Below are 113603 nucleotides of genomic sequence, written 5' to 3'. Positions count from 1 at the left end.
CCACGCGCGACGAGGTCACGGCCACGTCGGGCCGGGGCGTGGGCCTGGACGTGGTGCTGGCCACCGCCCAGCGGCTGCAGGGCAGCGCGGACGTGGAGTTCACCCCGGGCAAGGGCACGCGCTTCATCGTGGACCTGCCGCTCACGCTGGCGGCGGCGCTGGGCCTGCTGGTGCGCACCGGCACCATGATCACCGCCATCCCCTCCGACGCCGTGAAGCGCGTGCTGCGGCTGGACGCGGACGACGTGGGCACGGTGGCCGGACGCGTGGTGGCGCGGCTGGACGGCGAGCAGCTCACGTTCCTGTCGCTCGCGGAGGCCATCGGGCTGCCGCGCCTGCCGCTCGCGCTGGAGTCGGGACGGCGGCAGACGGCGGTGCTCCTGTCCCTGGGCGAGGAGCGCGTGCTGTACGCCATCGACGAGGTGGTGGGACAGCAGGAGCTGGTGGTGCGCTCGCTGGGCAAGCACCTGCGGGATGTCACGCACCTGGCGGGCGCGGCGGTGCTGGACGATGGGCGCGTGGTGCCGGTGCTCAACGCGCCGGAGCTGCTGCGCGCGGCCAAGCCGGACACCCGAACCTCTTCGGGCGATTCCAAGCTGCCGCGCATCCTGGTGTGCGACGACTCACTCACCACGCGCTTCGCGATGAAGTCCCTGCTGGAGATTGCCGGCTACCCGGTGGTCACGGCGTCGGACGGCGAGGAGGCGTGGCAGGTGCTGGAGCGCGTGCACTGCCACCTGGTGGTCAGCGACTGGCAGATGCCGCGGCTGGATGGCGTGGGCCTGGCGCGGCGGATCAAGGGCCACCCCATGTTCCGGCGCACGCCCATCATCCTGGTGACGTCGCTGGACAGCAGCGAGGACCGCGCGGCCGGCCTGGAGGCGGGCGCGGACGGCTACCTCGTCAAGCGCGAGGTGGAGCGCGGCAAGCTCCTGGAGCTCGTGCGCCAGTTGCTGCCCAGCTCCGCCGCCTGAGGCACGGCAGGAGGTTGGCGACGACGCCCCGTCCTTCGCGTGAGCGAGGGGAACGGGGCGTCTGGCCTGTTGAAGCCGGGAGGCGGCTTCAGCGCGGGCGGCCCCACGCCGGCTGAGCCGCCATCTCGACTCCTTCAGCGGTGGGCGGGGACGGGAAAGGCGTCATCCCCCGAGACGACCAGGGCCAGCTCCAGCCGGGGCTCCACGGCCACGGCCAGCGTGCCTCCCAGCCGTCCCGCCAACTGTCGCAGCACCGCCTCCGTGCGCTCCGGCAGGACCGCGCCAGGGCAGGCCCGGACGCGCAGCAGCCAATGGGAGGACTCCTGGGCCGGGCCCAGGTGGACGTCCACGGCCACCGCGCCCGCGGTGCCCCGGGCCAGCGTTCGCGCCAGCAGCTCCCAGTCCGCGCGGGCGCCTCGCACGGGCACGGGCTGGTCTCCGGGCATGCTCAGCGATGGCGTGGCGCGGCCTCGCACGGGCGCGAACGCTCGCGTCAGCACGGGGCGCAGGTCGTCCAGGCCCGGCACCGGCGGCGACAGGCGCCGGTCGATGAGTTCCTTTTGATCCGCGGCGACCTTGGCGATCCGCTCCAGGTAGCGCTGCGCCTGGGCGCCCAGCGGCCCGCTGGTGCCCTTGCGCATCATGTCCACGTAGCCCTTCATCACCATCAAGGGCGTGCGCAGGTCGTGCGCCGCGCGTGAGCGCCGCTTGTTCAGCGCCGTGACGGTGCGCTCCAGGCGCAGCTTCGCTTCCAGCAGCCGCGCCTGCCGCGCGCCCCGGGCCACCTCGCGCGCATGCGCCGCGAGCAGCGCAGGAGCGAAGGCATTGAAGCGCGCCACCACGTTCCGCTGGGACGTCGTCAACGGCGCGGGCCAGACCTCCAACAGGGAGGGCCGCTTCGTCGAACCCGTATCCTTGGTTCGAGCGCGACGGGCAGGGACGTTGCCCACCTTCATCACGCACACGCGTCCTTCATAGAGGGCCGCGCCGGTCGCGCCGGTCAGCCGCATGGACGCCTTCAGGAGAGCCTCCAGGCCGGCGCGCGTTCCTCCGCGCAGCGCCTGCTCGGCTACCGCCGTCAGCGTCGTTTCCATCCTGGCATCGAGGTCGTGCTCGATGCTCCGCCCCATCCAAGCCCCAGCCCGCACGTGCCAAGGAATGGCCATGCCCCCCGGTGGGCGCAACGGCTCCAACGGGGAGCACCTCCGTTCCGCACCAGGCAGCAATCCTTTACCCACCCAGGGTGGATCAGACGGACATTTTTACCGCAGTACGGGCTGCCCCCTCGCGCCAAACCCTTGCTCTTGCTGGGAAAAGGTTTTGGCCAGCCGCTTGCTATCACCTGCCCACGTCAGGCAGGGCGGGAAGGGGCGGATGGGTACTCTCGATTACTACGCGGCGATGGCTCGGATGGCGCCGGGGGCGCTCGCGAAGAGCGCGGTGCGCCGGGTCCAGCGCGTCGCGCGGCAGGCGCTGTATCGCCGCCGCGAGCAGGTGGACGAGGCGCAGTTGCTCGAGTCCTTCGGTGCCTCGCGCGCCGAAGACCTGGTGACGCTCGCGCTGGATCACCGCATGTCGCGCGCCTGGTGCGAGCTGTCGCAGCGCGAGGCCGCACGCGCCGCCATCGAGAAGCTTCCGGGCGCGAAGGCGCGCACGCGGGAGCGCGCCGCGCGGGCGCTTCGTCAGGAGTGGGACGCCTTCGGCACGACGGTGTCCTTCGGCGAGGGCAAGGCGGTGGACTGGTCCCTGGAGCCGGTCAGCGGCCGGCACTATCCGGTGGAGCCGGTGGAGCGCATGCCGCTGCACGTGACGGGCATGGATCCGAAGTACCCGTGGGTCATGGGCCGGCTGGACAGCGTGCTGGCCCTGGCCCAGGGCGCGTGGGTCGCGGACTCGGAGGCCGAGCGCTCGCGCTTCGCCGCCGCCTTCGTCTCGCAGGCGCTGGACTTCCTGCAGGCGAACCCCGTGGGCATGGGCGTCCACTGGACGTGCCCCATGGAGATTGGCTTGCGCGCGGCGAACCTCGCGCAGGCGCTGGCGATGTTCGCGGACGCGCCGGAGGTGCGCCGTCCGGAGTTCCTGGTGCCCGTGCTGGGCGCGCTCGCGGAGCACAGCGCGTGGGTGGAGGCCCACCTGGAGGACACCGGCGCGGTGCCCAACAACCACCTGGTCTCCAACTACGTGGGCCTGGCGGTGGTGGGGCTGCTCTTCCCGGAGCTGCCCGGCGCGCCTCGTCAGGTGGCGCTCGCGGCCAACGGCCTGCGCACGCAGATGGAGGCGCAGGTCCACCCCGAGGGCACGTCCTTCGAGGGCTCCATCCCCTATCACCGCCTGTCGGTGGAGCTGTTCACGCTGGCCTTCCTCGTCGCGCGCGGCGCGGGCGTGTCGCTGGGGCCCGCGTATGAAGCGCGTCTGCGGTTGATGTTCGTGGCGACGCGCGCCTGGTGCTCCGAGCGGGGGCTCGCGCCGCAGATTGGCGACAACGACAGCGGCCGCGTGTTCCCGTTCCAGGAGCGCGAGGACGGCGACCACGGCTACCTCGCGGGGCTGGGCGCGGCGCTCTTCAATGACGCGGGGCTGGGCGGCGGCGTCTTCCCGGATGAGGCGGCGTGGCTCCTGGGCGACGCGGGGCTCGCGCGCTTCAACGCGCTTCCCGCGGCTCCCTCGCCCACGTCGGTGAGCTACTCGGAAGGTGGCTTCCACATCTTGCGCGGTGAGGGTGTCGTGCTCACCGTCTCGGCCGGAAAACAGGGGCAGCGGGGCGTCGGAGGACACAGCCACAACGACAAGCTTTCCTTCGAGCTCCACCTCAACGGCCGTCCCGTCATCGTCGACCCCGGCACGGGTTCGTACACGCGGGATCCGGCGCTGCGCAACGCGATGCGGAGCACCGCGGCGCACAACACGCTTCAGGTGGATGGGGTGGAGCAGGCCCCGATGGATCCGGCGCGGCTGTTCGCGCTGCCGGAGGATGCCCGGGCTCGCGTCGTGGCCTTCCAGCCCGGCGCGAAGCATGACCGGTTGCTGGTGCGCCACGACGGCTACCGCCACCTTCCGGCCCCGGTAGGGATTGAGAGGACTTTCTTCCTCGACCGGCACGTGCGCGCGCTGGCCGTGGGAGACCGGCTCGTCGGAACGGGCCGTCATGAGGTGGTGGGACGTTTGCACCTGCCGGATGGGCAGGCGCGGTGGTGCGAGCCCGCGGCGGCAGTGCTGGCGCGGGCGGGGCGCGTGCAGGAGGGCCCGGAGGCCTTCGATGCACGAGCCCTGGAGATTGGACCGGCGGGTGCACCCGAGGGTTGGGTGCTCTTCGGGCGCGGGTTGGAGACCTCGCTCGTGCCGTCTCGCTACTCGCCTGGGTACGGGCGCGTGGTGATGGCGGTGTCGGTGGAGTTCCGGAGGCAGCTGACGCCTCCGGCATGGCTGGGGTGGGTGTTCGTCTTCAGGTGACTGGTGTGGGTCGGGACGTGTGAGCCGGCGAGGCAACACGTCAACTGCTGGGAGTAACGACAATGCGCGTGATGGTTGGCAACCCGTTGCTGGGTCGGATTCAGAATCGGGAAGCGAAGGTGGGCGTGGTGGGTCTTGGGTATGTCGGTCTGCCGCTGGGCATGGCCTTCGCGGAAGCGGGCTTCCCGGTCACGGGGCTGGACGTCGACCAGCGCAAGATTGACAAGATTGGCAAGGGGGAGAGCTACATCAAGCACATCCCCAGCGCGCCGCTGGCGGAGCTCACCAACGCGGGCAAGCTCAAGGCGACCAATGACTTCGCCAAGGCCCGCGAGCTGGACTGCGTCATCATCTGCGTGCCCACGCCGCTGACCGCGTCGCGTGAGCCGGACATGACGTTCATCATCCAGACGGGCGAGGCCCTGGCGCCGTACGTGCGCCCCGGCCAGCTCTTCATCCTGGAGTCCACCACCTACCCGGGCACCACGGAGGAGGTCCTCAAGCCGCTGCTGGAGAAGAACGGCCTCAAGGCGGGCGTGGACTTCTTCCTGGCCTTCAGCCCCGAGCGCGAGGACCCGGGCAACAAGGGCTTCAACACCAAGACGATTCCGAAGGTCGTCGGCGGCTACTCGCCCGCGTGCTTGGAGGTCGCCACCGCCCTCTACGGCAGCGCGCTGAAGGAAGTGGTGCCGGTGTCCTCCACGCGCGTGGCGGAGCTGGCCAAGCTGCTGGAGAACATCTACCGCTGCGTGAACATCGCGATGGTCAACGAGATGAAGATGCTCTGCGACCGCATGAACGTGGACGTGTGGGAGGTCATCCAGGCCGCCAGCACCAAGCCCTTCGGCTTCCAGCCGTTCTACCCGGGCCCCGGCCTGGGCGGGCACTGCATCCCCATCGACCCGTTCTACCTGACGTGGAAGGCGCGCGAGTTCGAGTTCCACACCAAGTTCATCGAGCTGGCCGGTGAGGTGAACTGGCAGATGCCCTACTACGTGGTGCAGCGCACGATGGAGGCGCTCAACCAGAACAAGAAGGTCCTCAACGGCGCGAAGGTCCTCTGCATCGGCGCGGCGTACAAGAAGGACATCGACGACTTCCGCGAGTCCCCGTCGCTGCGCGTGATGACGCTCCTCAAGGAGAAGGGCGCGAACATCGCCTACCACGACCCGTTCGTGAAGGAGCTGCACAAGGGCCACGGCTTCAACATGGAGATGAAGTCCGTCCCGCTCGACCCGGAGACGCTCGGCCAGTACGACGCGGTGATGATCCTCACGGACCACTCGCACATCGACTACAACGAGCTGGTCCAGCGCTCGAACATCGTCGTCGACACGCGCAACGCGACCAAGAACGTCACCCAGGGCCGCGAGAAGATCGTCAAGGCGTAGGCCTGTCGCCAACAGGGCACGCGGACAGGAGGGGCCTCGCTTCACGCCGGGCGCGTGAGGGGAGGGCCCTCGCCGTATTTCTGGCTACAGTGCGTGGCCGTGCCCGGCTCCTCCCGTCCCCTGTTCCCGCTGTTCGTGGCCGCGTCCTTCCTGATGGGCGCGGCTCCCGCGTCGGATCCTCGCGCCCCCTTGCTGGACGCGATGACCACGGAGCTTCAGCGCAACCAGCAGCAGCTCAAGGTGAACGGCCATGAGGCGCCGTACTTCCTGAGCTACGGCGTGAAGGACTACGAGTCGCGGTTGATCATCGCCCGCTACGGCGCGCTCTTCCAGGACGACGACTACCGCGAGCGCAAGCTGGGCGTGGACGTGCGCGTGGGCAGCTACGACTACGACAGCTCCGTGGCGGACTCGCTCGACTTCGGCTTCAGCACCAGCAAGGGCTCCAGCTTCACCGCGCGCAAGGACGGGCCGCTGGACGACTCGCCGCTGGCGCTGCGCACGGCGCTGTGGCTCGTCACGGACGAGAAGTACAAGGCCGCGCTCTTCCAGTACCTCAAGAAGAAGGGCGAGGACGTCTACACGGTGGAGGACCCCAAGCGCCCCGCGTCCTTCTCCCAGGAGACGCCGTCCACCTACGTGCAGCCGCCGGTGCCGTTCCCGTTCGACCGCGAGAAGTGGCGCCGCGTGGCGCGCGAGGTGTCCGCGCGCTTCACCGGGCACCCGGAGCTGTTCGACTCCGAGGTGCGCATCACCGCGGACAAGGTGACGCGGCTGTTCGTGTCGTCGGAGGGCACGCGCCTCATCACGGAGGACACGCTGTACGCGTTCCACGTCTCCGCGGTGACGCGCGCGCCGGACGGGCAGCTGTTGGATGACTCGCGCAGCTTCTACCTGCCCACGGAAGCCGGGATGCCGAGCGAGGCGCGGGTGCACGAGGCCGCGCAGAAGGTCATCGACGAGCTGCTCGCGCTGCGGCAGGCGCCGGCCATCACTCCCTACGCGGGCCCCGCCATCCTGGCGCCGGAGGCCGCGGGCGTGCTCTTCCACGAGACGCTGGGCCACCGCCTGGAGGCGGACCGGCAGGACGGCGACACCGACGGAAAGACGTTCAAGGGCCAGGAGGGGAAGCAGATCCTCCCGCCGTTCCTGTCGCTGCGGGATGATCCGTCCCGGCGCGAGGTCAACGGCGAGCCGCTCAACGGCTACTACCTCTACGACGAGGAGGGCGTGAAGGGGCAGCCGGTGACGCTGGTGGAGAAGGGCGTGCTCAAGGGCTACCTGATGAGCCGTCACCCGGTGGAGGGCTTCCCCAGGTCCAACGGACACGGGCGCGGGCAGGGCACGCTCCAGCCGGTGGCGCGCATGGCGAACCTCCTGGTGGACAGCGCGAAGCAGGTGAGCGACGCGGAGCTGAAGAAGATGCTCGTCGCGGAGGCGAAGCGGCAGGGCAAGCCCTACGGGTTGATCATCCGCGACATCACCGGGGGCAACACCAACACGTCCAGCTACGGGTACCAGGCCTTCAAGGGCGTGCCGCGCATGGTGTACCGCGTGGACGTGAAGACGGGAGAGGAGACGCTGGTGCGCGGCGTGGAGATCGTGGGCACGCCGCTGTCGTCGGTGAACCGCATCCTCGCCACGGGCCAGCGCCTGGGCGTCTTCAACGGCTTCTGCGGCGCGGAGAGCGGCAACGTGCCCGTGTCCACCGTGGCGCCCGCGGTGCTGCTCCAGGAACTGGAGCTGCAGCGCGCCCAGGAGGGCAAGGACCGGCCGCCGCTGCTCCCCAGCCCGGCCGCCCCGGAGAAGCAGGCCGCCGGAGCGGACGCGAAGCGCTAGCCGACCTTCTTCAGCACCACGTAGCCGGCGGCGGGGATGTTCACCGGGGTGTTCCCGCCGTTCAGCGTGGCGCCGTAGTTGCCGAAGTTGGAGCCGCCGTACACCGCGGCGTCGCTGTTGAGCACTTCCTTCCACTGGCCCGGGGGCAGCGGCAGCGAGTAGCCCTCCAGGTTCTTCTTGTTGAGGCTGCCCACCACGAGGAACTCCTCGTTGCCGGACTTGCGCGTGAAGGCCATCACGCTGTCGTCGTTGTGGGTGTACACGCGCTTGACCTCCGCCGCCGCGCTGAAGGCGTTGCTGCTGTTCCGCAGGCCAATCGCGTCCTTGTAGAACGTGAAGGACTGCCGGCGGGTGATGTCCAGCATCGCGTCCTTTCGCTCGGAGGCGGGCAGGGCGGCCACTTCGGTGAAGAGCTTCTTGTCGTCCGCGGAGAAGGCCTTGTACGCGCTGTCCTTCGCGCGCGCGTCCGGGGACAGGCTGAACAGGCGCTCGTAGGTGGCCTTGGTGCTGTCGTTGAAGGTCACCTTGCCGAAGTCCACGTCCTTGCCGACGTCCTGCCAGCTCCAGTCGCTGTCCCAGGTGGAGGGGTTGCCCCAGCGGAAGTCGTTCTGGGCGCCGAACTCGTCACCCTGGAAGAACATGGGGATGCCCGGGCCCGCCATGCCGATGCCGGCGGTGAAGCGGGCGGCGCCGCGCGACCACTGGTCCGGGAAGTCGGTGGCGTTGGCTCCCTCCGCGGTGTTCATGGTGCGCTGCGCGTTCCCCACCTCGTCGTGGTTGGAGATGATGGACAGCGCGTGCTTCCAGTCATCCAGGCCGCGCGGTGACGTCATCATGTCCATGAAGGCGTCCACGTCCGTCTTCATCCCGCGCGCGGCGGCCTGCACCAGGCCCGGCTTGCTGTTGTCGTTCACCAGCCGGTGCTGGAACTCCGTGTACCACTGGGCGTCGAAGCCGCCGCCCGTGCCGTCCGCCTGCGCGGGGCGCGAGATGGCCGGGTCGTAGTCGAACTGCTCCGCCACGGTCCACGCCTTGGGGTTGATGAAGTGCACCTGGCGGTTGATTTCGCGGAGCATGTCCCAGCCCGCCTTGCCGCCCACGCCCTTGATGGGCTCCGTGAAGTCGAAGCGCAGGCCGTCGAACTTCAGCTCCGCGATCTGCTGCACGGCGTGGTCCACGAAGAGCTGCTTCACCTGCGGCGTGTCGTACGCGGGCACGGAGCCCCACGGCGTGTCGCGCTGCTCGAACTTGCCCGGCTCCTTGGACCAGTTGAAGTAGGGGTTGCTCGGGCCGCCCACGTTCCACAGGCCGTTGTAGTCGCCGAAGACGTGGTTGTAGACGACGTCCGACACCACGTTGAGGCCCTTGCCGTGGGCCGCGTCGATGAAGCGCTTGAGGGCCTCGTCGCCCTCCACCCACTGGCCGTTGTCGTCCTCGAAGCCGAAGGAGCTCTCCGTGGCCAGGCTGTTGACGCCCAGGTAGCCCCAGTTGCGCGGCCCCTCCACCTCGTTGGTGGGCAGCAGCTCCAGCGTGGTGACGCCCAGCTCCTTGAAGTAATCCAGCTTCTTGATGAGGTCCTCCATGGTGGAGCGGTTGGAGTTGTTCGCCTCGCCCAGGAAGCTGCCCACGTGCAGCTGGTACACGACCCACTTCGACGGGTCCTTCTCACGCGGGACGTTGTCGTTCTTGAACTGGAACTTCGTCGGGTCGGTGAGGATGGAGCCGCGGAAGTCCACGCCGCTGCCCTTGGTGATGAGGTCGCTCCAGGGGTCGTTCACCGGCGAGGACTGGCGCTCCGCGTTGGAGAGCTTGCCGTCGTTGTTCACGTCGCCGCGCAGGTGCAGCTTGCCCTGCGCGTCCTTGTCGAACACCTGGAACTCGTAGCGCAGGCCCGCGAGCTTGTCCGGGTCGTTGACGAGCGTGGTCCACGCGCCGCCCTCGTTCGTCATCTTGATGCGGCCGTCGTCGGTGACGTTGCGCGACCAGAAGTCGTTGAACTTCCCGCCGCGCAGCTTGTCGATGAGCGTGTCGTCGAACGAGCCCAGGCGCTCCTGGAGCTGCTTCTTGTTGAGCGGGTTGCCGTCGCCGTCCTTGAGGACCAGGTACGCGCTGTCCGCGTCCTCCGCGTCGTCGATGTCGAAGCGCATCAGGCCGGTGGCGCCGGTGAAGTAGCGGTCCACCTCCTTGCCGCGCGTGGGGTCCAGGTAGAGCCGGTCGATGCCGCGCTGCTCGCCCATCATCCGGCGCGCGTACGGATCCGGCCGGTCGCTGGTGGCGCCCGTGGAGTCCACCACTTCGTAGACGTAGGCCTTGCCCTCCATCTGGTCCCACGCGCCCCTGGCCTGCGCGGTCCAGTTTCCGCCCTCGTCGCGCGTCATGGGGATGCGCTGCTCGCGGCCCTGCTTGTCCGTGACCTTCACCTGCACGGCCCGCGCGTCCGGCGCCCAGAACTTGAAGTTCACGTCCTGGCCGGAGCGCTGCGCGCCCATGGAGTGGTACGTCGTGGGCGCGTACGACGCGGTGGACTTGGACAGGTCCAGCTTGAGGTTGCCCTCGCCCATCACCGCCCACTGGTCCTTGCCGGCCGGGCCGTCCACGCTGACGCCCCACTCCCAGTTGTGCGCCAGGCCGTCGTCCGCCACCTTCACCGTGGCCTCGTACTTGCCGTTGCCCAGCGGCTTCATGGGGATGCCGCCCGAGGACCACTGCGCGTTGAAGCGGCCGTCCGCGTCCCAGCTGCCCTTGAGCTTCGGGTGGGTGAGCTCCGCGTGCGGGCCCGCGTCGTAGGTGAACGTGATGGTGCGCGTGGTGGGGTTCGCCACCGTCGCGCTGTTCTTCACCGCGGAGGTGGGCGCGGCGCCCAGGAGCGCGCTCGCGTTGGCGGAGCGCGCCAGGTTGCCGGTGCCGGCCACGGAGGTGCGGGCGCCGGTGGCCGGAGTGGACTCGAAGCCGGACTGGTTGCGCTTCGCGGCGGCGGCCTTCGCGGCGGCGGCCTTCTGCCGCTCGGCCAGCGTGTTGGCATCAACGGTGCTGCTTCCCGTGGCGGTGGTCGAGGTGCGGGTCGGGCGGTTGATTTTCGAATCAGTCACGGGGCAATCCTCCGGCGGCCCACGCATGGCGGGCTTGCTCAACTTGTCGGACTTGGAGCCCTCGGAGTTGTCTCCGATGGCGCGGAAGTGGGCGAATGTGGGGCGGATGACGGTGGGAGCTGAGGCATCCCAGGAATTCCGCGCGCTTCCGGGCGGGGAGGGGAGGGAAGTGGGGTCAACCGGCCCCCCTTGAAGCCGCGCAGGAACACGTAGCGGCGGAAGTCGCGGAGGAAGGCGTCCACAGGCAGGCCAATGGCCGCGAGGAAGCCGCCGGTGAAGTCCTGGCCCCGGCGCATGGCGGCGAGGATGCCGCGCACGCGCGCCTCACCGTAGCGCTCCATGAGGAAGGTGAAGGCGTGGTGGGCGGCGCCGTAGACGGTGGCGTTCTCCGTCTCGTAGAGGGACTCGGCGCGTGCGAGCGGATCCGCCTGGGGGTGGTCGTGGAGGAAGCGGGACAGGTCCTCCAGGCTGGGGACGCGGTAGCCCTGGCCGGCGGTGTACGAGGCCATGCCCTCGCTGAACCACAGGGGGATGCCCTTCCTCGTCCAGTCCGACACGGTGGCGGAGGCCTGCCACATGAGGCTGTGGGTGAGCTCGTGCAGGAGCAGCTCGTCCACCTGCCTCTGCGTGGCGCCCGCGCGCGTCCACGTGCGGGGGCTCTGGACCTCCACCTGCTCGTAGCGGGCCCAGGCGCGCAGGAAGTCGTAGCCGGGGCGGTGGGCGGCGCGCTCCAGGGCGGCGTGGTTGGGGTGGATGATCAGGGTGACAGGCTCCTGGAACGAGCCCCAGCGGGACAGGCGGGGGCCGGCGTTCTCCACCGCGCGGCGGACCATCTCCGTGGCCTGGGCGTCCTTCGCGGAGTGCTGGAAGAAGAACTCGCCGTGGGGCAGCGCCAGCGCGTCCGTGGGGGCGGTGGCCTTGAGAGGCGCGGAGGCGCACGCGGACAGGAGCCCCATCACGGCGAGCAGCAGCAGGCTCCCTCGTCCGGTACCGCCCACCCGCATCCCACGTCCCTCTAGTTGGCCCCGAGCCAGCGGATCACCGCGCGGCCCACATCCGCGACGGTGGAGAACGACGCTACCTCCGGAGCGGAGGGGCCGAAGTAGAGCATGGGGACGGCGTGCACGGTGTGTCCTCGAACCGACAGGTCCTCCACGTTGCCGTGGTCGGTGCACACGAGCACGCGCGCGTCGCCAGGCCGGGTGGCGGCCACGGCGCGCAGGAAGGCGTCGAAGGTGTCGAGCGCCTGCCTGGCGGCGGCGAAGTCCCGCGCGTGGCCGGCCTCATCCGCGAGGTAGTGCTCGAAGAAGGTGAAGTCCGCCCGGCCCGCGATGCGCCAGAAGAGGGCCGCGGCCTCCTCGGGCGTGCGGTGGGGCACGTCCAGCCCGTGCGCGCGAGCGGCGGCGCCGGTGATGTCGTGCGTGAGGCCGTCGTCCGCGCGAGCGTCGTCCAGCGTGCGCAGCGCCTCGCCTCCCGCGGCGAAGGCGAGCTTCGCGGCCGAGGGCCGCACCTTGCGCGCGGCGCGTTCGGACAGGGTGAACTCCGGCGGGGACGTGGACGGGCGGCGGGGGACGCCGAGCGCGTCCAGGTAGGGCGCCGGGTAGGCGTTGGCGAAGGTGGCGGTGCGGCCCGCGGCCTTGAGGCGCCGCACGATGGAGCGCTCCGCGAGCAGCTCCTTCAGGGCGGCGTTGGGGTAGCCCAGCACGTGGCCACCCACGAGGACGGGAGCGGGGTCGCCGGTGAGGATGGCCGTCTGGTTGGAGGCGGACTGGGGCCGGCCGGGCACGCCGAAGGTGGGGTCCACCGCGAGCCCCACGCCGCCGTGCGGCAGGAGGGGGACGGGGGCGTCCTGGAACCAGGCCAGGAGGTGGTCGCGGTCCGCGAGCGGGTTCACGGCCGGGTCCTTCCGTCCAATGCCCACCCCGTCGATGAACAGGACCGCGACGCGCACGGTCCGGGACTGTATCCTCGAAACCGACACGCATGGCCATCCACGGCGACCTCTTCAGCTACCCGCTCCCCGAGTTCCTTCAATGGCTCGACAGCTCCCGCAAGACGGGGACGCTGCAGCTGTCGTGGGAGGCAGGCGAGCGCAAGTTGTTCCTCCTGTCCGGCCAGGTGGGCGCCACCGCGAGCGAAGGGCTGCGCGGCCGGGTGGCGCGCCTGCTGTCCCTGCCGAAGCTGGCGACGGGCACGCGCGTGCTGTCGGCGTTCGACGAGCTGGCGCGCACGCCGGACGTGGACGCGGCCTTCGACGCGCACGGCGTGCAGGCGCGCTGGGTGCGCGACCTGGGCCGCGAGGAGCTGTTCGCCGCGATGACGGACCTGACCATCGCGGGGCAGGGCACCTTCCACTGGACCGAGGACGCGGACCGCACCGGTGAGGACTGGGTGCCGTCCGACATGAGCATCCGCGAGCTGCTCTTCGAGTCCCTGCGCTGGGTGGACGAGCAGGGGGACGTGGACAAGGCGCTGCCCATCGACGCGCTGAGCGTGAAGGCGCTGGCGCCGCCCAGCCCCAGCCAGCCGCTGATGCACCGGATCATCCTGGCGCTGACGACGACGCCGCAGAACCTGGGGCGGCTGCGGCTGTCCATGGGCGTGTCGCGCTCCTCCGTGACGCGCCGGGTGCACGAGCTCTTGCGCGCGAAGCTGGTGGAGGTGGACGGCGCGCCGCAGGTGGAAGCGGATCCGGTGGCGGAGATGCTGGAGAAGGGCGCGGTGCTGATGCGCGAGGGCCAGTACGACGCGGCCGGCATCGTGTGCGCGTCACTGCTGGCCAGCGACCCCGCGGACCGGCGCGTGCGCGAGTTCGCGCGCCTGGTGCAGCGCGAGCACGTGGCCGCCCTCTACGCGGACCTGCCGCCGCTGGTGGTGCCGCAGCTGATCCAGTCCCCGCAGGCCATGGTGATGCTCAAGCCGGAGGAGCGGCAGATCGCCGGGCTCATCAGCGGGACGTGGGACGTGTCCACGGTGGTGCTGGCCAGCCCCGCGCGCGAGCTGGAGACGCTCAAGACGCTGGCGAAGCTGCACCGCATGGGGCTGTTGCAGCTCACGCTCCCGCGCTGAGGCGGGGCCCCCGGGCACGGCCCGCGAGCCGTGCCCCCCGCGAATCACCCGGCGGTCGGAAGCCCCACGGCGTTGAGCCGCACGAAGACCTGCATGAGGACGTAGAGCGCGAAGGCCGCGTCATCCACGCGCAGCTGCGGCAGCGTGGACAGGCCCTGCAGGCGCAGCAGGTCCGAACCGTCCACGTGGAGCAGGAAGGCCTGCTGGGCCAGGGTGCCTTCGCCCGCGAACGCCATGGCGCGGCGGACGGCGTCGGTGCAGGCGGTGACGCAGGTGGTGTAGTCCCCAGCCGTGAAGGCGGCCTCCGCGGCCCGGGCGTGGTCGAAGAGGTCCCCCGGCGCCAGCGCGCTCGTGGGGCCCAGGAGCTTGCTGCCCGTGTTCGGCGCCACCACGGGCACGGTGGCGGGCTCCACGCGGGGCGGAGCGGGCGCCGTCAGCGTGCGGGGCACGGGCGTGGCGATGGAGGAACTCGCGGTGGCCGCGGGGCTCGCGGTGGCGGCGGTCGGCGTCGCGGCCGGGGGCTGGCGCTGGCTCAGGTGCTGCGAGAGCTGCGCCTCCAGGCCCGCGGGAGCGCTCCCGGGAGGCGGCGGGGCGGGGCGGGGCGGCGGGACGATGCGCTTGGCGCGCAGGTCCTTGATGACCAGCCGGGTGATGGTCTTGAGCGCGTCCATCACGCCGCGGCCGTTGGTGGCGGCCGTCTCGAAGTCGGGGACGCCGCGCGGGTTGAGCTCCCGGCGCAGCTCCTCCACGGAGAGGACGTGGTCCAGGTCCCGCTTGTTCCACTGCATCACCAGCGGGAAGCGGTCCAGGCGGATGCCGTTCTCCAGGAGGTTCTCCTCCAGGTTGGAGAGCGACTCGCGGTTGGCGTCCATGGCCTCCGCCTGCGAGTCCGCCACGAACACGACGCCGTCCGCGCCCTGGAGCACCAGCTTGCGGGTGGCGTTGTAGAAGACCTGTCCGGGCACGGTGTAGAGGGCCAGGCGCACGGAGCAGTCGCCCACGCGCTCCACCTTCACCGGCAGGAAGTCGAAGAAGAGCGTCCGGTCGCCCTCGGTGGCGATGGACATCATCTCTCCGCGGTGGGCCGGGCGAACGGTCTCGTAGATCTTTCGCAGGGACGTCGTCTTCCCCGACAGGCCGGGGCCGTAGAAGACGATCTTCGCGGCCACTTCGCGGGCCATCAGGTTCACGCTGCTCACGGTGTCAGCTTACCTAGAACGACTCGGCGCCCGGCGCCAGTTGCGGGGCGAACATTCGCGGGCGTCCCGGCCCGGTGCTCGGCCGCGAGCAGGGCGAAGAGGGCCGCCTCCTTCGCCTCCTCGGGGAAGCCCAGCACGTCCAGCCGCTCCAGCGGCACCGGGGCCAGCCGCGCCCGCAGGTCCGCCATGAGCACCGGGTTCCGCGTCCCGCCGCCAGAGACATACACCGCCTCCAGCCGGGGGAAGCGGGGGCGGATCCACGTGTCGAAGGCGCGCGCGGTGGCCTCCACGGTGAAGGCGCGCGCGGTGGCCATCAAGTCGTGGGGCCGGTTCGGGGCCGCCGCCCAGAGCCGGTCCACCAGCGGCTCGCCGAAGCCCTCGCGGCCCGCGCTGCGCGGGGGAGGGCGCGCGAGGAACGGGTGCGCGAGCAGTTCCTCCAGGAGCCCCGGGAGCACCTCGCCCCGGGAGGACAGGCTGCCGTCCCGGTCGCACGCGAGCTGTCCCTTCGTCACCCGGCGCGCCAGGCCATCCAGCACCATGTTCGCGGGCCCGGTGTCGAACGCGAGCGTGTCGTCCATGTGCTCGCCCACGACGCTGATGTTGGCGATGCCGCCCAGGTTGAGGAACGCGCGCGTGACGTCCGGACGCTCGCGGTTCCGGAAGACGGCCCAGTCCATGTACGGCACGAGCGGCGCGCCCTGTCCGCCCACGGCCATGTCGCGGGTGCGGAAGTCGCTGACGACGGGCAGTCCGGTGCGCTCGGCGATGACGGCCGCCTCGCCAATCTGGAGCGTGGAGGCGATGGGGGACAGGTCCGGGGGCAAATGGGCCATCGTCTGGCCGTGCGAGCCCACGACGTGGATGTCTCCGGGCTTCACGCCCGCGCGCGCGATGACAGCGAGCACCGCATCCGCGAAGCGCTCGCCCAGCTCGAAGTTGAGGGCGCAGAGGCTGCGGGCATCCTGCGGGCCCAGCACCCGCGAGACGAGCTCCGGCGTGAAGGGGTGGGAGACATGCGCGAGCAGCTGGAGCCTCACGTCCGCGCCTGTGCCCTCCACACGGCACAGGGCCGCGTCCGCCGCGTCCACGCTCGTGCCGGACAGCACGCCCACGCACAGCCGCGGGGGCAGGGAGGGAGCGGATGTCGTGGCGGGGTGCATGCCCCAAGTCTAAGGGCCTGCTCCCACGCCCGCCGGCCCCCGGCCCGGAGGGGCACCCTCCCTGTTGGAGAATGACGCCCGGACAGGGGCTCGTGTTCAGCGGATGGACGGCGGGCTGTCGATTTTCGGAGAGAGCAGGGCGCGCTTCAGCGCCGGCGCGGGGCTGCTCGGGAGGCCGCTGGGCGTTCGAGCCCTCGCAGGCCCGCATCCTTCAGCCGGCGCCGGGCCTGGGCCGCCGGAAGCCCCGTGAAGTGCATGGCCAGCGCCAGCTTCACGTTGCCCCCCGCGGCGTCGAGCAGCGCTCCGGCTCGCGCGGGAGGGAGCTCCGTCAGCTCCGCCACCATCCGCGCGGCCCGCGCCCGCAGCTTCGTGTTCGTCGGGCGCACGTCCACCATGCGTCCCCGGTACACGTGGCCCAGGGCCACGAAGGCCGCGGTGGTGATGGCGTTGAGCACCAGCTTCGTCGCCGTCCCCGCCTTGAGCCGCGTGGAGCCCGCCACCACCTCCGGCCCCGTGCGCGCCAGCACCACCGTGTCCGCGCGCATGCCCGGGCCAGGCGGGTTGCAGCACACCAGCACCGTCTGCGCGTGGCGCACGCGGGCCTCGTCCAGCGCGCCCCGGACATAGGGCGTGGAGGCCGACGCGGAGATGCCGCACACCACGTCCCGCGCCGTCGCCCGGAACGCCCGCACCGCCCGGGCCCCCGCGGCGACGTCGTCCTCGGCGCCCTCCACGGCGCGCGTCAGGGCCCGCCGGCCACCGGCAATGGCAGCCTGGACCCGCGTCGCCGGGACGCCGAAGGTGGGGGGACATTCGCTCGCGTCGAGCACGCCGAGCCGGCCGCTGGTGCCCGCGCCCACGTAGAGCAGCCTGCCACCAGCGCGCAACGCTTCCGCCACGGCCCGGGCCGCCGCCGCGATGGACGGCAACGCTTCACGGACCGCGCGAAGCGCGATCAGGTCTTCTTGATGCAGCCGTCGGACAACCGCCTCGACAGGGAGGAGGTCCAGGTCGTCCGCACGGGGATGGAGCCGTTCGGTGGGCGGAAGCGCGGACTTTCGAGCGCGCGTCATGCCCACCGGATGGCTCCCGGACTTCAGGCGGCCTTGGTCACCTTGCCCGCCTTGATGCAGCGGGTGCAGGCCAGAACGCGCTCCACGGAGCCGTTCACGTTCGCCCGCAGCTTCTGCAGGTTCGGGAGGGTCCGCTTCTTGGTCTTGTTGTTCGCGTGGCTGACGTTGTTACCCACCAGCGGACGCTTCCCACAGAGGTCGCACTTCCACGCCATGACTGCTAACTCCTTGAAAACTGGGGCGTTCGACAGCAGCCCATAAAAGAGCGGCGGACCCTACCAGAAACAGGCCGGAAATCCAGCCGGATCCGAAGCGACACGCTATCGCTTGAGCGGATCCTTCTTGTTCAACATCTCCTGCACCAGCCGCGCGGCCCGCATGCCCGCCAACAGCTCGCCCTCCAGGCCGAGGCCGGGCAGGACTTCACGGCCCGCCAGGATCACGTTCTTCGCGGGGGTGCGCTGCTTCAACCCCGTGACGCCCAGGAAGGCTTCCGTCTCGAAGGTGTAGAGCGGGTGGGGCATGAGCCGGCTGCCACGCACCCCCCCGGCGTCCAGGTAGGGGACCGAGCGCAGGGCGCGGTGCTGCTTCGTGAAGGGCATCAGCCGGTCCAGGTGCTCCTCGATGCGGCTCGCGAGCGCCCGGAGGTGCTCCTCTCCTTCTTCGCGAGCGGAGGCCGGGACGAAGGCGCCCGCGCACACCACGCGCACGCCCTCCACGTCCTTGTGCCCGGTGGCCCCGGCGGTGCGCGCCGGGTGCTGCTGCACGAGCAGCGGGCCCAGCTCCGGGTCCTGTGTGTCCAGGAGCACCAGCTCGCCCATGCCGCGCGGGAGCGCCGCCTCCGGCACCACCCAGTTCACGCTGAAGAGCAGCGACTTGATGTTGGACTGATCCAGGTGCTCCAGCAGGCCGCGGTGGTGCTTCTTGTCCGTCACCAGCCGGCGCAGCGCCCCGGAGTCCGTGGCCGTCACCAGGCACGACGCGCGGTACAGCGTGTCCGAGCGCACCAGCTTCACGCCGGAGAACTTGCTGCCCTCGAACGCGAGCTCCTCCACGATGAAGCCCGCCGGGTTGTCGCGGCCCAGCACGTCGCCGCCCAGCTCCGTCAGCCGGCGGGTGAGCACGTCGCGCAGGGCGTCCATGCCGCCGGGGTAGGTGGATGGCGCGGTGAGCACCTGGGACAGGGCCCGCGTCTGCGCCAGGGGCGCGCCAGGCTTCTCCAGGTGGACGAGGAAGGGCAGCAGGCCGCGCACCAGCGACAGCGCCGGATCATCCCCCGCGAGCCGGGGCGCGGCCTCCAGGGCCGGGTGCTCCTTGATCTGCCCCTTGAGCTTCCAGCCCTCGAAGAAGCCGTCGGGCGGCAGCTGGGGCCCGGCCTTGAAGAAGGCGTCGGTGGCCTCGTGCTGCGCGGCGCTGCCGGTGAGCGCGCCCTGGATGCCCTCGCCGGCCTCGCCGAACTCGCGCGTCAGCTCCGCGCGGCGGCGGGTGGCGTCCCCGGACAGGTCCACCCGGTTCTTCGGCAGCACCAGCTGGAGCTCCGGCGCGTGCGGGCGCAGCGCCCGGCCGATGACGGTGGACAGCCCCAGCTCGGTGAGGGCTTCCTCCACGGCGGGCATGGCCTTGAGGGGCGGCGCGACGAACGGGGCGTAGGGCAGCACGAAGCCGTCGTGCTCGTAGCCGGGCCCCATGCCGTCGTGCTCCACCAGCAACACGCGGTGGCTGCGCTTCGCCAGGAGCGCGGCGGCGAGCGCGCCTCCGACCTGACTGCCCAACACGATGACGTCGTACACGTGCCGGGACGGGCCCGAGGGGAGCTTGAGTTTGGCGGCGGACGTCGACATGGCCACCGAACACTACACAACGTCACCGCGTCTGGCGCCCTTTTGGCGACCCGCTTCCCCTGGGAGCCTGGACCCGGGGTGGGGCGTGTGTGCCCTCAGGCCCGGGATTCGAAGAGGCGCGCGAGCAGCTCCGGGGGCAGCGAGTCGAAGTCCGGGGCGGTGTAGTGGGCCCCCGCGTTCTTCAGCGCCTCCGCGGTCGTGGTGGTGGTGATGCCCACGGTGACCATGCCGGCCGCGCGCGCGGACAGCACGCCGTTGATGGCGTCCTCGAAGGCCAGGCACGACTCGGGCGGCACCTGCAGCGCCTTCGCCGCGGCGAGGAAGATGTCCGGCGCGGGCTTGCCGCGCTCCACCTGTTCGGCGCCGACGACACAGGTGAAGAGCGGACGCACGGCGAGCCCGTCCAGCACCAGCTCGCGGTTGTCCTGCGGCGCGGCGGTGGCCACGGCCAGGGGAAGGCGCGCGTCGCGCAGGCGGTGCAGGAAGCCCTCCGCGCCCCGGTGCAGCGCCAGGTACGGCCGGTAGATGGCGCGGTAGTGCGACTCCTTCTCTTCCGCGAGCGCGTCCAGCTCCGCGACGGAGAGGGCGCGGCCCAACAGCTGCGGGAGGATCTCCTCGTTCTTCTTGCCCGCGAACTCGTTCTGGAAACGTTCCGCGGTCAGGCCATCCAGCCCCAGCTTCCGGGCGAGGGTCACCCAGGCGCGATTGTGGAAGTCCATGTTGTCGACGAGCGTGCCATCCATGTCGAAGACGGCGGCGAGCAGGGGGGCGGCTGCGGAAGTCATGTTCCTCCCAATACCGATTTCTGCCGCCATGTCACCCCCGAATCTCCCCTGCGAGCCCCTCCCGGGCTGATATCCCCCACGGCATGAGCGAGGACGTGCTGCTGGAGACGCGGGGCGCGGTGGGCATGGTCACCCTCAACCGGCCGAAGGCCCTCAACGCGCTCTCCCTGGAGATGTGCCGGGTGCTGCATCCCCGATTGGACTCCTGGGCGGCGGATCCATCCGTGAAGGCGGTGGTGATCCGCGGCGCGGGAGGGCGGGCCTTCTGCGCGGGAGGAGACGTGCGCGCGGTGGCCAGTTCGGTCGCACGGTCGGATCCGTCGCTGTCGCGCGAGTTCTTCCTCGCTGAGTACGCGCTCAACCATCGGATCCACCACTTCCCGAAGCCCTTCATCGCGCTGGTGGACGGCATCTGCATGGGCGGTGGATTGGGGCTGTCCATGCACGGCGCCTTCCGGGTGGTGACGGAGAAGCTGGTGCTCGCGATGCCGGAGACGGCCATCGGCATCTTCCCGGACGTGGGCGGAGGCTGGTTCCTGCCGCGCTTCCCCGGCGAGTCGGGGACGTATCTGGGGCTCACCGGTGCGCGCTGTGACGCGGCGGATGCGCTGTGGCTGGGGTACGCGACGCACCGCACGGAGTCCTCGCGGCTGGAGGACGTGGTGGCGGCGCTGGTGGCCGCGGACTGGAGCAGGCCGGGGCGTGAGGTGGCGGCGCGCGTGCTCCAGGGCTTCCATCAGGACGCCGGTGCGCCGGGGCTCGCGGCGCGGGCGGAGGTCATCGACCGGTGCTTCCAGGGGAGCCGCGTGGAGGACCTCTTCGCGGCGCTGGAGCGCGAGGGCACGGCGTGGGCGGAGGAGACGCGCGCGACGCTGCTGCGCATGTCGCCCATGAGCCTGCGGGTGACGCTGCGGCAGCTGCGCATCGGGCGCGGGCAGGACTACGACGCGACGGCGCGCATGGAGTACCGGCTGAGCCAGGCGATGACCCGGCGAGCGGACTTCCAGGAGGGGATCCGCGCGGTGCTGGTGGACAAGGACCAGAAGCCGCGCTGGAGCCCGGCCACGCTCGCGGAGGTGACGGACGCGGAGGTGGAGTCGTGCTTCGCGCCGCGGCCGGGAGACGAGCTGGAGCTGCCCGCGCGAGGGTGACTACAGGTCCTCGTCGCTCACGACGGTGCGCCCGTCTTCGCGCAGGAGCGCGGTGGTGATGCCTTCACCCGGACGCAGCACGCCCGTCTCGTAGACGCGCTGGCTGCCGCACGAGGGGCTCTTCTCCTTCAAGAGCGCCACGGTGGCCTCGAAGCGCCGCGCGGCTTCCAGGGCCAATTGGGCGCCCGCCTGGAACGCGGCGGTGCGGTCCTCGCGCGTCTCCCGCGTGAGGGCCCGCGCGCGGCCGGCCCAGACGTCCACGCCCGTGCCTCCCGCGAGATCCACGGGAGGCCGCGGAATGCCCAGGCCCGCGGCGGCCTCCGGGCAGATGGGGATGACGGCCTTGCCCTCCAGCGCCGCGAGCACGCGCTCCGAGCGCTGTGAGCGCCCGTCATAGCGGCATGCCTCGCCCAGCAGACACGCGCTGACCAGCACCGTGGGCGCCGCGCGCAGGGCCTCGCGGCGAGCCTCACGCGCCGATGCATCGTCTCCACGGGAGGGCGCGTGCTCCACGGCCTTCGTCACTTCGGAGCACCCGGGCTGCGCAGCGCCGTGCCATCGCCTGTCACGCGTGCGTCCACCTTCGTGCGCGGCCCATCCAGCGCCACCGCGCCCGTCACCGCCAGCCGCACGGCCAGCGGATACAGCCGGTGCTCCTCCGCGAGGATGCGCGCGCTCAGGCTCGCCTCGTCATCGTCCGGCAGAACCGGCACCGCCGCTTGCGCGATGATGGGGCCCGTGTCCGTGCCCGCGTCCACGAAGTGCACCGTGCACCCGGCCACCTTCACGCCTCGCTCCAGCGCCTGCTTCTGCGCATGCAGACCCGGGAACGCGGGCAGCAGGGAAGGGTGGATGTTCAGCACGCGCCCCGGGAAGCGCTTCAGGAAGTCCGCGCTCACCAGCCGCATGAAGCCCGCCAGGCACACCCACTCCACGCCCGCGTCCGCCAGCACGCCGAGCACCGCCGCCTCGAAGTCCGCCTTCGACCCGAAGCCCTTGTGGTCCACCACCTCCGCGCGCACGCCGGCCTTCCGGGCGCGCTCCAGCGCGAACGCCGTGGGCACGTTGGACACCACGCACGCCACCTCGGCCGGGTAGTCCGCCTGCCCGGCCGCGTCGAGCAACGCCTGCAGGTTGCTCCCGCCGCCGCTGACGAGCACCCCCAGCCGCGCCCGCCGCGCGCTCATGGCTCGATGACCGCCGTGGCCTCGCCCTGGCCCGCTTCCACCCGGCCCACCTCGGACGCCTCCACGCCCCGGGCGCGCAGCACCTCCAGCGCCTTCGCCACGTCCTCCTTCGCCACGACGACGATGAGGCCCAGGCCCATGTTGAACGTGCTGAACATCTCGTCGCGCGCCACGCCGCCCGTCTTCGCGATGAGGTCGAAGATGGCCGGCTTCCTCCACGTGGACTCGCTGAGCACCGCGCGCGTCCCGTCCGGCAGGCACCGGGGCAGGTTGCCCGGGATGCCGCTGCCGGTGATGTGCGCCATGCCCTTCACCTTCACGGCCTGGCACAGCGCGAGCGCGTCCTTCACGTAGATGCGCGTGGGCTCCAGCAGCGCGTCACCCAGCGGCCGGTCCAGCCCCTGCGGCGTCATGTCCAGGGGCAGCTTCGCGTCGTCCAGCAGCACCTTGCGCGCCAGCGAGTAGCCGTTGCTGTGCAGCCCCGACGACGTCAGGCCGATGAGCGCATCCCCCGGCTTCACCGCCTTGCCGTCGATGATGGCCGAGCGCTCCACCACGCCCACGCAGAAGCCCGCGACGTCGTACTCGCCCCGCGCGTAGAAGCCCGGCATCTCCGCCGTCTCCCCGCCCAAAAGCGCGCACCCCGCCTGCTCGCAGCCCAGCGCGATGCCCTTCACCACCTCCGCCGCGGCGTCCACCTCCAGCTTCCCCGTGGCGAAGTAGTCCAGGAAGAACAGCGGCTCCGCGCCACAGGTGAGGATGTCGTTCACCGACATGGCCACCAGGTCGATGCCCACCGTGTCGTGCCGCCCCGCCAGGAAGGCCACCTTCAGCTTGGTGCCCACCCCGTCCGTGCCCGCCACCAGCACCGGCGCCTGGTACTTGCCGGGCGGCAGGGCGAACAGGCCGCCGAATCCACCCACCCCGGCGACCACCTCGGGGCGCGTGGTGCGCGCGGCATGGGGCTTGATCTTCTCGACGAACGCGTCGCCGGCCTCGATGTCTACTCCGGACTGCTTGTAGGTCGTTCCCACGGGGCGGCCTTGTACCCCTCCCCAAGGCCCCTGTCTCGGGCCTCGGAAGGGACGTGTCGGGTTTGTGGCGGCCTGTCGCCCCCGGGCGCCCGCGCGATATCGGTCTGGGATATTTGACCGGTGGGATGGGGGCTGATTGACTCGCGGGCCAGATGGGCGCCGAGGAAACCCTCTTTCAACGTTTTGGCAAGGAGTTCCCCAAGGGCACCGAGCTCTTCCGCGAGGGAGAGATCGGCAAGGAGATGTTCGTCATCCAGTCCGGGAAGATCGCCATCTCCAAGCGCGTGCGCGACGTGGAGAAGACGCTCGCCGTGCTGGGCCCGGGCGAATTCTTCGGCGAGATGGCCATCATCTCCAACAAGCCCCGGAACGCCTCCGCCGTGGTGCATGACGACGCGAAGCTGCTCGTCATCGACCCCAAGACCTTCGAGGCGATGATCCGCGGCAACGCGGAGATCGCCGTCCGGATGATCAAGAAGCTGGCCGAGCGCCTGTCCGAGGCGGACGCCCAGATTGAAAACCTGCTCCACGGCGACCCCGCCAGCCGCGTCGTGCACCAGATCCTCCAGGCCTGCCAGACGCGCGGCCGGCCGCTGGAGGAGGGCGTGGAGGTGGACTTCGCCATCCGGGAGATGCCCCGGCAGATCGGCGTGGGCGAGCCCGCCGTGCGCAGCATGCTGGAGCGCCTGGAGCGCGCGGGCCTCATCGAGCGCAGCGGTGACAGGGTCACCGTGTATGACACGGGCCGGCTGCATGACTTCCTCAACTACCTCGAGATGAAGTGGAAGTTCGGAGACCTCTAGCGTGAAGCTGCAAGTCCTCGGGTGCCACGGCGGCGAGCTTCCCACGTGCAGGAGCACGTGCTTCCTCGTGGACGACGTGCTCGCGCTGGACGCGGGTGCCCTCACCGGCACGCTCTCGCTGGATCAGCTCTGCAAGGTGGACGACATCCTCGTCGGCCACAGCCACTTCGACCACGTGAAGGACCTGCCGCTGCTCGCCGACCTGGTCATCGGCCGCAGGGACAGGCCCGTCACCATCCATGCCTCCCGCGAGTGCGCCAAGGCGCTGCGCGAGAACATGTTCAACAACGCGCTGTGGCCGGACTTCACGCGCATCCCCACGCGCCACAAGCCCGTCCTCGCCATCAAGACCTTCCGCGCCGGCAGCACCTTCCAGGTGGGGCCCTACACCGTGAAGAGCGTGCCGGTGAGCCACCCCGTGGAGTCGTGCGCCTTCATCATCAGCGACGGCAGATCCGCGCTCGCCATGAGCGGTGACACCGGCCCCACGGACAAGCTGTGGAAGGCCCTCAACGCCACGAAGAACCTGAAGGCGCTGCTCCTGGAGGCCAGCTTCCCCAACAGCCTCCAGGCCCTGGCGGACATCTCCGGCCACCTGACGCCCGCCACCGTGGGCTCGGAGCTGCGCAAGTTCGACCGCAACGGCGCCCAGGTGCTGCTCTACCACCTGAAGCCCGCCTTCGTGCCCCAGCTCAAGAAGGAGCTGGCCGCGCTGCCCGTGAACGTCCTGGAGCTGGGCGAGACCTTCCAGTTCTAGGGGCCGTCGTGCCGCGCCGCGCCGTACGGAGGTATTGACGGCCCGCGACGGTCGGATTAACCCCCAAGCCTCATGGCCTGGTTCTCCAAGAAGCCCCGCATCGCCGTCGACGCAGAGAAAGCCGCCGAGCCCCAGCCCTCCCGCATGCAGGGCCTCTGGGCCAAATGCGAGCAGTGCGACGAGATCATCTACCGTCAGGAGCTGGAGAAGAACTGGATGGTGTGTCCGCACTGCGAACACCACCACGCCTGGACGGCCCGCGCGCGCCTGGCGGCCACGCTGGATCCGGACTCCTTCGAGGAGTTCGACAAGGAGCTGGAGCCCCAGGACCCGCTCGGCTTCACGGACACCAAGAAGTACAAGGACCGGATCAAGTCCACGCGCAAGAACCTGGAGGAGAACGACGCGTTCATCTCCGGCGTGGGCCGCATCGAGGGCCGCCCCGTCTCCGTGGGCTGCTTCGTCTTCGAGTTCATGGGCGGCTCCATGGGCTCCGTGGTGGGTGAGAAGGTCACGCGCGTCTTCGAGCGCGCCTTCGAGCTCAAGTGCCCCGCGGTGGTGTTCTCCGCCTCCGGCGGCGCGCGCATGCAGGAGGGCATCTTCTCCCTGATGCAGATGGCGAAGACGTCCGCGGCCATCGCGCGCTTCCGCACCAGCGGCAAGCCGTACATCTCCGTGATGCTCAACCCCACCACGGGCGGCGTGGCCGCGTCCTTCTCCTGGCTGGGCGACATCATCCTCGCGGAGCCCAAGGCCCTCATCGGCTTCGCCGGCCCGCGCGTCATCGAGCAGACCATCCGCCAGAAGCTGCCGGAGGGCTTCCAGCGCTCGGAGTTCCTGCTGGACCACGGGATGATCGACGCCATCGTCCACCGCAAGGACCTGCGCGGGAAGCTGGGCCAGCTCATGGGCATGCTCGGGTAGGCCCGCGGGCCTCCACGCCATGGACGCGCCGCGCACTCCCGAGGAGGCCCTCCGTTTCCTCCAGGCGCTCAACCCCTCCGGCATCAAGCTGGGGCTGGAGCGGGTCAAGGACGCGCTCTGCGCGTTGGACCACCCGGAGCGCGACTCTCCGGCGCTGCACGTCGCCGGCACCAACGGCAAGGGCAGCACCTGCGCCTTCGTGGCGCGCGCGCTGGAGGCCGCCGGCCACCGCGTGGGGCTCTACACGTCCCCGCACCTGGTGCGCGTCAACGAGCGGATCCGCGTGGCGGGCGCGGACATCCCGGACGCCGTCTTCGGGCAGCGCATCCTGGAGGTCCTGGAGCGCTACCCGTCCGCGCTGTCGGAGCCGATGACGTACTTCGAGTTCGGCACGGTCGTCGCGCTCTGGCACTTCTCCCGCGAGCGCGTGGACGTGGCCGTGCTGGAGACGGGCCTGGGCGGACGGCTGGACGCCACCACCGCCGCGAGCCCCGTCGTGACGTGCGTCACCCCCGTGTCCTTCGACCACATGGAGTACCTGGGACACACGCTCCGGGAGATCGCCGGGGAGAAGGCCGGCATCTTCAAGCCCGGCGTGCCCGTGGTCCTGTCCCGCCAGGAGCCGGAAGCCCTGGATTCGCTCCTGCGCCGCGCGGAGCAGCTGGCCGTGCCCGTCCAACTGGAGGGCCGCGACTTCCGCATCGTCCCCGGGGCCGATGGGACGCTCTCGTACCGGGGGACTGACTGGTCGCTCGACGGGCTCACGCTCGCGCTGCGGGGGCCGTACCAGCACCAGAACGCGGCGGTGGCCCTGGCGTGCCTGGAGGCCCTCCAGGCACGGGGCGTGGGGGTGACGCCGGAGGCCGCGCGTGAAGGCCTGGCCACCGCGCGCTGGCCGGGGCGGCTGGAGGAGGTGGCCCACGGTCCGACGGTGGTGGTGGACGGCGCCCACAACCCCGCGGGCGTGGCGGTGCTGCTGGAGGCCCTGCGCACGCTCTACGCCGGGCGGCCGTTGCACCTGGTGTTCGGCGTGGTGGCGGACAAGGACCGGGGGCCCATGATGCGGGCCCTGTTCCCGCTGGCGGCCTCCGTGCACCTCACCCCGCTCGACACGCCCCGCTCGCTGGCCCCGGAGCGATACATCGCTGAAGCAGGGGTTTTGTGTTCACGGGTCGTCGCGCACGCGTCTCTGGAGGAGGCCCTTGCCGGCGCGAAGGCCGATGCAGTCAGGCATCCGGGCGGCCTGGTGCTGGCGACGGGTTCATTGTTCCTGGTAGGCGCCGTGAAGCGATGGGTTGAACGGAGCCTTGGCGCGATGCGACAGCAGCAGTAACTTTGCGACATGCGCCTGCCGGACTGGAGAACAGCGCTTCCGGGACCTCCGATGCCCACCGTCGATGAGGTCGACTTCCGGGCACTGTACTCCAAGACGAACTACGTGGTGGAGACGGCGGATGGCTGGTCGCTCGTCATCACGCGCTACCGGCCGGTGAAACAGGCGTTCGCGCAGCCGCTGTTCGGTGAGCCGCTGCTGCTGGTGCACGGCTTCTCCCAGAACCGGCACACGTGGACGAGCGGCCAGTTCGTCAAGAACCTGCTCTTCTTCGGCGTGGACATCCACATCCTGGAGCTGCGCGGGCACGGCAAGAGCTCCATCGCCTTCCAGAAGGAGCGAGCGGAGCGCTTCAAGCGCCCGCTGCCCCAGGACCTGGACTACGGCTGGGACCTGGACAGCTACTTCCTCTACGACCTGCCGGCGGCCGTGTCCGGCGTCAAGCGCATCACCCGGCGCGAGCGCGTCTTCTACTGCGGCCACTCGATGGGCGGCATGCTGGGCTACGGCTACGCCGGCATCCACGACGACTTCGAGGGGCTCATCACCATTGGTTCGCCCGCGGACCTGGGGCGCGGCTTCATGCTGCTGCGCATGCTGGCGCATGGTTCGCCGTTGCTCGCGAGCGCGGTGGACCTGACGCTGGGCGGGCTGAACCTCAACCGCCGTGCTTCCTCGCTGGGCCGCTCGCTGCTGGCGAAGGGGGTGGGCACCTTCAGCCCCGCGCTGCAGAAGCGGCTGGAGCCGGACGCCGCCAGGTCGCTCGTGTTCAACGCGGTGCCGGTGGATGTGGTGCTCAAGTGGGTGGAGCGTCAGCTGGCGCACGCGGACGAGTCCGCGCTGTATCAGCGCTTCACGCGCAAGCTGAACCGGCTGGTCAACACCGAGCGCGTCAGCCGCGACGACATCCGGTGGCTCTTGCGCGAGGGCGGCGAGCGCGAGCCTCGCAAGGTGATTGAACAGTTCGCCCGGTGGATCCGCCGCGGCGAGATGGTCTGCTACCGCACGGACTACGACTTCAAGCGCGGCTTCGGGAAGATTGAAATCCCCATGGCCATCATCTTCGGGGACATGGACCCGCTGGCGTCCGTGGAATCCACGCGCAGCGTGTACCGCGCCGCGAAGAGCGAGTACCTGCTGTGGCGGCCGGTGAAGGGCAACAGCCACGTCGAGCTCACCATGGGGCACGACATCCGGCAGATCTGCTACGACATCAAGAACCTCATCGAGTACGCCCGTACGCACCGCACGCGCTCGCCGGCCCTGCCTCGGCTGCGTTGAAGCGCGGACGTTCCGGCCGGGCTGAAAAGTTGGGGCCTCCCGGCTGCATGATAATTTCGCGCGCGTCTGTCTTCTGACGCATGTCACGGGAGTGGTCGATGAAGGGCTTCGCGGTGGCGCTGCTTGGCTTGTGGCTCGTGCCGTGGGTGGCGCTGGCGCAGCAGCCGGCGGACCTCAACACCATCACGGCCATCTCCGTGAATGGCGGCACGGTGGAGATCACCGGCAGCAAGAAGGCGGACTTCAACAGCTTCACCATGACGGATCCGCCCCGGCTCGTCATCGACGTGTCCGGCGCCGTCTTCCAGGGCGTGGCGGAGGAGCAGCCGGTGGGCAACGGCACCATCACGGGCATCCGCACCGCCACCTACGGCACGGAGTCCGCGTCCATCGCGCGCATCCTCATCGGCTATGAGCGCGAGGTGGAGACGGACATCCAGGCCTCCGGCACGAAGCTGGTGGTGAAGGTCCTGGGCGGCGGGGGGGCCCCGGTCGTCGCGCAGGTGACGCCGTCCGCAGGGCAGGGCACCGCGCAGCAGGGGACCGCCGCGGCCAACACCCAGCCGGGCTCCAACGCGCAGGACGCGGCCCGCGCCGCCGCGTCGGACCGGGAGTCCCAGGAGAAGGCCGCGAAGGCCGCCGCGGACGCCGCCCGGGCGGAGCGCGAGGCCCAGGAGAAGGCCGCCGCCGAGGCCGCCGCCCGCGCCAAGGCGGACGTGGACGCGGAGAAGAAGCGCCAGGAGGAGGCCCAGGCCGCCGCGAAGCGCCAGGACGAGGAGCGCCGCGCGTCGGAGCAGGCCGCCGCCGAGGAGCGCAAGCGCCAGGAGGCGGAGGCCCAGGCCGCCGCGAAGCGCCAGCGCGAGCAGGATGCGAAGGCCGCTGCCGACCAGAAGCGCCAGCGCGAGGAGGAGGCCCGGGCCGCCGCGCAGGCCGCCGCCGAGGAGAAGCGCGCCCAGGCCAAGGCCGCCGCCGAGGAGAGGCGGGCCCAGGCCCAGGCCGCCGCCGACGCGCGCATGGCCGCCGCGAAGACGGCCGAGGAGAAGAAGCGCGCCGCCGCCGATGCCGCGGCTGAACGCAAGCGCCAGCAGGAGGAGGACCGTCGCGCCGCCGCGCAGGCCCGCCGCGAGGAGCAGCAGTCCGCCCGCGAGGCCGCCGCCGAGGAGAAGCGCGAGCGGGCGGCGGAAGCCAGGGAGCGCCGTCAGCAGGCCGTCGCGGCGCGCGAGTCGCGCACCAGCGCCAGCCAGGGCAGCGCCGCCGCGGAGCCGCGCGAGCATGGCGGGGGGGCGGTGTCGTCGCGTCGCAAGACGATGACGCAGATTGGCTTCCAGCAGCGGCCGGACAGCTCGCGCGTCTTCGTGCGCACCAACGACCCCGTGCGCTACACGGTGAGCGGCTCCGGCAACCAGGTGGTGCTGGAGCTGGAGAACACGCGGGTGGTGGAGTCCAACAACACGCTGCCCCTGGACACGCACTTCTTCCCGTCAGCCGTGTCGCGCGTGGAGGCCTTCGCCGGCGCGGGCCAGACGGTGCGCGTCGTCATCCAGCTGAAGCAGGGGGTTCGTTATGAGACACGCCAGGATGGCGGTCTCATCACCCTCGACTTCCCGCGTCCGGGCCGGTAGGACGGGGCGGGCGCCGTTGCCGGCACGGCGCCCACCGTCCACGCCTCCCGAATGACCTTCCTTGCCCCGGTCGTCCTGACGCTCTGGGTGTCGGCCCAGATTCCGCTGGCCACGCAGGTGGAGCTGCCCACCGGCGAGGTCGTGGAGCTGGCGGCCGACTACGTCGTCTACGAAAACGACATCCTCACTGCCCGGGGCCACTGCGAGCTGCGCAGCGGCCCCAACGTGCTGCGCGCGGATGAGGTGACGTACAGCGAGGCCACGCAGGTGGCCACCGCCACCGGCAACGTGATGTTCGTCAGCGGCCTGATGGCCGCCATCGCGGACGACGTGCGCGTGGACCTGCGCTCCAACGAAGCCAACGTGAAGGGCGGCCTCTTCATGCAGAAGAAGGGCGTCACCCCCGAGGCGCTCCAGGCCGCGAAGACGCCGGACGAATTGCGCAAGATGGGCGAGACGCCCGTCCTGATGAGCGGTACGCGCATCCGGCGCACCGGGGAGACGGCCTTCTCCGTGGACGGCCTGGCCTTCACCCCATGCCAGTGCGGCCCCGGCGAGCCCAGCTGGCGCGTGGAGGCGAAGGAGGCCAACGTGAAGATGGGCGAGCGCGCCATCCTCACCTGGCCCGTGGTGTACGTGCGCTCGGTGCCGGTGTTCGCGCTGCCGTGGCTGTACCTGCCCCTGGCCGAGCGCCGCTCCGGCCTGCTCATTCCGCGTCCGTCCAACTCCGGCCTCAACGGCTTCGCGCTGGATGCACCCGTCTTCGTCACGCTGGGGGAGAGCTACGACCTGACGTTCACCCCCGGCTTCTACACGGGCGGCGGTGACGTCACGAACCCCCGGTTCCTCCAGGAGGACGGCACGCCCATCCGCGAGCCGCGCATCAACGGCGTGAAGGGCCCGCGGCTGCTCACCGAGTTCCGCTACGTCCCCAGTGAGCACACGCGCGGCCGGGCCACGCTGGGGTTCCTCTACGACCTGCGGCCCCGGCTGAATCCCACCACCATCGATTTCTTCCGAGTCCTGAACCGGACCGACCCGCAGCATCCTTTCGACACGGCGGAGATCATCGACGAGAAGCGCGGCCTGCGGGGCGAGGCCTCCTGGCAGCACACGCAGGACCTGGGCGACGGCTGGCACGACCGTGTCGACGCGTACTTCGTGTCGGACGGCTTCTACACCCGCGACCTCACGGCCGACCTGCTGGTGCAGAACTACAGCTACCTGCGCAGCACCGCCGTCGTGTACCAACGCCGCGACGACCGCTACCTGGGCCTTGACGTGTCGCTGCGCCAGGACCTGCGCTACCCCTTACGCTTCTTCCAACCCAACACGATTCCCGCCGCGGCCGCGGTGAGCGGCGTCGCCACCGAGCCCCACGGTCCGTCGACGTTCCAGCGGCTGCCGGGCATCACCCTGGCCCTGCCGCAGCGTCCGCTCTTCGGCGGGCGGGTGACGGGCGGGATGCAGATGGAGTACAGCCGGCTGGCGCCCCTGCGCAGCGGCGGCTTCGCGGACGACGGCTCGGACGGACTCTTCTCTCTCTCCGGTCGGTGGCGCCCGGAGGGAACGCCCCTGAATACCGACCCCGGGACGCTGCCCTTCGACCTGCTGGAGGGCAACGGCCGCTTCGATCCCACCGAGCGCGAGGGCCGCGACCGTGTGTCGCTGGCCTCGCGCCTGTCCACGTCCTACGGGCTGGGCACGTGGGGCCGCCTGACGCCCTCGCTGGGGTTGCGCCAGGACGTGTCCGTGGGCGAGGTCTCCGGACGCGCCGCCTCGCGCGGCTACGCGCTGGCGGACCTGGTGCTGGACTCGCAGCTGGCGCGCACCTTCGCGGACAAGGACACGCTCTACCGCCACACGCTGTCCCCGTCGGTGACCCTGCGCTACGTGCCCGGCGGCTGGGGCCACGGGCTCACCGCGCTCAACGGCAATGGCACCGGCACCGTGCCGCTCATCTACGACGAGTGGGACTCCGCCGTGCCGCTCCAGTCCAACGGCAGCGTGCGCGGCTTCCTGCACGCCGTGGTCGCCGTGGACCAGACGCTGCGCGTCCGCAAGGGCCCCACCACCCGCGAGCCGCTGCGCCTGCGCGTCGGGCAGGGCTTCGACCTGTCGCGCATCGCGCCCGTCGCCGGCCGAGACACGGTGCAGGGCAGCGTGCTGCGGGACACCTTCGCGCGCCTGTCCGCCAGCGCCGGCGTCATCACCGCGGGCGGGCTCGTGCGCATCGACCCGACCACGCGCGACATCACCCAGCTGTCCGCCGACTTCACCATCGACAATGGCAAGGGCAACGCGCTGTACGCGCGCTACGACGACCTGCTGGCCGTGAAACAATTGTCAATTGATCGTGGGTTGGATCCTTTGGCACAAGGACCCGATTTCGTACGTCGGGGCGTGGACATGTTGGTGGGAGACGCACCTCGTCCCCTCCCGTCCCACAATGACCAGCTTGACCCCACTCCGACCGAACGGGCGCAGGCACTCACTGTCGGTACGCGAATCAAGCTCGGATTCGGGCTCGGGTTGCGATACGAAGCGTTGGTGCAACCGCTTTATAAGGATCTGAATACCCAGGAAAGTCAGCCGCTTGCGCAGCAGACCTTCGGCGTGTCGTATGGACCCGCCTGTGACTGCTGGCGCATTGAGGGCGTGATGATCCTGCGGCGCAATCAGACGCCGGAATTCGCCGGCGTGAACCTGAGTGTGGCCGGATTCGGATCCTTCGGGTCGGGAGGATAGGAATCACCCGGCGTACGCGAGCGTTGCACTCACCTCGAAACATCCCCCAGAGGAGAAGTACTTCGTGTCGGATCTCGGAAAAAGAATTGGCCAGCGCATTCGCGAGCTTCGCACGCAGCGCCCGGAGCGATGGACGCAGGAGGAGCTCGCGGAGCGTGCGCAGATCAGCGTGTCCTTCCTGTCCATGATCGAGCGCGGCGAGCGTGTGCCGCACGTGGAGACACTGGCGGCGCTTTCCAACGCCCTCAGCGTCAGCCTCGGTGAGCTGTTCACGGGCACCGAGCAGACGCCCGCCCAGACGGAGGACCTGCTGCGTCCCCTGTCGGACTTCGCTCGTGCCCGCGGCCTCAACGCGCGCGACGTGGACCGCCTGCTCGGCGTGGCCCGCGTGATGTTCAACGGCTCGGCGGCCTGAGTCCCTTCCGGGGAAGGCCTTCCCCGTGCGTGCCCCTTCCGCCCGCCTCCCCCTCGGCGAGGCGGAGGGCTCCACGTAAGGATTGACCCCGGAGCCCCGCGTCCGTAGCGTGGCTGGCTGATTCTTGAATCAACCAGCCATGGGAGGACGCGTGGGCCAGCAGAAGACGGCGCCGGAGAGCGGGACCCGGGAGAGCGAGCGCCGCCGCACCATCCTGCGGGCCGCCATCGACGTGTTCGCCCGCAAGGGCTACCACGGCTGCCGCATCGCGGACGTCGCCAAGGAGGCGGGCGTCGCGTACGGGCTCGTCTACCACTACTTCAAGAACAAGGATGAGCTGCTGGAGACCGTCTTCGAGACGGGCTGGAGCGGCTTCATCGCTCGCGCGCGCGCCGTCGCCGAGAGCGAGGGGCCGCTGGTGGAGAAGGTCCGCCGCATCGCGGACGTGGCCTTCGAGGCCTACCGCGTGGACCCCCGCGCGGTGAAGGTGCTGATCCTCGAGATTGCCCGCTCGCCGGCCGGCGCCCGCATCAACCGGCAGACGGCTTTCGTGGACGTCATCCGCCTGAGCGCGCAGATGTTCACCCACGCGAAGGAGGCGGGGGAGCTGCGCCCGGACGTGGATCCGCTGCTCGCGTCCGCGCTGCTCTTCGGCTCCATCGAAATGGGCCTCACCGCCTTCGTCGTGGGGCTGGCGGACGCGCGCGACACGGCGATGCTCGAGCGCGCCAAGGCGCAGATCGCCGACTCCTTCCTCCACGGCGTGCTGCTGGGCGGCGCGTCTCCCCGCGCGGAAGCCGCGAAGCCCGAGGCGACGAAGCACGAGCCCTCGAAGTCCGAGCCTCCGCGGGGCGAGGCCGCGGAGGACCCGGCCCCGCTGAAGCGGGAGAAGGCCGCCTCCAAGGCGAAGGCCCCCAAGCGCGGCTGAAGCGCCTCGCGCGGCCTGCTGGGCGACCGCCTTACGGCGTGCCCAGGCCGGAGGCGTTGGCGGCCACTCCCGGCGTCTCCGGGGCGCCGGTGAAGTCCAGCTTGAGCAGCGTCTGGCCATCCACCCAGCGGTCATCCGCCTTCACGCCCCAGTGGAGGTGCGGGCCGGTGACGCGGCCGGTGCTGCCCACCAGTCCCAGCGCCTCGCCCTGCTTCACCTTCGCGCCGACCTTCACGTCGACGCGCGACAGGTGGAAGTACGCGGTGTAGAGCCCCGCGCCGTGGTGCAGCAGCACGGTGTTTCCGGACGCGTAGTTGTCGCGCGCCATCACCACCGTGCCGTCGTTGGCGGCGACCACCGGCGAGCCCGTGGCGCCGTCCAGGTCCACGCCGAAGTGCTGCGTCTGCAGCTTGCCGTTGAACGAGCGGCGGTCGCCGAAGGGCGCCGTCACCGTGGCCTCGCGCGGCCAGGCGAAGTTCCGGGTGAACACCGGCGCCTGGAAGGGCTGCGCGAACGCCGCGGCGAACGCCTTGCGGTCCGCCTCCATGCGCGCCTTCACCGCCTTGGGCGGTGACACGTACTTGTTGGCCACCTTCAGCTCGCGCTCGCGGAAGCCCGGCGCGCCCACGGTGAGCACGCCGGACAGCAGCACCGGCAGGCCTCGCCCGGGGGCGGTGATGTCCACCGGCACCGTGCCCTCCGCCTGCTCCACCGGGAGGCTGGTGAGGGCCGCGTAGCCGTTGTTCCACGCGAAGAAGCGCAGGGGCCGGCCCGCGAGCGTGCCCGTGGGCAGCGCGGACGCGCCGCTCACCGTCACCAGCACCGGGTCGCCCGGCTTGGGGTGGGTGGGCTGGAGCGACAGGCGCGGACCCTCCAGGGGCGCCACCTTCAGCGGCGCGAGCTCTCCCTGCACCACGGCGCCCGGCGTGGGCGCGCCCGGAGCGCGCAGGCCCGGCGCGGCGGCCGTGCCCGTGGAGACCGGCACGCTGGCGGTCACCACCCTGGCGGAGGCGGCGGGCGTGGCGGCGAGCGCCGGAGCGCCGGAGGCGAGCAGGGAGAGGACGAGGACGCGAGCGGCGGCAGGGTTCCGGGCGGACATGGGCCGTTCTTTACACCACGCACGCGCGGAACCTTCCCGGTCCGGCATCGTGCGTGTCGGCTGTCTGCTTCTCTGCCCGGAAGGGCTCGGCGGGATGCCCGCTGGTGGACGTCCGGCCGCACGTGCCAGGGGCCGGACACGTGCCTCTGCCGGTAGTGGGATGTCCCCGGAGGCGAAGCGGTGTTCCTGGCCGGACGCAAGGCAGGCAGCCGGGCCAGTTCTTCCCGCGTCAAGGCGTTACGGACGGCGAGGGGCTCCCTAGCTTTCCCACATCAACAACGCACCGCATCGACTTTTTCGAAAGGAGAGAGCGCGCATGCCCCGCTCCTATAGCTTCGACCACTTCCAGGTTCCCAAGACGCTGCCGCCGCAGAAGCGCAGCCTGCGTCAGCGCGACAAGGCGCACCTCGCCCAGTCGTCGCGAGGCGCGGTGGAGGACCACGAGGGGCTCCACTACGGCAAGAGCCATGCGCAGACGGAGGAGATCCTCGCCGCCCGCAAGATGGAGCACCAGTTGGAGGAGTTGTCCCGTCCGGAGGCGGACGCCAAGTTCTCCCACGGGCCGGTGTCGAAGGTGAGCGGGGCCTCGAGGAAGCAGCGCAAGGCGGCCGCTTCGCCGGTCATCGGGACGACGGCGCCCATTGGCGCGCTGCCGCCCACCCAGGAGCGGCCGCTGGCGCAGGGCCGCCTGCCGGACCTCCTCGACGAGGCGCGCCGGCAGCTCAAGGCCATCCAGTCCGGCGTGGGCGACGTGGCGTCGGCGGTGCAGCGGCTGGCGACGCTGCCCTTCGAGGCGATGCGCATGGCGGCCCGGCGCATCCGTCCGGCCTGAAGGGGAGGGTGAACAGCGCGTGGAGCTGACCCTCGTCTCCTACAACATCCACTCCGGCATCGGCGTGGACGGAGCCTTCGACCTGGAGCGCGTGGGCGCGGTGCTCCGCGAGGTGAACGCGGACATCATCGCCCTTCAAGAGGTGGGGGACTTCCGGGGCAAGACGCCCCGGGAGGATCAGCCCGAGCATCTGGCCCAGATGCTCGGGCTGCACATGGCCTTTGGCCCCAACGTCGTCCGCAACGGGCGCAGGTACGGCAACGCCATCCTCAGCCGGCTGCCGGTGCTCAAGTCGAAGAACTACGACCTGAGCGTGCCGCGCCGCGAGCCCCGGGGCGCGCTGCGCTGCGACCTGGACCTGGGCGGCGGACAGCAACTGCACGTGTTCTGTCTCCACCTGGGCCTGTCCGTGAGCGAGCGGCGGCGGCAGGAAGCGCTCCTGCTGTCCGCCGACCTGTTGCGCGACGCGGCCCGCAAGGACCCGATGGTGGTGTGCGGGGACTTCAACTCCTGGGGCAATGGGCCGGTGTCGTCGCTCGTGCGTGAGGCCATCCACGACGCCGCGTTCGAGCTGGGCGCCGCCGCGCGCACGTACCCCACGCGGCTGCCCCTGTTCCGGTTGGATCGCATCTATGTGGACTCCGGCGTGAGGCCCGTGTCGGTGACGCCGCACCGCTCGCCGTTGAGCCGGGTGGCGTCGGACCACCTGCCGCTGGTGATGCGCTTCGAGGCGCCCATCTCCGTGCAGCCCCCCCTCGCACCGCCGGTGCAGCTGATCGGCTAGGAGGGTGGGCTTGCGCTAGGCTTCCCCGCGGGTCCGGTGGTTTCTCGCGTTGAGTGGCCGACGCTGGCGAACGCCGGACAAATTCCTCGCGCTGTGGTTGTCGCGGGGAGGTGGGGTGCCTAGGTTGGCGCCCACGCGCACAGGGACGTGAGCGTCGGCCGGAGAGCGCATGCACGTGGGCAGTGAACAGACGGATCGCGGCGTGGCCGCGCTCGTCGGGCGCATGGCGGACGGCTTCAGTCGGTTGGTGACGCAGCACCTCCAGCTGGCGCGCGTGGAGCTGGCGGAGGACGCGAAGGCCATGGGCCTGGACGTGGCGAGCATCGCCGTGTTCGTGCCCTTCCTGCTCGTGGGCTACGCCTTCGTCTGCGGGGCGCTGGCGGCCGTGCTCGCTCCGTGGACGGGGTGGGCGGGGGCGCTGGGCCTGATGGGCGCGGTGAACCTGATGGGAGGGGGCCTGGGCATCCTGCGCGCGGTGAAGCGCATGAAGTCCCGCCAGATGATGGATGACAGCGTCAGCGAGCTGTCGCGCAGCATGGCGGTGCTCACCGCGCCGCCCCCGCGGGTGTCCCCGACGCCCGGGGTGAACACGCTGAAGGACACGACGGGAATGGCTTTCAAGGAGCCGCGGGATGGCCGCTAGCAATGGACACCTGCCGCGCACCAGCGCGGCGCTTCGCGAGGAAATCGAGCGCACCCGGGCCGACCTGGCCTCGTCGGTGAGCGCGCTCCGGGTGGAGGTTTCGGAGGTCACGGACTGGCGTCAGTGGGTGCGCAAGCATCCCTACGCCTGCGTGGGGACCGCCTTCCTCGTTGGTTACCTGGTGGGCTCGCGGCGCTGAGCGGCGCCGGCCGGCCCGGATGCAGACACTTCAAGACGCAATCGGAAAAACGAACGCACAGCAGAGGGCTTCCATGGAAATCAATCCGCAGCAGATGGCAGACCGGGCGCGGCAACTTCAGGAGCAGCTGCCGAACATGGACGAGGCTCGGCAGAACCTGGTGGACATGAACCGTCAGGTCGTCGGGTTCATCAAGGCCAACCCGGGGACGTGCCTGCTGGGCGCGCTGGCGGTGGGCTTCATCGTGGGCCGCATCGCGTCCCGCTAACCGGTTGCCTGGAAAGGGAGCACGGACATGACGAACTATTCAGGCACGACGGGCAACGGCACCGACCACGGCGGTGACGCGGGCTTCGGCCAGCGCGTGGATCAGCTGGGGTCGGACGCGCAGCAGTTCATGGACAACGCGCGCAGCGCGGTGGCGGACCTGGGGCAGGCGCTGGACTTGAAGGGGCGCGTGGAGCGCAACCCCTATGGCACGCTGGCCATCGCCATGGGCGTGGGCTACGTGCTGGGCGGCGGTCTGTTTACGCCGCTGACCGGGCGCATCCTGAAGCTGGGCGTGCGGCTGGCCGCGCTGCCCTTCGTGAAGGATGAGCTCTTGGGCATGGCGGAGTCCGCCTTCCAGGGCTATCAGACGGGCCGGGGCACGCCGCCCTCGGGCAGCGTCTAGGATTCGCGAAGCACCCCGCGTCTTTCCCCCCGAAGTCATTTCCCCGGAGTCGGACATGCTGAGCCTGAAGGACTTGAAGAAGCTGGACAGGGACGACGTGCTGGACCTCATCGGCCTGGAGACGCGCCGCACGACGGCGGAGACGGCGCTGCCGGCGCTGGGCATCTTCGCGGCGGGCGTGCTGGTGGGCGTGGGCGTGGGCCTGCTCATCGCGGACAAGCCGGGCAACCAGCTGCGCGGCGACCTGCGCCAGCGCATCCAGGGCGGCCAGGACAAGCTGGCCACGGCCATCAACAACGCGCGTGGCCAGGAGACCCAGCAGGGCGCGGGCTCCACGGTGCCGCCGGGTCAGCGCACGACCTGATTCCAGGGAGCGTGTGAAGGACACACAGGCCTCTTCCCGCTGGAGCGCGGGGAGGGGCCTTCGTGTTCGCGCGGAGTGAAGGCGACTTGGCATAGGATTTCCGGCCATGTCCCGTTTCCGTCTGCTTTGGGTGGCATTGCTGGGGTTGAGCCTGGTGCGGTGCACCGTGCCGTCTCTGGAGGACCTCTGGAGGGAGAAGGAGTTCTGCGCGGCGGGGGATGAGGATTGCGGCATGTTGCACATCCGGGTGGATGCGCAGGGGTTCGTGCCGGGGTGTCTGAAGTTCGAGGCGAAGGAGCCCGGGGGCACCGCGACGCGAATGGCGACGGTGCCGTACCGGGGGACGGCGCGCGCGGGCACGACGCTGACGCAGGGGTTCTCCCCGCCCAAGGGCTGGGGACTCACGGTGACGGTGTCTGTCGCCGCGTTCGAGCAGGGGTGTGATGGGCAGGCCGTGACGGCGCAGGACCATGTGTCCACGCTGCGCGAGGGTACCGTCGCCACGATGGATTTCACGCTGGTGGCGTCGGACGCGGACGCGGATGGCTACGTCAGTGTGCTGACAGGGGGCACGGACTGCGATGACTCGAACGCGGCGGTGCATCCGGGCGCGGCGGAGGTCTGCAATGGCGCGGATGACAATTGTAATGGCGAGACGGACGAAGGTTTCAGCGTAGGCAATCGCTGTTTTGACGGCTCGACGCAGTGTGATGGGGCGTACCAGTGCACCGCGAGCGGCACCGGGGTCCAGTGCCAGCCTTCTGGCCCGGTGCCAATCTGGTATCCGGACGAGGACCAGGACACCTATGGTGCACTGGATGGCGGGATCGCCTCATGCGTGGCTCCAGCCGGAGCGTTCGCGCGGGAGGGCGGGGACTGTGACGACGGAAATCCATTCATCCACCCCAACGCCCCTGAGCTCTGCGACGAACAGGACAACAACTGCAATGCAATGATTGATGAGGCTGGGGCCTGCCTGGCTGGCTCCCCGACATGGGCAGGTCAGACCGTATTGGATGGTGGGGCTGATTTTCTTGCTGTCTCAGTCTACGGCGACGGCGGGGTCTGGGCCGTAGGTGTTGATTTGGTCCGCGTGGTCAAGACGCCGGAATCGACGGAGCTTGTCTCGCTGCCGAAAAGGTGTACGTCTGGACCGTTCCCCCTGAATCTGTATTCCGTTTGGGCCCACCCCCAGACAGGGATGGCATTCATTGGCATCGAGGATGGCGTGTTGATGGTGCAGACACCCGCCAGCATGGCCTGCACGCCGCGGACGGCGGTCAACCCCTCCTCCATCACGACGTCGGGGCTCCAGGGATTCGTCGCGGATGGAGGTGTCGAGATCTACGGCGTGGGCAGGGACTCCGCGAAGGTCAGTGGAGCGACCTTCATCTGGGATGGAGGAACCGCGGCCGTGACGGCCAGTCCCGTCGAGGAGACCCGGTTGCGCGCCGTTCATGGAATCTCCCCCGAGGTCATGTTCGCGGTCGGGGAGCCCGCATCGTCAGCCATCTACCGCTACGATCCTGCCCTCGCGACCTGGACGTTCAATGGCTCCGCACCCTCGGGAGTGAGCTTGAACGCGGTCCATGTCGTGAATCCCAGATTGGCCTATGCCGTGGGAAGCGGGGGCACGGTGCTGCAGTGGAATGGCACCTGGTCCTCGCTCCCCGGGCTTTCTTCGACACGTGAAAACCTGACGGGTGTGTTGGCCTTCGGCACGCATTCCATCTACGTCACCAGTGAGGGCGGGCGTGTCTTTCGCTTCAATGGCACTTCCTGGAGCCCGGTGTATTCAGGTGCGGCGATCCATGGGATTGCTGGCACCCGTCCTGATGACATCTGGGTCGTCGGCCGGTTCGGTCAGGTCGCCCACTATCCGGGTTGGCCGCAGTGACGAAGAAGCGCCCCCCGAAACATTCCCCGCCGCCGGACGCACCGAAGCATGATGCCAGGGCGATGCGTCACGACACCCCCGTGGATGTTCCCGCCGTGGCCGAGTCCCCGGCGCTCCCCGTGCGAAACACAGACACGCCGTGGACCGGGCTGACCTCCAGTCCCGACGGCGCGCTGGGGCAACTGCGCGCGCTGGAGACACTGGAGTCCACCTACGACGCCTGGGCGGAGCTCAAGCGCGGGCACGCGGCCTCCGTCATCCAGTTCCGCGAGGAACAGTCCCGGCTCACGCAGCAGGGCTCGTTCCTCCTGGGGGCCGTGCGCGCCGCGGGCATGGATGCCGGCTCGGCGACCCCGGGCCTCCAGCAGCAGGGCGCCGCCAGCGACTTCCTCCGCGACGCCGAGGCGAAGCTGGCCAAGGCCCGTGAGGCTGTCTCCCACCGCGAAGCGGAGAGTGAAGCCCGCTACCAGGCCGCGTTCACGGAGGTCCGCGCCACGCTCCTGGATCGCGTGAAGCGCTACCTCCAGCGCAGCCAGCCGCACCTCACGCTGCTCCTGCGCCGCGTGGGGGCGGAGCGCTCCATCCTCCACATCGCCCGCGTGCAGCCGGATGAGGCCGTCCTGCTCTGCTACCTGCTCACGCAGCGGGTGCCGTCCCGCTACGGCTTCCTCTTCGATGACTCCACCGAGGACCTGTCCCTCCCTCCCGCGCCCCTCTACGCCGAGGAGTCCATTGCCTCCGACGCCGTGCGCCCGGACGCACAGGGCCTGCTCCACGTCCTCGACGCGAGCACGGACGTCGTGCCGTTGAAGGGCTTCCTCCCCGTCCGCGTGCCCAGGTCCGGGGGAGGGGAGGACTTCTTCCGCCTGCTCCAGCGCGGCGCCGTGATGGAGGTGGAGATCGCGGACGGTCCTTCCTTCCGCAGCATCCTCACCCGCGAAGAGTCGGAGCGCTTCGCGGGCCACCTCCTGCGCCTCAAGCTGGAGGGGCGCATCGGCCTGGACATCGAGGCCGGGTAGACGCGCTCAGTTCGTCCGCACGATGCCCACTTCCGCGGTGCCCGCCAGGACGACGCTGCCCAGGAAGAGGTTGTCGGACTCCGGGCCGCCCGTGCGCACGGCCTGGAAGATGATCAGGTACGTCTGCTTCGGGTTCGGGAAGGCCGTGGCCGGAATCGTCACGCGCGCCTCGCGGAACGTCGCGGGTGTCGCCGCCAGCTGGAGGAATTCCACCGGCGTCGTCGGCACGTTCGAGTAGGTGGCCTGCCCCTTCTCCCCATTCGAACCCAGCGGCACCACCGTCACGAAGCCCAGCGTCCGGTCCTGGTTCGGCGGAGGCGCCGGCCGGTCGAACGCGAACGCCGTGTTCGCGTTGATCCGCACGAAGCCCTCCTTCGGGTGGAACGCCTCGATGCCCTCCTTCGGCGGCGAGTCCTCCACCCGCGCCTCGTACTTGGCCCCCGCCTGCTCCGCGAGGAACGAATACGTGGCGCCGGACGCGTACTTCAGGTCGTCCGTGGAGTCGCTCGTCACGCCGTAGCTGCCGCCGCCCTGGCCGTTCAGCGGAACGGCCGCCGCGCTCCCGGCGCGCAGCGACACCGTGGCCCCACTCAGGCCCTGCGGCTGCGAGTTCTCCCCGGACTTCGTCCCGAAGAACACGAACGCCGCCGTCTGCCCGGGGAACGTCACCACGTCCCCGCCGTCCGTCCCCCCGTCGTAGCCCGCCATCGCCAACGCGGACACCTCCACCTGCGGCGTCGCGAGCAGCGTGCCCACCATCACGTGGTCCGCCCTGATCTGGTTGGTCGTCTTCTCCAGGTCACAGGCGAGCGGCGACAGCAGGGACACGGCAGCCAGGGCGGACAGCAACAGGCGTTTCATGGGCACTCTCTTGTGCAGGACACGGGTGACGGCGGCCCACCATACCGCGCGCGTTGCCCATGGGCGCGGGCCGCCAAAGCGGTATCCTGGACGCCGCTCGTGCAACGCCTCCGCATCCACTCCTCCGGCCGCCGCTTCCTCCACCGGCTCGGCTTCTCGCTCGTCATGGCGGCCCTGTTCGGCTGCCTGCTGGGCCTGCTCGTCTCCCAGCGCGCCACGCGCCCCTCGCGCCCGGACGACACGCCCGCGCCCCTGTTCTCACCCTCCGGGCTCATCGAGGCGCTCTCCCATGCGCTGGACGGCGGCGAGCGCGTCTTCTACGACTGGCGCATCCGCCAACTGGGCGAGGTCTCCGAGCGCTCCGACCGCGTCGTGCTCGTCTCCATCGACGACGACACGCTCGCCGAGGCCCAGCAGGGCCCCCGCGCGGACATCGCCGCGTACCCGTGGCCGCGCCAGGTCATGGGCGGCATGGTGCACCGGCTGGTGGAGGAGGGCGCCTCCGTGGTGATGCTGGACTTCGCCTACCCGGAGCTCAGCCCCCGCGCCTGCGTCACCCCCACGCGCTCCGGCCGCGGCGCCCTGTCCCAGGACGACGACGCGTTCCGCGCCCTCCTGGACCAGGACCCCGGCCACTCCGTGCTCGCCTTCCGCTGGGGCGCCGAGGGCACCCGCTCGCTGTCCCCCACCGGCCGCCTGTGGCCCTACCGCGTCCGGCTGGGCAGCTACCCCGGCGTCACCGAGGCCCGCGCCCGCGCCCAGGCCGTCCTCGCCCTCCAGCGCCCCGCGTTCCTCATCCCCGCCGGCAAGGACGTGGAGGTCTGGGCCGGCGTCGCGGACGAGGGCGAGGGCCGCAGCCTGGGCGACCAGCTGGGCGCCGCCTCCGCGTCCATCCAGGAGCGCCGCGCCGCGGACGACGCCTTCCGCGTCGCGCCGTCGGACCTGTTCCTCGCCCTGGCCTCCGTGCAGGTGCAGGGGCTGGACCCGGAGAAGCTCCTGGAGGTACGCCAGCTCCAGCACCCGGTGACGCCGCTGCTCAGCCCCGCCAGCGGCTACGGCGCCACCACGCTGCCCGCGGACCCCGACGGCGTGGTGCGCGGCGTGCCCCACCTCGTCGCGTACAGCCCGCGCGGCGGTGCGCGCTACGTCCTTCCCTCGCTGCCCCTGGCCGCCGCGATGCGGCTCGCGGGCACGCAGAAGCTGCGGTACGCGGACGGACGGCTCTACATCGGCGACAAGTACTCCGTGCCCATGGACGCGTCCGGCTACAGCCTCCTGCGCTGGGAGGCCCCGGCGGCCACCCGAGGCGCGCGAGGCCCGCTGGCCCGCTCCATCCGCGCGTGGAACGTGCTGCTCAACCTCTTCGACAAGCAGGAGGCGCGGCCCGCCCGCTTCGACCACGACCTGGACGGCCGCGCCGTCATCCTCACCAACACCAGCAGCTACGCCCCCGAGCGCCGGGTGACGCCCATCGGCCCGGGCATCGCCAACGGCGCGGTGCTGGGCCAGGCGCTCGCCAACATCCTCGCGTCGGATGGAATCACCCGCGCGCCGCCCAAGGTGGACATGCTCGCCACCATGGCGCTCGCGTTCTTCGGCGCGTTCCTGGCGCTGTCCTTCAGCTGGCTGCTTCGCTCCGTGGGCGGCGCCTTCCTCTTCGTCTGCGTGGCGGTGGCGGCGGGGGCGGGCTACGTGGGTGCGGCGGGCTATGTCTTCGTCCACGACCAGCTGTGGATCGCTGTCGCGGGGCCGCTGTGGTCCGGCGGGCTCGCCTTCCTGGTGACGACGCTCTACGCCTTCCGCACGGAGCAGGACGTGCGCGAGTTCGTCCACAGCGCGCTGGGCCGCTACGTGAGCCCGGATGTCGCGCGGCTGGTGGCGCGCGACGTGAGCCTGATGAAGCCCGAGCGCCGCCAGATGTCCGTGTACCTCTGCGACATCGAGGGCTTCACGCGCCTGTCGGAAGCCCTGCCGCCGGAGCAACTGGTGCCGCTGCTCAACACCTTCCTCACGGAGATGACCGCCGTGGTGCGCGCCACCGTGGGCCAGGTGGACAAGTACATCGGCGATTCAGTGATGGCCTTCTGGGGCGCGCCCGTGCGCACGGACCGCCACGCGCACCTGGCCTGCGAGGCGGCCCTCAAGCTCCAGGCGGCGCTCGCGCAGAAGCAGCCCCTCTGGGAGAAGCAGTTCGGCCACCGGCTGTCGGTGCGCGCCGGCATCGACACGGGCGACCTGCTGGTGGGCGACATGGGCAGCGAGCTCAAGTCCCACTACACCGTCATGGGCGACGCGGTGGGCATGGCCGGCCGGCTGGAGGCCGCCAACAAGGAGTACGGCACCCAGGTGCTGGTGGGGCAGGCCACCGCGCAGCTCGCCAGCGACGCCTACGTCTTCCGCGAGGTGGACCGCGTGCTCCTGCGCGACCGGCCCCAGCCCGTGCGCGTGCACGAGCTGCTGGGCCGCCGGGGCGAGTTCTCTCAAGAGAAGCAGGCGGGCATCGCCCTCTACGAGAAGGCCCTCACCGCCTACTACGCGCGCGACTTCATCCTGGCCCAGGAGCTGTTCCGCCGCTGCACCGTGGAGCACGGCGACCCGGTGGCCCGCGTCTACGTCCAGCGCTGCCAGCACCTCATCCAGACGCCGCCGCCCGAGGACTGGGACGGAGTCATCCGCTGGGGCCGCCGCAGCACGGACCCGCGCTAGGCGGGCCGTCAGGGGCGCGTGTCGACCCGCAGGGGCATGCCGAAGCGCGCGGTGAAGAACTGGAGCAGGTGGGCGTGCTCGAAGGTGATTTCTTCCGGGCGCTCCGTGAGGTGCGCGTGCTCGGGGACGATCATCAGCGACGCGTCCTGGCCCCGGGCCCGGAGCGCGCGCACGAAGACGTCCGCGTCCGACAGCGACACCTTGGGGTCCCTCGCGTCCAGCTTCACGGCGATGGGGGCCTCCACCCGGTCCACGTAGGTGATGGGCGAGATGGCGCGAAGCCGCTCCGCGTCCTGCTCCGGATCGCCGTACTCGGAGGCCCGGGCCTGACGCAGCTCCGGCGTCGTCTGGGAGAGGAAGGAGCCAATGTCCGTCTTGGCGGCCAGGGCGAAGCCCGCGTCGTAGCTGCCCGCGAAGCGCGTCATGCCCATCAGCGTCTGGTTGCCTCCGTAGCTCCAACCGAAGATGCCCACCTTGGGGACCACTCCGTCGCGCGTGAACCGCTGGTGCAGGCAGCGGCTGGCGGCCTCCAGGTCCGTGGCCGCCGCCACGCGCAGGGGACCATCGTCCGCGCGGGCCCAGTCCTCGGAGCAGGCCGTGCCCCGCACCGCGGGCTCCGCGTAGATGAAGCCCGCGCGGAGGAAGAACTCCGGACGCCAGTGGTAGCCCGGCCGGGGACAGCCCGTGGTGTAGAAGGCGAGCACGGGACACGCGCGCTCCTGGCAGGCGGGCGGCACCCGCACCTGGATCCGGAAGCGGACATCGCCGTTGTCACACGACAGGTCCTCCGCGGGGGCCGCGCTCCAGCGCAGGCGCTGCCCGGAGTCCGCGAGGATGGCCGCCAGGGTGGACGTCAGCGCCGCGTCGGGCTCCACACGGGGATGGCGCCGCAGCAACTCCTCGCGGGAGTCGCCGTCCCGAACGAGCGCCGTGCCCACGACACGAGGACTGTCCGCGTCCGCATGCGCACCGAGCACCTTCTGGGGCGCCGGCGCCGGGACGACGGGCCGCGAACACGCACCGAGCACCAGCAGGCCCACGAGCCCCGCCAGGAGGAGGGGAGAAGAGGACACACGAAGCACGGCCTGCCTCCTGGACCTCAGTCGTCGCCGGAGTCCGGCTGGCCGAACAGCTCACGCACCGGCGCGTCGTCCTGGATGTGCTCGGCCACCACGCGGCGCATCTTCTCCGGCGTCATCCCGGAGTAGTACACCTCTCCGGGCCACCCCATGAGCTGGTAGTCCTCCGGGGACAGCGGGTCGCGCTTGCGGCCCGTGTCCTCGCGCACCACCACGTTGGGCCCCATGTGGCAGAAGCCGTAGCAGCCGCCGCGGTACAGCTCGCAGCGCGCCTGCAGCCCCTTCTCCGACAAGAGCTCGCGTGCCGTCACATGCACCGCGTCCGAGCCGCCCGCGCGGCAGCTGCTGCCCTTGCACACCGACATCCGGTAGCGCTTCACGGCGGGCCTCCCCGTGCCAGGCCGGCACCATGCGCATTGAAGAGCTGCAGCATCACCACATGCCCCTTGAAAAGGCTCCGGCCCGCCCTTTCCCTGACGGCGGGAAGGAGGCGGGCCGGGGTGCGCGCGACGGGGGCGGCGAAAGGGCCACACCCCTCGCGGTGCGAAACGCGGACTACTTGATGAACTTCGTCACCTGGATGGGACCCTGCTGCGTCACCACCGCGTGTCCGGCGCCCGGCTTGGCGTGGCCGTGGCCCGCGCCCAGCTGCTTGCCGTGGCCGTGGTCCGCCTGTCCCTCGCCGATGCGCGTGTGCGCTTCCTTGTGGACGTGGGCCGGCTCCGTGGAGCTCTCGCGCTTGTTCCAGGGGTCGGACGGGTGCGACACCGCCGGGCCCTTGAGCAGCTTCGGGATGTCGTAGACGAAGTTCTGCCGGTTGTACTCGGACGGCGTGTGCATGTACGTGTCCATGCGGATGGCGTCCTTCGGGCACGCCTCCACGCACAGGCCACACACGATGCAGCGCAGCTCGTCGATGACGAACTGGGTGGGGTACTTCTCGATGACCGCCGACTCGCTGTCGGTGGCCTCGCGCTCGTACTCACCCGCCTCGATGTAGATGCACTGCGCGGGGCAGATGGTCGCGCACATGTAGCAGGCCACGCAGCGCGGCTTGCCGTCGTCGCGCGGCACCAGCCGGTGCAGGCCACGGTAGCCCTCCGGATAGATGGGCTTCTCTTCCGGGTACTCCACCGTGGTCATCAGGCTCGTGCCCGTGCGGTCCACCACCTGGGGGTTGGGGTCGCGCGTGCCGAACATGTTGCGGAAGAAGTGCTTGGTCGTGATGGCCAGACCGCGCAGCAGCTCCGGGATGTACATCCGCTCGCGGAGGTCCGTGCGCGGATCCTGGGAAGCATTGAACGCCATGGTGACTTGTCTCGCTTCCGGACCGCGCTAGTGCGCGCCCGCCGGGGAATGGGAGTGGGGGTCCGCGTGCGCCTGCAGGGCGTGCGCGTCGTGTCCGTGGCCATGCGCGTCGTGCCCGTGGCCGTGCGCCGCGTCGTGCACGTCCGCCGCCTTGGCCCCCGACGTCATCGTCAGGGCGAGCACGAAGCCGATCTCCAGGAGGCCCACCACGCCCAGCGCCTTGAGGGACGGATCCCACAGCACCAGCGCGCCGCTGATGAACACGTTGGCCAGGCCCGCGGGCAGGAGGATCTTCCAGCCCAGGTTCTGGATCTGATCGTAGCGGAAGCGCGGGAAGGTCCAGCGGATCACCAGCTGCACCCAGATGAGCAGGATGACCTTGATCCAGAACACCGTGCCCAGGAGGGTGCCGTACACCCAGCCGTGCTCCTGCATGAAGGGCTGAGCCGCCAGCCACTCGCCGCCGAAGGGCAGGTGGTGCCCGCCGAAGAAGAGCGACGTCGTCACGCCGGCCAGCACCACGACCTCCACGAACTCGGAGATCATGAACATGCCGAACTTCATGCCGGAGTACTCCACGAAGTAGCCGATGATCTCCGACTCGCCTTCCGGAGCGTCGAACGGCGCGCGCTTGGTCTCCGCGAAGGAGGCCACGAAGAACGCGATGAAGCCCAGGGGCTGGATGAAGATGCCCCACGCCGGCAGGCCCAGGTCGAAGGCGCCGTCGCTGCGCCACAGGTACCTGGCCTGGCCGGTGCCGGACACGAGCGCGTTGCCCACGTCACCCACCAGCGTGGGCAGCTGCACCGAGGAGAAGGCCAGGAACAGGCCGACCAGCGACAGGCCCAGGGCCACTTCGTAGCTGATCATCTGCGCGGAGGCGCGCACGCCGCCCAGGAGCGCGAACTTGTTGTTGGAGGACCAGCCGGCCAGCGACGTGCCGTAGACGGCGAGCGACGCGATGGCCAGGAGGTACAGCATGCCGAAGTCCGGCGTGGCGACCACCATGTCCACCGTCTTGCCGAACACGTTCACGGACGGCCCGGCGGGCACCACCGCGAACAGCGCGAACACCGGCGCGAACGCGAGGATGGGGCCCAGGTTGAACAGGAAGCGGTTGGCCGCCGCGGGGACGAAGTCCTCCTTGGTCAGCATCTTCAGCACGTCGGTGATGATGTGCGGGATGCCGCCCAGGGAGCGGTTGCCCAGGCCCGGGATGGCGGACAGGCGCGCGCGGTTGGGGCCCACGCGGTCCTGCATGAACGCGGACCATTTGCGCTCCGCCAGCGTGAGCAGCGTGGCGGTGATCATCACGAAGACGAGCATCAGGAAGATGATGTTCGTCAGACGGCTGGCGCCCGCGAAGAGGTACTCCTCCGCCAGGTAGCCCACCAGATACGCCGAGGCCACTCCGCCAGCGATGGCGAAGACGATGAAGGCCATGGCGAACAGCATGGTCAGGATGCGGCTCATGGTCAGATGCCCCTCACGCGCGGCGCGCCGAACTCGCGGTAGCCCGGCGGACGGCCGTCGGCCCCCGACGGCAGCGGATTGATGCCCGGCTTCTCCCGGTCCGGCGGAGACGCCTTGTCCCAGTTGAACTCGGCGAACTCGGCCACCTGGCCGGAGAGCGCCCGCCACACGTCGCGCGCGGAGGCCGCGGCGGCCTCGCCGCCCAGCTCGCGCGTCAGCTCCGTGGCCCACTTCCAGTGCGGCACCGCGTCACCCTTGGAGGGGTACGCCTTGCGGAAGCGCTGGGTGATGCCGTCCTGCTGGGTGAACGTGCCCTCGTCCTCGATGTGCGCGGAGGCGGGCAGCAGCACCGTGGCCTGCGCCGTCACCGGGGACTCGTTCTGCGCCTGGACGACGAACACCTCCAGCGACGCGGCGACCTCCGCGAACGCGGCCGCGTCCGTGGGGACCTCCGCGCCCAGCGCGTAGAGCGCCTTCACCTGGCCCGCCTTGATGGCCGGGGTGAGCTCGTCGAAGCCCTTGAGCGACAGCCCCAGGCCCTTGGCGATGAGCGCCAGGCCCTGGCGGTTGGGGTTCTTGTCCGCCGTCATCAGGTAGTGGTCCGCCTTGCCCTGCGGCCGGCCCCCCACGAAGACGTTGGTGACACCCAGCACCGCCTTGGCGAACGTCAGGCCCGCGAGCAGGTCCTCGTTGGACGCGAGCGGCGAGGCCAGCACCGCCAGCTGCTTGGAGCCCGCGAGCGGCTTGAGCGCCTTGACCGCGGCGAGGGCGGCGTCCTTGCGGGTGAGCACCGGCTGCACCGTGCCGGGGGCCTGCAGGCCGCGGCCCACGCGGGCGGACAGCACGCGGCCCACGTTCAGGTCCTTGTACGACAGGCGGCCCTGGTCGCACATCCAGCTCTTGTTGATGGCCTCGTTCTCACGCGGGCGGTAGCGGTAGGTGTCCTGGGACATCCAGTCCGCGGAGATGTTGCAGCCGCGCGAGCAGCCCGTGCAGACGGAAGGCGTGGCGGACAGGAACCAGGCGCGCGCCTTGAAGCGGAAGTCGCGCGACAGCAGCGCGCCCACCGGGCACACGTCCACGGTGTTCAGCGAGTAGTTGCTGTCCAGCTCGTTGCCCGGGAAGACGTCGATGCGCTCGTGGCTGCCACGGCCGAAGACGCCCAGCTGCGGCTCCTTCGGGATTTCATTCATGAAGCGGACGCAGCGCGTGCAGATGATGCAGCGCTCCTGGTCCAGCACGACGCGGGGCCCCAGCACCTTGCGCTTGTGCTTGAGGGCCTTGGTGCCCTCCAGGCGCGAGGGCTTGTAGTCGTACTTCATGTAGTAGTCCTGCAGCTTGCACTCACCGGCCTGGTCGCAGATGGAGCAGTCGACCGGGTGGTTCAAGAGCAGGAACTCCATCACCGCGCGCTGCTGCTCCTTGACCTTGGGGGTCGTGGTCTTGATGACCTGACCCTCGGCCATGGGCGTCTGGCAGGCGGGGACGAGCTTGGGCGCGTTGGACGCCTCAATCAGGCAGATGCGGCAGTTGGCCGCGATGGAGAGGCGCGGGTGGTAGCAGTAGTAGGGGATCTCCGAGCCGACCGTCTTGGCCGCCTCGATCATGTTGGTCCCCGGCTTCACCACGACTTCCTTGCCGTCGATGACCGCCGTCACGAAGCCCGGGTTCTTGGGCTGTGGCTTGGGCGGAGGGCCGCCGGCGGGCGCCGCCGGCTTGGGCGGAGGCGTGCCGGTGGGGCCGCTGGCGGCCGCGGGCGGGTTGTCCAGCTTCGCGCCCGCGGGCGGGTTGGACGGCTCCGGGCTGACCTTGGCCGCGGGCGTGTCGGTGGGCGCGCCCTTGGGGGGCGTCTGCGCGTCACCGGTAGGCTTCTTCGTGTCGTTGTCGCTCACTGCTCGACCTCGCCGCCGATCATGTTGATGGTGTCAAAGGTGGGAACGAGGTCCGCGATCATCTTGCCCTGGATGATGTGCGGGAGCGCCGACAGCACCGGGAAGCCCGGGGCACGCACGTGGACCTTGTACGGGCGGCCGCGGCCGTCGCTCACCAGGTACCAGCCCAGCTCGCCGTTGGACGCCTCCGTCGCGTCGTAGACCTCGCCGGGGGGAACCTGGATGCCCTCCATCACCAGCTTGAAGTGCGCCATCACGCCTTCGATGGTGCCGTACACCTCGGGCTTGGGCGGCAGCGCGATGCGCCAGTCGTCCACGATGATGGGGCCCGCGGGGATGGTGTCCAACGCCTGGCGGATGATCTTGATGGACTGCCGCATCTCCTCCAGGCGCACGAGGTAGCGGTCGTAGTTGTCGCCGTGCTGGCCGACCACCGCCTCGAAGTCGAAGCGGTCGTAGACCCAGTACGGCTGCACCTTGCGCAGGTCGTGGTCCACGCCGCAGGCGCGCAGCGCGGGGCCGGTCCACCCGTAGTCGATGGCGTCCTCGGCGCTGATGACGCCGGTGCCCTTGGTGCGGTCCACGAAGATGCGGTTGCGCGTGAGCAGCCCGTCCATCTCCACGAGCAGCTCTTCGGTGCGGTCCAGCGTCTTCTTGACCTTCTCCGACCAGCCCTCCGGCAGGTCGCGGTTGAGCCCGCCCACGCGGCCGAAGCTGGTGGTGAGGCGCGCGCCGGTGAGCTCCGTGACGCGGTCCTGGATGAGCTCGCGGGCCTCCATGCCGTAGAGGAACGGCGCGAAGCCGCCCATCTCCAGGCCGGTGGCGCCCACGCACGTCAGGTGGTCGGTGAGCCGGTGCAGCTCGCTGCCGATGACGCGGATGTACTGGGCGCGCTCCGGGATCTCCAGGCCGATGAGCTTCTCCACGGCGTTGAGGAACCCGAAGTTGTTCATCATCGCGGACAGGTAGTTGAGCCGGTCCGTGTACGGCAGGCACTGCGTCCAGGTGACGTTCTCGCAGCTCTTCTGGAAGCCGCGGTGGAGGAAGCCGATCTCCGGGTCGATCTTGACGATGGTCTCACCCTCGAGCTCCACCTTCAGCCGCACGGTGCCGTGCGTGGCCGGGTGGGAGGGGCCCATGTTGATGACCATGTGCTTCGACTGGAGGTGGGACTCCAGCTCCGACTCCTCGTGGGCGAACCCGTCGGTGTCGGGGTTGTGCGGCTTCTGCGCGTCGATGTTGTGGCTGTCGGCCATGGTGAGGTCTCGATCAGGCGATGCCGCTGGTGCCGGGGCCGCGGAAGATGTCCTTGATGGGGCGCTCGGGGATCAACGGCTGGCGGTCTCGCAGCGCGTAGTCCTTGCGCAGGGGGTGACCCTGGAACTCGTCGTACAGGAGGATGCGGCGCAGGTCCGGGTGGTCCGTGAAGCGGATGCCGTAGAAGTCGAACACCAGCCGCTCCCACCAGTTGGCGCCGCGGTACAGCGGCGTGAGGGAGGGCACTTCCGGGCGGGTCTCGGTCACGCGCACCTTCAGGCGCACGTGCTCCTTCCGCTTGAGCGAGTAGAGGAAGTAGACGACCTCGAAGCGAGGATCGCTCTCCGCCAGGTGCAGACGGTCCACGGCGTCCGCGGAGCCGAACAGCTTGAAGTCCAGCTCGGGGTCCATCTTCAGGAAGGTGGCGACCTTCGGCAGCCACTCCGCATGAATGACGGCCCAGGCTCCGCCGGCGCGGTCGACGTAGCGCTCCGCGACCGCCTCGGGGAACTGGGCGGCGACCCGATCCAACGCGAAAATGCTCAAGGGGGGCCTCGATCTACGACAGAGGAAACCGCGGCTTTATAAGGACCGTTCGCGGGAGGCGTCAACGTAAACCCTCAACCGTGTAGGCCACTTAGGTGGTCCAGTAGCCCGCGTCGCGGTCCACCCCCTGCCTGCCCGGGCACGGCCGGCGCGGCGGTCAGGCCGCCACGTCCGGGCCCAGCACCGGGGCGTGCTCGGCGGGTTCGGGGATGAACGTCACCACCGGCTGGCTCTTGCCGGGGACGAGCGCGGTGGGGGCGGGGGCCCAGCGGAAGGCGTCACCCGCCTGCTCGCGGGTCGCCTGGGAGACGAGCACCGGCACCCCGAAGCCCTTGGTCAGCCGCTCGATGCGGTTGGCCAGGTTCACCGTGTCGCCAATGGCCGTGTACTCCAGGCGCCGGAAGGGGGAGCCGATGTTGCCCAGCACCACGGGCCCGGTGTGCACGCCCACCCCCATGCGCAGGCCGGGCTCGCCCCGGGCCGCGCGCTCGGCGTTGACGGCCTCCAGCTCCCGCACCATGTCCAGCGCGCACCGGGTGGCGCTCCGGGCGTGGTGGGCGTCCGGCAGCGGGGCGCCGAAGTACACCATCAGTGCGTCCCCGATGAACTTGTCGAGCGTCCCACCGTGGCGGAACACCACCTCCACCATGCGGCCGTAGTACTCGTTGAGGATGGTGACCACCTGCTCGGGCGGCAGCCGTTCGCTCAAGGCGGTGAAGTCGCGCACGTCCGCGAAGAGGACGGACACCTCGCGCAGCTCCGGGGCGGGCGAGTCGCGGTCCTGGAGGCGCTCGGCGACGGCGGGGGAGAAGTAGCGGCCCAGGCGGGCGCGCTGGAGCTCCTCCTGGGTGACGGCGGCGGACAAGAGGCGGATGCGCTGGAGGAGCCGGGAGGCGCCCGCGGCCGCCATGGCCAGCATCACCGCGCCGGCCACCTGGGCGCCCGCGCCGATGGCGGCCTCCTGCTGGAGCTTCACCTCCGCGAGGATGCCGATGCCCATGACGAGCACGGTGATGGGCCGCCGCAGGCTCAGCGCGGACAGCAGCACCAGCGCCGCGAAGATGCCCAGCGTGAAGCCGGCCACTCCGCCCGGGGATGGGGACACGGGCAGCGCCAGGTGCTGCAGCCAGTAGACGGCCGGCACGTCCACGAACGCGACGGACAGCGAGGCCCAGCGGGCGATGCTCGCGGAGGCCGTCACCGCCACGGCCACGACGGTGGTGCACACGAAGTACAGCGTGAACGGCGCCAGATAGACGTCCCAGTCGTGCAGCCCGCGCACGCGGCCCAGGTACACCGCCATGGTGAAGAGCGCGCCCACCGCTCCCAGCCGGACCCAGGCCAGGTGCCGTCCGTTGGACTGGCGCTCCACGGCGAGCGCGCGGCGCACGGACTCCTGCAGGGTGTCGCGATGCGTGGCGCTGGATGACATGGGCGCGGCCCCTCGGGCCGAGGGAAGCTCCGGTCTGGAACGACGGGGGCGCCATCTTGCACCGGGAGTGCGCGCCATGCACGTCAGGTGCTCCTGGAAAGGCCGCTGGAACACAGAGTTGGCGCGAAAACGCCTGGACGGGGTAGACGCTGGAGACATGTCCGTGCGGTCCGTCGCCTCCTCTCTCCGTGCCACTTCGGGGCGCCTGGCCCTCGGCGCCCTGCTGGGGCTGCTGCTCTTCGCCGCCGAGACGGCCTGGCTGCTCAAGGCCGGGGTGGTGGGCGTGGACATGCCACTGGACGGCCCCTACGCCGCGCTGGCGGCGGCGGTCCGGCCGCTGCTGCCCGACGTCGTCCTGCGCGTGGTGGCTGTCTACGTCGTCGCGGGCGGACTCCTGGGGCTCGCCGCCGCGGTGCTGGCCTCGGCCTGGACCCGGCGGGGCGGGTGGGTGGCGCTGGCGGTGATGGTGCCGCACTGGCTGGTGCTGCTGCTGCTCTGGGCGTGGGACCGGGCGCTGGCGCGCCCCGCCCTCTTCGACGACCTGCCGGCGGCGCGGCCGGCGCTGGCGTGGCTGGTGGAGCACGGCGAGCCCTGGCAGGCGCGCGCGGCGGCGGGGGCGTGGGTGGCGGTCCATCTGGTGGTGCTGGCGGTGCGCCGCGTCCGGGCGCTGTCGCGGCTTGGGGCCTCTGGTGGCGCCGCGGCCCGGCGGGTGGAGCGTGTCGTGTCGGCGGTGGTGGTGACGGTTGTCGTGGTCCTGGCGGTGGCGGTGACGGTGCGCCGGGTGGGACCCTCCGTGCGGCAGCCGCTGGTGGTGCTCATCGGCATCGACGCGTTCCGGCCGGACCGGCTGGGCGCGACGGGGCGCGGTGTCGCGCCCCATGTGGAGCGCTTCCTCCAGGACGCCACGCTCTTCACCCGGGCCTACACGCCCGTCGCGCAGACGGAGCCCGCGTGGCGCTCGCTGCTCACCGCGCGCTGGCCGTTCCGCACGGGCGTGCGCTACCCGCTGACGCCGGATGCGCGGCTCGTGCTGGCGCCCACCTTCGCGCAGCGCTTCGCGGAGGCCGGGTGGCGCACGGTGTTCGCCACGGACTGCTCGCGCTTCCACTTCGAGGGCCCGGCCTCCGGCTTCGCCACGCGTTGGCAGCCTCCGCGCGGCGCGCTCAACTTCGCGCTGGAGAAGCTGCGCTACCGGGCGCTGGGCCTCTTCGCGGACAACGCCGTTGGCGCCGCGTGGGTGCCCGAGTTCATCGACAACCGCGCGCTGGCCGGCATCCATGATCCGATGGGCTATGCGCGCCGGCTGTCGGACGGGCTCGTGGCGGAGGCAGGGGAGGGGCCGCTGCTCTTCGCCTTCCACGCCACGGCGGCGCACTTCCCGGGCGACCCGGTGTACCCGTTCTACCGCCGCTACGTGTCCTCCTCAGAGCCGCTGGAGCGCCGGCTGCGCATGCACTTCGCGCCGGTGGCGCCGGGGGCGAAGGGCGCGTGGAGCCGGGAGGGCGCGGAGGGGCTCTACGACGAGCTGCTCGCGCAGGCGGACGCGCAGGTGGGCACGCTGCTGGACGCGCTCCGGGCCTCCGGGCGCTACGACGACGCGCTCATCGTGCTGATGTCCGACCACGGCGAGAGCTTCCACGCGGACCGGCCGGACCTGGCGGGCGCCACGTCCGTGCACGGCGCGCGGCTGGGCGACGAGGAGAACCGCATCCTGCTCGCGGTGAAGCTGCCCGGCGGCCGCGGCGGGGGCCTCTCCCAGGTGGACGCGCTGGCGCGGCTGGTGGACGTGGGCCCCACGCTGCTGGACCTGGCCGGCCTGGGCGGGCTGCCGGAGGCGGACGGGGCGTCGCTCGGGCCGCTCTTGCGCGGCGAGTCGCGTCCGCTCGCGCCGCTGTACGCGGAGACGGGCTACACGCACGTGAGCCCGGAGGTGTTCGACCCGGGCCACTGGCCGGGCGCGCCGCGCACCTTCGACGCGTACCGCCTGCGCCCGGACGGCGTGGTGGAGATGGGCGAGGAGGCAGGCGAGGCGGTGCTGCGCGAGAAGGACACCGGCGCCTTCGACGGCCTGCGTTGGGTGGTGGACCGGCCGCAGGCGGACGGCAGCGTGCACCGCGGCTGCTCGGGCGACTGTGCAGGGCCGGACGCGCGGGCGCTGGCGGACTGGCTGGACGATACGCGGGAGCGCGCTCCGGACGCCGCCTCACGTAGAGTGGCCGGCCATGTCGACGACCGAAACGACTCGCGGACTCCAGGAAACGTACGCCCCCCACAACGCCTGCTTCGGGTGTGGCCCGGCCAACCCGAAAGGGCTGCGCATCCGCAGCCGCGTGGAGGGTGACCTCGTCGTCGCGGACTGGACGCCCGAGGAGCACCACCAGGCGTTCCCCGGCGTGCTCAACGGCGGCATCATCGGCGCGCTGCTGGACTGCCACTGCAACTGGACGGCGGCGTACCACCTGATGAAGGCGCAGGGCGCGGCCACCCCGCCGTGCACCGTCACCGCCGACTACGCCATCACGCTCAAGCGCCCCACGCCCATGGGCCCCGTGCACCTGTCCGCGAAGCCCGTGTCCATCGAGGGCGACCGCGTCGTCGTGGAGGGCACCCTCACGGGAGCGAACGGCAAGGTGACGGCCACCTGCCGCGGCACCTTCGTCGCGGTGAAGGAAGGCCACCCCGCGTACCACCGCTGGTAGGCCCCTGGAACGCCTCGGGCCCCGTCACCGGCCTCTTCTCCAAGAGGCGGCGCGGGGCCCGCGGGGGTGAGGCCGGGGGGCTGGGGACTACTTGCCGGCGGCGAGCATGCGGGCGTGGTGCTCCGCGGTCTCGTTGGGCTGGCCGACGTCGCGCAGCCGGTGCGTCTGGTTGCCGATCTTGTCCTGCAGCAGCATCAGGCCGTCCAGCACCTGCTCCGGACGCGGCGGGCAGCCGGGGATGTAGACGTCCACCGGGATGATGCGGTCGATGCCCTGGAGCACCGCGTAGTTGTCGTAGAAGCCGCCCGAGGACGCGCACACGCCGAAGGACACGACCCACTTGGGCTCGGTCATCTGCTCGTAGACGCGCTTGAGGATGGGGGCCTGCTTCAGGTTGATGGTGCCCACCACCATCAGCAGGTCCGCCTGACGCGGCGAGAAGCGGGGGAACTCCGCGCCGAAGCGGGAGATGTCGTGCCGGCTGGCGGCCACGGACATGTACTCCATGCCGCAGCACGCGGTGGCGTACGGGTAGGTGAACAGCGAGTACTTGCGGGCCCAGCCCAGGCCCTTGGACACCAGCTTCTGGAAGAAGCCCATGGCTTCATCCCGGCGGGTGGTCATGATGGGAGCGATGTCGGTGTCAGCCATGGTGTTGCCTCAGCTCTCCCAGTCGAGAGCGCCCTTCTTCCAGACGTAGATAAGGCCCACGATCAGGGTCGCCGCGAAAACCAGCATCTCCACGTAGCCGAACCAGCCGAGCGCCTGGAAGTTCACCGCCCAGGGGTACAGGAACACCGCTTCCACGTCGAACACGATGAAGAGCAGCGCGATGACGTAGAACTTCACGGCGAAGCGCTGGCGAGCGGGGCCGCTCGACTCGGAGCCTGCTTCGAAGGGGGCCGACTTGGTGCTGCTCGGGCGCTTGGGGCCCAGCCGGGTGGTGACCTGGGGGATGATCATCCCCATGACACCGGCCAGCAGGAGCACCACCGCCATCGGCAGGTACGGTGCGAGAGGGGTAGTCATCGGGCGCGGACCCTAACGACACCGCTGGCGTCGTGTCAAAGGGAAACACCCCCACGCCATGGGCGCCAACCCCTTGAGAAGAGGGCCGAAATGCCGGGCCCGTCCGGTTCCCCCGTCCACCGCCCGGACGCCCACCCCCGGACTCGCGGTGGATCAGCCGGCGGCGCGCCGTGCCCGGGCCGGTTTGACGCTGCGGGGAGCGCACGCCTAGCGTCTGCGGGCTGTCCTTCTTTTTCCGCCATCACTGGAGCGTCGCGACATGTGGGGCCGGCTGACCTTGCGGATGCAGGTGGCGATCGCGGTGCTGGTTCCCTGCGTCGCGGTGGTGTTCTTCACCGGGATGTACTTTCCCGCCCGTCAGAAGGCCGCGGGCCTGGAGGTCCTGGCCGGCAGGGCCGTGACGCTGGGGACGCTGGTGGTGCGCCACCCCTGGCTCGCGCTGCCGGACTCCGCGCCGGACGCCCGCGCGCGGCGGGACGACGTCCTGTCCCAGGTGGAGTCCGGCGGCTTCACGCTGACGTTCCAGGAATTGACCCGGCGCTCGGACGGCGCGGTGGTGGCCACGCGCGGGCAGGTGCCCGAAGGGCTGCAGAAGCCGTCCCAGCCCGCGGAGGGCCGGTGCACGGTGGCGCGGCATCCGGACCAGGTGGTGGTGCGCTGCGTGAGCGACGGCCGCGAGTACCTGGCGGGCTTCGGCACCCAGGAGGTGATGGCGGCGCTGGCGGCGACGGAGGGCTATTCGCTGCTGGGCTACCTGGGCGCCGCGGTGCTGGGCCTGGGGCTGGCGGTCATCATCAGCCGCGCCATCGCGGACCCCGTGTCCCGCGTCACGCAGGTGGCGCGCGAGGTGGCCCGGGGCGACGTGTTCCGGGGCGAGCTGGACGTGTCCGCCGCCGGCGAGGTGCGGCAGATGGCCACCTCCTTCAACGAGATGCTGGGCACGCTGCGCTCCACGGTGATGGAGCTCGTCACGCGCACGGAGCAGCTGTCCAGCGCGTCGCGCGGCCTCATGGGCGCCTCCGCGGACCAGGAGCACGTCATCAGCCAGCAGGCCGCGTACGCGCAGCAGATCGCCGCCACGTTCGAGGAGCTCTCCCGCACCGCCGAGCAGATCTCCTCGTCCACGGAGGTGGTGGAGTCCAGCGCGCGGCGCACCCATGACGCGGTCGCGGAGGCGATGGCGGTGGTGGCGCAGGTGGTGGGCGGCATCAACGACATCCGCACGGAGTCCAAGGGCGTGGCGGACGCCATCGTGGGGCTGAACAAGGACCTGCAGCAGGTCTCCAAGATCGCCCAGGTCATCAACCAGGTGGCGGAGCGGAGCGACCTGCTGGCGCTCAACGCGGCGCTCGAGGGCACCAAGGCGGGCGACGTGGGCCGGGGCTTCTCCCTGGTGGCCGCGGAGATGCGCAAGCTGGCGGAGAACGTGTCCGCGTCCGCGCGAGACATCGCCCGCATCGTGGAGAAGGTGCAGGACTCCGGCGAGGAGGCCGCGTCCAAGGCCCGCGTGGGCATGGCGACGAGCGACCGGGGCGTGGAGGTGGCGGAGCAGGCCTCCTCCGTCTTCCTGCGCATCGTGGAGCTGGCGCGCGGCACCAGCGAGGCGGCGCGGCAGATCACCATCGCCACCCGTCAGCAGCGCCAGTCCAGCGAGCAGGCGGTGCAGGGGGCCCGCAACGTGGCGGACCTGGTGAAGCAGGGCGTGGACGCCACCGGCCGCACCACCCGCATCGCCCAGGACCTGCAGGCCGTGGCCGAAGGGCTCACCGCCGTCACGAGCCGCTTCAAGGCCCAGCAGCCCCGGCCCTGAGCCCTACACCGCGCGGGCCGACGCCGCGCGGGCGCGCAGCTTCTGGAACAGCTCCAGGGGCATGGCCGCCACGCCCAGGCGGTGGTCGGGCGCCACCGCCTCGCCGTGGAAGTCGCTGCCGAAGGTGGGCACCAGGTCGAACTCCGCCGCGAGCGCCAGGTACTTCTGCCGCACCGCGGGGTTGTGGTCCATGCTGAGGACCTCCAGGCCCGCGAGGCCCGCCTTCGCCAGCGCTTGGATCTCCGGGCGCTCCATCTTGGAGGAGCCGGGGTGGGCGAGCGTGGCCGTGCCGCCCGCACCGCGGATGAGCCGGATGGCCTCCGCGCCGTCCAGCTTGAAGCGCTCCACCCACGCCGCGCGGCCCGTGCCCAGGAAGCGGTCGAACGCGGCCTTCACGTCCACGCACCAGCCCTGATCCACCAGCACCCGCGCCAGGTGGGGCCGCCCCAGCTGCGCGTCCCCCGCCACCTTGCGCACCTGCTCCATGCGCACCGGGAAGCCCAGCTCCCGCAGGCGGGCCACCATGGCCTCCATGCGCTGGGTGCGCTCGTCCCGCAGCCGGTCCGCGAAGCGCGACAGGTCCGGGTCCTCCGGGCGCAGGAAGTGGCCCAGGATGTGGGCCTCCTTGCCGTAGACGAAGGCGGACAGCTCGATGCCGGGCACCAGCTCGACGCCGTGCGCGGCGGCGGCCGCCTCCGCCTCGCGGAGCCCCGCCACCGTGTCGTGGTCCGTCACGGCCAGGACGGTGACGCCCGCGGCGGCGGCTCTCGCCACCAGCTCCGAGGGCGGGTACTGGCCGTCACTGGCGGTGGTGTGGGAATGCAGGTCGATCACGGCTGGAAGACCCTCCGGGGGCGGCGAGGCGGGCACTCTTACGCCATCTGCCCATGGGAAGGGGCCGGAAGAGCGGACCCTGTGTGAATCCGCACGGCGGCGGTTTTGTTCCTGTCCGGTGGCGGCCCCGCCGGCAGGGGAGGGGCTGAAGGCGGGCTCCCCTTGGCAGGCGGGGGGTGTTAGATCGCCGCGCCATGGCCAAGACCCCGACCCCGAAGAAGTCCTCCCTTCGCGCCGCCTACGCGAACGCGCGCAAGGCGGATCCGCGCCCCATCACCGGCAAGGAGAAGCCGGCGGAGCTGCTCGCGCACGCGTTCAGCGCCTACGTGGGCCGGCAGGAGCGCACCGCGTTCGAGCTGATGCAGCAGTCCGTGCAGCAGGACGCGTCCATCTTCCTCACGCTGTCCGGCGCCATGACGCCCGCGGGCCTGCACCAGTCCTGCCTCATCCCGCTGGTGGAGAAGGGCATCATCTCCGCCATCACCACCACGGGCGCCAACCTCTACCACGACGCCCACCGCATCATCGGCCACGGCATCCGCGAGGTGAACCCCAACGCGGGCGACCTCCAGTACCGCCTGGCGCGCATCATCCGCATCTACGACCTGGGCTTCTGGGAGGAGGCGCTGCTCGACACCGACCGCCTCTTCTCCGCCATCCTCCGGCAGCCGCAGTTCCAGCGGAAGATGACCACCCCGGAGTTCCACTACCTCCTGGGCAAGGCCATCCACGGCATCGAGAAGCAGCTGGGCGTGAAGCAGCCGTCGCTCTTGTCCACCTGCTACAAGCACGGCGTGCCCATCTGGGTGGGCGCGGTGCAGGACGGCTCCATCTTCCTCAACGTCGTGAAGCTGAAGCGCCTGCTGGGTGACGAGTTCAAGTTCGAGCTCGACATCAACGACGACGTCTATTCCATGGCCGCCATGCAGCACTACTGCCGCCACCACGGGAGCGGGAAGCTGGCCATCTGGATCCTGGGCGGCGGCGTGCCCAAGAACTACACGCTCCAGGGCGAGCCGCTGTTGGATCAGATCCTCAACGTCCCCACGTCGGGCTTCGACATCGACGTGCAGTTCTGCGTGGACCCGGTGGACAACGGCGCGCTGTCCAGCTGCCCTGCCGGCGAGGGCCACACCTGGGGCAAGGTGTCCGTGGAGGCGGTGGAGACGGGCTCCATGTACGTGCACTGCGACGTGACGGCGGTGTTCCCCTGGCTCACGCACGCGCTGTTCAGCGAGCCCAAGAACAAGCGCAAGCCCATGCGTCTGATGGACAAGATGGACGACGCGGTGAAGTTCCTGGACGCGGACGTCAAGAAGCGCAGCAAGTCCCTGATGAAGACGCTGGACTGGAGCGTCGAGGACGCCGAGCCCTCCTCCGAGGAGGACGCGAAGTCCCACGACGCCTTCGTCCGTTAGCGCGCAGTCCTTCCACCCAAGGCCCCAAGTCCCAAGGAGACGGTGATGAGTCAGCAGCCCGCGACCGGTGTGGTGATGTCCCTGGTCAGTGCCCCCCAGCTGAAGACGCAGGTCACGCACGGCCCGTCCGGCGCGACGCTGCCCACGGAGGCGCCGAAGGACAACGGCGGCACCGGCGGCAGCTTCTCCCCCACGGACCTGGTGGCCACCGCGCTGATGTCCTGCGTCGTGACGACCATGCACCTCATGGCCGGCAAGGAGGGCTTCACCCTGGGCGAGGTGCGCGCGTCGGTGGAGAAGCGGATGACTCCGCCGCCGCGCAAGATTGGCGAGCTGGTGCTGTCCATCCTGATGCCAGCCGGCCTCACGAAGGACCAGCGCACCCTGCTGGAGAAGATCGCCCACGAGTGCCCCGTGGCGCGCAGCCTCCACCCGGATGTGAAGGTGACGACGTCGTTCGGCTATCCGGACTGAAGCGGCCGTGAAGGGGCTCGGGGGGCCGCCTGCCCTCCAAGTCCCGCTGACGTCGTGCGGCAAGCGGTCGCCGTGCCCACCCTCCTGAGGTCATCGGATGCCTCGGAGGAGGGGCTCGCGGCATGAATGTGAAGCGACTGGGCATCTACCTCAACGATCACCTGCTGGGCTCCACCGTGGGCCTGGACCTCGCGAAGCGGACGGAGCGCGAGAACCGCAGCAACCCGGTGGGCCAGTACCTGGCCACGCTCATTCCGTTGCTGGAGCAGGACCGTGCCACGCTGCTCACGGTGATGGCCGCCCTGGAGGTCCGGGTGGATCCGCTCAAGGTGGGCGGCGCCTGGCTGGCGGAGAAGCTGTCGCGGCTGAAGCTCAACGGCTCCTGGCTGCGCTACTCACCGTTGAGCCGGCTGGTGGAGCTGGAGGGGCTGTGCGTGGGCTCCCACGGGCGGGTGTCCCTGTGGAGGACCCTGGAGCGGATGTCCGCCAGGGAGCCGCGCCTGGCGCGGTTCGACTTCGTCTTCCTGGCCGAGCGCGCCGACGGGCAGCTGGAGACGCTCCAGACGCTGCGGCTGCGCTCGACGGATGCCGCGTTCAGCGACACGTCCGTCGAGACCGGCGAAGCGGCACCGGTCCCGGCGGAGGCTTGAGGCGTCAGTGGCTTCAGGTCCCCGAGGGCGAGACGGGGTTGCGCGTCCCGGTGTCCGGCCCGGGCAGCAGGCGCAGCTGGCTGGCGGAGGTGAACGTCGCGTCCACCTCGCGCTCCAGGTACGTGTAGCCGGACAGGCCGTCTTCGTAGACGCGCAGCAGGTTGCGCGACTCGTCCAGGGTGATGCGCCCCTGGCGCAGCGCCAGCTCCGTGAACTTGCGCAGCTTCGCGACGAGGTCGTCCTTGTTGTAGCTCACGTAGTTGAGCACTTCCGTCACCGTGTCCCCGGCGACGACGTGGTCAATCAGGTAGCCGCCGCCCGGCGCCAGCGACACCTGCACCGTGTGCGTGTCCCCGAAGAGGTTGTGCAGGTCGCCCAGGATCTCCTGGTACGCGCCCACCAGGAAGATGCCCAGGTAGTAGTCGTCGCTGTTGAGCGCGTGCAGCTCCAGCGCGTCCTTCACCTCGCGCTTGTCGATGAAGTGCTCGATCTTCCCGTCCGAGTCGCAGGTGATGTCCGCCAGCGTCGCGCGCCGGGTCGGCTTCTCCGCCAGGCGGTGGATGGGCATCATCGGGAAGAGCTGATCAATGGCCCACGAGTCCGGCAGCGACTGGAACACGGAGAAGTTGCAGAAGTAGGTGTCCGACAGCTGCTTCTCCAGGACCTCCAGCTCCTCCGGAATCTCCCCGGCCTCGCGCGCCACGCGCAGGATCTTGTGGCAGATGGCCCAGTAGAGGTTCTCCGCCGCCACGCGCTGCTCCAGCGACAGGTGGCCCAGGGAGAACAGCTGGAGGCTCTCCTCCTTGGCGTCCTGCGCGTCGTGGAAGGCCTCGATGACGTTCTTGTTCGTCACCTCGCGGAAGGTGGACCAGAGGTTGCGCACCACGGAGGGCGCCTTCTCATCCACCTTGTCGGGCGTGTGGGACGGGTCGAACTCGCTGGTGCCCAGCACGTCCACCACCAGCACGGCGTGGTGCGCGACCACGGCGCGGCCGGACTCGGAGACGAGCGTGGGGTGCGGCACGCCCGCGCGGTCGCACGCCTCCATCACGCCGAAGACGACGTCGTTGGCGTACTCCTCCGTCGTGTAGTTCATGGAGGAGGCGAAGTTCGTCTGGGAGCCGTCGTAGTCCACGCCCAGGCCGCCGCCCACGTCCAGGTACTTCAGCGGCGCGCCCTGGCGCGCCACCTCCACGTAGAAGCAGCCCACCTCGCGCAGCGCGTTCTTCACGTTGCGGATGTTGGAGATCTGGCTGCCCAGGTGGAAGTGCAGCAGCTCGAAGGAGGAGAGCAGGCCCGCGTCCTTCATGAAGCCGATGCAGGACATCAGCTCCGACGAGGACAGGCCGAACTTGGAGCGGTCACCGCCGGACGCCTCCCACTTGCCGGCGCCGCGCGTGGACAGCTTCACGCGCATGCCCAGCCGCGGGGTGATGCCGGTGCGGCGCGCCACCTCCGCGATGAGGGGCAGCTCGCTGGGCTTCTCCACCACGAGGATGACGTTGCGGCCCAGGCGCGAATAGAAGAGCGCCGTCTCGATGTACTCCTCGTCCTTGTAGCCGTTGCAGATGACGAGCGCGTCCTCGCTGTCCAGGAGCGCCATCACCGCGAGCAGCTCCGGCTTGCTGCCGGCCTCCAGGCCGTAGGTGTGCTCCTTGCCCGCCTCGATGATGGTCTCCACCACGTAGCGGTGCTGGTTCACCTTGATGGGGTACACGCCCCGGTACAGGCCCTTGTAGCCCTGATCCGCGATGGCCTTCTTGAACGCGTTGTTCAGGTGCACCACGCGGTGGCGCAGCACGTCCGTGAAGCGCAGGAGCAGCGGCAGGCCGATGCCCCGGCGGCGGACCTCGTCCACCAGCTCCTTGAGGTCCATGCTCGGAGCGGCGGGCCCGTCCGGGTGGACGCACACGTGGCCCTTGTCGTTGATGCCGAAGTAGGGCGAGCCCCAGTTGCGGATGCCGTACAGCTCGTGGGCATCGGCCAGGGTCCAGCGGTGCTGAGGGGAGGGAGCGGCCATCGTTGTTTCGTGCCTCCGGTGGAGCGCGCGGCGGGGGTGGAAACTCCCATGAACACGGGAGGGGGGCCGGACTATCGGAAACGCCCCATCCATTCAATAGCCGCCTGTTCCCAGGGCAGGCAGGCGAGCAGGGGCACCAGGCGGGCCCCTGGCCCTGGTGGGCCGGCCAGCATCCAATTCCTACCCTTCCATCCAAGCAGCGCAGGGAGGCCGGGTGGAGAGAAGGGGAGGGTACATGGAGTCGTCCGCACGCAGGGAAGAGGCAGCGCCACTGACCCCGCGGGAGATCTTCGAACGGTTGGATCGCTATGTCATCGGTCAGGACGCCGCGAAGCGAGCGGTGGCCATCGCCGCGCACAACCACCTCAAGCGAGTCCAGGCGCGGCGGATGCGCCGGCAGTCCCTCATCAAGAAGTCCAACATCCTGCTCATCGGTCCCACGGGCAGCGGCAAGACGCACATCGCGCGCAACCTGGCGGAGATCCTCCACGTCCCGTTCACCACCGTGGACGCCACCGAGTACACGGAGGCGGGCTACTACGGGAAGGACGTGGAGGTGATGGTGTCCGACCTGCTCTTCAAGGCGAACCACTCCGTGGAGGACACCCAGCGGGGCATCATCTTCATCGACGAGGTGGACAAGATCGCCCGCCGCACCCAGGGCGCCCGCAACGGCGCGGGCAGCCGCGACATCGGCGGCGAGGGCGTGCAGCAGGCGCTCCTCAAGCTCCTGGAGGGGCGCGAGGTGCACGTGCCCATGAATGTCACGCAGGCGTGGAACAAAAGTGACTTCGTGCAGGTGGACACGCGCGACATCCTCTTCATCTGCGCGGGCACGTTCAGCGACCTGCACGACTACGGCGACGAGGGCGGCCGCGCCATGGGCTTTGGCGCGGACACGTTGGGCGCGAAGCGCAAGGAGAAGCGCATCTCCACCAAGCAGCTGGTGGACTTCGGGATGATGGCGGAGTTCCTCGGCCGCATGCCGGTGATGGTGCAGCTGGAGCGGCTGGGCGAGTCCGACCTCCTGCGCGTGCTCACCGAGCCGCCGGATGCCATCACCCGCGAGTTCAAGGAGCTCTTGTCCCTGGACGAGATTGAATTGGAGTTCCCGGAGAGCGGCCTGCGCGAGGTGGTGCGCTACTCCATGTCGCGTGGGCTGGGGGCTCGCGGCCTGCGCTCCATCCTGGAGCACGTGATGTCGGACATCATGTTCGAGGCGCCGGAGAAGCGTCACCGCCAGGTGACGGTGGACGCGGAGTTCGTGAAGGCGCGGCTCGCGGCGCTGGACGACGTGGAGCTCAACGCCTAGCGGGCGAGGGCTTCTCGGAGGCCCGGGCGGCGGCGCCCAGCCGTGCCGCCGCCTGCGGATCCTGGATGAGCTGGAGGACCGCGTCGTTTCGCAAGAGGGCCTGCGTGTCGCCGCGCTCCAGCGCGTCCTGCAGGTCCTGACGTGACAGCGCGAGCTGGAAGCGCGGATCCTTGCGCAGCGCCTTGAAGGCCGGGTCGTCCTGGAGCTTCTTCGCCTTGGCGGGGTCGTGCGCGGCCTGGGCCACGCGGACCAGGTCTTCCAGGGGCGCGAACTGCGTCATCTCGAAGAGGTTGAAGCGGCGGGACAGGTCGAAGGCGACGGAGTCCTTGGGGGCCACGCCCATGCGCTTGCCGGCGACGATGACGTGCTGCTCCATGAAGGTGAGCGCGCTCAGGCACACCCAGAACAGCGCGGCCATCTTCCCGCCGCCGAGGATGAAGCCCAGGGAGCGGTCCAGCCCGCGCTCGTCCGGATCCTTCCCGGAGAGGAAGCGCAGGAGCAGCGCGCCCAGCGCGTAGCGCACGGTGAGCCACGTGACGACGAAGAGCAGCACCGTGCCGAACAGCGTGCCGATGAGCAGCGGCGAGCCCAGCGCGACGGCGAGCTTGGGCGCGACGACGGGCGCGAGCTTGCGCGAGACGAAGTAGCCCGCCGCGAGCCCCACGGAGTTGGCCACCTGCCGGGCGGCGCCGGAGAGGGCGCCGAGGATGCCGAAGAACAGCACCATGCCCAGGAGGATGAGGTCGATGACCATGCGGTGGGCTCCTGGGGGCCGCTAGCGGATCTTGAACGAGGAGTCGCCCTTGGCCTTGTCCGCGGTCTGCTTCTGCGCCTCCGCGAGGGCTTCCTTGTAGCGGGCGTTGGATGGCTCGTAGGTGAGCGCCATCTTGAGGTTGCGCTCCGCGGCGGACGGGTTGCTGGCCTCCAGGTCCTTCTGGGCCTGCGCGTAGAACTGGCGGCCCTTGGGGTGGGTGCCGATCTGCTCCTCCTGCTCCTTCTTCGCGGCGGCCTTGGTCTCGGCCTCGGAGGCGTCGGTGAAGCGCAGCTTCTGCGCGCGGTCCGGGCCGGCGATGTCCGTGAGGTACTTCTTGCGCTTGGTGTCGTCGCGCAGGACGTAATAGGCCTCGGTGACGCGCTTGTAGAGCTCGTTCACCTGGTCCTTGAGGCCCTTGGACTCCAGGTGGAAGAAGCGGTCCGGGTGGTAGACGCGGCTCTCCTTGTAGAAGGCCTTCTTGATGTCGCTGGGGCCGGCGGCGCGCTCCAGGCCGAGCACCTCGAAGTAGTCCATCTGGTCGAGCTTCGCGCAGCGCGACTCCAGGTCCGCGAGCTGCTCCGGGCTGAGGGCCGGGCCTCCCGCGGCGGCGGGCGGCGGCGGGGGCATGTTGGCGGCGGCGGGAGGACGGGGCGGGGCCACGGGCGGTGGCGTCAGCGGACGGGCGGATCCAGCGGGCGCGAGCGCGGGCAGGGACGTGGTGGGGCGGTTGCCAGGACGCGGCGGCGCGGCAGTCGCCGGAGCGATGGGCGGGACCACCTGGCCCACGGCGAGCACCGGAGGCGGAGTCGGGGTGACGGCGGGCGGGTTGAGCCGGGGCGCGACGGGTGGCGGCGTCACCGGGCCCACGGTGGGAGGAGACCGGGAACCCGCGGGCGGTGACGGCGGGCGGGCCGTGGGCGCCGCGGGGATCAACGGCTGCATCGTCGGCACGATCGCGGGACCGCGGCCCATGGGCGGAGGCGTCGCCATGGGCGCGACGCCGGGCATCGCCGGAGGCGTCGCGGTCGAAGCGCTCGCGGCGGGCGGGACGACCGGCGCGATGCGAGGCATCGACGCGGGGGCCACGGGAGGCGTCACCGCGCCCACGGTGGGCGTCGCGGTGGTGGGCCGGGCACCGGCGGGAACTTGAGGCGGCGTCACCGCGGCGACAGTGGGGACCGCTGGGGCCTGGGGCGGGGGCACCGCACCGACGGCCGGAATCGCGGTCACGGTCGCACGGGCACCCGTGGGTGTTGCGGGGCCTTGCGGCGGAGTCACCGCACCGACGGCCGGAATCGCGGTCACGGTCGCGCGAGCGCCCGTGGGCGTTGCCGGTGCTTGCGGCGGAGTCACCGCACCGACGGCCGGAATCGCGGTCACGGTCGCGCGAGCGCCCGTGGGCGTTGTTGGAGCCACCGCGCCGGCCGCGGGAGTCACCGCGGAGGGACGTGAGGTGGCGGGCGTGGCCGGCCCTTGCGGCGGTGCCACCGCGCCCACCGCGGGCATCGCCGGCACGGTGGGCCGGGTCTGCGCGGTCGTCACGGGTGGGGGCGACGCGACGCCAACGGACGGGATTCCTTGCGCCATGGGCCGTGCCACGGCGGGCGCGTTCGCGGGGGCGCTGCCAGGCGGTGTGCCACGCGGCGAGGCCCCTATGGGCGTGAGTCCCGCGGGTGTCGGTCGCGGCGGGGCTCCACTCGCGGGCGCGACGGACGGCACTCCGCTGGCTGAAGCGGGCCGAGCCGTTGCCGGAGCCATGGGAGGAACGCCGCCCGCTGGAGCGGCCTGCGCGGTTGCTGGAGCCACCGAAGGAACCTGGCCCGACGCGGGCCGTGCGGTCGCGGGAGCCACCGAAGGCACCTGGCCCGACGCGGGCCGTGCCGTCGCCGGAGCCACGGGCGGAACGCCGCCCGCCGCCGGAGCCACCGAAGGCACCTGACCCGACGCGGGCCGCGCAGCCGCAGGCGGCGGAGTGGCGTGGGCCGCGGGGGCCGCTCCCGGTGGCTTGGGCGGAGCCGCGGTGGGCGGCCGGGGCGCCGTGGGCGGCACGGCCGGGGGCACGGCGGCCGTCACCCGGGGCAGGGCGGGCGTCGCCGGGCGCGCGGGGGCCGGGGGCGCGGCGGGCCCTGGCGGCGCGCCAGAGTTCGGATCAGAAGGCTCGGACATCGGCGGTGCCTAGCTGGCCACGGCGGGCAGGTCGCTGTTGTGGCCCGCGAGCCGCGTGTTGCGGTTCGACTGGATCGACTGCTGGATGTCCGCCTCCGTCATGCCGGACGACAACGTGATTGTCGTGGACGTCTTCTGACCCGTCTCCACGTCGCACGCGGACACGTTCACCAGACCGTCCGTGTTGATCTCGAACGTCACTTCGATCTTCACCTCGCCGCGATACCCGATGCGGAAGCCCGAGAACTCGAACTCGCCCAGCATCTCGCACTCCTCGGCGCGGTTGGACTCACCCTGGTACACGCGGATCTTCACCTTCTCCTGCCCGTCGCGGCTGGTGGTGAAGGTCTTCGACCGGTCGATGGGCACCGGCGTGTTCTTGTCGATGATCTTCTCCGTGTACCCACCCACGGTGCCAATCCGCAGCGTCAGCGGCGTGACGTCCACCAGGAACGTCTCCGTCTTGCTGTCCAGAAGCGCGTGCGACTGGAGCGCCGCGCCCATGGCCACGACCTGATCCGGGTTGATGCCCTCCAGCGGCTCCCGCTGGAAGTAGTGCTTCACCGAGTTGCGGATGATGGGCAGCCGCGTGGGCCCGCCCACCAGGATGACCGCGTCGATGTCCGCCGCCGTCAGCCGCGCGCTCTGGAGCGCCTCGTCGCAGACCTTGAACGTGCGCTGCACCAAGTCCATCACCATCCGGTTGAACTGGTCCTGGTTGAGCGTGTTGCGCAGGTCCATCACGTTGCCGTTGGCGTCCTGGCAGATGCCCTGGCAGAGGATGTCCGCGGTGCCGTACTGGCCCACGTCGATCTTCGCCTTCTCCGCCGCGTCCTTCAGCATCTGCAGGCAGTACTTGTTCTGCCGGAGGTCCAGCCGCGTGCGGTTGAGGAAGTCGTCCGCCATCCACGTCATGATGCGGTCGTCGAAGTCGTCGCCGCCCAGGTACGTGTCACCCGCCGTGGCCAGCACCTCGAAGACGTCCTTGCCAATCTCCAGGATGGACACGTCGAACGTGCCGCCGCCCAGGTCGTAGACGACGACGCGCTGGTTGACGTCCCGGCCGAACCCATAGGCCAGCGCCGCCGCGGTGGGCTCGTTGAGGATGCGCAGCACCTCCAGCCCCGCGATGCGGCCCGCGTCCTTCGTCGCCTGGCGCTGGTTGTCGTTGAAGTACGCGGGGACGGTGATGACCGCCTTGTGGACCTCGCGGCCCAGGTACGTCTCCGCGACGGCCTTCATCTCCTTGAGCACCAGCGCGGAGATCTCCGGCAGCGAATAGCTGCGGTCCCGCACGCCGATGCGCACCGAGTTGTTCTCGCCCTCGACGATGCGGTACGGCATCACCGCCTGGGCCTTCTTCACCTCGTCGGAGAAGTAGTACCGGCCGATGAGACGCTTGGCCGAATAGACCGTGTTCTCCGGGCTGGTGATGATGTTCTTCTTCGCCGCGTTGCCTACCAGCACGGAGCCTTCCTCCAGGAAGGACACGCACGAGGCATGCGTCGTCTCGCCCCACTCGTTGGGGATGACCGTGGGCTGGCCCTCATGCACGACGGACACGCACGAATACGACGTGCCCAGGTCGATGCCGATTGCGATGTCGTCCGCCATTCCGTCTCCGGTGAAGACCTGCACCCCGGCCCCTCCTGGAAGAGGGCCGCCGGGAAGCGCCCGGAGGTTAGGCGCCACGCTCCGGGGTGTCAATTCAATGACTGAGCAAATGCCAGCCATTTCAAGGGCTTAGCGCCAGAGCAGGGGAGCGGGTTGGGAACGATGAACCTGGGTCCCATGGACCTTATCCCTTCAGGGGAAGGGGGGTTTCACCATGTCCGCCATCCTCGCCGCCCTGTCCTCGGACCCCAACCTGCTGCGCTGTGAGCTGCACCGGCTGACCGGGAAGGTCGTCCTCCGCTCGGAGGCACGGGCCAACGCCCTGGGGGTGGGGACCTATGCCCAGGAGGAGGTGCTCCTGCGCCGCCTGGCGCCGGACCGGGACCTCACCCTGGACGACCTGGCGCCCCCGCACGAATCCGAGGCCGTGCTCTTCCACGCGGGCCGGCTGCCGCCGGGCCTGTCGCCCGAGGAGAACACCCAGCCGTTCCGGGCGCGCCACTGGCTGTTCGCCCACCAGGGGCCGCTGCCGGACTTCGAGCCCCTGCGCGCCCTGCTGCTGCAGCGCGTGCCGGAGCACCTCCAGCGGCAGGTGCGCGGCTCCACCGACAGCGAGCTCCTCTTCGCCCTGTTCCTCACGAACCTGCGCAAGCTGGGCCGCACGGATGACCCGCGCCTGGAGCCCGGCGTCGCGGGCCGCGTGCTGCGCGACACCGTGCGAGAGGTGGAGGCCGCGCTCGTCCAGGTGGGGCAGGTGCGCACGCCGCCGCTCAACATGGTGGCCACCAACGGCGCCGTGCTGCTCGCCACCCGCCGGGGCGAGGCCCCGCTGTACTACACGCGCCTGGAGGGCACCGGGGAGTGCTCGCACTGCGGCGTGGACACGACCACGCCGGAGACGCACCCGGAGGTGGGCGCGCACCGCCGCCGCCGCACGGTGGTGGTGGCCAGCCACGTCACGCGCACGAATGGCTGGGTGGAGCTGCCGCAGGGCACGACGCTGACGGTGGGCGCGGACCTCCAGGTCGGCCACCTGCCGCCGGAGTGACCGCGGCGCTACGGGCCGCCGAAGAAGGAGACCTCCAGGAAGCGCACGTACAGGTTGCAGGCGGCGTGGAAGAGGGAGCAGCCGATGATGGTACCCGTGCGCTCGCGCATCCAGCCGAAGAGGAGCGCGGGGAAGAACACCGCCAGCCGCCACGTCTGGAAGATGGCCAGGTGGCCCAGCGCGAAGAGGAGCGCCGTCACCCAGAAGGCGCGTCCCAGCCGGGCGCCCAGCACCACTCGCCCCTGGGGCCACGCGTCTCGCAGGCGGGCCTGGAGGTAGCCCCGGTAGAAGAACTCCTCCGGCAGGGCCACGACGAAGAGCTGATCAATCATCCACTCGCCGAAGCGCGGGGGCAGGCGGGGCTGGAAGTGGCCCTCGCCGATGATGGGCGTCAGGTGGTGCGCGAGCGCGGGTGGCAGGTGCGGCACCACCTGCACGAAGGCCGCGAAGCCCGCGAAGAACAGCGGCCCCACGATGGCGCACATCACCAGGAACAGGCGCAGGTCCTGCTTCCACGCGCGCAGTGTGAGGCCGTAGTCGCGGTAGTCCTCGTCGCGCCAGCGCATGGGGATGAGCGGCAGGTAGAGGAAGCCCACCGTGGCCACCAGCTTGGGCACGCTGGTGCCCCCGGCGATGAGGAACGCCACGATGATGCCCAGGAAGCCCAGCGCCCAGAGGCCCATCGCCTCCTGCACCGCGCTCAGCTTGAACGGCGGCCCCGCGGGACGGCTCATGGCGCGTCCACCGAGGCGAGCTCCGCCTTCACCGCGGAGAGCGGCAGGGCGCGGGCGCCCCGGCCGCGGCGCTCGACGACGACGCCCACCAGCCGCCCGTCGCCGTCATACAGCGGGCTGCCGGGCACGAGCGTGAGGTCCACGTCGAAGAACGGCGCGGGGGCGTCCTTCGCCACGGCCGCCTTGGGCGTGTCCCGCTGCCCCTTCTTGCGCGCGGGCAGGACGCCCACCACCCAGCGGCCCGCGAGCCCCTCCGGCGCCAGCCGCACGGGCGCCGCGGGCCACGTGCCCTGGGGGCCCGCCACCACCGCGACCTGGAGCGCCGCGCTGGAGAGCACCACGCGCGCCGTCAGGGTGTTGCCCTCATGCACCACCTGGGCGGAGTCCGGGCCCACGTGCGACGCGGCGGTGAGCACCTGGCCGTCCGCTCCCACGATGATGCCGGGGCCCGCGTGCTGGGGCCCGCGCACGCGCACCGACGAACGGGTGTGCAGCTCCAGCACGCGCTGGAGGTCCGCGCGCGACGGACGAGGCTCGGCGCCGGCCGGGGTGGGCCAGGCCAGGAGGAGGCAGAGGAGGGCGGGGACGAGGAGGGGCGGGCGGAACATCTTCGCGCCCGCGAGCCTATCAGCGCTCCCGCAGGGCGGCGAGGAAGCTCTCCGCGGACCGGGTGTTGAGGATGTCCTGCTTGCGCGCCCAGCCGCGCCGCGCCGTGGCCACCGCGAAGGCCAGGTTCTTCAGGTCCTCCTGGCGGTGCGCGTCGCAGCTCACCACCAGCTTCACCCCTCGCCGCACGGCCTGCCGCACGTACTCGGACTTGATGTCCAGGCGCGCCGGCTTGCCGTTGATCTCCACCGCGACCCCGCGCTCCCGTGCGCGCTCCAGCACCTCCTCCATTCGGAGGGCGTAGGGCTCCCGGCTCTGGATGAGGCGGCCGGTGGGGTGTCCCAGGATGTGCAGGTGCGGGTTGTCCAGCGCGGCCAGCACCCGGCGCGTCATCTGGTCCTCGTCCATGGAGTGGCGCACGTGGATGGAGGCGATGACGACCTCCAGCTGCTCCAGCACGCTGTCCGCGTAGTCCAGCGCCCCTGATTCGAGGATGTCCACCTCGATGCCCTTGAGCAGCCGCATGCCGGGCACCGCCGCGTTCACGCGGTCGATCTCCTCCCACTGCCGCTTGAGGTCATCCACCTTGAGGCCGCCCGCGTGGATGGCCGCCTCGCTGTGCTCGGTGACGGTGAGGTACTTGAGCCCCAGCGCCTTGGCCGCGCGCGCCATCTCCTCCAGCGTGTTGCGGCCGTCGGACCAGGTGCTGTGCGCATGCACCGCGCCCTGCACGTCCTCGAGCGTCACCAGGTCCTCCGGCAGCTTCCCGGCCCGCGCGGCCTCCACCTCGCCATTGTCCTCGCGCAGCTCCGGCGGCACCTCCTGCATGTCCAGGAGCCGGTACAGCGCCGCCTCATCGGGGACGGGGACCTTGGTGCCGTCCTCGCGGTGCACGCCCCACTCGGAAATCTTGAGGCCCTTCTCGTGGCCCAGGTTGCGCAGCCGGATGTGGTGCGCCTTGGAGCCGGTGAAGTGGTGCAGCGCGGTGGCGAAGTCCTCGTCCGGCAGCACGCGCAGGTCCACCTGGAGATCTCCCTGCACCATGCGCACGGAGCACTTGCTGTCGCCCTTGCCAATCACCGTGGCCACGCCCGGCGCGTTCGCGAGCGCGTCCAACACCGGGCCGGCCTCCTTCGCGGACGCGATGAGGTCCACGTCGGCCACGGTCTCCGCGCGCCGGCGCACGCTGCCGCCCAGGCTCGCGCGCACCACGCCCGGGGCCTGGCGGATCAGCTCCAGCAGTCCTTCCGCGATGGGGAGCGCTTCGCCCAGCAGCTTCCGCTCGCCCCTGGCGCGCCGGTACACCGCGATGCCGTCCAGGAGCTTCGCCTCGCTCCTGGCGCCAAAGCCCTTGAGCTCCCGCACGCGGCCGTCGCGGCAGGCGCGCTCCAGGTCCTCGACGCTGCCGACCTGGAGCTCACTCCACAGGGCGGCCACCTTCTTCGGCCCCACGTCCGGCAGCTTCATCAGCTCCAGCAGGCCGGCAGGGAACCGGGCCTTCAGCTCCTCGAAGGCCGTCATGCGGCCGGTCGTCACCAGCTCGGTGAGCTTGTCGGCGAGCCCCGGGCCGATGCCCTGGAGCTCCTGCAGGCGGCCCTCGGCGACGACGGCGCCCAGGTCCTGCGGCAGGTTGGCGATGCGGTCCGCGGCGATGTCATAGGCGCGGACGCGAAAGCCGCTCTGCCCCTGGAGCTGGAGCAAGAGGGACATGTCCCGGAGGACCTGGGCAACGGCCGCCTTGTCGGTGAGCACGGCGGTGGAGGGTGTCACGTCGGGAGTCACGGTCGGGAAATTAATGCCGGGGGAACAGGGGTGCAGGCCCGCACGGGTTGTGGGAAAAGGAACGCAATGACGAAGATCAAGCTGGGCCCCGCGGACTTCGCCGAGAGGGAGATGCGGGGTTACGAAATCGGCAAGCGCAACGTCTGCATCGCGAAGATCCACGGCCGCTACAAGGGCCTCGACGACTGGTGCAACCACGCGGGGTGTCTGCTGTCGGGCGGACGCCTGGAGGACAACATGGTCGTGTGCCCCTGCCATGAGGTCGGCTTCGACATGGACACAGGCAAGAACGCGACCTCTCCCGGCGTCTGTGATGACCAGCCGACGGTGCAGCTCGCGGTCGAGGACGGGAATCTCGTCGTCGACCTGCCGGACGTCTGAGCCTCCTCGCCCCGCCCCCCTTCTTCAGGAGCGTCCACCATGGGACACGACGGACACGAACACGACCATGACCCCGGTCATGGCCACGGCCATCACCATCATCACCACGGCCATTCTCACGACCACGGGCACTCGCACGACCACGGGCACTCGCACGACCACTCGCATGACCATGACCACGGGCATTCGCACGAAGGCTCGGCGGTGGCGGCGGAGCACAAGTCGCGCGCGCCCGTGCACGTCAGCGCGTTCGTGGTGACGTGCTCGGACAGCCGGGACGCGTCGCACGACCGCAGCGGGAAGGACCTGCGCGACGGTCTGTCCGCCGCGGGGCACACCGTCGCCGGGCACGCGGTGGTGAAGGATGATCCGGAGGCCATCCGGGGCGCGCTCGCGCAGGCGCAGGCGGCGGGGGCCCGCGCGGTGCTCTTCACGGGCGGCACGGGCATTGGCCGCCGCGATTGCACGGTGGAGACGCTGCGCGCGCTCTTCGAGAAGGAGCTGCCCGGCTTCGGCGAGCTGTTCCGCATGCTGTCGTTCCAGCGCATCGGCAGCCCCGCGATGATGTCTCGCGCCACGGCGGGCACGTACCAGGGGATGATCCTCTTCGCGCTGCCGGGCTCGCCCCAGGCGGTGAAGCTGGCGCTGGACGCGCTCATCCTCCCGGAGCTGGGCCACGCGGTGCGCGAGCTCACGCGTTAGGATTGGACTGGAAGGACGCGGCCTGGCGCCGCGTTCCCACCGACACGTGAAAGCCCGTGAGACGAAGAAGCGCCGGGCCGCGCATCCCGGCTTGAGCGCCCAGGCGGCCGACCGCCTGCGCCCCCGCCTGGATGCCTTCCTGGCGTCCACGGATCAAACCGCGCGTATCGGGTTCGACCCGGTGGAGTTCCCCCACCGCTACACGGATCCACGCGACGTGGAGGTCAGCGCGCTGCTCGCGGCGGCGCTGGCCTACGGGCGCGCGGACCTCTTCCGCCCGAAGGTGGACGCGCTCCTCAGACAGATGGGCCCGTCGCCCGCGGCCTTCGTGCGCGCGCTGGAGGTGAAGGGCGCGAAGGCGCTGCTCACGGGCTTCGTGTACCGCTTCAACGTGGGCACCGACCTGGCCGTGCTCCTCATGGGCATGGGCCGGGCGCTGCGCGAGCACGGCAGCCTGGAGGCCCTCTTCGTCCAGGGCTGGAAGGCGAACGGCACGCTCCACGGGGCGCTCGCGGCCTTCACCGCGGCGCTGCGGGACGTGCCCATGGACGCGCTTCGCCAGGCGCTGGGACCGGAGCGGGGGCTGCATCACCTGTTGCCCTCGCCGCTGGGACCGGGGGCCGCGAAGCGCCTCAACCTGTATCTGCGCTGGATGGTGCGCGGGCCGGACGCGGTGGACTTCGGCATCTGGAAGCAGGTTCCACCGTCGGTGCTGCTCGTGCCGCTGGACACGCACATCGGCCGCATGGCGCTGAACCTGGGGCTCACGAAGCGGACGGACCTCACCTGGCGCACGGCCGAGGAGGTGACGGCGTCGCTGCGGGCGCTCGATCCCGAGGACCCCGTCCGCTACGACTTCGCTTTGTGTCACTACGGGATGAGCGGCGCGTGCCCGGCGAAGACGCTGCCCCGGCACTGTGAGCGTTGTTCGCTCCTACCCTCCTGCAAGGTAGGCCCCCGCGTCGTCGCGCGCGGTTCACTGCAATTCTGAGTCCCACTGGACCCGGAAATGGGCTACGGGCAGTCCGCGCGGCCCCGCGTTGACGGGTTGGCGCGGTCAAGGCTGCAATGCGGACGAGCGGCGCGGGAGATGATGCCCGCGGGGCGCGAGGAGCGACGCGGTGCACGCAATGCTGGTGGCGGTTCCAGCCCCGGTGGCCCAGGACGTGGAGCGCGAGCTTTGCGCCACGGCCGAAGGGCGCGCGTGCCGGATCATCCGCGTGGAGTCCCCGCCGGAGCCGCTGCCTGAAGGGCTCGTCGTCCTGTGGGACCACGGCGGTCCGCTGGAGGCCGTGAAGGCGCGCTGCCAGTGGGCGCACGCGCGGCGGCTGCCGACCCGCACCTGGCTGGTGGTGCTGACGACGCGCGAGGGCGTGGAGGCGGAGGCCCTGGTCGAGGCGGGCGCGGACGAGTGCGTGGCGCCGCCCGGCACGCGCTGGGGCGCGAGGCTCGTGGCGCTCCGGCGCAGGTCCGCGGACGGAGACGCGCAGGCGCTCCGGCGGGCCCGCGACATGTTCCAGGGCGCGCTGGACGCGGTGCCGGAGCCGCTGTTCATCAAGGATCGGGAGCACCGGCTCGTGGCGGTGAACAGCGCCTACTGCCGCCTGCAGGATCAACCCGCCGAAGCGCTGCGCGGCAAGCCCACCTCGTCGCAGGTGCCGGCCCACCAGGCGGAGGCGTCGTGGCGCCAGGACGAGCGCGCCTTCACCACCGGGCAGACCGTGGAGGACGAGGGCACCTTCACGGACGCGAAGGGCCGCTCGCGCGAGGTGCTCACGCAGCGGGCCGCGTACATGCTGCCCAACGGCGAGCGCTTCCTCGTGGGGCTCGTGCGAGACGTCACCGAGCGCACCCGTCTGGAGACGCAGCGGCGGCTGGCGGAGCGGATGACGTCCGTGGGCACGCTGGCCGCGGGCGTCGCGCATGAAATCAACAACCCGCTCTCCTATGTGACGTCCAACCTCGCCTACCTCTGGGAGCGCGTGGCGCAGCCGGTGGTGCCCTCCGAGCAGTTGGAGGAGCTGCGGCAGGTGGTGGCGGAGGCGCTGGAGGGCGCGGGCCGGGTGCGCTCCATCGTGCGCGACCTGCGGACGTTCTCGCGCACGGAAGAGGAGCAGCACGGGCCGGTGGACGTGCTGCGCGCGGTGGAGGGCGCGGTCAAGCGGATGCGCGACGAGCTTCAGCACCGCGCGCGCCTGACGTGCGACCTGGAGCCGGTGGCCGCGGTGCACGGCAACGAAGGGCGGCTGGCGCAGGTGGTGACCCACCTGTTGATGAACGCGCTCCAGGCCTTTGGCGAGCGGCCCGCGGAAGAGAACGTGCTCAAGCTGCGCGTGCGCCCGGGCCGCGAGGGCCACGTGCTGATTGAAGTGGAGGACAACGGGCACGGCATGTCCGTGGAGGTGCGTCAGCGCATCTTCGACCCGTTCTTCACCACGCGCTCGCCCAGGGGGGGCACGGGCCTGGGCCTGTCCATCTGCCTCACGCTGGTGCACGCGATGGGCGGCCACATCGAGGTGGCCAGCGAGCAGGGGCAGGGCAGCCTCTTCCGCGTGGAGCTGCCTGCGCTCACGTTGCCGCCTGAAGCACCTCGGCCCGCGCAGCCCGTCTCGGCCGTGACGGAGGAGCCCGCGCAGACGGTGCGCGCGACGCGGAGCCTGCGCAAGCTGCTGCTCATCGACGACGAGCCGGCGGTGGGCAGCGCGGTGAGCCGGCTCTTGCGCAACCTCTACGAAGTGCACGTCACCCAGGACGCGCGTGAGGCATTGAAGCGGCTGTCGCACGGCGAGAAGTACGACGCCATCCTCTGCGACCTGATGATGCCGGGCATGAGTGGCATGGACTTCCTCGTCGAACTGGAGCGGCTGGCGCCGGAGCTGGCGCCGCGCACCGGCCTGATGACGGGCGGGGTGAACCCGCAGGCCCGCGAGTTCGTGGGCCGCCGCGCGCGAGAGCTGCTGGAGAAGCCCTTCGAGCGCGACCAGCTGTGCACCTTCGTCGAGACCCTGATGCAATGAAGCGCCGGCTGCGCTGGACGCTGGGGGCCGTGCTTACGGCCCTGCTGCTGGCGGCCGTCGCCCTGGCGCCGTCCGGCCTGCGGGGCCTGTCCTTCATGCTGCGCGCGGCGGGCCTCCACGGCACCGCGGCGGATGCCCTGGCCCGCTACGGCACCGGCGCCTTCACCGTCACGGACCTGAGCGTGCCCACGCGCCACGGGCCGGTGCGCGGGCGGCTCTACCAGCCGGACCATCGCCAGGGCCGGCTCATCGTCCTCACGTCGGGCGTGCACGCGGCGGGCATCGACGAGCCCCGGCTGGTGAAGCTCGCCGAGGACCTGGCCATCGGCGGGTATCCGGTGCTCACGCCGGAGCCGCCGGACCTGCTGCGCTACGAAATCACTCCGCGCCTGCCGGACGTCATCGAGGACACGGCCCTGTGGGCGCTGGGCCCGGGGGCGCTGGCGCCGGAAGGGAAGGTGGACCTCGTCGGCATCAGCTTCTCGGGAGGCCTGTCCGTCGTCGCGGCGGGACGGCCCGCGCTGCGCGACAAGGTGGCCGCGGTGTTGTCCTTCGGTGGGCACGGCGAGCTGTCGCGCGTGTTGTCCTTCCTGTGCACGGGTGTGCAGGCGGACGGGGTGCACCGCAGGCCGCACGACTACGGCGTGGTGGTCATCCTGCTGAACGTCGCGGACCGGCTGGTGCCACCGGAGCAGGTGGAGGCCCTGCGCAAGGGCGTCCTGATGTTCATGCACGCGTCGCATCTGACGCTCGTGGACAGCAAGCAGGCGGAGGCCGCGTTCGCGGAGGCGCGCGCGATGGAGGCCTCGCTGCCGGAGCCCGCCGCCACGCTGCTGCACCAGGTGAACACGCGCGATGTGACCGTGCTGGGCCCCCGGCTGCTGCCTTTCGTGAAGGGCTTCGCGGGGGATCCGTCGCTTTCGCCGGAGCGGTCCCCCGCGCCCGAAGCGCCCGTGTACCTGCTGCACGGGACGGATGACTCCGTCATCCCCGCCATCGAGTCCACGCTGCTGGCGCGCGCGCTGGAGCCGCACACGCGGGTGCACCTGCTGCTCACGCCGCTGATCACCCACGCGGAGATGGATCGGTGGGCCGGTGCGACGGATGCGCTGAAGATGGTGCGCTTCTGGTCGGCCCTCCTCGGCGAGTAGTGCGCCGCCACGCGACTTGACGTCCGCGGCCGGGAACGGCTGCCATGGCGGACATGTCCATGTCCCTCATGGTGTCGTTGGGCTGGCTGTTGGCGGCATCGCCCTCGCAGGCGAGGCGCATCGTCCCGTGTCCGCCGGACTCCGCCGATTGGAGGTCGGCGCAGGAGGAGCTGTCCGCGTTCGACGCTCGGATGGAGGCGCTTCCAGAGGATGGCGAGGTGGAGGATGTGCGGTCGGGGCTCCAAGTGCTGCTGAGCCACCGCTGCTTCGGCATCGCTCGCGCGGAGGAGAGCCGGGAGCCGCTGACCTGGGACGAGGAGACCGTCGCGCCCGCGCTCGCGTTGAAGACGTGGTGGCGCGACGGGGGAAAGGCGTACTTCACGTCTCAACTGGAGCTGGGGCGTGCCGGGGCACAGACCGTCGTGATTCCTCCCGACCTTCGCGGCGTGCTGGCGCGCGAGGCCGCCCCGAAGCATCGGCTCGCGTCCCTGCTGTGCCCGCTGAAGGCCGGCGAGTGCGGCGTGGAGACCGAGGCCTGGCGCGCGCGGGCGGAGAAGGCCTTCCGTCCGGAGAACCGGCGCCCCGGCACGTTCAAGGAGGATGAGCCGATCGCGCCGGACTGCATGAAGAAGGCCCGGAGGCACCCATCCCGGCTTCGCTACATGGCCTGGCGCGCATGTCTGGACACGAGCCTGAAGACGCGGAATGTGGTGCCGGCGCTGCCGCTGGGACGCATCCGCGCGCCGACGGACGGCTGGCTGGTGATCCGGGGCCGGCGAGGGCATTACGACTTCTGTGATCAGCTCGACGCCTATCACCTGGCGACCGGGACCGTGTATCGCTCGAGCAGTTGCTCCAACCTGGCGTTGAAGTCCGATGGCAGGGTGGACGTGGCGGGAACGGACGCAGCAAGGCAGTCCGGCGTGAAGGTGGGGCGCGTGTCGCCGGAGCGGATCCGTGAGCTGTCGTGGATGCTGCTGCTGGAGCCGGAGGTGGAGGACCGGGTGCAGGTGGCGGCCGTGCGCGTGCCGGTGCCGCCCGGCCTCCGCGTGGAGTGGCCCGCGACCGATGAAGGGCGCGAGGGTGGGGTGATGGGCGGCACCGTCGGGGGCTCCACGGCGCAGACGACCCTGAGCTGGAAGTGGTTTCCTCCCGGGGGCGTGGAGCCCCTGTCGGGCAGCTTCCGGTTTCCCTATGCGTGGGCTCCCGGCGAGGACCACGCGAACGTGCTCATGACTGAGGCCGAAGCCACGTTGCAGGAGGGCTGCCCGGCGTTGCCCGTTCCGGTCCGGGAGCTCGAATTCACGCGCGAGCCCGGCGTCAACCGCATCGACGCGCCGGAGGGCGTGTCCAAGGTCCAGGACGCGCGGGTGGACGCGCTGCTCACCTGGAGGCCTCCGCCGGGCTGCGCGCCGGGCAAGAACGGTGGGTAGGTCTCCGCACGCTGACGGTTGCAACAGCAAGCATCATGGAGGGCAGCCGTCCAGGCGTCACGCAGGCGACAGCGCCCTTGGGGGATGGTGGCGCGGCGGTGGCTCTGGTTGATGCTGACGCCCCATGAGCGTCCGCATCTTCGACGTCCTCCCCCATGAAGACGTATTGGATTACGTGCAGCGCCTGAGCGGCGGCTTCGATGCGCGTCTGTATCAGCAGGTGCTGGGCGCGGCGAACGCGTTCAAGGAAGGTGACGCGGCCATCGGTGTCGCGGCGTCGGACGAGGACTCGCGGCGCAACGCGCGGGCCCTGCTGTCGCGCACGCGGTTGGACGACCTGCACGCGCATCCCCCCTTCGAGGACCGGCTGCACGTCTTCAACCTGGAGGCGTGGGATTCAGCCCGCTGGAAGCGCGTCGGGGACTGGACGCTGGGGCGGCTCAAGGACTTCCTGCTCACCGGGGAGGAGTCGGCCGTGCACGGCGTGCTCGACGGGCTCCCCAGCGACGTCATCGCGTGCGTCGTGAAGCTGATGGACGACGCGGAATTGAGGGCCGTGGGTGGGCGCATCTTCCATCCGCTGCCGGGCAGCCGCGTGGGCGCGAGGGGCTATCTGGGCGCGCGGTTGCAGCCCAACTCGCCCACGGATCATCCGGAGGACATCCGCTGGCAGGTGTTCAACGGCTGGTCCTTCGCGGTGGGCGACGTGGTGCTGGGGACCAACCCCGTGTCCTCGGACGTCGCGTCCGTGGCCGCGATGGAGTCCGCGCTGCACGACGTGCTGGTGACGTTTGGATTGGAGGACGTGATGCCCCACTGCGTGCTCGCGCACATCGACGTGCAGGCGCAGGTGGAGGCGCTGCGGCCGGGCACCACGGGCATCTGGTTCCAGAGCCTGGGCGGGAACGAGGCCGCCAACCGCACGTTCGACGTGACGCTGGAGAAGATGGTGGCGCACGCGGCGTCGCGCACCGGGCGCTGGGGCCTGTACTTCGAGACGGGGCAGGGCGCGGACGCGACGAACGGGCACCACCACGGCACGGACATGCTCATCCACGAGTCGCGCAAGTACGGCTTCGCGCGGGCCCTCAAGCGCCGCGTGGCCCTGGCGCAGGCGGGCGCGGGGCGTGACGCGGCGCCGTGGGTGCACGTCAACGACGTGGCGGGCTTCATCGGCCCGGAGGTCTTCCGCACGCGCGAGCAGCTGGTGCGCTGCTGCCTGGAGGACATCGTGATGGGCAAGCTGCACGGCCTCACGCTGGGCCTGGACGTGTGCTCCACGCTGCACATGGACGTGACGCTGGAGGACCTGGGCTGGTGCCAGGAGCAGCTCGCGGAGGCCGGGCCCGCGTACCTGATGGCGCTGCCCACGCGGAATGATCCGATGCTCAGCTACCTCACCACGTCCTTCCAGGACCACGTGCGGTTGCGCGAGCGGTATGGCCTCAAGGTGGACGACCGGATGTGGGCCTTCTTCCAGCGCCTGGGGGTCATCGACGCGGACGGCCGCCCCACGAAGCATTTCGGCGACCCGGCCCATGTGTATGTGCACTACCGCCGGGCCCAGGGCGATACGCGGACGGAGGCGGAGCTGCGCGTGGAGGCGGAGGCGCGGATGGCGGAGGTGCGTGCCCGGGGCGTGCCGCTGGCGGTGGGGCACGGCGATGAGCCGTGGATGCTGGAGCCCACGCTGGAGCGGGAGGTGCGCGGCCTCTACGACGACGGCAAGGTCGGGCTGTGGTCGGAGCTGTCCGACGCGGCGGTGGCGTCCATCCAGGGCGCGGCGCGGCTCAAGACGCGCTCCCTGGACCGTCGCGACTACATCCTGCACCCGCCGTCCGGCGAGTCGCTGGACGAGGCCTCGGAGGTGACGGTGCGCGCGCTGCGCGACCAGCACGCGGGCCGGTACGACGCGCAGGTGGTCGTGTCGGACGGGCTGGACCCACGGTCGCTGATGGACGAGGGCCACCTGGCGCCGTTCCTGGCGCGGCTGCGCGCGGAGCTGGAGGCGACGGGCTGGACGGTGGCGCCGGAGGTGCTGGTGGTGAAGCACGGCCGGGTGCGTGCGGGCTACCAGGTGGGCCATCTGCTGTTCGGCGCGGAGGGGGACCTGCGTCCGCGCGCCCTGGTGCATGTGATTGGCGAGCGCCCCGGCTCCGGGCACCACGCCTTCTCCGCGTACCTCACCGCGCCGGACGCGGACACCTGGGCGAAGCCTGCCGCGGTGGACCACGACCGCACCCGGCTCATCGCCGGCATCTCCGACACCAGCGTCAGGCCCGAGGACGCCGCCGTGGAGTCGGCGCGGATCCTCGCGGAGGCGCGGACATCAACCGCGCTCTTGGTGTCGGGGATGGCCTAGACGCAGCGGCCGAGGATCGCGGATGCACACCGCCTGCCCTTCTCCCATTCATGCCTCGAAGAGGCTGTACAGCTCCTCCTCCTGCGCGAAATGGAGCGTGAGGATCGCGTGCAGGCCGTAGAGGGCCCGGCGCAGATCGCGCAACTCCTCCGCGCGGGGGCCTTCGGGGGGAAGCTGCGCGACCAGTCGGTCGAAGAGACGCGTCAGCCGATGGATCTCGTGGTGTGTCTGGATGAGCGGTCCCGTCGGGTCCTCGTCCTTGAGCATCTTTCCGAGCAGGGGGTAGGCCGTCTGCTGCTCCTCGCGCTCGTGCGGCAAGAGCTTCGCCTTGAGCATCTCGTCGATACGCTGGAGCTGGGCGCGTGCATCGGGCGGTTTCAGTGAATCGAGCCGTGCCGCCAGGGCCGCGAGCTCGCTGACCTGTGGGCGCAGCGAGCGATGGGCGGAGGCGAGCCCCTGCGCGAGCCCCTTGGCCTCCGCACGCCGGGGCGCGATGAGCCCCCCGCCGCCGAGGGCGCGCAGCGCGTTGAGAATGACGAGGACGTCGATGGCTTCCTGGAGGATGGCTCCCGCGACCGGCGGGATGTAGCCCGCTGTCGCGAAGACCATCGCCACGAGCGAGAGCCCCATCCCGACGAAGACGCTTTCCAGCGCGATGCGCCGGGTGCGCTGCGCGATTCGCATCGCGAGAAGGAGCCCCTCGAGCCGGTCCGCGGTGAGCACGACGTCCGCTGCTTCGGAGGCGGCAGTCGCGCCGCGCGCGCCCATCGCGACGCCGATGTCGGCGAGCGCCAGCGCCGGGGCGTCGTTGATGCCATCGCCGACCATCGCCGTGACCCCCTCGGCCCGGACGCGCTTGATGACCTCGACCTTCTCCTCCGGAGTCCGCTCGGCGAACACGCGATCGATGCCCAATGCATCGCCGACGAGCTCGGCGACGTCGGGATGGTCGCCCGTCACCATGTGGATACGCCGGACGCCCTCGGCTCGAAGCGAGCGCAGTGCGCGGGGGGCTTCCGGTCGAATCGGGTCCTGCAGCAGAAGGGCGCCAGCGAGTGAACCATCGATGGAAACATAGACACTCGATGAACCTTCGACCGCCGTACGTATGGCGAGCGAGCGCAGCTCCGGCGTGGGTGGCGTGTCCGGGGCGGCGAAGGCGAGCTGGCCCACCGCCACGCGCCGGCTGTCGACGGTCCCCGCGATGCCAGTGCCCATCTGCTCGCGAACGTCCCGCGGGAAGCTGACTGCGACGCTCCGGCTTCGCGCCTCCGCGAGGATCGCGGGTGCGAATGGATGGACCGAGACCTGCTCGACGGACGCCGCGTTCCGGACGACGTCGTCCGAGGACACGTGCCCGAACGCTTCAACCGCGACGACCTGAGGTCGCGCGGACGTGACAGTCCCCGTCTTGTCGAGCAGCAGCACCTGGGGGCGCGCGAGTGTCTCGAGCGGTCCGCCGCCCTTGACGATGATGCCGTGCTTCGCAGCGCGCGATACGCCGGCGATGATCGCCGCCGGCGCGGCCAGGATGAGCGGGCAAGGGGTCGCGACGACGAGCACCGCGAGCGCGCGGGTCGGACTGCCGGCCGCGAACCACGCGAAGGCAGACAAGCAGAGCGTGAGCCCGAGGAACCCAAGCGCGTAGCGGTCCGCGAGCCGGACGAACGGCGCCTTCGCCTCCTCGGACGCCTGGACCAGGCGAATGATGCCCGCGTACGTGCTCTCGGCCGCGGAGGCGGTGACGCGCAGCTCGAACGGGCCACCCGCATTCGTGCCCCCGCTGCGGACGGGCGTGTCGGCGTCGAGCTGCACCGGCTTCGATTCGCCCGTGAGCGCGGATTCGTCGAGCACGGCGCGTCCGCCGCGGATGATGCCATCGGCGGGAACCACCTCTCCGGGCTTGATGAGGAGGACATCGCCGAGTGCGACCTCGGCGACGTCCACGTCCACGATGTCAGCCCCTGCGCGCCGGTGCGCGATACGGGGCGCCCGCTTGAGAAGCGCCGAGAGTTCACGGCGGGCTCGAGCGACCGCGAAGCGCTCGAGCGCCGCTCCGCCCGTGACCATCACGGAGATGATGGCGCCCGCGAGGTACTCGCCGAGGGCCAGCGCGCCCACCATCGCCAGGACGGCGATGAGGTCGACGCCTGTCTCTCTTCTCAGAAGTCCCTTGATGACCGAGACGAGCGTGGGAACCAGGACGACCGCGGTGGCGGCGGCCCACGCCCAGCGAGCCGCGTCGCCAGCGTGCGCCACGTAAAGGATGCCGCCAGCCGCCAGACCCGTGAGGGCGAGGGCGAGCGGCGCCATCTGCCACAGCGATCGGGCGTCCTTGCGCACCACGCCGAAATCCTTTCTGGCCCAAACCGTGCTGGCGCGTTCCCTACCAAGGTGTAGCCATGGCCAGGCGCGCGCAAAGGGCAGGGAAGGTCGTCGGGCTGGCGGGCTTAGGGCTGTTCGGTGTCCTGCTACCGCAACGAGACGCGCCGGACGTGGGGCGGGGCGCGCGAGCAGCGCTGCGTACGTCTGTCTTTGAGGCCTTGGATGAAGGCGCGACCTGGCACTCAAGGCCAGGTCACGCTACCGCTGACGTCAGCGGCTCAGCACTCCTGGATGTACTCGGAATAGACCGACCGGCCGCCCCAGTAGTAGAGCCCGCCGCAATAACAACCATACTCACCAATCAACTGGGTGTGCGCGGCGTCGTTGTAGTACCGGTACAGGTTCGCATTCGGCTCGTTGGAACAATCCGGCAGCGGCGCCTCCTGCGTGCCCAGGTCCGGCTGCGCCTCCTGCTCCATGGGACCGCCACAGCCCAACGCCATCGCCAGCACACTACCGAGAATGAATGAACGCATGTGTCCTCCGAGAGGGGGACGAAAAACATACGCGGTCCAGGACTGTGCGTGAAACAGGTATCGCGGATTCTTCATGCGAAAATAGGATGACGTGTTGCATCGCAGACCAGTGTGTCAGCGCGTCGCGGCGATGCTCGCGGCGGTGCGCACACCCCCCACGGCGGTGGCCAGGGTGCTCTGGCCCGGGAACACGGAGTCCCCCACGACCCACAAACCGCGCCGGACCTGGAACGGTCCCAGGATGCGGTAGTTGTCCAACCCCGCGCGCCGGGGCACGCCGCCCACCGCGCCGGCCTCCCGCAGCGTGAAGCGCTGGAACGTGCGCGGCGACGCCGTCATGACGTGGACGACATTGGCCATCCACTCCGGGAGCAGCGCGTCCAGGTTCTCCCGCATCCGTGCATGGAGCCCGGCGAAGTAGGGCGCCTGTTCCTCCGGCGTCATGCGCGCGAGCTTCTGGAGGGGCACGTGCGTGGACACCGTCACCGTGCGCTGGCCTGGCCTCGCGCGCCCTTCGTCCGAGGCCCCGCTGATGGACGCGAAGAGGTGGTTGCCTTCGATGAACGGCGACTGCTCGTCACGCACCAGCTCGAAGTGATGCGCGCTTCCGGAGTCACCCTCGGGAGGCCGCACCACGAGGTACAGCATCGCCGCGCCCCAACCCTCATCCACCCGCTCCGCGAGCGCATCCACCCGGGGAAGCCGTCCCACCGGGACATCGAGCAGCGTGCGCAGTCCGTGGGGCAACACGTTGGCCACCACGTGCCGGGCGAGCAGCTCACCCCTGCGCGCCGTCACCCGCCAGCCTCCGTCCACCGGCGTCACCGCGCGCACGCGGTTCGCCAGGAGCACGTCGCCGCCCCGCGCGGTGATGGCCTTCGTCAGCGCCGTCGCCAGCTGGCCGATGCCGCCCCGCACGTGTCCCGTGCCGCGCCAGTAGTAGTCCATCGCCGCGAAGGCGAACGGGGCCTCGGCTTCCGCCGCGGGGCACTGCACGGTGATCTGACAGAGCGCATCCAGGTACGTGCGCAGGGGCGTGAAGTGCTCCAGCCCGTGATGCGCGAGCGCCGCGCCCAGGGGGCGTCCCAACCACCGCGTCAGCGGTGCGTAGGACCACGCACGCCCCGCGTGGCGCAGCAACGTCTTCAGGCTCAACGGCGGCAACAAGTCCGGGTCATCGAACAGCGGCCACAGCGCGCTGGCCACCTGGGTCTGTGACTCGAAGAACCGCCGCACGCCCTGCACGGGTGCTCCGGGCAGCGCGCACAGCTCCGCGATGAGCCGGCCCCGGTCGCGATGCACCGGCAGCCGCATCCCCGGGGCCCGCAGCTCCACCAGCGGGTCCAGCCAGTCCACCGTCACGTCCAGCGCGTGCTCGCGGATCCACCGGCCGAAGAGCTGATGCTCACTGAAGCCGGAGAAGAGCGTGGCGCCGGACTCGAAGCCGTAGCCGCCGCGTCGGAAGGTGCTCGCACATCCGCCCGGGTAGTTGAGCCCTTCGCACAGCACGACCCGGGCGCCCCGGCGACACAACTCCAGCGCCGTGCCCAGGCCACCAAAGCCCGCACCCACCACCACTGCGTCGTACCAGGTGTCCGCCATTGCGTTGGGAAAGGAACCGGCACCGGAAGCGGGCCGGGGGAGACCCGCTCCTTCCGGTGCCGGTATCGCGCACATGGCCAGGCGCGACGGGACTTTCCTAACGACGCAATACTCCCGCCGCGATTCTTTTCCCCCTCCCGAAGGGGAGGCAGGCATCCGGACGCTTCCACTGGCGGACACCTGCCCCCGCGGTTACGGCATCTTCAGCCGGATGTTGAACGTGTACGAGACGTTCACCGGACGGCCCTGGAAGGTCAGCGGCTGATACGTGCGCGAGGCGAGGGACTCCAGCACCGCGTCATCCATGAACGGCAGGCCCTTGAGGATGCGGCAGTCGCGCACCCGGCCCTCCGAGGTGATGACGCACTTCGCGATCATCGTGCCCTCCACACCCGCGCGCCGCGCCTCGTCCGTGTAGCTGAGCTGCGCACCGCTGAGCATCTTCGGCGGCGTCATCCCGCCCTGGAAGGGGAGGACCTCCGTTCCGGTGGGATCGGTCGGGATCACCGGCACGCCCACGAGCCCGATGGCGCTGGTGCTGTTCGGATCCCCATTCGGGTCTCCCACCGGCCCGGTCTCTCCCGTGCCCGTCGCGTCCGTGGTGGCCGCCGCGTCCGCGATCGTCGTGGGCGTCGGATCCGGCTTCGCCTCCGGCGGATCCGCGGGCAGCGGCTTGACGTTCCGAGGGACGCGGTCCGTGCGCGGCTTGGGCTTCGGCGCCGGTGCGTTCGTGGCCGGTGTCGGCTGCGCGGTCTGCTTCACTCCCTGCCGGATGGCCGGCGGATGGAAGACGATGACCGGATCGGGCTGCTCGACGGTCTCGGGCGGGCGGCCGGAGATGAAGACCACCAGGCCCAGGAGCCCCGCGTGCACGCCGATGGACACCCACGCGCCCGTGCCGAACCGACCCGAGCGCAATCCCCGCCGTTCGATGACCGACTCAAACATCTGACCCGCCTCCTGGTTGGAGGGGACGCTCCAGACGCCCCCTCTCCACAAGATGCAAGGTACGAAGTCGCGTCAGCGGAAAGGCCGACGCGGCTCCATCTGTCGGTCATGGTTCCGTCATGACGGGCCGCCGCCTGGCACTTCCATGCGGTAGCCCACGCCGCGCAGCGTGTGGATGGTGAAGCCGGACGTGCTCGTCCAGGCGAGCTTCTTCTTCAGGTTCGACACGAAGTTGTCCACCGTGCGCGGATCCACCACGACGTCGCGGCCCCACACCGCGTCCAGGATTTCCCCCCGGGGCAGGGCGCGGTCGCGGTGGCGCAGGAGGAACGCCAGCAGGTCGAACTCCGTGCGCGTCAGGTCCACCTCGCTGCCGTCCGCCCGCAGCACCGCGCGGCGGCCCAGGTCCAACGTGAAGGTGCCAAAGGTCATCACCTGCGGCGGCGCCGTGCCTGCCCGGCGCACCAGCGCCTGCACGCGCGCGAGCAGCTCCCGCAGCCGGTAGGGCTTGGTGAGGTAGTCCTGTGCGCCGGCCTCGAAGCCGCGCACCAGGTCGTCCTCCAGCGAGCGCGCGGTGAGCATCAGCACCATGCTCTTCACGCCTTCGGCGCGCAGGCGGCGGCAGAAGCTGTAGCCGTCCTCGCCCGGCAGCATCACGTCCAGGATGAGCAGGTCGAACACGCGCGACTGCAGGTGCGGCGCCGCGTCCTTCGCGGAAGGGGCGTCCGTCACGTCGTAGCCCTCGTCGCGCAGGTTGTCGCGCAGGCCCAGGCGCAGGTTGGCGTCGTCCTCGACGATGAGGATGGATGGGCGGGTGGAGGAGGGGGGCTGCGTCTGCGTCGTCATCGGCGCGTCTCGGGAAAGGTCAGGGCGAAGGTCGTGCCTTCAGGGCCGGAGGAGGCCACCTGGATGCTGCCCTGGTGCAGGCCCATGATTCTGCGGCACAGCGCCAGCCCCAGGCCACTTCCATGCACCTCCGGCCCGGGCGTTGTCAGTCGGTAGAAGTCCTGGAACACGCGCTCCCATTCCTCCGGGGGGATGCCCACCCCGTTGTCGCTGAAGAGCACCGTGGCCCCGTAGCCCGGCTGCGGATAGGCGCGCACGGTGAGGACCACCGGGCTGCGCAGGTTGTAGAGGCAGGCGTTGCGGCCCAGGTTGGCGAAGAGCATCCGGACGAGCGACGCGTCCGCGTCCAGCTCCACGTCCTCCACCTCCGAGCGCAGCTCCACCGGCACGGTCACCGCGTCCATCAGGTCCTCGCGCAGGTTGCCCACCGCCTCCTCCAGCCGCACCCGCGCGGGCCGCAGCGCCCAGCGCCCCTTGTCGATGCGGTTGAAGGACAGGATGTTCTCCACCAGGAAGTGCAGCCCCTCCGCCGCGCGCACGATCCGCGTGGGGTAGTCCCCGGCCTCCGGGCTCTTGCCCAACCGCCGCTCCAGCGTCTCCCCCAGCAGGCGGATGGACGCGAGCGGCGTGCGCAGCTCATGCGACACGGTGGAGACGAAGTCGCTCTTGAGCTCCACGAAGCGGTACTTGCGCTGCTGCGCCACCACCGCCAGCGCCGCGATGGCCGACGCGAGCGCGCCGCACGCCGCGACGAGCAGCGTCTTCAGGCCATACCGCGCCTCGATGTCCGCCTCCGCCGCGGCCCAGCCGGGCGTGGCCACCTCCAGCCCCGGGTGCTTCAGGGGGCGCGCCACGCCGCCGGGGCCCAGGCGCACCTGGCCGTCCCGGGGGATGAGGTTCCGCCCGCGCAGCTCCTGCGTGAGGTCCGCGAGCAGCGCGGACATGTCCACGGCCAGGCCGTGCACCTGCTCGGCCGCGGGCTCCACGTACCACTGCTCGGCGAGCAGCGTGGGGCCGTCCAGCGGCTCAGGCAGCACCAGCGCGCCCGCGCCGGCCTCCTGCACGCGCGCCACGAAGGCGTCCGAGGGCTCCTTGAGCGTCTGGCTCACCGCCACGATGCGCGCCTGGAGGAAGTTGAAGTCCGGCTGCGTGAGCTGGGACCGCGAGCGCAGCACGTTGCGCTGCAGGCCGGCGTCGCGCGCCATGCCGCCCAGTTCCTCCGGAAGGCCCTCGCGCACCAGGGCCCGGATGAGCGGCGGCGTGTCCTCGCCGCGCTGGAGGTACTCCACCGCGAGCAGGGTGAAGGGCAGCTCCTGGTCGGGCGGCAGCGGGTGCGCCGCGTGGTAGCGCAACAGCGACTCCACCGCGGCGTCCGCGCGCGCCTCGTTCCCGGAGAGCAGGGCGGCCTGCGCCGCGCGAAGCCGGCCGAGGCGCTCCTGGTAGGGCGCGGGGGCCTGTCCGTCCTGCAGCGCGTGCGCCAGCATCGTGTAGTTGGCCTGGGCGGGGACATCCGTGCCCTCCCGGGGCCAGTCCACGCGCGGCAGGAACTGGTGGCCGCGGAAGAGCAGGTAGTAGCCCTCCGCCGGCAGCAGCGGGTCGCCCACGGCCGCGTTGAGCGCCGGCAGGCGGGTCTTCATCAGCTGCGCGAGCGCCGTGCGCAGGGACTCCGCCGCCAGCTGCTCCAGGGCCACCCGGCGCGAGCGCACCTGGGCGCGGGCGTCCTCGCGCTCCTGGGTGAAGATGCGCTGGAGGCTCACCAGCCCCCAGCCGAGGGCGAGCAGCCCACAACCCAGCGCAATCAATGTGGGGAGGAGTCGGCGCAGCATTCGCGTCCCGCCGGACTGTAGCAGTGTCGACAGGTTTTCGGGCCTGGGGCCTTCGGGGTGAATAAAGTGGGGATGGCCCGCGTCCCCTCGGGTGTCTGGAGATTGGAGACGAAGTCATGGGTTCTCGATGGTGGGTTGGATTGATTGTCGGCCTGGCCACCCAGGGGGCGTTCGCGCAGACCTCGCCGGTCGCCGCGGATGACTGGGAGGACGACGAGTACGCACAGCAGTCCAATGCGGCGGACGACTCCGGGCCCATCGCGCCCACCGCGCCCCCTGACCTGCCCGCCGAGTCACCGACCCCCCGGCCCTACGCCGGCGCGGTCTGGACATCCGGCCACTGGTACTGGGACGGCGACAGCTGGCAGTTCAAGTCCGGCGGCTGGGTGGAGCGCATGCCCGGCTACCAGTACATCAACGGCTACTGGGCGCAGGACGGCGACGTCTGGCGCTGGGTGTCCGGCGGCTGGGCCCAGGAGGGCTCCAACGAGGTGGAGATCCCCATCGAGGTCGCCAGCGAGGACGTGACGGCCACCCAGGCGCCTCCGGCCCTGCGCGTGGAGTCTCAGCCCCCCGCGCCGGCCCCGGACTACGTCTGGGCCCCGGGCTACTGGTACTGGGGCGCCAACGGCTACGAGTGGGTGTCCGGCACCTGGATGGAGCCGCCGCGCCCGGGCCTGGTGTTCGTGTCGCCGCACTGGGTGCGCCGCGGTCCGTCCTGGGTGTTCGTGGGCGGCGGCTGGGGGTGGAACGGCTCGGTGCGCGTCATCGTCCCGGTCTACCGCCACGCGCACATCGCGCTGTCCTTCGGCCGCCCGAACCTGTTCCTGCGCTCGTGGTACCGCTACCCGGGCGTGTCGTGGCGCTACTACGGCTACGGCTACCACCGCTACCGCCCGGGCTACTACTCCTCGTACTCGCGGCCGGGGCCGTACCGGTACGGCCCGCGCGTGCATGACGCGTCGCCCGGCCGCTACAACGGCCCGTCCTACGGTGGCCGCGGCTACAGCCATCCGGGGCCCTACCGCTCGCAGGGCGGCGGGGTCCACTCGTACAACAATGGCGGCGGCAACAGCGGCGGCTGGGGCGGCACGCGCAGCCCGCCTCCGGGTGGGCGCGGGACGAGCGGCGGCGTGCACCAGGCCGGCGGCTGGGGTGGCGGTTCAGGCGGACCGCGTCCGGCGTCGAGCGGCGGTTGGGGCGGCGGGTCCTCCTCGGGCGTCCACCAGAGCAGCGGCGGCCACGGCGGTGGCGGTGGGCGCTGGGGGGGCGGCTCCGGCGGTGGCAACTCCTCGCACGGCTCCTCCAGCCACGGCGGTGGGAGCGGCGGCTGGGGTGGCGGTCATGGCGGTGGCCATCGCTGAATGAAGTGACGGCGGGTGGGCCGGGTCAGACCTCGACCTGGCCCATCAGCCACGTCTCCAGCTCCGCCAGCTCGCGCTCCTGGGCGGGGTGGCGGGCGCGGACCTCGGCGACGGCCTGCTGCATCCCGCCGCGGCTGTGGGGCTTGCCGGTGAGCGCCGTCTGCAGATCCTGCACGAGGTCCGGGTAGAGCGCATCCGAGAAGACCTGCGCGCGGGTGACGTGTCCGTTCTCCGTGTCGACGTGGACCTCGAAGAAGCCCCACGACAGGTACTCCACCATCTGGTGGCTGAAGCGGGGCGCGTTGCCGAAGCGCCACTCCCACGACGCGTAATGGTCGAAGGTGCGCTTGAGCGACGGCTGGCCTTCCAGGAAGGAATGCTCCAGCAGCTCCGGCTCCGCGGTGGCGCCGTGGAAGTCGCAGAAGGCGCCAATCATCGCCTTCACCAGCGACTCATGGGAGACGTCCGCCTGGAGGTCGCGGATGTTCATCACGCGCGAGCGCACCGACGCGCTGCCCTTGGACTCCAGCTTCTTCGGGTGCGGAGTGAGGTAGTGGGCCAGCCGCGACAGGTTGGCGTGGATGAGGAACGTGCCGTGGTGGAAGGCGCGGTCCTTCGTCTCGCGGTACGCGCTGCCGCTGATCTTCCGGGGGCCGTCCTCCAGCGGAATCACCAGGTCGTTGCGCCCGGAGGCCTGCGCCGTCACGCCCAGCCGCGACAGCGCGTCCAGCAGGATGGTGACGTTCGCCGTCTTGTTGTAGCCCTCCTTCGCGGACAGGAACGTGAAGCAGGTGTTGCCCAGGTCGTGGAACACCGCGCCGCCGCCGCTGGTGCGCCGCGCGAGGAAGACCTGGTCCTGCTCCATGCGCGTGAGGTTGCACTCGGACCAGGGGTTCTGGTTGCGGCCGATGACGACCGTGTTGTCGTTGCGCCAGAGGAAGAGCGTCTGGGTGGAGGGGTCCAACTCGCGGAAGATCCAATCCTCGGTCGCGAGGTTGAACCAGGGGTTGTACGTCTCCGACAGGAGGATGCGGACGCGCGGGGCTTGAGACATGGGCGCGGATCATAACCGCCCGCCACGTGCTTGCAGGGACTTGCGCCGTCCAGCGGGGGACATCCTGCCCGTCCCGGGGGCGATGGCCGCGCGGGGCCTCGTTTCGGAAGACTCGCGCGCGGCGACGCGGGTCGAGCGCCAGGGGTCGGCCATGCATGGAGTGTTTTCGCTGTCGCGTCCGCGGGCAGGCGGTCCGGTGGTGTTGTGGGGCGGGAATCAGCCGTCCGGCAGCCTCAAGTACCTCACCTTCGCGCGCTACCTGGCCGCGATGCCCCCGGGCTCGCGTGGGTTGGTGGAGACCTCCGGAGCGTCGAGCGCGCTGGCGCTGGACGTCCTCGGCCGCGAGCGGGGTCTGCCCACGGTGGCCCTGACGGACGCGTCGGGCGAGGCGTACCTGCGCGCCCACGGCTTCCAGGGGCAGGTGAGGATGGCGGGCTCGATGGCGGACCTCCTGGCCCAGGCGCGGTCCCTGGAGCGCGACGGCTGGTGCTGGCCCCGCCAGCTCACCAACCGGGCCCTGGTGGCGTGCGTGGAGTCCTGGGCGGCGGGCTTGCGCGCGCAGGTGCGCGAGCGCTTCCCCACGGTGAGGCACGTGGTGTGCGGCTTCGGCACGGGCGCGACGCTGGTGGGCCTGACGCGCGTCTTCACCGCCGGCGGCTTCAGCGTCACCGGCTTGCAGCCCGCGCCCGGCAAGCCGCTGCCCGGCTGGCGCACATGGGAGGGCCAGAACCTGGGCGCGGAGGATCTCTTCTTCGAACACCAGCCGCGCATGCAGCTGTCCACGGCCGCGCCCGCGCCCGACCCCTTCACCGCGCTCAAGGAGTGGACCCACCAGCAGCCGCATCCCGAGCGCGTGCTCATCGTCGCGCACAGCGCCCGGGAGCAGGACTCCGCCCGGGCCTGAAGCACCGCGCACCTACCGGTGCCGTGCTTCGATCCGCTCCCTCACTGCGGCCACGCCGTCGCGCGGCCAGCCGGGCACGTGGGACAACTCACGTTCCGCGAGCCGCAGGAGCGTGCGCGCCAGCCCCGGCGTGTCGCCCTCCAGGGCTCGCGAGAGCTCCGCGCCGGTCTCCGGGTACACGCGCTCCACGCGCCGCACCGGATCCAACCCGTCCAGCAGCGAGCCCGCGGGGGAGGGGACGTGCCGCGCGAGCAGCACGCAGAAGAGGCGCACCGCATCGTCCAGCCGCGCGCGTCCGCTGAGCCCCTCGCCGCGCGCGTGGCGCCCCACGCCCACCAGCACCTGCGTGAGCCACTGCCCGAACAGCCACGCGTCATCCGAGCCCGTGCGCCGAAGCTCCGACGCCGTGTCCCGCGCGCGTTCGTCCATGCGCTCCGTCACGCCGCCCTTGTCCACCAGCACGCGGTAGCGGTTCACGCGCGCGTACGACAGTTCCTCCAATTCGAACACCGCGAACTCCAGCAGGTGCCCGTCGCGGTACACGACCTTGAAGCCGTGGGCCGTCTCGCGGAACGCCAGCGCGATGCTCTCCGCGCGGGGCAGCCAGCCGCGCTCCTGTCTCGATGTTTCAGCGTGCCCGGGCCAGGCGATGGCGAAGAAGTCGTGGTCGCTGAAGTCGTCTGGCGCATAGTCACGCGCCGCCATCGAGCCCAGCGCCACGAGCCCCCGGAAACGGCCATCCGCGTCGGCCGCGCGCGTCAATTCCGTGGTGAAGGCCTGATAGGCGGCGCTGTCCAAGGGCGTGCTCCTCTGAAAAGGGCCGCATGCTGCCACCGCGACGCGGGGCGCTGAAGCCACGATGCGTCGCGTTGAAATGCGATTGCGCGGTGCGTCTCGATTTTGTTGTGCGGTGCGTCGCAGGGGGAGGCGAGACATGCGGGCGTCTGTCCTGACTCGGACATGACACGCTTTTCAGTTAATTCTGAGGTTGGCTTGATTTCTATCAAGCGCTCGCCTTATGGGCTGATTCGCGGGTCAATCCCTTCGATGATCCGTCCTCCCCCATCAGGAGCCTGTATGCGAAACGCCGTCCGGACCCTCGTTCTGACTGTCGCGGTTCTTGCCCTCTGGGCGCAGCCCGCGCGTGCCGCGGATACGTACACGCAGACGCAGTACCCCATCGTGCTGGCGCACGGCATGGCGGGGTTTGATTCGCTGTTCGGGGTGCTCGACTACTTCTACGGCATCGAGTCGACGCTGAAGTCGGGCGGCGCGAAGGTCTACATCACGCACGTTCCGCAGTTCAACACGAGCGAGGCGCGCGGCGAGGCGCTGCTGGCGCAGGTGCAGGACGTGCTCGCGCGCTCGGGTGCGAAGAAGGTGAACCTGATTGGCCACAGCCACGGCGGCCTGGACGTGCGCTACGTGGCGGCGGTGCGGCCGGACCTGGTGGCGTCCGTGACGACGGTGGGGTCTCCGCACAAGGGTGCGGACCTGGCGGACTACCTGCGCAACAACATCAAGGGTGGCTCGTTCACGGAGAGCGTGCTGGCGTACTTCGCCAGCAACCTGGGCACGGTGCTGGGCCTGCTGTCCGGCCACACGCAGCCGCAGGACGCGCTTGGCGCGCTGGCGGCGCTGACGAAGACGGGCACCTCCGCGTTCTCCGCGAAGTTCCCCGCGGGCGTCCCCACCTCGTCCTGCGGCAGCGGCGCGGCGACGGGCACCCAGGGCCAGCGCTACTACTCCTGGTCCGGCACGGATCCCTTCACCAACCTGTTCGACGCGTCTGACTACGCCATGAAGCTGTCGTCCTTCTTCTACAGCGAGTCCAACGACGGCCTCGTGGGCCGTTGCAGCTCGCACTTCGGCACGGTCATCCGCGACAACTACGACATGAACCACCTGGACGAGGTGAACCAGGTGCTGGGCCTCACCGCGTTCTTCACCGACCCGACGTCCGTGTTCCGCACCCAGGCGAACCGCCTGAAGACCGCGGGCCTGTAACCCGCGGCAAGGAGCGCCCCGCCATGAAGAGCCGCGCCGTCATTCTCGTGGTCGCGCTGTGCGCCCTCCTGGGTGCCGGCGTCTTCTCGTGGTGGAAGGTCCGGGCGGAGGACGCGCCCGGACCCGCTGTCCCGCCGTCCGCCGTTCCCACCGCGCAGGGGGCTCGGGCGTTGGGCGCATCTCCCGCCGTTCCCGGGGCCGCCGCGACGCCGAGCCCGGCCGTGCAGCCCGGCGCTCCGCTGCCGCCGCTGCCAGGGTCGCTCCAGGACACGGAGGAGGACGGCGCGGTGGGGGTGGATGCGTCCGGGCACCTGGTGCCGAACGCGGACCTGCGCCGGTTGTTCAACTACTACCTGTCCGCCACCGGCGAGGAGCCCGCATCGCTCATCCGCGAGCGCATCCTCGCGGCGCTCAGGGCGAAGAAGCTGCCCGCCGCCGCCATGGACGAAGCGGCGCAGGTGCTGGACGACTACCTGTCCTATCTGGAAGCCGCCCGGGGCCTGGCGTCGAAGGGCTCCGCCGGCACGATGGACACCGCCGAGCGCCTGGAGGCCCTGCGCAAGCTGCGCCGCGAGCACCTGGGGCCGGGCGTGGCCGACGGACTCTTCGGCCAGGAGGAGGCGGTGGACGCCGTCGCCGTGGAGCGGCTGAAGCTGATGAAGGACGCCTCGCTGACGAAGGAGGAGCGCGAGCAGCGCATGGCGGCGCTGGAGGAGCGGTTGCCCCCGGACGTGCGCGCCAGCCGCGAGGAGGCCGTGCGCCCGCTGCGGCAGCAGGCCGTGGAGCAGGAGTTGCTGGCGGCGGGGGCGACGGCGGCGGACCTGCACCAGCACCGGCTGTCCACCGTGGGGCCGGAGGCCACCGCGCGGTTGGAGGCGCTGGATGCGGAGCGCGCGCAGTGGAAGCAGCGGCTGGCGGACTTCCGCGCGAAGCGCGAGGCGCTGGGCCGCAGCGAGCCGGACCCCGTCGCGCGTCAGGCCGCGGTGCAGCGGCTGCTGTTCGACTCATTCTCCCCGGAGGAGCGACTCCGGGTGGAGGCCGCGGACACCATCGACGCGGCCTCCGGCTCCGGGGGCGGGTGAAGCGGCTTCAGGAGATCTTGAAGGGCTTCAGCTCATCCACGCTCTCGAGCAGCAGCGGCGCCGCGTGGAGGTACGCGGTGGTGCGGCGCTTCTGGTCGATGTCGTCGTAGACGCGCTGGATCTGCTGCGGCGTGAGGCCCATCTCCGGGGCCACCTCCTCGGGCGGGATGCCGTGGTTCTTCGCCCAGAGGATGAGGTCCAGCTGCGAGTAGTGCACGGAGAAGTAGAAGTCCTCCTGCGACTGCTCCAGGCTGAAGGTGTCCGTGGTGGGCTCGCGGTTGAGGATGCCGTCGATGACGCCCAGGTGCCGCGCGAGCTTGTACGTCTGCGTCTTGTAGAGGCTGGCAATGGGCTTCACGTCCGCGGAGCCGTCGCCCAGCTTCACGAAGAAGCCCTGGTCATACTCCAGGCGGTTGGGCGTGCCGGACGCGGCGAAGTTGAGCCGGTCCGCGTGGAAGTACTCCATCATCTTGCGCACGCGCTGCTTGAAGTTGGTGGCGGCGACGATCTGCACGTAGGCCTGGGGCGTGAGGCGGAAGCGCTGCTCCTGCCCGTCCACCTGCACCACCACGTAGAAGACGTTGAGGGCGTCCGTGTTGAGCCGGTCGCCGTGCATGACGATCTTCCACTTCATGTCCGGCTGGAACGCCGGGAACACGGAGCGCACCGCCGCGTCGCGCTGCGAATAGCACCCGGCGGCCTCCAGCACGGGCGCGATGTCGTGCAGCGTGTACTGGATGCCCAGCTTCTCGCAGAGCTCGCGGCCCAACTGGGAGGACAGGCCGCTGGAGTCGCGCTCCGGCAGCAGCAGGCCGAAGACGCGGTCCGGCCCCAGCGCGCGCACCGCGAGGGCGGCGACGCACGCGGAGTCGATGCCGCCGGAGATGGCGACCACCAGGCCGCGCTTGCGCAGCTTCTTGAGGACGGCCTCCTTGAGCCCGTCGGACAGCGACGCGGCCTTGGCCTCCCAGTCCAGTTCCAGCACCTGCTTGGAGAACTTCATCGTCACGGCGACCTCGATTCAGGGGAAGAGAGTGAAGACAGCACGCGCGTGCGCAGGTCGGCCTTGAGCACCTTGCCGGTGGGCCCGCGCGGGAGTGACTCCATGAACAGCACGTGGCGCGGCACCTTGTGGGCGGGGAGCGCCTCGCGGCAGAAGCGGCGCAGGTCGTCCTCCTGCGCGCTGGCGCCGGCTTGAAGGACCACGGCGGCGCACGCGGCCTCGCCGCCCAGGTCGTCCGGCACGCCCACGACCGCGACCTCCTGCACGTCCGGGTGGCGCGCGAGGACGTGCTCCATCTCCGCGGGGCTCACGCGGTGGCCGCCGACCTTGAGGATCTCCTTCGCTCGGCCCACGAGGAAGAAGAAGCCGTCCGCGTCGCGCCACGCGAGGTCGCCCGTCCACAGCCAGCCGTCGTGGAGGATGGCGGCGGTGTCGTCCGGAGCGTTGAGGTAGCCGGGGGTGACGTTGGCGCCCCTGGCCACCAGCTGGCCCACTTCGCCGTCCGGCAGGGGCGTGCCGTCGTCCGCGACCACGGCCAGCGTGACGCCCGGGATGCCCTGGCCGATGGAGCCCGCCTTGTCGGCGGCGCGCGCCGGCGGCAGATAGGAGAGCCGCGCGGTGGCCTCCGTCTGGCCGTACATGACGAACAGCTCCGCCGGGTGGAAGGCCTCACGCGTCCAGCGCACCGTGTCCGGAGACATGCCGCCGCCGGCCTGGGTGAGGTAGCGCAGCTTCAACTTCGCGAGCGAGTCCGGGGCGGCCTGACGGCGCAGCAGCTCGAAGGTGAGGGGCACGCCCGCGAAGCCGGTGCAGGCCTCGGTGGCCATGGCCTCCAGGACGACCTGCGGGTACATGAAGCGCGGATCCAGGAACACGGAGCCACCCGCGCGCAGGTGCGTCTGGAGCACGCTCTTCCCGTAGCAGTAGTGCAGGGGAAGGATGAGCATCGCGCGGTCGCGAGGCGTGAGGCCCAGGTACTCCACGATGGAGCGCGTGTTCGCGGAGATGTTGGCGAACGTCTGCACGACGCCGCGAGGTGTCCCCGTGCTGCCAGATGTGTAGACGATGGACGCGGGCGCATCCGACGGCAGCGAGGGCAGGGCGGACAGCGGCGTGACCCCCGCCTCCGGATCCACCGCGCCGTCCTCCTGCAACCACGCGCACGCGGCGGGCCTCAGCAACCCGAGCATGCGCTCCGGTGGACGCGAGCCGTGCACGACGAAGAAGTGGGTGAGCTGCGAGCGCCCCGTCCAGCGCCGCGCGTCCTGACCGAAGATGACCGCATGCCGCGCGCCCGTCTGCGCGAGGATGCTGGCCAGCGAGTCCGCGCCCGTCTCTCGGTCCAGCTCCACGGCGCACGCCCCCAGCGCCTGCACCGCGAGACCCGCCACCGCCGCCGCGCAGCCCAGGGGCAGGGCGATGAGGACGCGCTCTCCGGGCTCCACACCCGAAGCACGCAGCTGTCCCGCGAGCGCGAGCATCCGTGCTTCGAGCTGGGCGTAGTTGAGCCGCGCCCACGGCGAGTCCACCGCCGGAGCCTCCGGCGTCGCCCGGGCATGCGCGCGAACCCATGAAGGCGCGGTGTCCGCATTCGCGTTCATGTCGCCTCCCGCTGTGCGTCCGGACGCAGCGCCGGGCACGACGCGCCGGCCTCTGCTCCGCGGGTGGCTGAAGGCGTGCTCACGCGGCCTCCCACTGCACGGCGTCCACATCGGACTGGGGCACGGGCTTGGGCTTCAGGAACTGGTGCGCCAGCAGCTGCGTGGACGCCACGGCGAACAGGGCCATGGTGTCCGCTTCGCTCTCCGCCGAGTTCGGTGCCCGCAGCTTCGCGACCAGCCGCTCCACCTTGCGCGCGTCGAAGACGCCCGTGGCCGACACAGCCTCAGGGGCCAGCAGCTCGCGCGCCCACGCCGGTGCATCCGGGCCCACCAGCGCCCCCGCGATGGGGGCGCGGTACGGGAACTTGTTTCGCTCCAGGATGGACGCGGGCACCCGGCCCTTCGAGAAGCGCTTGAGCAGGTGCTTCTCGTCCAGCCCGCGCAGCCGCAGCCGCTCCGGCACCCGCGCGGCGAACTCCATCACGCCCGTGTCCAGGAACGGGAAGCGCCCCTCCACCGCGTTGCCCAGCAGCATGCGGTCGCCCTGCGCGGAGAGGAGGTAGCCCGACAGCAGCGTGCGCGCCTCCAGGTACTGCGCCCGCGCCAGAGGCCGCCACTTCGCCACCGCGTCCGGCACCGTCGCGAGCACCGACGCCACCGGATCCTCGTCCGCCACCTTCGCGGCGAACTCCGGCGCGAGGAAGCGCAGGATGCGGCCGCTGTTGCCCCACCGCACCAGGTGGGAGAACCCCAGCGCGTCCGGCGTCTCCAGTCCCGTGCCGAAGAACTCGCGCAAGAGCTCCACGCTCTGCTGGCTCACCGACAGCGTCGGATACAGGCGGCGCAGGAGCAGCGGCCGGTACTTCGAGCCCGGCTGGCGCGCCCAGAACTGGCGCACCTTCGTCTCCTTGAAGAGGTCGTAGCCGAGGAACATCTCGTCCGACCCTTCACCCGTCAGCACCACCTTGATGCCGTGGTCGCGCACCCACCCGGACAGCCGCAGGAACGGCGCGGGCGCGGAGCGCATCATCGCCTGCTCCGCGTGGAAGATGACGCCCGGCACCAGCGCGCCAATGTCTCCGTCGCGCATCTCCACCACGCGGTGCTCGGTGTGCAGCGCCTCCGCCACCGTCGCCTGGTGCGCGCGCTCGTCGAACCGCGCGTGCGCGAAGCCCACGGAGAAGGTCCGCAGCGTGCCGCCCAGCTGCTCCTGCGCCAGCGAGCACAGCAGGCTGGAATCCAATCCACCCGACAGGTATGCCGCCACCGGCACGTCCGCGCGAAGCCGCAAGCGCACCGCCCGGTCCAGCACCGCGCCCAGCTCTTCCAGGAGCCGGGGCGCCTCCGCCGCCTCCGGCGTCACCCCGAAGTCCAGGTCCCAGTAACGCTGGAGCGTCAGCGTTCCGTCGCGCCACTTCGCCACGTGCGCCGGCGGCAGCAGCGACACGCCCTCGAAGGACGTGCGCGGCGCCACCGGCGCCCAGAGCTGGAAGGTCTGCTTGAGTCCCCGCGCGTCCAGCGCGGGCGTCACGAGCCCGCTGGCGAACAACGCCTTCGCCTCGGACGCGAACGCCAGGTGTCCTCCCGCCAGGGACGCGTAGAACAGCGGGCAGATGCCCACGCGGTCTCGCGACAGCCACAGGGTGCGGTCGCGCGGGTCCCACAGCGCGAAGGCCCACTGGCCCTCGAAGCGGCGCACGCAGTCGATGCCCCACGTGAGGAACGCCGCGAGGATGACCTCCGTGTCCGAGCGCGTGCGGAAGGCATACGCGCCCGACAGCTGCTCGCGCAGCTCCACGTGGTTGAAGATCTCCCCGTTGAACACGACGGTGAGGCCGGTGGCCTCGTCGCGCATGGGCTGATGGCCGGAGGCCAGGTCGACGATGGACAGCCGCGCGTGCCCCAGCGCGGCGCCGTCCAGGAGCAGGGCGCGCTGCGCGTCCGGCCCCCGGTGCTTGATGCTGGCGGTCATGCGGCGCAGGCGCTCGGCGTGCTGCGCCGGGCCCGATGCGTCACCCGCCGGGAAGGTGAACCCCGCGATGCCGCACATGGGCGTCTCAGCTCGCCTTCGCCAGCGACTTCTTGCGGTCCACGAAGGCCACCACGCGCGACAGCGAGTCCAGGTTCTCCGGCACCAGCTCCTTGTCGTCCAGCTTGATGTGGAACTCCGTCTCGATGAAGGCCACCAGCTCCATCATGCCCGTGGAGTCGATGAGCCCCTTGCGCAGGAACGAGTCGTCGTCCGCGAAGTCATCCACGAAGAAGGTGTCGACGATGAAGGTGCGAAGCGTGTCACGCGTGCTCATGAAGTGGGTCCTGTCCTTGAAACAAGAGATGGGGGTGTGGGAGGGCGATGCGAATGAGACGCGCCCGGCGCCTCTTGCTGAGCACCGGGCGAAAGGAGGTGCGGCCCGTCAGGTCCCCGTGGCGTCGCGGGCCACGAGGTCCAGGCTCATGCTGCGCGCCGGGTTGCCCATGGCGAGCGAGTCCGGGGGCACATCCTGTGAAACGATGCTGCCGGCGGACACCACTGACCGCGCGCCAATGCGCACGCCCGGCAGCAGGATGGCGCCGTGGGCGACCCAGACGTCGTCCTCGATGATGATGGGCGCGATGCGCTGGCCGTCCCGGTCGCTCACCCGCACGTACGACGCGAACATGCACCGGGCGCCAATCTGCACCGACTCCCAGGCCTCCACGGACACGCCGTAGTTGAACTGGGTCTCGTTGCCCACCAGCAGCCGCGCGTGCTCGTAGCAGACGACCGACGTGGGCAGCATGCCGCCCAGGAACGTCAGCTTGTCGCCCAGCTCCGCGTGGCCATCGTTGCGCGCGGCCACCGGGCCGTACGCCGCCACGTCCCGGCCCGTGCGGAAGGTGCGGAAGAGCCAGCGCGCCCGCGCCACGGCCACCACGCGCTCGGCGCGCGGGAACACCTGCGTGCGCACCAGCTCCAGGCCCGCGCGCGCCATCTGGAGCGCTTCGCCCCGGGAGGGGAGGGGAGGCTTCATCGCGACACCTCGCGCCGCAGCACCCGGGCGGGCGAGCCGCCCACCGTCACACCCGGAGGAATCCGGCGGGAGATGACCGTGCCGGAGGCCACGCTCGCTCCCTTCTGCAGGTGCGCGCCGGGCAGCAGGATGGAGCGGCTGCCCACCGTGACGCCTTCCTCCACCACCAGCGGCACCGACTGGGGCCGCTCGTGCCGGTTGCCCCGGACCGGGTGATACATGTTGTCCATCAGCTTGCACCACATGCCCAGGCGGCTGCGCGCGCCTACCGTCACGCAGGCCTGCGCTTCGATGGAGCTGCCTCCCTCGATGGTCACGTCGTCCTCGATCACGATGCGTCCCCCGCGCTGCGCGTGCAGCTCGATGGGCGCCATCCGCGCGTCGAACACCACCCGGTCGCCCACCTGGATTTCGCCCTCGCCGTGAATCCAGACGCGCCCCCAGACGGTGGGGATGGCGCCCACGGTCTCACAGCGGCGCAGCTTCAAACGCGCGACGGTCGGCCCCAGGCCGAGCAGCATCATCAAGGGAACGCGCATGGCTCAGGGCCCGGCCTTCGCGGAAGCCGGCGCCTCGCGCGGCGTGTCCGGCAGGGCCGCCAGGAAGGCGACCAGCTCCGAGGCCACGCGTGCCTGCCCCTGCGCGTTGAGGTGGCCCCCGTCATCCGAATAGTCCGGCACCATCGCCGGATACGCACGGCCATTCACCTCGTAGGTCTCCCGGGTGCCGTCCGCGTGCGTCGACTCCAGCGCCGCCAGGTCGAACAGCGGCTCCTTGCCGCCGTAGGTCTGCCGCATCAGCGCGTTGAACGCCTCGCGCGACACGTTCTCCCCCACGCCGAACACCGGGCGCCCGCGCAGCTCGTTGAACCACGCCTTCGCCCCGCGCTGCACCGTCGTCAGCGGCGCGGTGACGTGCACGAAGGTGACGCCCGGGTGGCGCGACTTCAGCCCCGCGAGCGTGGCGCGGTACTTCTCGAACAGAGCCTTCGTGTCCGTGCTGGAGGTGAAGTCGATGTAGCAGAACTTCATCAGCGCCACGTCCACCTGCTTCGCGACGCCGCCGTCCAGCAGCCGCTCGAAGTGCGCGAGCTTCGTCTCCGGCTGCTCGTTCTGGCCCACGAACGCGTGCGCCAGCGTGCCCTCCGGAATCTCCGCGCTCGCGTCCTTCAGCTCCACGATGGCGGGTGCCTTCGCGCTCGATGACAGGCCGCGCACGCCGTCCAGGATGTTGCCACCCACCGACTGGTGGCCGAAGAAGACCCGGCGGTGCGTCAGCCGCTCCAGGCCCGCGCGAGACGCGTCGGGCTTCGCCGGCGCTGACGCCGCCGCGCTCTGGGGCAGGGCCATCAGCAGCGCTCCAGGAAGGAGCAGCGTACCGAGTCGCGCCGGAAAGCCACGAAGGACATGCATGTGTGAACCTTTAGACCTTTCCATCGCCGAGCGTCAAAGCCCTCGGGGGCCGCGGCTGGATGCATGCCTTCCAAGCCGCCACGCCTGCATGACAGAGGGTCGTGATTGCCCCGGCGTCGGGTGGGGCTGACCCCTATTCGTGCTTGAGGCCGAAGAGGGAGCGCAGCCTTCCGAGGATGCGGCCCGCCTCGGGCGAGTGGTCCGGTCCGCCGCCGGCGGCCTGGGCCACGGCGCGCAGCTGGGTGCGGCGCTGGGCGAGCAGCGCGGAGAGTTGCCGGGCGAGGCCCGGATAGTCCGCGAACAGGCGCGCGAAGGTGGGCCGGTCCAGCTCCAGCAGCACGGCGTCCTGGATGGCCACCACCGAGGCGGCGCGGGGCTCTCCGGTGAGCAGCGACATCTCTCCTATGTACTGGCCCGGCCCCAGCCGTGTGATTTCGGACTGGAGCGTGCCGGCGCGCACGCTGACCTCGCCGGAGGCCACGACGTAGAAGGTCCCTCCCTCGTCGCCCTCCTGGATGATGCGCTCGTTGCGGCCGAAGCGGCGCACCACCACCTCGCACCGCAGGCGCTCCAGCTCCTCCGGGCCCAGCGGCGAGAAGAGGTCCACCTGGCGCAGGAGGTCGCGCACGGTGTCGTCCGCGAGCTCGCGGCGGCGCTGCTTCGACTCGCGGCGCAGCGTCACCGTGCGCTGGGCGTAGGGCAGCTCCAGGCCCTCGCGGCGCAGCCGGTACCACAGCCGCGTGTGCAGCTCCTCGCGCACGGTGTCGCCCAGCGCGAAGTCGTTGAGGAACACGCGCACCATGTACTGCGCGTTGGAGTCCGTGAAGGCCACCGTGCGCGCCAGGGGCGGCGGCTCCACCAGGACCTGGGGAATCTCCCGGGCCACGTCCAACAGAATCTGCTTCACCTGGTTGGGCGGCGCGTCCAGGGACACGCCCACCTGCACCTCGATGCCCACGGGCTCGCGGTGCTGGGTGAAGTTCTTCACGTGCTCCTTGCCCACCATGCTGTTGGGCAGGGTGATGACCTCTCGCCGGAAGTTGGCGATGCGGATGGAGCGCCACCCGATGTGCACCACCCGCCCGGTGTGCTCGCCGATGCGGATGAAGTCACCCACCTCGAAGGGGCGGTCCAGCTGCAGCGACAGGCCCGCGAAGAGGTTGCCCAGCGTCTCCTGGAGCGCCAGACCGATGACCACCGACAGCACCGCGGTGGACGCCACCAGCCCCGCCAGGTCCAGGTCCAGCTGGCTCTGGAGGATGGGGACGGTGGCGAGCGCGTAGAGCGTGAAGTCGATGACGTCGCGCAGAATCTTGGGCGTCGTCACCGGCGAGCGCATCCGCACCAGCTTCAGCGTGAACGCCACGCCCGCGCGGATGACGCCGTAGACGAACGTGAGCATCCAGCCTACGCCCACGAGCTTGCGCAGGCCCTCCGGCGTGGAGGCCTCCGGCAGCAGGCGCGACGTCAGCCGCAGCAACAGGAAGGCGACCAGCATCCGCACCGCGCCGCGCAGGTCGTCGCGCAGGGCCGTGTCACGGGTGGTCCGCTGGATGCTCAAGAGGAGCACCGTGAGGATGGAGCCCGCCAGGAGGGGGAGATGGCCTTCGAGGATGTTCAGCACGCCCCGTGAATCAGACCGGTGGGCTGGTCACGGGTCAAGGTGGCGGTTGACGGGTGACCGCCGAGCAGGGATACACGCCCCCCATGACGCTTGCCTCGGTGCAGGGACAGCCCCGCGCGATGGACGCGCTCCAATCCGCCCTGCGGTCCGGCTCGGTGCATCACGCCTACCTGTTCGCCGGGCCGGAAGGCGTGGGCAAGGAGCTGGCCGCGGTGGGGCTGGCGCAGGCCCTCACGTGCCCGGAGGCCCCGGAGGTGGGCTGCGGCAGGTGCGCCAGCTGCGCGCGCGTCGCCAAGGGGCTGCACCCGGACGTCACCTGGGTGATGCCGGACGACGAGCGCGTGTCGCGAGGGCTCGCCGGCCGCTCCGACTTCACCGGCACGCCCAGCCGCGAGCTGCGCGTGGAGCAGATCCGCCAGCTCCAGGAGCGCCTGGCGCTGCGCGGCCTGGAGTCCAAGCGCAAGGTGGCCATCCTGGTCAGCGCCGAGCAGATGAACGTGCAGGCCCAGAACGCCTTCCTCAAGACGCTGGAGGAGCCGCCCGCGGAGACCACCCTCGTCCTGGTGGCGAGCGCCATGGACCGGCTCCTGCCCACCATCCGCAGCCGGTGCAGCAAGGTGTACTTCGGCCCGCTGCCGGTGGACCTGGTCGCGAAGCACGTCCAGCAGGAGCGCAAGCTGGACGCGGACACCGCCGCCCTGGCCGCGGTGATGTCCGGCGGCAGCCTGGGCCGCGCGCTCGCGCTGGACGTGGACGCGCTGAAGGAGCGCAAGGACGTGCTCACCGCCTTTGAATCCCTGGGCGGCAACGACATCCCGGCCCTCTTGCGCTTCGCGGAGGCCCACGGCGGCTCGCGCGAGGACGCGGACACGGCGCTGGAGCTGCTCATCCTGTGGACGCGCGACGTGTCGCTCGCGAAGGCGGGGGCGCTGGACGCGATGGCGAACCGGGACCTGCGGGAGCTGGCGCAGGACGCCGCGAACCGCACGTCGGAGGCCGCGCTGCACCGGAGGCACGCGCTGCTGGAGTCGGCGCGCACGGCCATCGGCACGCGCAACGGCGCGCCCCGGTTGCAGCTGGAGCGGCTGCTCATCGAACTGTGCGTGGAGGGCCGGTGAGCGCGGACATGGACGAGGTGCTGGCGGAGGTGAAGGGCGGCAAGGTGTGGCCGCTGTATCTCCTGTGGGGCGAGGAGTTCCTGGTCCGCAAGGGCGCGGACGAGCTGGTGAAGACGCTGGTGCCGGACGCCGCCATGGGACTGAACCTGGCGGTGCTGGACGCGGCGTCCCCGCGCGAGGTGGCGCAGGAGCTGGCCACGCTGCCGCTGTTCCCCGGGCGCAAGGTGGTGCTGGTGCGCGACCCGGAGTTCCTCGCGCCCAAGAAGGGCAAAGGCGACGCGCTGGCCAAGGCGCGCGACGCGTGGAAGGCCGGCAAGCGCAAGGAGGGCGCCCGGCGGCTCCTGGCGCTGGCGGGCCGCGCGGGCTGGGGCGTGGACCAGCTGGACCCCCGCGTGCCCGGCGCGCCCTCGGTGGAGCAGTGGAAGGAAGAGCTCAACGTGGACCTGGCGGAGGCGGACCTCGCCTTCCTCCAGGAGGCCGCGACCTTCTGCCGCGAGGAGCGCATCAGCGCCCCGGAAGGCGACGCGTCCGCGCTGCTGGAGCTCTTGCAGAAGGGCGTGCCGCCGGGGCACGCGCTGGTGCTGGCGGCCACGGATGTGGACTCGCGCAGCCCGCTGCTCAAGTTCGCGCAGGACAAGGGCCGCCTCTTCGAGCGCAAGGTGGCCGCGCGCCACAAGGACCTGGACCTCAGCGAAATCTCCCGGGAGTTCCTCGCCCCCTTCAAGAAGAAGCTGGGACCGGGCGCGCTGGAGGGGTTGAAGGAGCGCATCGGCGGCAACATCCGGCTGCTCCAGTCGGAGCTGGAGAAGCTGGCCGTCTACGCGGAGGGGCCCACCATCGAGGCCCAGCACGTGGCGCTGCTGGTGCACCACGCGCGCGAGGAGGAGTTCTTCGAGCTGACCGAGGCGCTCCAGAAGCGCGAGCTGCGCGACGCGCTCTCCTACGCCGAGGACGCGATGGGGCAGGGCACGCACGCGCTGCAACTGCTGGGCGCGGTGGCGTCCATCGTCCGCTCGCTCCTGGAGAACCACGCCTGGCTGGAGAAGTACGCCGGCGGCCAGCCGCCGCGCACCGGCCGCGACGTGGAGACGCGCATCCTCCCCAAGCTGGAGGCCGAGCTGAAGGCCTCCAAGCGCAAGACGCCCAACGCCTGGGCGCTCGCGTTCGGCATGCAGGCCGCCGCCCGCTACGAGCGCCGCGAGCTGCTCAACGCCCTGGTGGCGTGCGCGGACGCGGACCTGGCCCTGAAGTCCTCCGCCAACGGGAAGCTCGTCATCGAGCGGCTGTTGTGGACGGTGTGCACCCGCGCCTGAAGGGGCCCGGGTGGAAGGAGCCGCCATGGCGGACAAGCGACGCTTCGATCTCTTCGCGGACCTGCTCGTCACGCGCTTCCCCCAGGCCCAGCGCGTCTATGACGTCGCCGGCGGCATGGGGAAGTTGAACGAGTCCCTCACCCAGCGCGGGCGCACCGTCACCACCTTCGACCTGCGCCACAAGCACCTGCCCGTGAAGTACGCGCAGCGGCCCTTCACCCTGGAGGAGCCCTGCGAGGCGGAGCTCGTCGTGGGCATGCACCCGGACGGCGCCACGCGGATCATCATCGAGTACGCCGCGCGCCACGGCCTGGGCTTCGCCGTCGTCCCTTGCTGCTCCGACAATGGGATGCCCTACAAACCGTGGATGCGGCACCTGGCCGAGGTGGCCCGCCAGGCCGGCTTCACCACGGTGGAAGAGGCCGAGCTCCCCATGGACGGCCGCGCGCGGGTGCTGCTCGGCGTATGGCGCTGACGCACGGTGTGCGAATTCAGGGCCTTGCTTTGCGTAGCAAGAATAAGCCGCCAATCGTGGATTGTCTGAATAGAGGACACACCCGGCGTGGACTGTCACGGTTCAGGACAGGGGCCTGCTCGCGGTGAAATCCCCAGCAAGTCCGGGGGGTTGTGCCAGAAGTGTAACGACTGCTTCCACATTACAGAAGATTTACTGCGCACCGATGTGCCATCCGCTTTTCAGGAACTTCCAGTACTGCGAGGCATTTCGCGGACTTAATGAGTTGGCCTGAAGAATGCTGAAAGGAGCGCTGCCCCGGCGACCACCCCCTTTGCGCCGGGCAGGAGGCAGTACCTTGGTTCGCACCCGTTTCGTTTCAGCCCTGTTGGCGTTTCCCCTGGTCGCTTGCGGCGTCGGGGACATGGACGGCGACACGCAGAACGAGCAGCAGAAGCCGGATGAGGTCGCTGAAGTGCGGAGCGCCCTGAGCGCGATGCCTGGCGCGCAGATTGTCGGCACCAACGCGGATGGGACGCCGCACACCATCCAGGGCCGCCTGGGCCAGGCGGACCGCGCGCTGACGGGCTTCGCGCTCGCGGACGTGCACACCTCCATCGCCGGGGCGCTGCCCAACATCGCGTCGCTGTTCCGCCTGGACGCGTCCGACCTGCGCGTGCGCCGGGTCTCCGTGGACGACCTGGGCATCTCGCACATCCGCTACGCGCAGACGCTGAACGGTCTGCCGGTGATTGGCGAGGAGCTGGTGGTGCACGTGGACCGCTCGGGCGCCATCTTCAGCGCCAACGGTTCCGCGCGCTCCGGCGGCGCCCTGTCCGCGCGTCCGCTGGTCGCCGCGGAGGCGGCCAAGACGGCGGCGGTGCGCGACACCCAGGGCACGGGCCTGGCCGCGCAGAGCGCGCGCCTGGTGTACGTGAAGTCCGAGCAGGACGGCCGTCTGCACCTGGCCTATGAGGTGAAGGTCACCGGCGAGACCGCCCAGATGCCGCTGCGCGACCGCGTCTATGTGGACGCGCTCAACGGCGCCACGCTGCTGCGCGTTCCGGAGATCCACACCGCGCTCAACCGCAAGGTGTACAGCTCGAACAACACCACCACCACCCCGGGCACGCTCAAGCGCTCCGAGGGCCAGGCGGCCACCGGTGACTCGCATGTCGACATGAACTACGACATGCTGGCTTACACCTACAACTGCTACAAGACGAACTTCAACCGCGACTCGCTGAACAACGCGGGCCAGACGCTGATCAGCTCGGTCCACTACAGCAAGAACTACGTGAACGCCTACTGGGACGGCACCCAGATGGTGTACGGCGACGGCGACGGCGTGAACTCCATCGAGCTGGGCAAGGACGCGGACGTCACGGTCCACGAGCTGACCCACGCGGTGACGGAGAACGAGTCCAACCTCACGTACTCCGGTCAGTCCGGTGGCCTCAACGAGGCCATGTCCGACACCTTCGGCGCCATCTGCGAGAGCTGGGCCTCCGGCACGTGGAGCACCGCCGCGGACGTCTGGAAGGTCGGCGAGGACGTGTGGACCCCCGGCGTCGCGGGTGACGCGCTCCGCTACATGGACGACCCGGCGAAGGACGGCGCGTCCATCGACTGGGCGCCGAACTACTCCGGCCAGGACGTGCACTACACCTCTGGCGTGCCCAACCTGGCGTTCGCGCTGCTCGCCAAGGGTGGCACGCACCCGCGCGGCCGCAGCACCATCAACGTGCCGGCCATCGGCGTCCAGAAGGCCGGTCAGATCTGGTACTACGCCAACGCCAACCTCTACACGGCCAGCACCACGTACGACCAGGCCAAGACCTGGACCATCCAGGCCGCCGCGGCCCTGGGCTACGACCAGGCCACGCAGGACGCGGTGAAGGCGGCCTGGGAAGCGGTGGGCGTGGGCATCCCCATCACCTGCACCCCGCTGACCAACGGCGTGGCGAAGACGGGCCTGTCCGGCGCCACCAACTCGGCGAACTACTACTGCATCGACCTGCCGGCCTCCAAGGCGTCCACCTACGTCATGAGCGGCGGCACGGGCGACGCGGACATGTACATCAAGTTCGGCTCCGCCCCGACGACGACCTCGTACGACTGCCGTCCGTACCTGAGCGGCAACAACGAGTCGTGCAGCGCGGCCGCGAAGGCCTCCGCGGGCAAGATGTACATCATGCTGCGCGGCTACTCGACGTACAGCGGCGTGTCCCTCAAGGCCACGTACTGAGCCCTCGCACAGGCCCGGGGTGAGTCCACGCCGGGCCTCGTGAAGGTCACCTTCCGCCTCCGGGGCTTTGAGTCCCGGGGGCGGTCGTGTTCTGGGGGCAGGCGCCTGTCGCGCGGGAACGGGGTAGGGTGGCTGGACCTCGTACGCGGGAGGATGCATGGGGTGGCGGTCGGGCTGGGTCTTGCTGACGGCGGTGGTGGCGTCCGGGGCCCTGTCGTGCCACCGGGAGACGCGGGCCCCGCGCACCTGCGTGGTGCTGTCGGTGGGGGGCTCCAAGGGGCTCGCGCACGTGGGCGCGCTGGATGCGTTGGTGGCGCGGGGCATCCCCATCGACTGCGTGGTGGGCAACAGCATGGGCGCGGTGGTGGGCAGCCTCTACGCGGCCGCGCCCGGCGCCAACCTGCGCCAGCGCTACCGGGCCTTCTTCACCGCCTACGAGGAAGAGACGCGCAAGGTCGCGGCGACGCGCGGCGCGGTGGGCGCGGCGGTGGGCCTGCTCGCGGTGCTGATTTCAGGCGGCACCCTGGGGCCGGCCGTGGCGGTGGGGGCGCTGGGGGCGGCGGGGGGCGCGGCGACGGTGCCGCCCTTGAGCCATGAGCGCTTCACCCAGGTGCTGGATCATTTCTACGCCGGGGCGCGCGTGGAGGAGCTCCCGGTGCCCTTCGTCACCTTCCACCAGGAGCCCTTCGCGGGCGGCATCCGCCTGGTCACCGTGACGCGCGGCCCGCTGGCGGAGGCCGTCTCCGCCAGCGCCTCCAACCCGCTCCTGTTCAAGGACGCGACGCTGGAGCGCATCGACCCGGGCGCGGACCGCGTGTCCGCGACGCCGGTCCACGACGCGTGTCAGCTGTTCCCGGGCGCGCGGCTCATCGCCATCAACGTCACCGGCGAGCCGGCCTTCTACCGCCCGGACCTGGGCTGCGACGTGCGCGAGGTCCGCGTGGAGGTGGCCATCCCCCCGGTGGAGGCCTTCACCGGCCGCGGCCCCGCCTTCGAGGCCACCTACGATGCGGGCCGCGACGCGGTGATGCAGGCGCGGCTGGACTGAACACGGGCCTCAGCCCGCGGTGAGCAGCCTCGTCACGTCCCGCCACCCGCCCTGGCAGGGAGCGGTGTCCGTGGCCAGGTAGTGCCCCACGCGGCCGGGCGCGAGCGCGACGATGGCGGACGAGCGCGTCCCGTAGCCCTCCGTGTGGATGCACAGGGCCTGGA

The 113603-nt window shown here is 70.8% G+C and carries 100 protein-coding genes (2 of these 100 cut by a window edge); 50 read left to right on the top strand and 50 right to left on the bottom strand.

From position 1 onward, the window contains the following. Nucleotides 1–974, top strand: partial view of a response regulator gene (locus KYK13_RS25865; protein WP_223634632.1) — the 3' portion only. The gene continues 1561 nt to the left of window position 1, outside the view; the window shows 974 of its 2535 coding nt (coding positions 1562–2535); the start codon falls outside the window, past its left edge; its stop codon occupies nt 972–974. 134 nt (nt 975–1108) lie between these two features. Here KYK13_RS25865 and KYK13_RS25860 read toward each other — a convergent pair whose 3' ends face one another. Beyond that, nucleotides 1109–2068, bottom strand: a complete 960-nt coding sequence (locus KYK13_RS25860; RefSeq protein WP_223634630.1) for a histidine kinase dimerization/phospho-acceptor domain-containing protein — start codon at nt 2066–2068, stop codon at nt 1109–1111. A 280-nt stretch (nt 2069–2348) separates the two neighbouring features. On the opposite strand from KYK13_RS25860, the gene KYK13_RS25855 reads away from it, so the two are divergent. The 3 genes from KYK13_RS25855 (at nt 2349) to KYK13_RS25845 (ending at nt 7654) form a co-directional block, all read left to right on the top strand. Further along, nucleotides 2349–4424, top strand: a complete 2076-nt coding sequence (locus KYK13_RS25855; protein ID WP_223634627.1) for an alginate lyase family protein — start codon at nt 2349–2351, stop codon at nt 4422–4424. Nucleotides 4425–4495: 71 nt separating this feature from the next. Further along, nucleotides 4496–5815 (top strand): nucleotide sugar dehydrogenase, encoded by a 1320-nt coding sequence (locus tag KYK13_RS25850; protein ID WP_304504123.1) that lies wholly within the window; start codon nt 4496–4498, stop codon nt 5813–5815. A 153-nt stretch (nt 5816–5968) separates the two neighbouring features. Beyond that, nucleotides 5969–7654, top strand: a complete 1686-nt coding sequence (locus KYK13_RS25845) for a TldD/PmbA family protein (protein WP_223646777.1) — start codon at nt 5969–5971, stop codon at nt 7652–7654. Here KYK13_RS25845 and KYK13_RS25840 read toward each other — a convergent pair. Genes KYK13_RS25840 through KYK13_RS25830 form a run of 3 tightly spaced genes read right to left on the bottom strand, consistent with a single transcriptional unit; the run spans nt 7651 to nt 12694 of the window. Then, entirely contained in the window at nt 7651–10743 is a 3093-nt protein-coding gene (locus KYK13_RS25840) for an alpha-amylase family glycosyl hydrolase (RefSeq protein WP_223634624.1), read from the bottom strand. The two genes, KYK13_RS25845 and KYK13_RS25840, sit on opposite strands and share 4 nt — an antisense overlap. A 38-nt stretch (nt 10744–10781) precedes the next feature. Then, a complete protein-coding gene (locus KYK13_RS25835) occupies nt 10782–11747 on the bottom strand; it encodes a hypothetical protein (RefSeq protein ID WP_223634620.1) in 966 nt (321 codons plus the stop codon). 11 nt (nt 11748–11758) lie between these two features. Continuing rightward, entirely contained in the window at nt 11759–12694 is a 936-nt protein-coding gene (locus KYK13_RS25830) for a metalloenzyme (protein ID WP_223634617.1), read from the bottom strand. Between the two features lie 32 nt (nt 12695–12726). Between KYK13_RS25830 and KYK13_RS25825 the strand changes: the two genes are divergently transcribed. Beyond that, a complete protein-coding gene (locus tag KYK13_RS25825; protein ID WP_223634615.1) occupies nt 12727–13812 on the top strand; it encodes a DUF4388 domain-containing protein in 1086 nt (361 codons plus the stop codon). A gap of 44 nt (nt 13813–13856) precedes the next feature. Here KYK13_RS25825 and KYK13_RS25820 read toward each other — a convergent pair whose 3' ends face one another. From KYK13_RS25820 to KYK13_RS25795, 6 genes are all read right to left on the bottom strand, one after another. Next, nucleotides 13857–15011, bottom strand: coding sequence for an ATP/GTP-binding protein (locus KYK13_RS25820; protein WP_223634613.1), 1155 nt, complete (start codon nt 15009–15011; stop codon nt 13857–13859). Next, the gene (locus KYK13_RS25815; protein ID WP_223634611.1) at nt 15008–16171 is read right to left on the bottom strand and encodes an anhydro-N-acetylmuramic acid kinase; all 1164 of its coding nucleotides are present in this window, start codon (nt 16169–16171) and stop codon (nt 15008–15010) included. Before KYK13_RS25815 ends, KYK13_RS25820 begins: the two co-directional genes overlap by 4 nt. A 146-nt stretch (nt 16172–16317) precedes the next feature. After that, entirely contained in the window at nt 16318–17244 is a 927-nt protein-coding gene (locus KYK13_RS25810) for an N-acetylmuramic acid 6-phosphate etherase (RefSeq protein ID WP_223634609.1), read from the bottom strand. Between the two features lie 23 nt (nt 17245–17267). Continuing rightward, the gene (rpmB, locus tag KYK13_RS25805; protein ID WP_223634607.1) at nt 17268–17459 is read right to left on the bottom strand and encodes a 50S ribosomal protein L28; all 192 of its coding nucleotides are present in this window, start codon (nt 17457–17459) and stop codon (nt 17268–17270) included. Nucleotides 17460–17564: 105 nt separating this feature from the next. Next, nucleotides 17565–19085, bottom strand: a complete 1521-nt coding sequence (locus KYK13_RS25800) for an NAD(P)-binding protein (protein ID WP_223634605.1) — start codon at nt 19083–19085, stop codon at nt 17565–17567. Nucleotides 19086–19180: 95 nt separating this feature from the next. Next, nucleotides 19181–19870, bottom strand: coding sequence for an HAD family phosphatase (locus tag KYK13_RS25795; RefSeq protein WP_223634603.1), 690 nt, complete (start codon nt 19868–19870; stop codon nt 19181–19183). Nucleotides 19871–19953: 83 nt separating this feature from the next. Between KYK13_RS25795 and KYK13_RS25790 the strand changes: the two genes are divergently transcribed. Further along, entirely contained in the window at nt 19954–21021 is a 1068-nt protein-coding gene (locus KYK13_RS25790) for an enoyl-CoA hydratase/isomerase family protein (protein WP_223634600.1), read from the top strand. Here the strand turns inward: KYK13_RS25790 and KYK13_RS25785 are convergent, their stop codons facing one another. The 3 genes from KYK13_RS25785 to purM all read right to left on the bottom strand — a co-directional run bounded on the left by KYK13_RS25785 (nt 21022) and on the right by purM (nt 23242). Then, nucleotides 21022–21453 carry a DUF523 domain-containing protein gene (locus KYK13_RS25785; RefSeq protein ID WP_223646768.1) on the bottom strand — a complete coding sequence of 144 codons (432 nt, stop codon included), beginning with the start codon at nt 21451–21453 and terminating at the stop codon, nt 21022–21024. Nucleotides 21454–21542: 89 nt separating this feature from the next. Then, the gene (gene purN, locus KYK13_RS25780) at nt 21543–22208 is read right to left on the bottom strand and encodes a phosphoribosylglycinamide formyltransferase (RefSeq protein WP_223634597.1); all 666 of its coding nucleotides are present in this window, start codon (nt 22206–22208) and stop codon (nt 21543–21545) included. Further along, complete coding sequence (purM, locus tag KYK13_RS25775; RefSeq protein WP_223634594.1) at nt 22205–23242, bottom strand: phosphoribosylformylglycinamidine cyclo-ligase; 1038 nt, start codon at nt 23240–23242, stop codon at nt 22205–22207. The genes purN and purM overlap by 4 nt, the downstream gene beginning before the upstream one ends. Nucleotides 23243–23394: 152 nt before the next feature. Between purM and KYK13_RS25770 the strand changes: the two genes are divergently transcribed. The 9 genes from KYK13_RS25770 to KYK13_RS25720 all read left to right on the top strand — a co-directional run bounded on the left by KYK13_RS25770 (nt 23395) and on the right by KYK13_RS25720 (nt 34053). After that, nucleotides 23395–24045: a Crp/Fnr family transcriptional regulator gene (locus tag KYK13_RS25770; RefSeq protein ID WP_223634591.1), complete on the top strand. Its 651-nt coding sequence runs from the start codon at nt 23395–23397 to the stop codon at nt 24043–24045. Nucleotide 24046: 1 nt separating this feature from the next. Then, nucleotides 24047–24802 carry an MBL fold metallo-hydrolase gene (locus KYK13_RS25765; RefSeq protein ID WP_223634588.1) on the top strand — a complete coding sequence of 252 codons (756 nt, stop codon included), beginning with the start codon at nt 24047–24049 and terminating at the stop codon, nt 24800–24802. 72 nt (nt 24803–24874) lie between these two features. Beyond that, entirely contained in the window at nt 24875–25726 is an 852-nt protein-coding gene (accD, locus tag KYK13_RS25760; protein ID WP_223634586.1) for an acetyl-CoA carboxylase, carboxyltransferase subunit beta, read from the top strand. A 19-nt stretch (nt 25727–25745) separates the two neighbouring features. Beyond that, nucleotides 25746–27059, top strand: a complete 1314-nt coding sequence (locus KYK13_RS25755; protein WP_223634583.1) for a folylpolyglutamate synthase/dihydrofolate synthase family protein — start codon at nt 25746–25748, stop codon at nt 27057–27059. A gap of 9 nt (nt 27060–27068) precedes the next feature. Continuing rightward, nucleotides 27069–28340 (top strand): alpha/beta hydrolase, encoded by a 1272-nt coding sequence (locus tag KYK13_RS25750; protein ID WP_370645164.1) that lies wholly within the window; start codon nt 27069–27071, stop codon nt 28338–28340. A 98-nt stretch (nt 28341–28438) separates the two neighbouring features. Beyond that, nucleotides 28439–29962, top strand: a complete 1524-nt coding sequence (locus tag KYK13_RS39105; protein ID WP_304504057.1) for an AMIN domain-containing protein — start codon at nt 28439–28441, stop codon at nt 29960–29962. Between the two features lie 51 nt (nt 29963–30013). After that, nucleotides 30014–32710: an LPS-assembly protein LptD gene (locus tag KYK13_RS25730; protein ID WP_223634577.1), complete on the top strand. Its 2697-nt coding sequence runs from the start codon at nt 30014–30016 to the stop codon at nt 32708–32710. Between the two features lie 64 nt (nt 32711–32774). Beyond that, on the top strand, nt 32775–33125 hold the full coding sequence (locus KYK13_RS25725) for a helix-turn-helix domain-containing protein (RefSeq protein WP_014398120.1): 351 nt from the start codon (nt 32775–32777) through the stop codon (nt 33123–33125). A gap of 151 nt (nt 33126–33276) precedes the next feature. After that, entirely contained in the window at nt 33277–34053 is a 777-nt protein-coding gene (locus KYK13_RS25720) for a TetR/AcrR family transcriptional regulator (protein ID WP_223646764.1), read from the top strand. A gap of 31 nt (nt 34054–34084) precedes the next feature. On the opposite strand, the gene KYK13_RS25715 is transcribed toward KYK13_RS25720, so the two are convergent. Next, entirely contained in the window at nt 34085–35152 is a 1068-nt protein-coding gene (locus tag KYK13_RS25715; protein WP_223634573.1) for a M23 family metallopeptidase, read from the bottom strand. Between the two features lie 316 nt (nt 35153–35468). Between KYK13_RS25715 and KYK13_RS25710 the strand changes: the two genes are divergently transcribed. From KYK13_RS25710 to KYK13_RS25670, 9 genes are all read left to right on the top strand, one after another. Beyond that, nucleotides 35469–35984, top strand: a complete 516-nt coding sequence (locus KYK13_RS25710; protein WP_223634570.1) for a hypothetical protein — start codon at nt 35469–35471, stop codon at nt 35982–35984. A 19-nt stretch (nt 35985–36003) separates the two neighbouring features. Next, nucleotides 36004–36768 carry an endonuclease/exonuclease/phosphatase family protein gene (locus KYK13_RS25705; RefSeq protein WP_223634567.1) on the top strand — a complete coding sequence of 255 codons (765 nt, stop codon included), beginning with the start codon at nt 36004–36006 and terminating at the stop codon, nt 36766–36768. A gap of 169 nt (nt 36769–36937) precedes the next feature. Then, entirely contained in the window at nt 36938–37411 is a 474-nt protein-coding gene (locus KYK13_RS25700; RefSeq protein ID WP_223634564.1) for a phage holin family protein, read from the top strand. Further along, the gene (locus tag KYK13_RS25695; protein ID WP_223634561.1) at nt 37401–37610 is read left to right on the top strand and encodes a DUF3618 domain-containing protein; all 210 of its coding nucleotides are present in this window, start codon (nt 37401–37403) and stop codon (nt 37608–37610) included. Before KYK13_RS25700 ends, KYK13_RS25695 begins: the two co-directional genes overlap by 11 nt. Nucleotides 37611–37683: 73 nt before the next feature. Continuing rightward, nucleotides 37684–37878, top strand: coding sequence for a hypothetical protein (locus KYK13_RS25690; protein WP_223634558.1), 195 nt, complete (start codon nt 37684–37686; stop codon nt 37876–37878). A 27-nt stretch (nt 37879–37905) separates the two neighbouring features. After that, nucleotides 37906–38283, top strand: coding sequence for a hypothetical protein (locus KYK13_RS25685; RefSeq protein ID WP_223634556.1), 378 nt, complete (start codon nt 37906–37908; stop codon nt 38281–38283). Between the two features lie 55 nt (nt 38284–38338). Then, nucleotides 38339–38647: a hypothetical protein gene (locus KYK13_RS25680; protein WP_223634553.1), complete on the top strand. Its 309-nt coding sequence runs from the start codon at nt 38339–38341 to the stop codon at nt 38645–38647. 106 nt (nt 38648–38753) lie between these two features. Then, on the top strand, nt 38754–40544 hold the full coding sequence (locus KYK13_RS25675; RefSeq protein ID WP_223634550.1) for a putative metal-binding motif-containing protein: 1791 nt from the start codon (nt 38754–38756) through the stop codon (nt 40542–40544). 62 nt (nt 40545–40606) lie between these two features. Continuing rightward, nucleotides 40607–41563, top strand: coding sequence for a hypothetical protein (locus KYK13_RS25670; RefSeq protein WP_223634547.1), 957 nt, complete (start codon nt 40607–40609; stop codon nt 41561–41563). A 6-nt stretch (nt 41564–41569) separates the two neighbouring features. Here KYK13_RS25670 and KYK13_RS25665 read toward each other — a convergent pair whose 3' ends face one another. After that, the gene (locus KYK13_RS25665; protein WP_223634544.1) at nt 41570–42424 is read right to left on the bottom strand and encodes a hypothetical protein; all 855 of its coding nucleotides are present in this window, start codon (nt 42422–42424) and stop codon (nt 41570–41572) included. Between the two features lie 99 nt (nt 42425–42523). Here KYK13_RS25665 and KYK13_RS25660 point away from each other — a divergent pair, with 99 nt between their 5' ends. Further along, nucleotides 42524–45130 (top strand): CHASE2 domain-containing protein, encoded by a 2607-nt coding sequence (locus tag KYK13_RS25660; protein ID WP_370645162.1) that lies wholly within the window; start codon nt 42524–42526, stop codon nt 45128–45130. 8 nt (nt 45131–45138) lie between these two features. Here the strand turns inward: KYK13_RS25660 and KYK13_RS25655 are convergent, their stop codons facing one another. The 8 genes from KYK13_RS25655 to KYK13_RS25620 form a co-directional block, all read right to left on the bottom strand. Next, nucleotides 45139–46212, bottom strand: a complete 1074-nt coding sequence (locus KYK13_RS25655; RefSeq protein WP_223634541.1) for a S9 family peptidase — start codon at nt 46210–46212, stop codon at nt 45139–45141. A 17-nt stretch (nt 46213–46229) separates the two neighbouring features. Then, on the bottom strand, nt 46230–46589 hold the full coding sequence (locus tag KYK13_RS25650) for a ferredoxin (RefSeq protein WP_223634539.1): 360 nt from the start codon (nt 46587–46589) through the stop codon (nt 46230–46232). A 175-nt stretch (nt 46590–46764) separates the two neighbouring features. Continuing rightward, nucleotides 46765–47517 (bottom strand): NADH-quinone oxidoreductase subunit I, encoded by a 753-nt coding sequence (locus KYK13_RS25645; protein ID WP_223634536.1) that lies wholly within the window; start codon nt 47515–47517, stop codon nt 46765–46767. Nucleotides 47518–47544: 27 nt separating this feature from the next. Next, entirely contained in the window at nt 47545–48990 is a 1446-nt protein-coding gene (locus KYK13_RS25640) for a complex I subunit 1 family protein (RefSeq protein ID WP_223634533.1), read from the bottom strand. 2 nt (nt 48991–48992) lie between these two features. Next, complete coding sequence (locus tag KYK13_RS25635) at nt 48993–50882, bottom strand: 2Fe-2S iron-sulfur cluster-binding protein (RefSeq protein ID WP_223634530.1); 1890 nt, start codon at nt 50880–50882, stop codon at nt 48993–48995. Next, on the bottom strand, nt 50879–52138 hold the full coding sequence (gene nuoD / locus KYK13_RS25630; RefSeq protein WP_223634526.1) for an NADH dehydrogenase (quinone) subunit D: 1260 nt from the start codon (nt 52136–52138) through the stop codon (nt 50879–50881). Before nuoD ends, KYK13_RS25635 begins: the two co-directional genes overlap by 4 nt. Before the next feature lie 13 nt (nt 52139–52151). Beyond that, on the bottom strand, nt 52152–52670 hold the full coding sequence (locus tag KYK13_RS25625) for an NADH-quinone oxidoreductase subunit C (protein WP_223646760.1): 519 nt from the start codon (nt 52668–52670) through the stop codon (nt 52152–52154). Nucleotides 52671–52842: 172 nt separating this feature from the next. Further along, a complete protein-coding gene (locus KYK13_RS25620) occupies nt 52843–54117 on the bottom strand; it encodes an adenylate/guanylate cyclase domain-containing protein (RefSeq protein WP_223634523.1) in 1275 nt (424 codons plus the stop codon). Between the two features lie 157 nt (nt 54118–54274). On the opposite strand from KYK13_RS25620, the gene KYK13_RS25615 reads away from it, so the two are divergent. Together KYK13_RS25615 and KYK13_RS25610 are read left to right on the top strand one after the other, a co-directional pair. Then, a complete protein-coding gene (locus tag KYK13_RS25615) occupies nt 54275–56458 on the top strand; it encodes a sulfatase-like hydrolase/transferase (protein ID WP_223634521.1) in 2184 nt (727 codons plus the stop codon). Further along, nucleotides 56448–56816, top strand: coding sequence for a PaaI family thioesterase (locus KYK13_RS25610; RefSeq protein WP_223634519.1), 369 nt, complete (start codon nt 56448–56450; stop codon nt 56814–56816). Before KYK13_RS25615 ends, KYK13_RS25610 begins: the two co-directional genes overlap by 11 nt. An 87-nt stretch (nt 56817–56903) precedes the next feature. Here the strand turns inward: KYK13_RS25610 and KYK13_RS25605 are convergent, their stop codons facing one another. Next, complete coding sequence (locus KYK13_RS25605; RefSeq protein WP_223634517.1) at nt 56904–57467, bottom strand: NADH-quinone oxidoreductase subunit B; 564 nt, start codon at nt 57465–57467, stop codon at nt 56904–56906. Nucleotides 57468–57476: 9 nt separating this feature from the next. Continuing rightward, nucleotides 57477–57845 (bottom strand): NADH-quinone oxidoreductase subunit A, encoded by a 369-nt coding sequence (locus KYK13_RS25600; protein ID WP_223634515.1) that lies wholly within the window; start codon nt 57843–57845, stop codon nt 57477–57479. A 259-nt stretch (nt 57846–58104) separates the two neighbouring features. Here KYK13_RS25600 and KYK13_RS25595 point away from each other — a divergent pair, with 259 nt between their 5' ends. After that, entirely contained in the window at nt 58105–59655 is a 1551-nt protein-coding gene (locus KYK13_RS25595) for a methyl-accepting chemotaxis protein (RefSeq protein ID WP_223634513.1), read from the top strand. Between the two features lie 3 nt (nt 59656–59658). Here the strand turns inward: KYK13_RS25595 and KYK13_RS25590 are convergent, their stop codons facing one another. Beyond that, nucleotides 59659–60489: a PHP domain-containing protein gene (locus KYK13_RS25590; RefSeq protein ID WP_223634511.1), complete on the bottom strand. Its 831-nt coding sequence runs from the start codon at nt 60487–60489 to the stop codon at nt 59659–59661. A gap of 194 nt (nt 60490–60683) precedes the next feature. Here KYK13_RS25590 and KYK13_RS25585 point away from each other — a divergent pair, with 194 nt between their 5' ends. The 3 genes from KYK13_RS25585 (at nt 60684) to KYK13_RS25575 (ending at nt 63031) form a co-directional block, all read left to right on the top strand. Continuing rightward, nucleotides 60684–61907 carry a deoxyhypusine synthase family protein gene (locus tag KYK13_RS25585; RefSeq protein ID WP_223634509.1) on the top strand — a complete coding sequence of 408 codons (1224 nt, stop codon included), beginning with the start codon at nt 60684–60686 and terminating at the stop codon, nt 61905–61907. Between the two features lie 45 nt (nt 61908–61952). Further along, a complete protein-coding gene (locus KYK13_RS25580) occupies nt 61953–62381 on the top strand; it encodes an OsmC family protein (protein ID WP_223634506.1) in 429 nt (142 codons plus the stop codon). A 122-nt stretch (nt 62382–62503) separates the two neighbouring features. Next, nucleotides 62504–63031 (top strand): hypothetical protein, encoded by a 528-nt coding sequence (locus tag KYK13_RS25575; RefSeq protein ID WP_223634503.1) that lies wholly within the window; start codon nt 62504–62506, stop codon nt 63029–63031. 13 nt (nt 63032–63044) lie between these two features. Here KYK13_RS25575 and speA read toward each other — a convergent pair whose 3' ends face one another. Further along, complete coding sequence (gene speA, locus KYK13_RS25570; protein ID WP_223634500.1) at nt 63045–65051, bottom strand: biosynthetic arginine decarboxylase; 2007 nt, start codon at nt 65049–65051, stop codon at nt 63045–63047. Nucleotides 65052–65286: 235 nt separating this feature from the next. On the opposite strand from speA, the gene clpX reads away from it, so the two are divergent. Continuing rightward, nucleotides 65287–66363 (top strand): ATP-dependent Clp protease ATP-binding subunit ClpX, encoded by a 1077-nt coding sequence (gene clpX / locus KYK13_RS25565; protein WP_223634497.1) that lies wholly within the window; start codon nt 65287–65289, stop codon nt 66361–66363. On the opposite strand, the gene KYK13_RS25560 is transcribed toward clpX, so the two are convergent. Next, nucleotides 66353–67117, bottom strand: a complete 765-nt coding sequence (locus KYK13_RS25560; RefSeq protein WP_223634494.1) for a CvpA family protein — start codon at nt 67115–67117, stop codon at nt 66353–66355. The two genes, clpX and KYK13_RS25560, sit on opposite strands and share 11 nt — an antisense overlap. 21 nt (nt 67118–67138) lie before the next feature. Next, a complete protein-coding gene (locus KYK13_RS25555) occupies nt 67139–68107 on the bottom strand; it encodes a J domain-containing protein (protein ID WP_223634491.1) in 969 nt (322 codons plus the stop codon). Between KYK13_RS25555 and KYK13_RS25550 the strand changes: the two genes are divergently transcribed. Continuing rightward, nucleotides 68106–68267, top strand: coding sequence for a hypothetical protein (locus KYK13_RS25550; RefSeq protein ID WP_223634488.1), 162 nt, complete (start codon nt 68106–68108; stop codon nt 68265–68267). The two genes, KYK13_RS25555 and KYK13_RS25550, sit on opposite strands and share 2 nt — an antisense overlap. A gap of 1025 nt (nt 68268–69292) precedes the next feature. On the opposite strand, the gene dnaK is transcribed toward KYK13_RS25550, so the two are convergent. Further along, nucleotides 69293–70897, bottom strand: a complete 1605-nt coding sequence (gene dnaK / locus KYK13_RS25545) for a molecular chaperone DnaK (protein ID WP_223646758.1) — start codon at nt 70895–70897, stop codon at nt 69293–69295. A gap of 214 nt (nt 70898–71111) precedes the next feature. On the opposite strand from dnaK, the gene KYK13_RS25540 reads away from it, so the two are divergent. Next, nucleotides 71112–71945 (top strand): class II glutamine amidotransferase, encoded by an 834-nt coding sequence (locus tag KYK13_RS25540; protein WP_223634485.1) that lies wholly within the window; start codon nt 71112–71114, stop codon nt 71943–71945. An 8-nt stretch (nt 71946–71953) separates the two neighbouring features. Here KYK13_RS25540 and mrtX read toward each other — a convergent pair whose 3' ends face one another. Genes mrtX through polX form a run of 3 tightly spaced genes read right to left on the bottom strand, consistent with a single transcriptional unit; the run spans nt 71954 to nt 75067 of the window. Then, a complete protein-coding gene (mrtX, locus tag KYK13_RS25535) occupies nt 71954–72679 on the bottom strand; it encodes a myxosortase MrtX (RefSeq protein WP_223634482.1) in 726 nt (241 codons plus the stop codon). Further along, nucleotides 72676–73287: a serine protease gene (locus KYK13_RS25530; protein ID WP_223634479.1), complete on the bottom strand. Its 612-nt coding sequence runs from the start codon at nt 73285–73287 to the stop codon at nt 72676–72678. The genes mrtX and KYK13_RS25530 overlap by 4 nt, the downstream gene beginning before the upstream one ends. A gap of 19 nt (nt 73288–73306) precedes the next feature. Further along, a complete protein-coding gene (polX, locus tag KYK13_RS25525; RefSeq protein ID WP_223634477.1) occupies nt 73307–75067 on the bottom strand; it encodes a DNA polymerase/3'-5' exonuclease PolX in 1761 nt (586 codons plus the stop codon). Nucleotides 75068–75133: 66 nt separating this feature from the next. On the opposite strand from polX, the gene KYK13_RS25520 reads away from it, so the two are divergent. From KYK13_RS25520 to eutB, 7 genes are all read left to right on the top strand, one after another. Further along, the gene (locus KYK13_RS25520) at nt 75134–75448 is read left to right on the top strand and encodes a Rieske 2Fe-2S domain-containing protein (protein WP_223634474.1); all 315 of its coding nucleotides are present in this window, start codon (nt 75134–75136) and stop codon (nt 75446–75448) included. A gap of 234 nt (nt 75449–75682) precedes the next feature. Beyond that, nucleotides 75683–76150: a molybdenum cofactor biosynthesis protein B gene (locus KYK13_RS25515; RefSeq protein ID WP_223646756.1), complete on the top strand. Its 468-nt coding sequence runs from the start codon at nt 75683–75685 to the stop codon at nt 76148–76150. 115 nt (nt 76151–76265) lie between these two features. Then, nucleotides 76266–77141, top strand: coding sequence for a TIGR02757 family protein (locus KYK13_RS25510; protein ID WP_223646754.1), 876 nt, complete (start codon nt 76266–76268; stop codon nt 77139–77141). 139 nt (nt 77142–77280) lie between these two features. Then, nucleotides 77281–79167: an ATP-binding protein gene (locus KYK13_RS25505; RefSeq protein WP_223646752.1), complete on the top strand. Its 1887-nt coding sequence runs from the start codon at nt 77281–77283 to the stop codon at nt 79165–79167. Further along, nucleotides 79164–80318, top strand: a complete 1155-nt coding sequence (locus tag KYK13_RS25500) for a hypothetical protein (RefSeq protein WP_223634471.1) — start codon at nt 79164–79166, stop codon at nt 80316–80318. Before KYK13_RS25505 ends, KYK13_RS25500 begins: the two co-directional genes overlap by 4 nt. A gap of 44 nt (nt 80319–80362) precedes the next feature. Then, nucleotides 80363–81751: a hypothetical protein gene (locus tag KYK13_RS25495; RefSeq protein ID WP_223634467.1), complete on the top strand. Its 1389-nt coding sequence runs from the start codon at nt 80363–80365 to the stop codon at nt 81749–81751. Between the two features lie 124 nt (nt 81752–81875). After that, nucleotides 81876–84113 (top strand): ethanolamine ammonia-lyase subunit EutB, encoded by a 2238-nt coding sequence (gene eutB / locus KYK13_RS25490; RefSeq protein ID WP_223634464.1) that lies wholly within the window; start codon nt 81876–81878, stop codon nt 84111–84113. A gap of 48 nt (nt 84114–84161) precedes the next feature. On the opposite strand, the gene KYK13_RS25485 is transcribed toward eutB, so the two are convergent. The 6 genes from KYK13_RS25485 to KYK13_RS25460 form a co-directional block, all read right to left on the bottom strand. Then, on the bottom strand, nt 84162–86459 hold the full coding sequence (locus KYK13_RS25485) for a heavy metal translocating P-type ATPase (RefSeq protein WP_223634462.1): 2298 nt from the start codon (nt 86457–86459) through the stop codon (nt 84162–84164). Nucleotides 86460–86716: 257 nt separating this feature from the next. Next, on the bottom strand, nt 86717–86974 hold the full coding sequence (locus KYK13_RS25480; protein ID WP_223634460.1) for a hypothetical protein: 258 nt from the start codon (nt 86972–86974) through the stop codon (nt 86717–86719). Nucleotides 86975–87088: 114 nt separating this feature from the next. After that, nucleotides 87089–88576 (bottom strand): NAD(P)/FAD-dependent oxidoreductase, encoded by a 1488-nt coding sequence (locus KYK13_RS25475; RefSeq protein WP_223634458.1) that lies wholly within the window; start codon nt 88574–88576, stop codon nt 87089–87091. Between the two features lie 192 nt (nt 88577–88768). Beyond that, nucleotides 88769–89524 carry an energy transducer TonB gene (locus KYK13_RS25470; RefSeq protein WP_223634456.1) on the bottom strand — a complete coding sequence of 252 codons (756 nt, stop codon included), beginning with the start codon at nt 89522–89524 and terminating at the stop codon, nt 88769–88771. A gap of 117 nt (nt 89525–89641) precedes the next feature. Then, the gene (locus tag KYK13_RS25465) at nt 89642–90370 is read right to left on the bottom strand and encodes a response regulator transcription factor (RefSeq protein WP_223634454.1); all 729 of its coding nucleotides are present in this window, start codon (nt 90368–90370) and stop codon (nt 89642–89644) included. Continuing rightward, nucleotides 90367–92196, bottom strand: a complete 1830-nt coding sequence (locus KYK13_RS25460; RefSeq protein ID WP_223634452.1) for a HAMP domain-containing sensor histidine kinase — start codon at nt 92194–92196, stop codon at nt 90367–90369. Before KYK13_RS25460 ends, KYK13_RS25465 begins: the two co-directional genes overlap by 4 nt. 116 nt (nt 92197–92312) lie before the next feature. Here KYK13_RS25460 and KYK13_RS38925 point away from each other — a divergent pair, with 116 nt between their 5' ends. Beyond that, complete coding sequence (locus KYK13_RS38925) at nt 92313–93560, top strand: YXWGXW repeat-containing protein (protein ID WP_255653997.1); 1248 nt, start codon at nt 92313–92315, stop codon at nt 93558–93560. A gap of 25 nt (nt 93561–93585) precedes the next feature. Here KYK13_RS38925 and KYK13_RS25450 read toward each other — a convergent pair whose 3' ends face one another. Next, nucleotides 93586–94614, bottom strand: a complete 1029-nt coding sequence (locus KYK13_RS25450; RefSeq protein WP_223634450.1) for a lipoate--protein ligase — start codon at nt 94612–94614, stop codon at nt 93586–93588. A 151-nt stretch (nt 94615–94765) separates the two neighbouring features. Here KYK13_RS25450 and KYK13_RS25445 point away from each other — a divergent pair, with 151 nt between their 5' ends. Then, nucleotides 94766–95518 (top strand): pyridoxal-phosphate dependent enzyme, encoded by a 753-nt coding sequence (locus tag KYK13_RS25445; RefSeq protein ID WP_223634447.1) that lies wholly within the window; start codon nt 94766–94768, stop codon nt 95516–95518. 12 nt (nt 95519–95530) lie between these two features. Here KYK13_RS25445 and KYK13_RS25440 read toward each other — a convergent pair whose 3' ends face one another. Beyond that, nucleotides 95531–96316, bottom strand: coding sequence for a hypothetical protein (locus KYK13_RS25440; RefSeq protein WP_223634444.1), 786 nt, complete (start codon nt 96314–96316; stop codon nt 95531–95533). Nucleotides 96317–96595: 279 nt separating this feature from the next. Between KYK13_RS25440 and KYK13_RS25435 the strand changes: the two genes are divergently transcribed. Further along, nucleotides 96596–97525 (top strand): triacylglycerol lipase, encoded by a 930-nt coding sequence (locus KYK13_RS25435; RefSeq protein WP_223634441.1) that lies wholly within the window; start codon nt 96596–96598, stop codon nt 97523–97525. 23 nt (nt 97526–97548) lie between these two features. Further along, nucleotides 97549–98607: a lipase secretion chaperone gene (locus KYK13_RS25430; RefSeq protein ID WP_223634438.1), complete on the top strand. Its 1059-nt coding sequence runs from the start codon at nt 97549–97551 to the stop codon at nt 98605–98607. Between the two features lie 7 nt (nt 98608–98614). On the opposite strand, the gene nadE is transcribed toward KYK13_RS25430, so the two are convergent. The 8 genes from nadE to KYK13_RS25390 all read right to left on the bottom strand — a co-directional run bounded on the left by nadE (nt 98615) and on the right by KYK13_RS25390 (nt 107258). Further along, the gene (gene nadE / locus KYK13_RS25425) at nt 98615–99610 is read right to left on the bottom strand and encodes an NAD(+) synthase (RefSeq protein WP_223646751.1); all 996 of its coding nucleotides are present in this window, start codon (nt 99608–99610) and stop codon (nt 98615–98617) included. A gap of 2 nt (nt 99611–99612) precedes the next feature. Then, the gene (locus KYK13_RS25420; RefSeq protein WP_223634435.1) at nt 99613–101211 is read right to left on the bottom strand and encodes a class I adenylate-forming enzyme family protein; all 1599 of its coding nucleotides are present in this window, start codon (nt 101209–101211) and stop codon (nt 99613–99615) included. A 79-nt stretch (nt 101212–101290) separates the two neighbouring features. Further along, nucleotides 101291–103261, bottom strand: coding sequence for an asparagine synthase (glutamine-hydrolyzing) (gene asnB, locus KYK13_RS25415; protein ID WP_223634432.1), 1971 nt, complete (start codon nt 103259–103261; stop codon nt 101291–101293). Between the two features lie 7 nt (nt 103262–103268). Further along, nucleotides 103269–103517, bottom strand: a complete 249-nt coding sequence (locus KYK13_RS25410; RefSeq protein WP_223634429.1) for an acyl carrier protein — start codon at nt 103515–103517, stop codon at nt 103269–103271. A gap of 108 nt (nt 103518–103625) precedes the next feature. Beyond that, a complete protein-coding gene (locus KYK13_RS25405) occupies nt 103626–104222 on the bottom strand; it encodes an acyltransferase (protein ID WP_223634426.1) in 597 nt (198 codons plus the stop codon). Next, complete coding sequence (locus tag KYK13_RS25400; protein ID WP_223634424.1) at nt 104219–104761, bottom strand: DapH/DapD/GlmU-related protein; 543 nt, start codon at nt 104759–104761, stop codon at nt 104219–104221. Before KYK13_RS25400 ends, KYK13_RS25405 begins: the two co-directional genes overlap by 4 nt. Nucleotides 104762–104764: 3 nt before the next feature. Further along, complete coding sequence (locus tag KYK13_RS25395) at nt 104765–105571, bottom strand: hypothetical protein (RefSeq protein WP_223634422.1); 807 nt, start codon at nt 105569–105571, stop codon at nt 104765–104767. Nucleotides 105572–105767: 196 nt separating this feature from the next. After that, nucleotides 105768–107258, bottom strand: a complete 1491-nt coding sequence (locus tag KYK13_RS25390) for a mechanosensitive ion channel family protein (RefSeq protein WP_223634420.1) — start codon at nt 107256–107258, stop codon at nt 105768–105770. An 83-nt stretch (nt 107259–107341) separates the two neighbouring features. On the opposite strand from KYK13_RS25390, the gene holB reads away from it, so the two are divergent. The 5 genes from holB to KYK13_RS25365 all read left to right on the top strand — a co-directional run bounded on the left by holB (nt 107342) and on the right by KYK13_RS25365 (nt 113439). Beyond that, on the top strand, nt 107342–108376 hold the full coding sequence (gene holB, locus KYK13_RS25385) for a DNA polymerase III subunit delta' (protein WP_223634418.1): 1035 nt from the start codon (nt 107342–107344) through the stop codon (nt 108374–108376). Nucleotides 108377–108384: 8 nt separating this feature from the next. Then, nucleotides 108385–109689 carry a DNA polymerase III subunit delta gene (gene holA / locus KYK13_RS25380; protein WP_370645443.1) on the top strand — a complete coding sequence of 435 codons (1305 nt, stop codon included), beginning with the start codon at nt 108385–108387 and terminating at the stop codon, nt 109687–109689. 25 nt (nt 109690–109714) lie between these two features. Continuing rightward, entirely contained in the window at nt 109715–110164 is a 450-nt protein-coding gene (locus KYK13_RS25375; protein ID WP_223634414.1) for a hypothetical protein, read from the top strand. Between the two features lie 337 nt (nt 110165–110501). Next, nucleotides 110502–112391, top strand: a complete 1890-nt coding sequence (locus KYK13_RS25370) for a M4 family metallopeptidase (RefSeq protein ID WP_223634412.1) — start codon at nt 110502–110504, stop codon at nt 112389–112391. A 157-nt stretch (nt 112392–112548) separates the two neighbouring features. Beyond that, complete coding sequence (locus tag KYK13_RS25365; protein ID WP_223634410.1) at nt 112549–113439, top strand: patatin-like phospholipase family protein; 891 nt, start codon at nt 112549–112551, stop codon at nt 113437–113439. A gap of 9 nt (nt 113440–113448) precedes the next feature. Here the strand turns inward: KYK13_RS25365 and KYK13_RS25360 are convergent, their stop codons facing one another. After that, a protein-coding gene (locus tag KYK13_RS25360; RefSeq protein WP_223634407.1) for an NRDE family protein crosses the window boundary here: on the bottom strand, nt 113449–113603 show its end. The gene runs 640 nt beyond the window's last position; the window shows 155 of its 795 coding nt (coding positions 641–795); its start codon lies off the right edge, out of view; its stop codon occupies nt 113449–113451.

Source organism: Corallococcus sp. EGB (assembly GCF_019968905.1).
Lineage (GTDB): Bacteria > Myxococcota > Myxococcia > Myxococcales > Myxococcaceae > Corallococcus.
Note: the sequence above shows the minus strand (reverse complement) of the source record. Positions and strands in the feature narration are given on the sequence as shown.

Excerpts from the sequence above, each read along its gene's own strand:
- KYK13_RS25860 (WP_223634630.1), bottom strand. The coding sequence starts at position 2,068 with ATGGAAACGACGCTGACGGCGGTAGCCGAGCAGGCGCTGCGCGGAGGA.
- KYK13_RS25855 (WP_223634627.1), top strand. The coding sequence starts at position 2,349 with ATGGGTACTCTCGATTACTACGCGGCGATGGCTCGGATGGCGCCGGGG.
- KYK13_RS25850 (WP_304504123.1), top strand. The coding sequence starts at position 4,496 with ATGGTTGGCAACCCGTTGCTGGGTCGGATTCAGAATCGGGAAGCGAAG.
- KYK13_RS25845 (WP_223646777.1), top strand. The coding sequence starts at position 5,969 with ATGGGCGCGGCTCCCGCGTCGGATCCTCGCGCCCCCTTGCTGGACGCG.
- KYK13_RS25835 (WP_223634620.1), bottom strand. The coding sequence starts at position 11,747 with ATGCGGGTGGGCGGTACCGGACGAGGGAGCCTGCTGCTGCTCGCCGTG.
- KYK13_RS25825 (WP_223634615.1), top strand. The coding sequence starts at position 12,727 with ATGGCCATCCACGGCGACCTCTTCAGCTACCCGCTCCCCGAGTTCCTT.
- KYK13_RS25815 (WP_223634611.1), bottom strand. The coding sequence starts at position 16,171 with ATGCACCCCGCCACGACATCCGCTCCCTCCCTGCCCCCGCGGCTGTGC.
- KYK13_RS25810 (WP_223634609.1), bottom strand. The coding sequence starts at position 17,244 with ATGACGCGCGCTCGAAAGTCCGCGCTTCCGCCCACCGAACGGCTCCAT.
- rpmB (WP_223634607.1), bottom strand. The coding sequence starts at position 17,459 with ATGGCGTGGAAGTGCGACCTCTGTGGGAAGCGTCCGCTGGTGGGTAAC.
- KYK13_RS25800 (WP_223634605.1), bottom strand. The coding sequence starts at position 19,085 with ATGTCGACGTCCGCCGCCAAACTCAAGCTCCCCTCGGGCCCGTCCCGG.
- KYK13_RS25795 (WP_223634603.1), bottom strand. The coding sequence starts at position 19,870 with ATGACTTCCGCAGCCGCCCCCCTGCTCGCCGCCGTCTTCGACATGGAT.
- KYK13_RS25790 (WP_223634600.1), top strand. The coding sequence starts at position 19,954 with ATGAGCGAGGACGTGCTGCTGGAGACGCGGGGCGCGGTGGGCATGGTC.
- purN (WP_223634597.1), bottom strand. The coding sequence starts at position 22,208 with ATGAGCGCGCGGCGGGCGCGGCTGGGGGTGCTCGTCAGCGGCGGCGGG.
- KYK13_RS25770 (WP_223634591.1), top strand. The coding sequence starts at position 23,395 with ATGGGCGCCGAGGAAACCCTCTTTCAACGTTTTGGCAAGGAGTTCCCC.
- accD (WP_223634586.1), top strand. The coding sequence starts at position 24,875 with ATGGCCTGGTTCTCCAAGAAGCCCCGCATCGCCGTCGACGCAGAGAAA.
- KYK13_RS25755 (WP_223634583.1), top strand. The coding sequence starts at position 25,746 with ATGGACGCGCCGCGCACTCCCGAGGAGGCCCTCCGTTTCCTCCAGGCG.
- KYK13_RS25750 (WP_370645164.1), top strand. The coding sequence starts at position 27,069 with ATGCGCCTGCCGGACTGGAGAACAGCGCTTCCGGGACCTCCGATGCCC.
- KYK13_RS39105 (WP_304504057.1), top strand. The coding sequence starts at position 28,439 with ATGAAGGGCTTCGCGGTGGCGCTGCTTGGCTTGTGGCTCGTGCCGTGG.
- KYK13_RS25730 (WP_223634577.1), top strand. The coding sequence starts at position 30,014 with ATGACCTTCCTTGCCCCGGTCGTCCTGACGCTCTGGGTGTCGGCCCAG.
- KYK13_RS25715 (WP_223634573.1), bottom strand. The coding sequence starts at position 35,152 with ATGTCCGCCCGGAACCCTGCCGCCGCTCGCGTCCTCGTCCTCTCCCTG.
- KYK13_RS25710 (WP_223634570.1), top strand. The coding sequence starts at position 35,469 with ATGCCCCGCTCCTATAGCTTCGACCACTTCCAGGTTCCCAAGACGCTG.
- KYK13_RS25700 (WP_223634564.1), top strand. The coding sequence starts at position 36,938 with ATGCACGTGGGCAGTGAACAGACGGATCGCGGCGTGGCCGCGCTCGTC.
- KYK13_RS25695 (WP_223634561.1), top strand. The coding sequence starts at position 37,401 with ATGGCCGCTAGCAATGGACACCTGCCGCGCACCAGCGCGGCGCTTCGC.
- KYK13_RS25690 (WP_223634558.1), top strand. The coding sequence starts at position 37,684 with ATGGAAATCAATCCGCAGCAGATGGCAGACCGGGCGCGGCAACTTCAG.
- KYK13_RS25685 (WP_223634556.1), top strand. The coding sequence starts at position 37,906 with ATGACGAACTATTCAGGCACGACGGGCAACGGCACCGACCACGGCGGT.
- KYK13_RS25680 (WP_223634553.1), top strand. The coding sequence starts at position 38,339 with ATGCTGAGCCTGAAGGACTTGAAGAAGCTGGACAGGGACGACGTGCTG.
- KYK13_RS25675 (WP_223634550.1), top strand. The coding sequence starts at position 38,754 with ATGTCCCGTTTCCGTCTGCTTTGGGTGGCATTGCTGGGGTTGAGCCTG.
- KYK13_RS25670 (WP_223634547.1), top strand. The coding sequence starts at position 40,607 with ATGCGTCACGACACCCCCGTGGATGTTCCCGCCGTGGCCGAGTCCCCG.
- KYK13_RS25665 (WP_223634544.1), bottom strand. The coding sequence starts at position 42,424 with ATGAAACGCCTGTTGCTGTCCGCCCTGGCTGCCGTGTCCCTGCTGTCG.
- KYK13_RS25645 (WP_223634536.1), bottom strand. The coding sequence starts at position 47,517 with ATGGCGTTCAATGCTTCCCAGGATCCGCGCACGGACCTCCGCGAGCGG.
- KYK13_RS25640 (WP_223634533.1), bottom strand. The coding sequence starts at position 48,990 with ATGAGCCGCATCCTGACCATGCTGTTCGCCATGGCCTTCATCGTCTTC.
- nuoD (WP_223634526.1), bottom strand. The coding sequence starts at position 52,138 with ATGGCCGACAGCCACAACATCGACGCGCAGAAGCCGCACAACCCCGAC.
- KYK13_RS25620 (WP_223634523.1), bottom strand. The coding sequence starts at position 54,117 with ATGTCATCCAGCGCCACGCATCGCGACACCCTGCAGGAGTCCGTGCGC.
- KYK13_RS25615 (WP_223634521.1), top strand. The coding sequence starts at position 54,275 with ATGTCCGTGCGGTCCGTCGCCTCCTCTCTCCGTGCCACTTCGGGGCGC.
- KYK13_RS25605 (WP_223634517.1), bottom strand. The coding sequence starts at position 57,467 with ATGGCTGACACCGACATCGCTCCCATCATGACCACCCGCCGGGATGAA.
- KYK13_RS25600 (WP_223634515.1), bottom strand. The coding sequence starts at position 57,845 with ATGACTACCCCTCTCGCACCGTACCTGCCGATGGCGGTGGTGCTCCTG.
- KYK13_RS25595 (WP_223634513.1), top strand. The coding sequence starts at position 58,105 with ATGTGGGGCCGGCTGACCTTGCGGATGCAGGTGGCGATCGCGGTGCTG.
- KYK13_RS25585 (WP_223634509.1), top strand. The coding sequence starts at position 60,684 with ATGGCCAAGACCCCGACCCCGAAGAAGTCCTCCCTTCGCGCCGCCTAC.
- KYK13_RS25580 (WP_223634506.1), top strand. The coding sequence starts at position 61,953 with ATGAGTCAGCAGCCCGCGACCGGTGTGGTGATGTCCCTGGTCAGTGCC.
- KYK13_RS25575 (WP_223634503.1), top strand. The coding sequence starts at position 62,504 with ATGAATGTGAAGCGACTGGGCATCTACCTCAACGATCACCTGCTGGGC.
- speA (WP_223634500.1), bottom strand. The coding sequence starts at position 65,051 with ATGGCCGCTCCCTCCCCTCAGCACCGCTGGACCCTGGCCGATGCCCAC.
- clpX (WP_223634497.1), top strand. The coding sequence starts at position 65,287 with ATGGAGTCGTCCGCACGCAGGGAAGAGGCAGCGCCACTGACCCCGCGG.
- KYK13_RS25560 (WP_223634494.1), bottom strand. The coding sequence starts at position 67,117 with ATGGTCATCGACCTCATCCTCCTGGGCATGGTGCTGTTCTTCGGCATC.
- KYK13_RS25550 (WP_223634488.1), top strand. The coding sequence starts at position 68,106 with ATGGGCGCGACGCCGGGCATCGCCGGAGGCGTCGCGGTCGAAGCGCTC.
- KYK13_RS25555 (WP_223634491.1), bottom strand. The coding sequence starts at position 68,107 with ATGGCGACGCCTCCGCCCATGGGCCGCGGTCCCGCGATCGTGCCGACG.
- dnaK (WP_223646758.1), bottom strand. The coding sequence starts at position 70,897 with ATGGCGGACGACATCGCAATCGGCATCGACCTGGGCACGTCGTATTCG.
- KYK13_RS25540 (WP_223634485.1), top strand. The coding sequence starts at position 71,112 with ATGTCCGCCATCCTCGCCGCCCTGTCCTCGGACCCCAACCTGCTGCGC.
- mrtX (WP_223634482.1), bottom strand. The coding sequence starts at position 72,679 with ATGAGCCGTCCCGCGGGGCCGCCGTTCAAGCTGAGCGCGGTGCAGGAG.
- KYK13_RS25530 (WP_223634479.1), bottom strand. The coding sequence starts at position 73,287 with ATGTTCCGCCCGCCCCTCCTCGTCCCCGCCCTCCTCTGCCTCCTCCTG.
- KYK13_RS25520 (WP_223634474.1), top strand. The coding sequence starts at position 75,134 with ATGACGAAGATCAAGCTGGGCCCCGCGGACTTCGCCGAGAGGGAGATG.
- KYK13_RS25505 (WP_223646752.1), top strand. The coding sequence starts at position 77,281 with ATGCTGGTGGCGGTTCCAGCCCCGGTGGCCCAGGACGTGGAGCGCGAG.
- KYK13_RS25500 (WP_223634471.1), top strand. The coding sequence starts at position 79,164 with ATGAAGCGCCGGCTGCGCTGGACGCTGGGGGCCGTGCTTACGGCCCTG.
- KYK13_RS25495 (WP_223634467.1), top strand. The coding sequence starts at position 80,363 with ATGGCGGACATGTCCATGTCCCTCATGGTGTCGTTGGGCTGGCTGTTG.
- eutB (WP_223634464.1), top strand. The coding sequence starts at position 81,876 with ATGAGCGTCCGCATCTTCGACGTCCTCCCCCATGAAGACGTATTGGAT.
- KYK13_RS25480 (WP_223634460.1), bottom strand. The coding sequence starts at position 86,974 with ATGCGTTCATTCATTCTCGGTAGTGTGCTGGCGATGGCGTTGGGCTGT.
- KYK13_RS25475 (WP_223634458.1), bottom strand. The coding sequence starts at position 88,576 with ATGGCGGACACCTGGTACGACGCAGTGGTGGTGGGTGCGGGCTTTGGT.
- KYK13_RS25470 (WP_223634456.1), bottom strand. The coding sequence starts at position 89,524 with ATGTTTGAGTCGGTCATCGAACGGCGGGGATTGCGCTCGGGTCGGTTC.
- KYK13_RS25465 (WP_223634454.1), bottom strand. The coding sequence starts at position 90,370 with ATGACGACGCAGACGCAGCCCCCCTCCTCCACCCGCCCATCCATCCTC.
- KYK13_RS25460 (WP_223634452.1), bottom strand. The coding sequence starts at position 92,196 with ATGCTGCGCCGACTCCTCCCCACATTGATTGCGCTGGGTTGTGGGCTG.
- KYK13_RS38925 (WP_255653997.1), top strand. The coding sequence starts at position 92,313 with ATGGGTTCTCGATGGTGGGTTGGATTGATTGTCGGCCTGGCCACCCAG.
- KYK13_RS25450 (WP_223634450.1), bottom strand. The coding sequence starts at position 94,614 with ATGTCTCAAGCCCCGCGCGTCCGCATCCTCCTGTCGGAGACGTACAAC.
- KYK13_RS25445 (WP_223634447.1), top strand. The coding sequence starts at position 94,766 with ATGCATGGAGTGTTTTCGCTGTCGCGTCCGCGGGCAGGCGGTCCGGTG.
- KYK13_RS25435 (WP_223634441.1), top strand. The coding sequence starts at position 96,596 with ATGCGAAACGCCGTCCGGACCCTCGTTCTGACTGTCGCGGTTCTTGCC.
- KYK13_RS25430 (WP_223634438.1), top strand. The coding sequence starts at position 97,549 with ATGAAGAGCCGCGCCGTCATTCTCGTGGTCGCGCTGTGCGCCCTCCTG.
- nadE (WP_223646751.1), bottom strand. The coding sequence starts at position 99,610 with ATGAAGTTCTCCAAGCAGGTGCTGGAACTGGACTGGGAGGCCAAGGCC.
- KYK13_RS25420 (WP_223634435.1), bottom strand. The coding sequence starts at position 101,211 with ATGAACGCGAATGCGGACACCGCGCCTTCATGGGTTCGCGCGCATGCC.
- asnB (WP_223634432.1), bottom strand. The coding sequence starts at position 103,261 with ATGTGCGGCATCGCGGGGTTCACCTTCCCGGCGGGTGACGCATCGGGC.
- KYK13_RS25410 (WP_223634429.1), bottom strand. The coding sequence starts at position 103,517 with ATGAGCACGCGTGACACGCTTCGCACCTTCATCGTCGACACCTTCTTC.
- KYK13_RS25405 (WP_223634426.1), bottom strand. The coding sequence starts at position 104,222 with ATGAAGCCTCCCCTCCCCTCCCGGGGCGAAGCGCTCCAGATGGCGCGC.
- KYK13_RS25400 (WP_223634424.1), bottom strand. The coding sequence starts at position 104,761 with ATGCGCGTTCCCTTGATGATGCTGCTCGGCCTGGGGCCGACCGTCGCG.
- KYK13_RS25395 (WP_223634422.1), bottom strand. The coding sequence starts at position 105,571 with ATGGCCCTGCCCCAGAGCGCGGCGGCGTCAGCGCCGGCGAAGCCCGAC.
- holB (WP_223634418.1), top strand. The coding sequence starts at position 107,342 with ATGACGCTTGCCTCGGTGCAGGGACAGCCCCGCGCGATGGACGCGCTC.
- holA (WP_370645443.1), top strand. The coding sequence starts at position 108,385 with ATGGACGAGGTGCTGGCGGAGGTGAAGGGCGGCAAGGTGTGGCCGCTG.
- KYK13_RS25375 (WP_223634414.1), top strand. The coding sequence starts at position 109,715 with ATGGCGGACAAGCGACGCTTCGATCTCTTCGCGGACCTGCTCGTCACG.
- KYK13_RS25365 (WP_223634410.1), top strand. The coding sequence starts at position 112,549 with ATGGGGTGGCGGTCGGGCTGGGTCTTGCTGACGGCGGTGGTGGCGTCC.